This window comes from Pseudomonas sp. PDM18 (genome assembly GCF_014852585.1).
Lineage (GTDB): Bacteria > Pseudomonadota > Gammaproteobacteria > Pseudomonadales > Pseudomonadaceae > Pseudomonas.
On the sequence record NZ_JACVBX010000012.1, the window covers coordinates 115,343 to 225,992 of the forward strand.

114 protein-coding genes and 4 riboswitches (2 of these 118 cut by a window edge) are annotated in these 110,650 nt (G+C 65.7%); of the genes, 48 read left to right on the forward strand and 66 right to left on the reverse strand.

The annotated features are described in order from the left end of the window. Positions 1-490 carry the final stretch of a branched-chain amino acid aminotransferase gene (locus tag IB274_RS22540; RefSeq protein ID WP_192434882.1) on the forward strand. 533 nt of this gene lie to the left of the window's left edge, so 490 of the gene's 1,023 nt are visible here — the last part of the coding sequence; its start codon lies off the left edge, out of view; it ends in the stop codon at positions 488-490. Between the two features lie 151 nt (positions 491-641). Here IB274_RS22540 and IB274_RS22545 read toward each other — a convergent pair whose 3' ends face one another. Continuing rightward, positions 642-3,032, reverse strand: coding sequence for a hybrid sensor histidine kinase/response regulator (locus IB274_RS22545; protein WP_192434884.1), 2,391 nt, complete (start codon positions 3,030-3,032; stop codon positions 642-644). 208 nt (positions 3,033-3,240) lie between these two features. Between IB274_RS22545 and IB274_RS22550 the strand changes: the two genes are divergently transcribed. The 4 genes from IB274_RS22550 (at position 3,241) to IB274_RS22565 (ending at position 6,812) form a co-directional block, all read left to right on the forward strand. Next, complete coding sequence (locus tag IB274_RS22550) at positions 3,241-4,038, forward strand: hydroxymethylpyrimidine/phosphomethylpyrimidine kinase (RefSeq protein ID WP_192434886.1); 798 nt, start codon at positions 3,241-3,243, stop codon at positions 4,036-4,038. A gap of 43 nt (positions 4,039-4,081) precedes the next feature. Beyond that, positions 4,082-4,711 (forward strand): thiamine phosphate synthase, encoded by a 630-nt coding sequence (gene thiE / locus IB274_RS22555; protein ID WP_192434888.1) that lies wholly within the window; start codon positions 4,082-4,084, stop codon positions 4,709-4,711. A 42-nt stretch (positions 4,712-4,753) separates the two neighbouring features. Beyond that, complete coding sequence (hemL, locus tag IB274_RS22560) at positions 4,754-6,040, forward strand: glutamate-1-semialdehyde 2,1-aminomutase (RefSeq protein WP_192434890.1); 1,287 nt, start codon at positions 4,754-4,756, stop codon at positions 6,038-6,040. Positions 6,041-6,269: 229 nt separating this feature from the next. After that, positions 6,270-6,812, forward strand: a complete 543-nt coding sequence (locus IB274_RS22565; protein WP_017521798.1) for a tetratricopeptide repeat protein — start codon at positions 6,270-6,272, stop codon at positions 6,810-6,812. 137 nt (positions 6,813-6,949) lie between these two features. Here the strand turns inward: IB274_RS22565 and IB274_RS22570 are convergent, their stop codons facing one another. Further along, the gene (locus IB274_RS22570) at positions 6,950-7,282 is read right to left on the reverse strand and encodes a DUF1820 family protein (protein WP_192434892.1); all 333 of its coding nucleotides are present in this window, start codon (positions 7,280-7,282) and stop codon (positions 6,950-6,952) included. A 136-nt stretch (positions 7,283-7,418) separates the two neighbouring features. Between IB274_RS22570 and miaB the strand changes: the two genes are divergently transcribed. The 5 genes from miaB (at position 7,419) to lnt (ending at position 12,938) form a co-directional block, all read left to right on the forward strand. Beyond that, positions 7,419-8,756, forward strand: a complete 1,338-nt coding sequence (miaB, locus tag IB274_RS22575; protein WP_192434894.1) for a tRNA (N6-isopentenyl adenosine(37)-C2)-methylthiotransferase MiaB — start codon at positions 7,419-7,421, stop codon at positions 8,754-8,756. Positions 8,757-8,881: 125 nt separating this feature from the next. Further along, positions 8,882-9,883 (forward strand): PhoH family protein, encoded by a 1,002-nt coding sequence (locus IB274_RS22580; protein WP_192434896.1) that lies wholly within the window; start codon positions 8,882-8,884, stop codon positions 9,881-9,883. Continuing rightward, a complete protein-coding gene (gene ybeY / locus IB274_RS22585; RefSeq protein WP_192434898.1) occupies positions 9,876-10,337 on the forward strand; it encodes an rRNA maturation RNase YbeY in 462 nt (153 codons plus the stop codon). The genes IB274_RS22580 and ybeY overlap by 8 nt, the downstream gene beginning before the upstream one ends. A 21-nt stretch (positions 10,338-10,358) precedes the next feature. Further along, positions 10,359-11,198: an HlyC/CorC family transporter gene (locus IB274_RS22590; protein WP_192434900.1), complete on the forward strand. Its 840-nt coding sequence runs from the start codon at positions 10,359-10,361 to the stop codon at positions 11,196-11,198. A 207-nt stretch (positions 11,199-11,405) separates the two neighbouring features. Further along, positions 11,406-12,938 carry an apolipoprotein N-acyltransferase gene (gene lnt, locus IB274_RS22595; RefSeq protein ID WP_192434902.1) on the forward strand — a complete coding sequence of 511 codons (1,533 nt, stop codon included), beginning with the start codon at positions 11,406-11,408 and terminating at the stop codon, positions 12,936-12,938. A gap of 48 nt (positions 12,939-12,986) precedes the next feature. On the opposite strand, the gene IB274_RS22600 is transcribed toward lnt, so the two are convergent. Beyond that, positions 12,987-13,748, reverse strand: coding sequence for a YdcF family protein (locus tag IB274_RS22600; protein ID WP_192434904.1), 762 nt, complete (start codon positions 13,746-13,748; stop codon positions 12,987-12,989). 46 nt (positions 13,749-13,794) lie between these two features. Next, positions 13,795-14,226: a hypothetical protein gene (locus tag IB274_RS22605; RefSeq protein ID WP_192434906.1), complete on the reverse strand. Its 432-nt coding sequence runs from the start codon at positions 14,224-14,226 to the stop codon at positions 13,795-13,797. Between the two features lie 236 nt (positions 14,227-14,462). On the opposite strand from IB274_RS22605, the gene leuS reads away from it, so the two are divergent. The 3 genes from leuS (at position 14,463) to holA (ending at position 18,853) form a co-directional block, all read left to right on the forward strand. After that, positions 14,463-17,084, forward strand: coding sequence for a leucine--tRNA ligase (leuS, locus tag IB274_RS22610; RefSeq protein ID WP_192434908.1), 2,622 nt, complete (start codon positions 14,463-14,465; stop codon positions 17,082-17,084). An 80-nt stretch (positions 17,085-17,164) separates the two neighbouring features. Continuing rightward, complete coding sequence (lptE, locus tag IB274_RS22615; protein ID WP_192434910.1) at positions 17,165-17,779, forward strand: LPS assembly lipoprotein LptE; 615 nt, start codon at positions 17,165-17,167, stop codon at positions 17,777-17,779. Positions 17,780-17,815: 36 nt separating this feature from the next. Beyond that, a complete protein-coding gene (gene holA / locus IB274_RS22620; RefSeq protein ID WP_192434912.1) occupies positions 17,816-18,853 on the forward strand; it encodes a DNA polymerase III subunit delta in 1,038 nt (345 codons plus the stop codon). Between the two features lie 44 nt (positions 18,854-18,897). On the opposite strand, the gene IB274_RS22625 is transcribed toward holA, so the two are convergent. Beyond that, positions 18,898-20,130, reverse strand: a complete 1,233-nt coding sequence (locus tag IB274_RS22625) for an MFS transporter (protein ID WP_192434914.1) — start codon at positions 20,128-20,130, stop codon at positions 18,898-18,900. Positions 20,131-20,390: 260 nt separating this feature from the next. On the opposite strand from IB274_RS22625, the gene IB274_RS22630 reads away from it, so the two are divergent. The 3 genes from IB274_RS22630 (at position 20,391) to IB274_RS22640 (ending at position 25,262) form a co-directional block, all read left to right on the forward strand. After that, entirely contained in the window at positions 20,391-22,127 is a 1,737-nt protein-coding gene (locus IB274_RS22630; RefSeq protein WP_192434916.1) for a hydantoinase B/oxoprolinase family protein, read from the forward strand. A gap of 11 nt (positions 22,128-22,138) precedes the next feature. After that, on the forward strand, positions 22,139-24,220 hold the full coding sequence (locus tag IB274_RS22635; RefSeq protein ID WP_192434918.1) for a hydantoinase/oxoprolinase family protein: 2,082 nt from the start codon (positions 22,139-22,141) through the stop codon (positions 24,218-24,220). 97 nt (positions 24,221-24,317) lie between these two features. Further along, positions 24,318-25,262 carry a helix-turn-helix domain-containing protein gene (locus IB274_RS22640; RefSeq protein WP_192434920.1) on the forward strand — a complete coding sequence of 315 codons (945 nt, stop codon included), beginning with the start codon at positions 24,318-24,320 and terminating at the stop codon, positions 25,260-25,262. A gap of 16 nt (positions 25,263-25,278) precedes the next feature. Here IB274_RS22640 and IB274_RS22645 read toward each other — a convergent pair whose 3' ends face one another. After that, a complete protein-coding gene (locus IB274_RS22645) occupies positions 25,279-25,629 on the reverse strand; it encodes a YciI family protein (RefSeq protein WP_192434922.1) in 351 nt (116 codons plus the stop codon). Positions 25,630-25,820: 191 nt separating this feature from the next. Between IB274_RS22645 and arfA the strand changes: the two genes are divergently transcribed. The 3 genes from arfA to IB274_RS22660 all read left to right on the forward strand — a co-directional run bounded on the left by arfA (position 25,821) and on the right by IB274_RS22660 (position 27,756). Continuing rightward, positions 25,821-25,973 carry an alternative ribosome rescue factor ArfA gene (gene arfA, locus IB274_RS22650; RefSeq protein ID WP_045215115.1) on the forward strand — a complete coding sequence of 51 codons (153 nt, stop codon included), beginning with the start codon at positions 25,821-25,823 and terminating at the stop codon, positions 25,971-25,973. 72 nt (positions 25,974-26,045) lie between these two features. Further along, positions 26,046-26,345, forward strand: coding sequence for a hypothetical protein (locus IB274_RS22655; protein ID WP_192434924.1), 300 nt, complete (start codon positions 26,046-26,048; stop codon positions 26,343-26,345). A gap of 151 nt (positions 26,346-26,496) precedes the next feature. Then, the gene (locus IB274_RS22660; RefSeq protein ID WP_192434926.1) at positions 26,497-27,756 is read left to right on the forward strand and encodes a lytic murein transglycosylase; all 1,260 of its coding nucleotides are present in this window, start codon (positions 26,497-26,499) and stop codon (positions 27,754-27,756) included. Positions 27,757-27,799: 43 nt separating this feature from the next. On the opposite strand, the gene lipA is transcribed toward IB274_RS22660, so the two are convergent. The 12 genes from lipA to IB274_RS22720 all read right to left on the reverse strand — a co-directional run bounded on the left by lipA (position 27,800) and on the right by IB274_RS22720 (position 39,062). Beyond that, entirely contained in the window at positions 27,800-28,795 is a 996-nt protein-coding gene (gene lipA, locus IB274_RS22665; protein WP_084358015.1) for a lipoyl synthase, read from the reverse strand. Beyond that, positions 28,792-29,445: a lipoyl(octanoyl) transferase LipB gene (gene lipB / locus IB274_RS22670; RefSeq protein ID WP_045215121.1), complete on the reverse strand. Its 654-nt coding sequence runs from the start codon at positions 29,443-29,445 to the stop codon at positions 28,792-28,794. Before lipB ends, lipA begins: the two co-directional genes overlap by 4 nt. Beyond that, complete coding sequence (locus tag IB274_RS22675; RefSeq protein ID WP_045215124.1) at positions 29,445-29,744, reverse strand: DUF493 domain-containing protein; 300 nt, start codon at positions 29,742-29,744, stop codon at positions 29,445-29,447. Before IB274_RS22675 ends, lipB begins: the two co-directional genes overlap by 1 nt. Positions 29,745-29,933: 189 nt before the next feature. Continuing rightward, positions 29,934-31,091 carry a D-alanyl-D-alanine carboxypeptidase family protein gene (locus IB274_RS22680; protein ID WP_192434928.1) on the reverse strand — a complete coding sequence of 386 codons (1,158 nt, stop codon included), beginning with the start codon at positions 31,089-31,091 and terminating at the stop codon, positions 29,934-29,936. 98 nt (positions 31,092-31,189) lie between these two features. Then, the gene (locus tag IB274_RS22685) at positions 31,190-32,212 is read right to left on the reverse strand and encodes a septal ring lytic transglycosylase RlpA family protein (RefSeq protein ID WP_192434930.1); all 1,023 of its coding nucleotides are present in this window, start codon (positions 32,210-32,212) and stop codon (positions 31,190-31,192) included. Further along, the gene (gene mltB / locus IB274_RS22690) at positions 32,209-33,231 is read right to left on the reverse strand and encodes a lytic murein transglycosylase B (protein ID WP_138216917.1); all 1,023 of its coding nucleotides are present in this window, start codon (positions 33,229-33,231) and stop codon (positions 32,209-32,211) included. The genes IB274_RS22685 and mltB overlap by 4 nt, the downstream gene beginning before the upstream one ends. An 8-nt stretch (positions 33,232-33,239) precedes the next feature. Beyond that, positions 33,240-34,343, reverse strand: coding sequence for a rod shape-determining protein RodA (gene rodA, locus IB274_RS22695; RefSeq protein WP_138216950.1), 1,104 nt, complete (start codon positions 34,341-34,343; stop codon positions 33,240-33,242). 44 nt (positions 34,344-34,387) lie between these two features. Beyond that, positions 34,388-36,277, reverse strand: a complete 1,890-nt coding sequence (gene mrdA, locus IB274_RS22700) for a penicillin-binding protein 2 (RefSeq protein ID WP_192434932.1) — start codon at positions 36,275-36,277, stop codon at positions 34,388-34,390. 15 nt (positions 36,278-36,292) lie between these two features. Continuing rightward, positions 36,293-36,760 carry a 23S rRNA (pseudouridine(1915)-N(3))-methyltransferase RlmH gene (gene rlmH, locus IB274_RS22705; protein WP_015475414.1) on the reverse strand — a complete coding sequence of 156 codons (468 nt, stop codon included), beginning with the start codon at positions 36,758-36,760 and terminating at the stop codon, positions 36,293-36,295. Positions 36,761-36,767: 7 nt separating this feature from the next. Next, positions 36,768-37,121 (reverse strand): ribosome silencing factor, encoded by a 354-nt coding sequence (rsfS, locus tag IB274_RS22710; protein WP_192434940.1) that lies wholly within the window; start codon positions 37,119-37,121, stop codon positions 36,768-36,770. A 19-nt stretch (positions 37,122-37,140) separates the two neighbouring features. Next, positions 37,141-37,797 (reverse strand): nicotinate-nucleotide adenylyltransferase, encoded by a 657-nt coding sequence (gene nadD, locus IB274_RS22715; protein ID WP_192434942.1) that lies wholly within the window; start codon positions 37,795-37,797, stop codon positions 37,141-37,143. Further along, entirely contained in the window at positions 37,797-39,062 is a 1,266-nt protein-coding gene (locus tag IB274_RS22720; protein WP_192434944.1) for a glutamate-5-semialdehyde dehydrogenase, read from the reverse strand. The genes nadD and IB274_RS22720 overlap by 1 nt, the downstream gene beginning before the upstream one ends. Positions 39,063-39,370: 308 nt before the next feature. On the opposite strand from IB274_RS22720, the gene IB274_RS22725 reads away from it, so the two are divergent. Continuing rightward, positions 39,371-40,597: an alpha/beta fold hydrolase gene (locus IB274_RS22725; RefSeq protein WP_192434946.1), complete on the forward strand. Its 1,227-nt coding sequence runs from the start codon at positions 39,371-39,373 to the stop codon at positions 40,595-40,597. 309 nt (positions 40,598-40,906) lie between these two features. Here the strand turns inward: IB274_RS22725 and IB274_RS22730 are convergent, their stop codons facing one another. Then, a complete protein-coding gene (locus IB274_RS22730; protein ID WP_192434948.1) occupies positions 40,907-41,761 on the reverse strand; it encodes a class I SAM-dependent methyltransferase in 855 nt (284 codons plus the stop codon). A gap of 63 nt (positions 41,762-41,824) precedes the next feature. Here IB274_RS22730 and IB274_RS22735 point away from each other — a divergent pair, with 63 nt between their 5' ends. Both IB274_RS22735 and IB274_RS22740 read left to right on the forward strand, forming a co-directional pair. Further along, positions 41,825-42,544 carry a DNA-3-methyladenine glycosylase gene (locus IB274_RS22735; protein ID WP_192434950.1) on the forward strand — a complete coding sequence of 240 codons (720 nt, stop codon included), beginning with the start codon at positions 41,825-41,827 and terminating at the stop codon, positions 42,542-42,544. Then, a complete protein-coding gene (locus IB274_RS22740) occupies positions 42,541-43,857 on the forward strand; it encodes a bifunctional DedA family/phosphatase PAP2 family protein (protein ID WP_192434952.1) in 1,317 nt (438 codons plus the stop codon). The genes IB274_RS22735 and IB274_RS22740 overlap by 4 nt, the downstream gene beginning before the upstream one ends. A 7-nt stretch (positions 43,858-43,864) precedes the next feature. Here the strand turns inward: IB274_RS22740 and IB274_RS22745 are convergent, their stop codons facing one another. After that, a complete protein-coding gene (locus IB274_RS22745; RefSeq protein WP_192434954.1) occupies positions 43,865-44,779 on the reverse strand; it encodes a LysR family transcriptional regulator in 915 nt (304 codons plus the stop codon). 103 nt (positions 44,780-44,882) lie between these two features. Here IB274_RS22745 and IB274_RS22750 point away from each other — a divergent pair, with 103 nt between their 5' ends. Both IB274_RS22750 and IB274_RS22755 read left to right on the forward strand, forming a co-directional pair. Continuing rightward, entirely contained in the window at positions 44,883-45,170 is a 288-nt protein-coding gene (locus IB274_RS22750; RefSeq protein ID WP_192434956.1) for a putative quinol monooxygenase, read from the forward strand. A 24-nt stretch (positions 45,171-45,194) separates the two neighbouring features. Next, entirely contained in the window at positions 45,195-46,208 is a 1,014-nt protein-coding gene (locus IB274_RS22755; RefSeq protein WP_192434958.1) for a zinc-binding alcohol dehydrogenase family protein, read from the forward strand. A 137-nt stretch (positions 46,209-46,345) separates the two neighbouring features. On the opposite strand, the gene IB274_RS22760 is transcribed toward IB274_RS22755, so the two are convergent. The 13 genes from IB274_RS22760 to nrdR all read right to left on the reverse strand — a co-directional run bounded on the left by IB274_RS22760 (position 46,346) and on the right by nrdR (position 56,078). Next, positions 46,346-47,152, reverse strand: coding sequence for a cobalamin-binding protein (locus IB274_RS22760; protein ID WP_192434960.1), 807 nt, complete (start codon positions 47,150-47,152; stop codon positions 46,346-46,348). After that, positions 47,152-47,568, reverse strand: a complete 417-nt coding sequence (locus tag IB274_RS22765) for an MFS transporter (protein ID WP_192434962.1) — start codon at positions 47,566-47,568, stop codon at positions 47,152-47,154. The genes IB274_RS22760 and IB274_RS22765 overlap by 1 nt, the downstream gene beginning before the upstream one ends. Further along, complete coding sequence (gene ribA, locus IB274_RS22770; protein WP_081517131.1) at positions 47,565-48,194, reverse strand: GTP cyclohydrolase II; 630 nt, start codon at positions 48,192-48,194, stop codon at positions 47,565-47,567. The genes IB274_RS22765 and ribA overlap by 4 nt, the downstream gene beginning before the upstream one ends. A 118-nt stretch (positions 48,195-48,312) precedes the next feature. Further along, positions 48,313-48,960: a TIGR02281 family clan AA aspartic protease gene (locus IB274_RS22775; protein WP_192434964.1), complete on the reverse strand. Its 648-nt coding sequence runs from the start codon at positions 48,958-48,960 to the stop codon at positions 48,313-48,315. A gap of 5 nt (positions 48,961-48,965) precedes the next feature. Then, a complete protein-coding gene (locus IB274_RS22780; protein WP_192434966.1) occupies positions 48,966-49,751 on the reverse strand; it encodes a substrate-binding periplasmic protein in 786 nt (261 codons plus the stop codon). 9 nt (positions 49,752-49,760) lie between these two features. Further along, positions 49,761-50,276 (reverse strand): phosphatidylglycerophosphatase A, encoded by a 516-nt coding sequence (locus tag IB274_RS22785; RefSeq protein ID WP_192434968.1) that lies wholly within the window; start codon positions 50,274-50,276, stop codon positions 49,761-49,763. A gap of 2 nt (positions 50,277-50,278) precedes the next feature. Next, positions 50,279-51,238: a thiamine-phosphate kinase gene (thiL, locus tag IB274_RS22790; protein ID WP_192434970.1), complete on the reverse strand. Its 960-nt coding sequence runs from the start codon at positions 51,236-51,238 to the stop codon at positions 50,279-50,281. A gap of 3 nt (positions 51,239-51,241) precedes the next feature. Next, entirely contained in the window at positions 51,242-51,724 is a 483-nt protein-coding gene (gene nusB, locus IB274_RS22795) for a transcription antitermination factor NusB (RefSeq protein WP_192434972.1), read from the reverse strand. Next, positions 51,721-52,197 (reverse strand): 6,7-dimethyl-8-ribityllumazine synthase, encoded by a 477-nt coding sequence (gene ribE / locus IB274_RS22800; protein WP_192434974.1) that lies wholly within the window; start codon positions 52,195-52,197, stop codon positions 51,721-51,723. Before ribE ends, nusB begins: the two co-directional genes overlap by 4 nt. Positions 52,198-52,294: 97 nt before the next feature. Next, complete coding sequence (gene ribBA / locus IB274_RS22805; RefSeq protein ID WP_192434976.1) at positions 52,295-53,392, reverse strand: bifunctional 3,4-dihydroxy-2-butanone-4-phosphate synthase/GTP cyclohydrolase II; 1,098 nt, start codon at positions 53,390-53,392, stop codon at positions 52,295-52,297. 16 nt (positions 53,393-53,408) lie between these two features. Next, complete coding sequence (locus IB274_RS22810) at positions 53,409-54,077, reverse strand: riboflavin synthase (RefSeq protein WP_192434978.1); 669 nt, start codon at positions 54,075-54,077, stop codon at positions 53,409-53,411. Positions 54,078-54,231: 154 nt separating this feature from the next. Further along, a riboswitch (FMN riboswitch) is annotated at positions 54,232-54,394 on the reverse strand. A gap of 122 nt (positions 54,395-54,516) precedes the next feature. Further along, complete coding sequence (gene ribD, locus IB274_RS22815) at positions 54,517-55,617, reverse strand: bifunctional diaminohydroxyphosphoribosylaminopyrimidine deaminase/5-amino-6-(5-phosphoribosylamino)uracil reductase RibD (protein ID WP_192434980.1); 1,101 nt, start codon at positions 55,615-55,617, stop codon at positions 54,517-54,519. Next, entirely contained in the window at positions 55,614-56,078 is a 465-nt protein-coding gene (nrdR, locus tag IB274_RS22820) for a transcriptional regulator NrdR (RefSeq protein ID WP_192434982.1), read from the reverse strand. The genes ribD and nrdR overlap by 4 nt, the downstream gene beginning before the upstream one ends. Before the next feature lie 128 nt (positions 56,079-56,206). On the opposite strand from nrdR, the gene IB274_RS22825 reads away from it, so the two are divergent. The 3 genes from IB274_RS22825 to trxA all read left to right on the forward strand — a co-directional run bounded on the left by IB274_RS22825 (position 56,207) and on the right by trxA (position 58,406). Continuing rightward, the gene (locus IB274_RS22825; RefSeq protein ID WP_192434984.1) at positions 56,207-56,674 is read left to right on the forward strand and encodes a YbaY family lipoprotein; all 468 of its coding nucleotides are present in this window, start codon (positions 56,207-56,209) and stop codon (positions 56,672-56,674) included. Then, positions 56,671-57,327: a class I SAM-dependent methyltransferase gene (locus IB274_RS22830; RefSeq protein ID WP_192434986.1), complete on the forward strand. Its 657-nt coding sequence runs from the start codon at positions 56,671-56,673 to the stop codon at positions 57,325-57,327. The genes IB274_RS22825 and IB274_RS22830 overlap by 4 nt, the downstream gene beginning before the upstream one ends. 209 nt (positions 57,328-57,536) lie before the next feature. Further along, positions 57,537-58,406 (forward strand): thioredoxin, encoded by an 870-nt coding sequence (gene trxA / locus IB274_RS22835; protein WP_192434988.1) that lies wholly within the window; start codon positions 57,537-57,539, stop codon positions 58,404-58,406. A gap of 192 nt (positions 58,407-58,598) precedes the next feature. Here the strand turns inward: trxA and IB274_RS22840 are convergent, their stop codons facing one another. Continuing rightward, positions 58,599-58,952 (reverse strand): hypothetical protein, encoded by a 354-nt coding sequence (locus tag IB274_RS22840; protein WP_192434990.1) that lies wholly within the window; start codon positions 58,950-58,952, stop codon positions 58,599-58,601. Positions 58,953-59,081: 129 nt separating this feature from the next. Here IB274_RS22840 and IB274_RS22845 point away from each other — a divergent pair, with 129 nt between their 5' ends. The 6 genes from IB274_RS22845 to IB274_RS22870 all read left to right on the forward strand — a co-directional run bounded on the left by IB274_RS22845 (position 59,082) and on the right by IB274_RS22870 (position 63,469). Continuing rightward, positions 59,082-59,663, forward strand: a complete 582-nt coding sequence (locus IB274_RS22845; RefSeq protein WP_192434992.1) for a DUF2796 domain-containing protein — start codon at positions 59,082-59,084, stop codon at positions 59,661-59,663. A gap of 16 nt (positions 59,664-59,679) precedes the next feature. Beyond that, entirely contained in the window at positions 59,680-60,387 is a 708-nt protein-coding gene (locus tag IB274_RS22850; RefSeq protein WP_192434994.1) for an ABC transporter ATP-binding protein, read from the forward strand. 2 nt (positions 60,388-60,389) lie between these two features. Continuing rightward, positions 60,390-61,655: an ABC transporter permease gene (locus IB274_RS22855; protein ID WP_192434996.1), complete on the forward strand. Its 1,266-nt coding sequence runs from the start codon at positions 60,390-60,392 to the stop codon at positions 61,653-61,655. 39 nt (positions 61,656-61,694) lie between these two features. After that, the gene (locus IB274_RS22860) at positions 61,695-62,213 is read left to right on the forward strand and encodes a DUF3299 domain-containing protein (protein WP_081517114.1); all 519 of its coding nucleotides are present in this window, start codon (positions 61,695-61,697) and stop codon (positions 62,211-62,213) included. Between the two features lie 137 nt (positions 62,214-62,350). Beyond that, entirely contained in the window at positions 62,351-63,055 is a 705-nt protein-coding gene (locus IB274_RS22865) for an OmpW family outer membrane protein (RefSeq protein ID WP_192434998.1), read from the forward strand. Between the two features lie 57 nt (positions 63,056-63,112). Continuing rightward, a complete protein-coding gene (locus IB274_RS22870; RefSeq protein WP_192435000.1) occupies positions 63,113-63,469 on the forward strand; it encodes a SirB2 family protein in 357 nt (118 codons plus the stop codon). On the opposite strand, the gene IB274_RS22875 is transcribed toward IB274_RS22870, so the two are convergent. The 4 genes from IB274_RS22875 to IB274_RS22890 form a co-directional block, all read right to left on the reverse strand. Continuing rightward, entirely contained in the window at positions 63,450-64,397 is a 948-nt protein-coding gene (locus tag IB274_RS22875; protein WP_192435002.1) for an NAD-dependent epimerase/dehydratase family protein, read from the reverse strand. The genes IB274_RS22870 and IB274_RS22875 overlap by 20 nt on opposite strands. Beyond that, positions 64,390-65,274 carry a sugar nucleotide-binding protein gene (locus IB274_RS22880; RefSeq protein WP_192435004.1) on the reverse strand — a complete coding sequence of 295 codons (885 nt, stop codon included), beginning with the start codon at positions 65,272-65,274 and terminating at the stop codon, positions 64,390-64,392. The genes IB274_RS22875 and IB274_RS22880 overlap by 8 nt, the downstream gene beginning before the upstream one ends. A gap of 140 nt (positions 65,275-65,414) precedes the next feature. Continuing rightward, positions 65,415-65,903, reverse strand: coding sequence for a DUF934 domain-containing protein (locus tag IB274_RS22885; RefSeq protein WP_192435006.1), 489 nt, complete (start codon positions 65,901-65,903; stop codon positions 65,415-65,417). Then, positions 65,900-67,564 (reverse strand): nitrite/sulfite reductase, encoded by a 1,665-nt coding sequence (locus IB274_RS22890; RefSeq protein ID WP_192435008.1) that lies wholly within the window; start codon positions 67,562-67,564, stop codon positions 65,900-65,902. The genes IB274_RS22885 and IB274_RS22890 overlap by 4 nt, the downstream gene beginning before the upstream one ends. 345 nt (positions 67,565-67,909) lie before the next feature. Here IB274_RS22890 and ccoG point away from each other — a divergent pair, with 345 nt between their 5' ends. From ccoG to IB274_RS22905, 3 genes are all read left to right on the forward strand, one after another. Further along, on the forward strand, positions 67,910-69,319 hold the full coding sequence (gene ccoG / locus IB274_RS22895; protein ID WP_192435010.1) for a cytochrome c oxidase accessory protein CcoG: 1,410 nt from the start codon (positions 67,910-67,912) through the stop codon (positions 69,317-69,319). 86 nt (positions 69,320-69,405) lie between these two features. Next, on the forward strand, positions 69,406-70,815 hold the full coding sequence (gene mapR, locus IB274_RS22900) for a GntR family transcriptional regulator MpaR (RefSeq protein ID WP_192435081.1): 1,410 nt from the start codon (positions 69,406-69,408) through the stop codon (positions 70,813-70,815). A 240-nt stretch (positions 70,816-71,055) separates the two neighbouring features. Then, a complete protein-coding gene (locus IB274_RS22905; protein WP_192435012.1) occupies positions 71,056-71,487 on the forward strand; it encodes a bleomycin resistance protein in 432 nt (143 codons plus the stop codon). Positions 71,488-71,492: 5 nt separating this feature from the next. On the opposite strand, the gene cobM is transcribed toward IB274_RS22905, so the two are convergent. The 4 genes from cobM to IB274_RS22925 all read right to left on the reverse strand — a co-directional run bounded on the left by cobM (position 71,493) and on the right by IB274_RS22925 (position 73,719). Next, positions 71,493-72,239, reverse strand: a complete 747-nt coding sequence (cobM, locus tag IB274_RS22910; protein ID WP_192435014.1) for a precorrin-4 C(11)-methyltransferase — start codon at positions 72,237-72,239, stop codon at positions 71,493-71,495. Beyond that, positions 72,236-72,652, reverse strand: coding sequence for a cobalamin biosynthesis protein (locus IB274_RS22915; protein WP_192435017.1), 417 nt, complete (start codon positions 72,650-72,652; stop codon positions 72,236-72,238). Before IB274_RS22915 ends, cobM begins: the two co-directional genes overlap by 4 nt. Positions 72,653-72,729: 77 nt before the next feature. Further along, positions 72,730-73,440, reverse strand: a complete 711-nt coding sequence (locus IB274_RS22920) for a CbtA family protein (RefSeq protein ID WP_192435019.1) — start codon at positions 73,438-73,440, stop codon at positions 72,730-72,732. A 93-nt stretch (positions 73,441-73,533) separates the two neighbouring features. Continuing rightward, positions 73,534-73,719, reverse strand: coding sequence for a CbtB domain-containing protein (locus IB274_RS22925; RefSeq protein WP_192435021.1), 186 nt, complete (start codon positions 73,717-73,719; stop codon positions 73,534-73,536). A 104-nt stretch (positions 73,720-73,823) separates the two neighbouring features. Further along, positions 73,824-74,040: riboswitch (cobalamin riboswitch) on the reverse strand. A 60-nt stretch (positions 74,041-74,100) separates the two neighbouring features. Continuing rightward, positions 74,101-74,296: riboswitch (cobalamin riboswitch) on the forward strand. Positions 74,297-74,390: 94 nt separating this feature from the next. On the opposite strand from IB274_RS22925, the gene cobW reads away from it, so the two are divergent. Further along, a complete protein-coding gene (gene cobW / locus IB274_RS22930; protein ID WP_192435023.1) occupies positions 74,391-75,443 on the forward strand; it encodes a cobalamin biosynthesis protein CobW in 1,053 nt (350 codons plus the stop codon). 103 nt (positions 75,444-75,546) lie between these two features. Further along, positions 75,547-79,278 (forward strand): cobaltochelatase subunit CobN, encoded by a 3,732-nt coding sequence (gene cobN / locus IB274_RS22935; protein WP_192435025.1) that lies wholly within the window; start codon positions 75,547-75,549, stop codon positions 79,276-79,278. A gap of 298 nt (positions 79,279-79,576) precedes the next feature. Here the strand turns inward: cobN and IB274_RS22940 are convergent, their stop codons facing one another. Together IB274_RS22940 and IB274_RS29865 are read right to left on the reverse strand one after the other, a co-directional pair. After that, complete coding sequence (locus IB274_RS22940) at positions 79,577-80,674, reverse strand: 3-deoxy-7-phosphoheptulonate synthase (protein WP_192435027.1); 1,098 nt, start codon at positions 80,672-80,674, stop codon at positions 79,577-79,579. 305 nt (positions 80,675-80,979) lie between these two features. After that, entirely contained in the window at positions 80,980-81,114 is a 135-nt protein-coding gene (locus tag IB274_RS29865) for a hypothetical protein (protein WP_263866461.1), read from the reverse strand. Positions 81,115-81,257: 143 nt separating this feature from the next. Between IB274_RS29865 and IB274_RS22945 the strand changes: the two genes are divergently transcribed. Together IB274_RS22945 and IB274_RS22950 are read left to right on the forward strand one after the other, a co-directional pair. Next, positions 81,258-82,265, forward strand: coding sequence for an ATP-binding protein (locus tag IB274_RS22945; RefSeq protein WP_192435029.1), 1,008 nt, complete (start codon positions 81,258-81,260; stop codon positions 82,263-82,265). Continuing rightward, a complete protein-coding gene (locus tag IB274_RS22950) occupies positions 82,190-82,936 on the forward strand; it encodes a vWA domain-containing protein (RefSeq protein ID WP_192435031.1) in 747 nt (248 codons plus the stop codon). The genes IB274_RS22945 and IB274_RS22950 overlap by 76 nt, the downstream gene beginning before the upstream one ends. A gap of 172 nt (positions 82,937-83,108) precedes the next feature. Here the strand turns inward: IB274_RS22950 and IB274_RS22955 are convergent, their stop codons facing one another. The 4 genes from IB274_RS22955 to cbiE all read right to left on the reverse strand — a co-directional run bounded on the left by IB274_RS22955 (position 83,109) and on the right by cbiE (position 86,904). Then, positions 83,109-83,732, reverse strand: a complete 624-nt coding sequence (locus tag IB274_RS22955; protein WP_192435033.1) for a glutathione S-transferase family protein — start codon at positions 83,730-83,732, stop codon at positions 83,109-83,111. A gap of 135 nt (positions 83,733-83,867) precedes the next feature. Continuing rightward, on the reverse strand, positions 83,868-84,596 hold the full coding sequence (locus IB274_RS22960) for a cobalt-precorrin-6A reductase (RefSeq protein WP_192435035.1): 729 nt from the start codon (positions 84,594-84,596) through the stop codon (positions 83,868-83,870). Continuing rightward, positions 84,593-85,690 (reverse strand): cobalt-precorrin-5B (C(1))-methyltransferase, encoded by a 1,098-nt coding sequence (locus IB274_RS22965; protein WP_192435037.1) that lies wholly within the window; start codon positions 85,688-85,690, stop codon positions 84,593-84,595. Before IB274_RS22965 ends, IB274_RS22960 begins: the two co-directional genes overlap by 4 nt. 2 nt (positions 85,691-85,692) lie before the next feature. Next, complete coding sequence (cbiE, locus tag IB274_RS22970) at positions 85,693-86,904, reverse strand: precorrin-6y C5,15-methyltransferase (decarboxylating) subunit CbiE (RefSeq protein ID WP_192435039.1); 1,212 nt, start codon at positions 86,902-86,904, stop codon at positions 85,693-85,695. A gap of 67 nt (positions 86,905-86,971) precedes the next feature. Then, a riboswitch (cobalamin riboswitch) is annotated at positions 86,972-87,213 on the forward strand. 77 nt (positions 87,214-87,290) lie between these two features. Here cbiE and cobG point away from each other — a divergent pair. From cobG to IB274_RS23005, 7 genes are all read left to right on the forward strand, one after another. After that, complete coding sequence (gene cobG / locus IB274_RS22975; protein WP_192435041.1) at positions 87,291-88,646, forward strand: precorrin-3B synthase; 1,356 nt, start codon at positions 87,291-87,293, stop codon at positions 88,644-88,646. Beyond that, positions 88,639-89,265, forward strand: coding sequence for a precorrin-8X methylmutase (locus tag IB274_RS22980; RefSeq protein ID WP_192435043.1), 627 nt, complete (start codon positions 88,639-88,641; stop codon positions 89,263-89,265). Before cobG ends, IB274_RS22980 begins: the two co-directional genes overlap by 8 nt. Further along, on the forward strand, positions 89,265-90,005 hold the full coding sequence (locus IB274_RS22985; RefSeq protein WP_081517091.1) for a precorrin-2 C(20)-methyltransferase: 741 nt from the start codon (positions 89,265-89,267) through the stop codon (positions 90,003-90,005). Before IB274_RS22980 ends, IB274_RS22985 begins: the two co-directional genes overlap by 1 nt. Beyond that, positions 90,005-91,654: a precorrin-3B C(17)-methyltransferase gene (gene cobJ / locus IB274_RS22990; RefSeq protein WP_192435045.1), complete on the forward strand. Its 1,650-nt coding sequence runs from the start codon at positions 90,005-90,007 to the stop codon at positions 91,652-91,654. The genes IB274_RS22985 and cobJ overlap by 1 nt, the downstream gene beginning before the upstream one ends. A 271-nt stretch (positions 91,655-91,925) precedes the next feature. Beyond that, a complete protein-coding gene (locus tag IB274_RS22995) occupies positions 91,926-92,423 on the forward strand; it encodes a sigma-70 family RNA polymerase sigma factor (protein ID WP_192435047.1) in 498 nt (165 codons plus the stop codon). After that, positions 92,420-93,394 carry a FecR family protein gene (locus tag IB274_RS23000; RefSeq protein WP_318652917.1) on the forward strand — a complete coding sequence of 325 codons (975 nt, stop codon included), beginning with the start codon at positions 92,420-92,422 and terminating at the stop codon, positions 93,392-93,394. The genes IB274_RS22995 and IB274_RS23000 overlap by 4 nt, the downstream gene beginning before the upstream one ends. A 177-nt stretch (positions 93,395-93,571) precedes the next feature. After that, entirely contained in the window at positions 93,572-96,016 is a 2,445-nt protein-coding gene (locus IB274_RS23005; RefSeq protein ID WP_192435049.1) for a TonB-dependent siderophore receptor, read from the forward strand. A 209-nt stretch (positions 96,017-96,225) separates the two neighbouring features. Here IB274_RS23005 and IB274_RS23010 read toward each other — a convergent pair whose 3' ends face one another. From IB274_RS23010 to IB274_RS23020, 3 genes are all read right to left on the reverse strand, one after another. Then, the gene (locus IB274_RS23010; protein WP_192435051.1) at positions 96,226-96,414 is read right to left on the reverse strand and encodes a hypothetical protein; all 189 of its coding nucleotides are present in this window, start codon (positions 96,412-96,414) and stop codon (positions 96,226-96,228) included. A 175-nt stretch (positions 96,415-96,589) separates the two neighbouring features. Continuing rightward, complete coding sequence (ssb, locus tag IB274_RS23015) at positions 96,590-97,087, reverse strand: single-stranded DNA-binding protein (protein ID WP_017521888.1); 498 nt, start codon at positions 97,085-97,087, stop codon at positions 96,590-96,592. A gap of 18 nt (positions 97,088-97,105) precedes the next feature. Continuing rightward, positions 97,106-98,494 carry an MFS transporter gene (locus IB274_RS23020; protein WP_192435053.1) on the reverse strand — a complete coding sequence of 463 codons (1,389 nt, stop codon included), beginning with the start codon at positions 98,492-98,494 and terminating at the stop codon, positions 97,106-97,108. A 213-nt stretch (positions 98,495-98,707) separates the two neighbouring features. On the opposite strand from IB274_RS23020, the gene uvrA reads away from it, so the two are divergent. Then, a complete protein-coding gene (gene uvrA, locus IB274_RS23025) occupies positions 98,708-101,542 on the forward strand; it encodes an excinuclease ABC subunit UvrA (protein ID WP_192435055.1) in 2,835 nt (944 codons plus the stop codon). 109 nt (positions 101,543-101,651) lie between these two features. Here uvrA and bfr read toward each other — a convergent pair whose 3' ends face one another. The 15 genes from bfr to rpsH all read right to left on the reverse strand — a co-directional run. Beyond that, positions 101,652-102,116, reverse strand: a complete 465-nt coding sequence (gene bfr / locus IB274_RS23030) for a bacterioferritin (protein WP_015475340.1) — start codon at positions 102,114-102,116, stop codon at positions 101,652-101,654. Between the two features lie 134 nt (positions 102,117-102,250). Continuing rightward, on the reverse strand, positions 102,251-103,699 hold the full coding sequence (gene katA / locus IB274_RS23035) for a catalase KatA (RefSeq protein WP_192435057.1): 1,449 nt from the start codon (positions 103,697-103,699) through the stop codon (positions 102,251-102,253). 275 nt (positions 103,700-103,974) lie between these two features. Next, complete coding sequence (gene rplQ / locus IB274_RS23040; protein WP_015475338.1) at positions 103,975-104,364, reverse strand: 50S ribosomal protein L17; 390 nt, start codon at positions 104,362-104,364, stop codon at positions 103,975-103,977. A 43-nt stretch (positions 104,365-104,407) separates the two neighbouring features. Next, the gene (locus tag IB274_RS23045) at positions 104,408-105,409 is read right to left on the reverse strand and encodes a DNA-directed RNA polymerase subunit alpha (RefSeq protein WP_009617182.1); all 1,002 of its coding nucleotides are present in this window, start codon (positions 105,407-105,409) and stop codon (positions 104,408-104,410) included. A 22-nt stretch (positions 105,410-105,431) separates the two neighbouring features. Next, positions 105,432-106,052: a 30S ribosomal protein S4 gene (rpsD, locus tag IB274_RS23050; protein ID WP_017521893.1), complete on the reverse strand. Its 621-nt coding sequence runs from the start codon at positions 106,050-106,052 to the stop codon at positions 105,432-105,434. Positions 106,053-106,068: 16 nt separating this feature from the next. After that, positions 106,069-106,458: a 30S ribosomal protein S11 gene (gene rpsK / locus IB274_RS23055; RefSeq protein ID WP_003093689.1), complete on the reverse strand. Its 390-nt coding sequence runs from the start codon at positions 106,456-106,458 to the stop codon at positions 106,069-106,071. Between the two features lie 18 nt (positions 106,459-106,476). Next, positions 106,477-106,833, reverse strand: coding sequence for a 30S ribosomal protein S13 (gene rpsM, locus IB274_RS23060; RefSeq protein WP_024767079.1), 357 nt, complete (start codon positions 106,831-106,833; stop codon positions 106,477-106,479). Positions 106,834-106,963: 130 nt separating this feature from the next. Next, on the reverse strand, positions 106,964-107,080 hold the full coding sequence (gene rpmJ / locus IB274_RS23065; protein WP_045215308.1) for a 50S ribosomal protein L36: 117 nt from the start codon (positions 107,078-107,080) through the stop codon (positions 106,964-106,966). 24 nt (positions 107,081-107,104) lie between these two features. Beyond that, positions 107,105-108,436 (reverse strand): preprotein translocase subunit SecY, encoded by a 1,332-nt coding sequence (gene secY / locus IB274_RS23070; protein ID WP_024767080.1) that lies wholly within the window; start codon positions 108,434-108,436, stop codon positions 107,105-107,107. Further along, positions 108,437-108,871 carry a 50S ribosomal protein L15 gene (rplO, locus tag IB274_RS23075; protein ID WP_045215310.1) on the reverse strand — a complete coding sequence of 145 codons (435 nt, stop codon included), beginning with the start codon at positions 108,869-108,871 and terminating at the stop codon, positions 108,437-108,439. A gap of 3 nt (positions 108,872-108,874) precedes the next feature. Continuing rightward, the gene (gene rpmD, locus IB274_RS23080) at positions 108,875-109,051 is read right to left on the reverse strand and encodes a 50S ribosomal protein L30 (RefSeq protein WP_009617174.1); all 177 of its coding nucleotides are present in this window, start codon (positions 109,049-109,051) and stop codon (positions 108,875-108,877) included. A gap of 2 nt (positions 109,052-109,053) precedes the next feature. Further along, entirely contained in the window at positions 109,054-109,554 is a 501-nt protein-coding gene (rpsE, locus tag IB274_RS23085) for a 30S ribosomal protein S5 (RefSeq protein WP_009617173.1), read from the reverse strand. Between the two features lie 3 nt (positions 109,555-109,557). Beyond that, complete coding sequence (gene rplR / locus IB274_RS23090; RefSeq protein WP_017521897.1) at positions 109,558-109,908, reverse strand: 50S ribosomal protein L18; 351 nt, start codon at positions 109,906-109,908, stop codon at positions 109,558-109,560. A gap of 10 nt (positions 109,909-109,918) precedes the next feature. Next, entirely contained in the window at positions 109,919-110,452 is a 534-nt protein-coding gene (gene rplF / locus IB274_RS23095) for a 50S ribosomal protein L6 (RefSeq protein ID WP_015475332.1), read from the reverse strand. Between the two features lie 11 nt (positions 110,453-110,463). Further along, a protein-coding gene (gene rpsH / locus IB274_RS23100) for a 30S ribosomal protein S8 (protein WP_015475331.1) crosses the window boundary here: on the reverse strand, positions 110,464-110,650 show its 3' end. Its footprint extends 206 nt past the window's final position; 187 of the gene's 393 nt are visible here — the last part of the coding sequence; its start codon lies beyond the right edge, outside the window; the stop codon is at positions 110,464-110,466.

Genomic DNA, 110,650 nt, shown 5'->3' on the forward strand with positions numbered 1-110,650 from the left:
CGGCACCGGCGCCGCCAAGGTCGGCGGCAACTACGCAGCCAGCCTGATGCCGGGCGCCCAGGCCAAGAAAGACGGCTTCGCCGACTGCATCTACCTCGATCCGGCCACCCACAGCCGCATCGAGGAAGTGGGCTCGGCAAACTTCTTCGCCATCACCCATGACAACGAGTTCGTCACCCCGCGCTCCAGCTCGGTGCTGCCAGGCATCACCCGCCTGTCGCTGATGCAGCTGGCCGAACAGCGCCTGGGCCTGAAAGTGGTCGAAGGCGACGTGCACATCGACGACCTCGGCCGCTTCAAGGAAGCCGGCGCCTGCGGTACCGCGGCGGTGATCACCCCGATCGGCGGCATCCAGTACAAGGACAACCTGCACGTGTTCTTCAGCCGCGAAGACGTCGGCCCGGTGACCCGTCGCCTCTATGAAGAGCTGACCGGCATCCAGAAGGGCGATGTGGAAGGCCCGGAAGGCTGGGTGGTCAAGGTCGACTGAGACTGACGTTCCGCCCAAGACAAAACGCCGCCCTACCAGAAGGTAGCGCGGCGTTTTTATTTGGGCCGATAGGGGCTTCCCGCTACTACGGATACTTCTGCGCTCGGGCTGGCCCTCTCCCTTCAGGGAAAGGGCCCCTTGACCTGTCGCATCAGGCTGAACTGGGCAGCGCCGGCTGGCACAGCAGCCAGTCATGCAGCAGGGTCTGCAGTTCCTCGAACTTCACCGGCTTGGCCATGTAGTCGCTCATCCCCGCAGCCAGGCAGCGCTCGCGGTCGCCGCTGTGGCTATGGGCGGTGATCGCGAGCACCGGCAAGTCAGCGCAACGCGGCAGCGTGCGGATCGCCCGGCAGGTGGCGAAGCCGTCCATCACCGGCATCTGGCAATCCAGCAGCACAGTGTCGATAGCTTCCCGGCGCAGCAGCTCGATGGCTTCGGCGCCGTTGTCGGCCGTGCGCACGCGGTAACCGAGCTTGAGCAGCATGCCGCGGATCACCAGTTGGTTGATGGCGTTGTCCTCCACCACCAGCACGGTGCACTGGTCCGGACTGCGCAGCGCCTGGCCGCCCGCGCGACGCGGCGGCGGAGCGATGCCTTGCACCGGCTGACCAACCTGCAATTCGAGAATGAAACGGCTGCCCTGCCCCGGCACGGACTCATGGGTCAGCGTACCGCCCAGCAGCGCGACCAGCTTGCGGGTCAGCGCCAGACCGATACCGAGGCCGCCGTACTCGCGGGTCAGCGAACCGTCGAGCTGGAAGAAGCGCTGATAGAGCGCGCCATCGGAGGGGGTGGAGAAGCCGATGCCGCTGTCCTGCACTTCGATACGCAGCGCCAGCCCTTCGCCGTTCGGCACACCGGCAACCCGCAGGTGCACGCCGCCCTGATGGGTGAACTTGATGGCGTTGTCGATCAGGTAGCCCAGCGCCTGGGTCAGCTTGCCGGCATCGCCCTCGAGCGTGTCGGGCAGGCTCTCATCCAGTTGCAGGACGAAGCGCAGCCCGCGCTCTTCGGCACGTGGCGCGTACTGCGCGCGCAGACCGTCGCACAGGCCGCGCAGGCTGAACGGCTCGCGGCGCGGGTAGAGCTTGCCGGCCTGCAGCTCGATCAGCGCGAGGATGTCGTTGACCATGCGCATCATGTCGCGCGCCGAGCCGGTGGCGGTCTTGTGGTACTGCGCCAGCTCGACGTCCATGGGCACCGTCTGCATCAGCTCCAGCGAGCCGATCACCCCACTCATGGGCGTACGCAGTTCGTGGGTGACAGTGGCGAGGAATTCGTCCTTCAGGCGGTTGCTGCTGGCCAGCTCGAGGTTCAACTGCTCCAGCTTGCGGCTGGTTTCCTGGAGGATGCGCGTGCGCTCCTCCTTCATGGCATTGATGCGGTCCGCCAGCGCCAGGGACAGCAGGCCGACCTCCAGCGCCGAACCGATCTGGCTGGCATACATGGTCAGGAAGATGTTCGGCAGGAAGCCCAGCACCATCAGCGTGTTGATGACCCCGCCGAGCAGGAAGGCGCTCCAGGCAAAGATGAAGTAGCGCGCCACGCGCATGCCACGCAGCCAGGCGACGATGCCAGCGGTGAAGATCACCACGGTGAAGGCCAGCGCCAGGTAGGTGGCCAGGCGCAGGGCGATGGCGTAGCTGACGGTCAGCGCCAGCACCATCACCAGCGCACCGACGCCCATCAGCACGCGCAGGATGCGGTCGATCCACAGGCTGTGCTCGCGGGTATGCAGGAAGCTGCGGGCGAACTGGCAGCCGAACAGGCCCGCCGAACCGATCAGGAAAGGCGTGGCGGCGTTGGCCCACCAAGGATTATCGGGCCAGAAGTACTCGATGCCCGCGCCGTTGACCGAGATCTGGTAGAAGCCGAACGAGGCTATATAAAGGATGTAATAGAGGTAGCTGGTGTCGCGGACGCTGAGGAAGATGAACAGGTTGTAGATCAGCATCACCAGCAATACGCCATAGATGATGCCCAGCACGTAGATGCGCCCCGGCTGCTCTTCGAGGTAGGCCTTGGACGACCAGAGCGTCAGCGGCGCCTGGATCGAGCCCTGGCTTTCCAGGCGCAGGTAGACGCGCAGCGGCTTGCCCGGCTCCAGCTTGAGGTCGAACAGGTAGTTGTTCTGGCGGATCGGCCGGCTGTCGAACGGCAGGGTATCGCCGGTGCGCTGGGCCAGCTTGAAGCCGCCCTGACCGTCGGGCAGGTACAGGTCGAGCTTGTCCAGCGGCGGGTAGGCCAACTCCAGCAGCCAGTTGGCCGGATCGCTCGAAGCCCTGGGCTGGTAGTCCAGATCCAGGCGCAGCCAGAACACCGAGCGCGAATAGCCGGCATTGAGCACATCGCGCTCGTGGTGGCGGAAGCTGGCGGCCAGCGCCGGCGAGCTGATCTCGGCGATATCGGCGGTGCCGCGCACGTCCTCGAAGACATCCATCGCCCGCCCCAGGGGCAACTGCCCGACATGCTCGTCGAAGCTGATGGCGCTCGCCACCGGCGAGAGGATGAGAAGGATCAGGAAGATCAGCCAGTGCCGCATGGTGCCCCGCAGTGCCGCCGACAGCCACGCCGGAGATCCCCATCTCCCGCTTTGGCGCGCCGTGGAGGCGTTGTGTTGGAATCGGCGAACTCTAGCACAGGCCTTGTGCGCCGTGGCATTCGACCATCCGGGCAGGGCGTGGCCGGGCGATGCGCAATGGACCGTTCGGTCAGCTCAGCACGGCATTTTGGTGATAAGCTCCCGCGCCATGAAAACACCTGCCTCCCGTCCCGTAGTGCTCTGCCTGTCCGGCCACGATCCCAGTGGCGGTGCCGGCCTGCAGGCCGATATCGAAGCCCTGATCGCCCAAGGCTGCCACGCGGCGCCCACCGTCACCGCGCTGACCGTTCAGGATACCGTCAACGTTTCCGACTTCCGCGTGCTCGATCGCGAGTGGGTGCTGGCCCAGGCCAACGCCGTGATCGCCGACCTGCCGGTGGCTGCGGTGAAGCTGGGCATGCTCGGTTCGGTGCAGATGGTCGACACCGTCGTCGAAATCATGCAGTCGCTGCCGGGCATCCCGCTGGTCTGCGACCCGGTGCTGCGCGCCGGTGGCGGTGGCTCGCTGGGCAAGGACGACGTCGGCTACGCCATGCGTGAGCGCCTGCTGCCGATCGCCGCCGTCGCCACACCGAATCTGCCCGAGGCGCGCATCCTCGCCGAACTGCCCGAAGGCACCGCCGACGAGTGCGCCGACAAGCTGCTGCCTTATATCCAGACCCTGCTGATCACCGGCGGCCATGGTGACGAGTCCGAGGTGCACAATCGCCTCTATACCCGTGACGGCCAGCGCCACACCTTCACCTGCCAGCGCCTGCCCGGCAGCTACCACGGCTCGGGCTGCACCCTGGCAAGCACCCTCGCCGGCCGCCTGGCCCTGGGCGAGGAACTGGTGAGCGCGGTGCGCAGCGCCCTGGACTACACCTGGCGCACCCTGCGCGATGCGGAAGCGCCCGGCCACGGCCAGTACGTGCCGCGCCGCCTGCCGCTGGACTTCTGCTCTTAATGTGTCAGTGCCCGCGGCAGCGGGCACCCGGATCGAGGTTGTGATGAAACTGCGCGGACTCTACGCCATCACCGACAGCCAGCTGCTCGACGGCGGCCGCCTGCTGCCCTACGTCGAAGCCGCCCTGAAAGGCGGCGCCAAACTGCTGCAGTACCGCGACAAGTCCGACGACGCCTCGCGCCGCCTGCGCGAAGCCGAGGCCCTGCGCGAGCTGTGTGCCCGCTACGGCGCCACCCTGCTGATCAACGACGACGCCGAACTGGCCGCGCGCCTGGGCGTCAGCGTGCACCTGGGGCAGACCGACGGCTCTCTGGCCGCCGCCCGCGCCCTGCTCGGTCGCCAGGCGATCATCGGCGGTACCTGCCACGCCAGCCTCGAGCTGGCCGAAAAAGCCATCGCCGAGGGCGCCAGCTATGTCGCCTTCGGCCGCTTCTTCGCCTCCCAGACCAAACCCGGCGCCTCCGCCGCCAGCGTCGAGCTGCTGGAGCAGGCCAAGGCCCGCTTCAACGTACCGCTGGTGGCCATCGGCGGCGTAACCCTGGACAACGCGCCCGAGCTGATCGCCCGGGGCGCCGACATGATCGCCGTGATCCACGCCCTGTTCGCCGCCGACACCCCGGCCGAGGTCGAACAGCGCGCGCGCGCCTTCAGTCAACTCTTCGAAACCCGCTGAGCGCCCACGCGCCCGGCCCTTCACAGCTTCGCGAGGTACACCATGTCCCGTTCCGAAACGCTTTTCGCCAATGCCCAGAAACACATCCCCGGTGGCGTCAACTCGCCGGTGCGCGCGTTCAAGAGCGTCGGCGGCACCCCGCTGTTCTTCAAGCATGCGGAAGGCGCCTACGTAGTGGACGAGGATGACAAGCGCTACGTCGACTACGTCGGCTCCTGGGGCCCGATGATCCTCGGCCACAGCCACCCGGACGTGCTCGACGCGGTGCGCAAGCAGCTCGACCACGGCCTGTCCTACGGCGCGCCGACCGCGCTGGAAGTGGAAATGGCCGACCTGGTCTGCTCCCTGGTGCCGTCCATGGACATGGTGCGCATGGTCAGCTCCGGCACCGAAGCCACCATGAGCGCGATCCGCCTGGCCCGTGGCTACACCGGCCGCGACAGCATCATCAAGTTCGAAGGCTGCTACCACGGCCACTCCGACAGCCTGCTGGTGAAAGCCGGCTCCGGCGCCCTGACCTTCGGCGTACCGAACTCCCCGGGCGTGCCGGCCGCCTTCGCCAAGCACACCCTGACCCTGCCCTTCAACGACATCGCCGCGGTGGAGAAGACCCTGGCCGAGGTCGGCAAGGAAGTGGCGTGCATCATCGTCGAGCCGGTCGCCGGCAACATGAACTGCGTACCGCCGGCCCCGGGCTTCCTCGAAGGCCTGCGCCGCCTGTGCGACCAGCACGGCGTGGTGCTGATCTTCGACGAAGTGATGACCGGCTTCCGCGTCGCCCTGGGCGGCGCCCAGGCGCACTACGGCATCACTCCGGACCTGTCGACCTTCGGCAAGATCATCGGCGGCGGCATGCCGGTGGGCGCCTTTGGTGGCAAGCGCGAGATCATGGAACAGATTTCCCCGCTCGGCCCGGTCTACCAGGCCGGCACCCTGTCGGGCAACCCGCTGGCCATGGCCGCCGGCCTGACCACCCTGCGCCTGATCAGCCGCCCGGGCTTCCACGACGAACTGACCGTCTACACCACCCGCATGCTGCAAGGCCTGCAGGAGCGCGCCGACGCCGCCGGGATTCCCTTCGTGACCACCCAGGCGGGCGCCGCGATGTTCGGCCTGTACTTCACCGGCGCCGATGACATCATCACCTTCGACGACGTGATGACCAGCGATGCGGAACGCTTCAAGCGCTTCTTCCACCTGATGCTGGACGCCGGCATCTACCTGGCTCCGAGCGCCTTCGAGGCCGGCTTCACCTCCATCGCCCACGGCGAAACCGAACTGAAACTGACCCTGGACGCCGCCGAGCGCGCATTCGCCGCCCTCAAGTAAGCCGCCCCACGCGAAGGCGCCCGTCCTGGCGCCTTCCGCTCTGCCCCGCTGCTTTCGGGGCTTTATATCCGCGTTACACTCATCCCGCCATTGCAGCCGTTTCCAGCAAAAAAACAGAAAAGAAGGTAAAGACTTTGTAAGGAAGCGCCTGCTTATTTCATAATGTGAAGGCTGGCGCATTTCGCTGGCCGGGTTTTACCCGCCCCGATCCTGGAGGCCGTTTCTCCCCATGTACCGTTCCGGTCGCACCCTGCTGGGTTGCCTGTTGCTCGCACTGCCCCTGTTCACTCAGGCGGGCGGCAACTCGCTGCTGATTCCAGCCACCGGACGCTGCACCCTGAACACCGTGCCCGAACAGCTGCAACAGGCCCTGGCCAGCTGCCAACAGGCTGCCAACGCCGGCGATGCACAGGCACAGTTCGAACTGGGGGAATTCTTCTACACCGGCGAACGCGCCCCGCGCGACTTCCAGGCCGCCCTGCACTGGTACGAGAAGGCTTCGCTGCAAGGCCACGCCGATGCACAGCTGCGACTGGGCACCATGTTCTTCCGTGGCGAAGGTGTGAAGGCCAACAACGTGCAGGCCTACATCGTGCTGAAGATGGCCGCGGTCAACGGCGCCGAAGACGCCATGGACAGCGCCGACCTGGTCGCCGAGCAGATGAACAAGGACGAACTGGACATCGCCACCAAGGTGCTCGGGCAGATCTTCCGCAACTACCTGATCGAACTGCAGACTGCCGGCAACTCGCCGTTCTCGCCGCTGCCCTGATTCACGCACGCTCAGCCATCGTAGGGCGCATAACGCACCAGCGTTATCCGCCACGCATGCAACCGGCGACTAGCTTGTCCCAGGTTATTCACCTATTGCCGGACGGTTCGCGAGCAAGCTTGCTCCTACGAAGAACGTCAGTTGTCCTTGCTCGGCATCGGCATGGGGAACGGCATCACGTTGCCGCTGGGCTTGGCGTCGCTGATCTTCGCGGTGCCCAGGCGCTCCACTTCGTCGATGCGGATGATCGAGTGCAGCGGCACGAAGCTGCGGATGACGCCATCGAATTGCGCCTTGAGCTTCTCCTCGCTGGGGTCCACCACCACCTGGGTGCGCTCGCCGAAGACGAACTCCTCGATCTCCAGGAAGCCCCACAGATCGCTCTGGTAGATCTGCTTGGCGTACATCTCGTACACCTGGCCCTGGTTGAGGAAGACCACCTTGTAGATCGGGTTCTCGCGTTTGCTCATGAACGAAGGATGACAGCTTTGCAAAAAGGGCACGCAGCATAGCACAGACAGCCGCCCCTCAAGCCCGCCGCTGGTAGATGTCCGCCCCGGGGCTTATAATACGCGGTCATTTTTTAACCAGAACAAGACAGGTTCCATGGCCAAGAAGCTTTTCATCCAGACCCACGGTTGCCAGATGAACGAGTACGACAGCTCGCGCATGGCCGACCTGCTGGGTGAACACCAGGCCCTGGAAATCACCGAAAAGGCCGAAGAAGCCGACGTCATCCTGCTCAATACCTGCTCGATCCGCGAGAAGGCCCAGGAGAAGGTGTTCTCCGAGCTGGGCGCCTGGCGCACCCTCAAGCAGCAGAACCCCGACCTGGTGATCGGAGTCGGTGGCTGCGTGGCCAGCCAGGAAGGCGCGGCGATCCGCGAGCGCGCGCCGTACGTCGACGTGGTGTTCGGTCCGCAGACTTTGCACCGCCTGCCTGAAATGATCGACGCCGCCCGCACCACCCGCAAACCGCAGGTGGACGTGTCCTTCCCGGAAATCGAGAAGTTCGACCGCCTGCCCGAGCCCCGCGTCGACGGTCCTACCGCCTTCGTCTCGGTGATGGAAGGCTGCAGCAAGTACTGCACCTTCTGCGTGGTGCCCTACACCCGCGGCGAGGAAGTCAGCCGCCCATTCGACGACGTGCTGGCCGAGGTGATCCACCTGGCCGAGAACGGCGTGAAGGAAGTCACCCTGCTGGGCCAGAACGTCAACGGCTACCGCGGCCCGACCCATGACGGACGCATAGCCGACTTCGCCGAGCTGATCCGCGTGGTCGCCGAGGTCGATGGCATCGAGCGCATCCGCTACACCACCTCGCACCCGCTGGAATTCTCCGACTCGCTGATCGCCGCCCATGCCGAAGTCCCGCAGCTGGTGAAGTTCGTTCACCTGCCGGTGCAGGCCGGCTCCGACCGCATACTCGCGGCGATGAAGCGCAACCACACCGCGCTGGAATTCAAGTCGCGTATCCGCAAGCTGAAGGCGGCAGTGCCGGACATCTGCATCAGCTCGGACTTCATCATCGGATTCCCCGGCGAGACCGAGAAAGACTTCGAGCAGACCCTGAAGCTGGTGGAGGACGTCGGATTCGATTATTCCTTCTCCTTCATCTACAGCTCGCGCCCGGGCACCCCGGCCGCCGACCTGGTCGACGACACCCCGGACGAGGTGAAGAAGCAGCGCCTGCTGACGCTCAACAGCCGCCTCAACCACCAGGGCTTCGAAATCAGCAGGCGGATGGTCGGCACCATCCAGCGCATCCTCGTCACCGACTACGCCAAGCGCGATCCGGGCCAGCTGCAGGGCCGCACCGAGAACAACCGCGTGGTCAACTTCCGCTGCGACAATCCGCGCCTGATCGGCCAGTTCGTCGACGTTGAAATCTACGAGGCACTGCCCAACTCTCTACGCGCAACCCTGGTGGAAGCACGTCACTGACAGTTGAAGCACGTCACTGGCAACCGACCGTTGACCACCCCATTGGCGACTGAACTTTCGTACTCGGTCGCACGGGGTTATTCTTCGACCATCTCCCTTTGAAGCACGGCGACTTAGACAACACCTTGAACGCCCCCCTGGATATTCATCGTTTCATGCTCGAGCCCTTCGAGGCCCGCAGCTTCGCCAACCTGTGCGGCCAGTTCGACGAACACCTGCACCAGATCGAGAAGCGCCTCGGCATCGAGATCCGCAACCGCGGCAACCAGTTCGAACTGGTCGGTGCCCCCGAGCGCACCCAAGCGGCCGAAAACCTCCTGCAGCGCCTCTATCGCGAAGTGCAGAATGGCACCGAGCTGACGCCGGACATGGTCCACCTGTTCCTGCAGGAATCCGGTCTGGAAGAGCTCTCCGTCGAGCCCGCCGCTCCGCTGGTCACGCTCAAGACTCGGCAAGCGCACATCCGCCCGCGCGGCGCGAACCAGCAGCGCTACGTCAAGGCGATCCTCGACCACGACATCAACTTCGGCATCGGCCCGGCCGGCACCGGCAAGACTTACCTCGCCGTAGCCTGCGCCGTGGACGCCCTGGAGCGCGAGCAGATCCGCCGCATCCTGCTGGTGCGCCCGGCGGTCGAAGCCGGCGAGAAGCTCGGCTTCCTGCCCGGCGACCTGTCGCAGAAGATCGACCCATACCTGCGCCCTCTGTACGACGCGCTCTACGAGATGCTCGGCTTCGAAACCGTGGCCAAGCTGATCGAGCGCCAGGTGATCGAAGTCGCGCCGCTGGCCTACATGCGCGGCCGCACGCTGAGCAACAGCTTCATCATTCTCGACGAAAGCCAGAACACCACGATGGAACAGATGAAGATGTTCCTCACCCGGATCGGCTTCGGCTCCACCGCGGTGATCACCGGCGACGTCACCCAGGTCGACCTGCCCAAGGGCACGCGCTCGGGCCTGAAGCACGTGATGGAAGTGCTGCGCGACGTCCCCGGCATCAGCTTCACCCACTTCAAGTCCAAGGACGTGGTGCGCCACCCGCTGGTGCAGCGCATCGTCGATGCCTACGACGCCTACGAGAACCGCCTGACCGGCGTGGAAGGCCAGGGCAACAAGCATGCTTGAACTGGACCTGCAGGTCGCTTCCAAAGCGGCCGGCCTGCCGAGCGAAGCGCAGTTCCGTCAATGGTGCGAACTGGCCTTGCGCCAGCGCCAGAATGATTCGGAACTCACCATCCGCCTGGTGGACGAAACCGAAGGACGCGAACTGAACAAGACCTGGCGACACAAGGACTACGCCACCAACGTACTGTCCTTCCCCGCCGACGTCCCCGACGAGTTGCTGGACATCCCGCTGCTCGGCGACCTGGTGATCTGCGCCCCAGTAGTCACCCGCGAGGCCGCCGAACAGGGCAAGTCCGCCGAGGCCCACTGGGCCCACCTCGTCATCCATGGCTGCCTCCACCTGCTCGGCTACGATCACATCGAAGACGAAGAAGCCGAGGAGATGGAAGGCCTGGAACGGGAATTGCTGGCCGAACTGGGTCACCCGGACCCATACGCGGCCGATGAAGAATAAAAGCCACCGAGCAAGGAAAAGATGAGCGAAGACCGATCGAGCAATGGGCACAAGTCGTGGTTGGACAAGATCACCCAGGCTTTTGCCCATGAGCCGAGAAACCGCCAGGAGCTGCTTGAGCTGCTGCGCGAAGCCCACGCCAACAAGCTGCTCGACAGCGAAGCGTTGTCGATCGTCGAAGGCGCGATCCAGGTGGCGGACCTCCAGGTCCGCGACATCATGATCCCGCGTTCGCAGATGACCTCCATCAAGTCGACACAGAAGCCCGCCGACTTCCTCCCCGCCATCATCGAAGCGGCGCACTCGCGCTACCCGGTGATCGGCGAGAGCCTGGACGACATCATGGGCGTCCTGCTGGCCAAGGATCTGCTGCCGCTGATCCTTCACGACCAGAACCACGCCTTCAACATCAAGGACCTGCTGCGCCCGGCCACCTTCGTGCCCGAGTCCAAGCGCCTGAACGTCCTGCTGCGCGAGTTCCGCGCCAACCGCAACCACATGGCCATCGTCATCGACGAATACGGCGGTGTGGCAGGGCTGGTGACCATTGAGGACGTGCTGGAGCAGATCGTCGGCGACATCGAGGATGAGCACGACGTCGAGGAAGACAGCTACATCAAGCCGCTGCCCAGCGGTGACTTCATCGTCAAGGCGCTGACCCCGGTGGACGCCTTCAACGACTTCTTCGGCGCAGAATTTTCCGAAGAGGAATTCGACACCGTCGGCGGCGTGGTGATGAGCGCCTTCGGCCACCTGCCCAAGCGCAACGAAACCACCGAACTGGGTGGTTTCCGCTTCCGCGTGCTCAACGCGGACAGCCGCCGGCTGCACCTGCTGCGCCTCACCCCGCTGCAGGACTAAAGGTAGATACCTGTAGGAGCGAGCTTGCTCGCGAACGAACTCCGCTGCGGCGGCCGTTCGCGAGCAAGCTCGCTCCTACAATCAACCCCGACCTTTCCTGCAACATCCCGCCGCAGTCAGCTCATGGCTTTTGGCTTTCATCCCCATAGCCTACCGTTCGTCTCTCCATTACTCTTGCGCATCGCTTAACCGCAACAAGGATTTCCGATGCGCTGGATCACCCGCCCCGGCCTGCCAGGCCACCTGCTCGCCCTGGCCGCTGGCGCGCTCACGCCGCTGACCCTGGCCCCATTCGGCTACTGGCCTCTGGCGGTGCTCTCGCTGGCCCTGTTCTACCTCGATCTGCGCGGCACGCCCGCGGGCTCGGCGCTCTGGCGCGGCTGGTGGTATGGCTTCGGCGCCTTCATCGCCGGCACCAGCTGGATCTACTTCAGCATCCACAACTTCGGCGGCGCGTCCGGGCCACTGGCCGGCTTCCTGGTCGGCGGATTCAGCGCCGGCGTGGCGTTCTTCTTCGCCCTGCCTGCCTGGGCCTGGGCGAAGTTCTTTCGTCGCAACAATGCGCCGGTCAGCGACGCGCTGGCCTTCGCCGCGCTGTGGGTGGTGCTGGAACTGTTCCGCAGCTGGTTCCTCACCGGTTTCCCCTGGCTTTACGCCGGCTACAGCCAGCTGGAAGGCCCGCTGGCCGGCCTCGCTCCGCTGGGCGGCGTCTGGCTGGTGTCCTTCGCCATCGCCCTGAGCGGCGCGCTGATCATCAACCTCCCGGCCTTGAGCCGCCGCCCCGCGCGGCTGGCCACCGGCCTGATCCTGCTGATCGCGCCCTGGGCCGTCGGCCTGGGCTACAAGGGCCACGCCTGGACCACTCCGGCCGGCGCACCGCTGAAGGTCGCCGCGCTGCAGGGCAACATCGCCCAGGAGATGAAGTGGGACCCGAAGGCCATTACCCACCAGTTGGAGCTGTACCGCGACCTGACCGCCGAGCAGAACGACGTCGACCTGATCGTCTGGCCGGAAACCGCCGTGCCGGTGCTCAAGGACCAGGCCACCGGCTACCTGGAGATGATCAACGGCGTCGCCACCACCAAGAAGGCGGCCCTCATCACCGGCGTACCGGTGCGCGAGAAGACCACCGAGGGCATTCGCTACTACAACGGCATCACCGTGGTCGGCGAAGGCAGCGGCAACTACCTCAAGCAGAAGCTGGTGCCCTTCGGGGAATACGTCCCGCTGCAGGACCTGCTGCGCGGCCTGATCGCCTTCTTCGACCTGCCCATGTCCGACTTCGCCCGCGGCCCGGCCGACCAGCCGCTGCTCAAGGCCAAGGGTTACGCCGTGGCGCCGTACATCTGCTACGAAGTGGTCTATCCGGAGTTCGCCGCCGAACTGGCGGCGCAAAGCCAACTGCTGCTGACCATCAGCAACGACGCCTGGTTCGGCACCTCCATCGGCCCACTGCAACACCTGCAGATGGCGCAGATGCGCGCCCTGGAAGCCGGCCGCTGGATGGTGCGCGGCACCAACAACGGCGTCACCGCGCTCATCGACCCGTTCGGCAAGCTGGCGGTACAGATTCCGCAGTTCCAGCAAGGCGTGCTGCGCGGCGAAGTTGTGCCGATGCAGGGCCTGACCCCGTACCTGAAGTGGCGCGTCTGGCCGCTGGCGATCCTCAGCGCCGTACTGCTGGTGTGGGCGCTGGTACGCCGCCGTACGCACCCGGAAGAACGCCGACTGTTCGGCTGATTCCAACGAAGAAGGGCCTCATTGCGAGGCCCTTTTTCATGGCGGAGGCTAGCGGTAGAACAACCGATAGCCGACCAGCCCGATTGCCTCATTGAGCAATTGCCCGCTCTGCCAGATTGCTCGCCCTTCCGGCAGCCAGCCGCCCATCGGCACTACGTCATCCGTGCCGATATAGCCCGAGGGCGCTGGCACTACTTCCAACCCTGCCTTCTCAAAGCTCCAGATCGAGCGCGGCATATGGATGGCGCTGGTGACCAGCACCACCCGCTTGATCCCCGCCTCGCGCAGCATGTCGGCGCTGAACCGTGCATTCTCCCAGGTCGTGCGGCTGCTTCCCTCCTCCCAGCGCACCGGCACGCCGTAATCGTCCAGCAGGCTCTGCGCCATGATCCGCGCCTCGGAGGGCGGCGTGCCGTAGTGCAGGCCACCGGAAGTCAGCACCGGCAGCCCACTGGCCCTGGCCAGGCGCGCCGCGTAGCGAATGCGCTCGCGGGCCATCAGGCCGGGCTGATCCTCGTCCCAGGCGCGATCTCCGCGCACCCGACCAGCACCGAGCACGACGATGGCGTCGGCGCGCTGCGCGAGCCCCGCCCACTCCGTCTGCTTCAGTGCATCCTGCTGCTCCAGTTGGCGCGCGCCCCACTCCACCGTCACCGGCAGGCTCATCACCAACAGGCCAAGGAAACCGGAAAAGAAGCAGAACACCGACAAGCGCGGATAGCGCCGGCGCAGCACGAAGCCCAGGAGGAGCAATAGCAGCAGCAATCCCGGCGGCATGAAAATCTGTTTGAGGATGAAGCGGATAGGCATTGGCGACTCCTTGTCGAGGCGCCAAGCCTAACGGATCGGGGAAATGTCAGCGTGCCTTCGCGTTTCGAAACAGCTGCGAGCCACAGGACGTGCAAGGCAACACACCCTGATGGCGGCTCCAGGCCACCGGCGAGCCACACAGCGCGCACTGCAATTGCTGCGGGCGCGGCACCAGGCGCGGGCGGCTGGGCGGCGTCGGTTGACGCACGTGGCGCGGCACGCGGGCCGGGGCTCGCTCCAGCATGGCGAGCTCCTCCGCCGCCGCATGCCAACCGCGCAGCCAGTTCACATCCTGGTCCAGATAAGCCCTGATCAACTCCATCTCGGCACTGCTCAAACCGCGCAACTCCAGTTCCACGGGGCATTCGTCACGTAGTCGCTCAGCGGTATTCGCCTCATCCAAGGCCAGCGCGAGCCGTTGCAACAACCGTTCATACAGACCGGAACCCGAAGCACTTGCGCGATGCAGCTCAGCCATCAGTCACCTCAAGACAGGCGGAAACCTCCCGCCCTCAGGCAAAGCTTAGCGGCCCACCCCGTGCCACACCGAGCGCGCGACAAACGGCGCGGGCTACCGGCTCGGGTGGGGGTCATGTATGCTACGAGGCTTTCTGTAGCCGCCCGGCCCGTGTCTCCTCAGGGGTCGGTTCAGCGAAAGGACCACTCGACCTTCCTGGCTGCACAATTCTTTTCCGTACAGGTTCAAATCGCGCCATGCACGAGCAATATCAGCCTCTCGAGATCGAATCCCAGGCCCAGAACTTCTGGAACGAACACAACTCCTTCCGCGTCGACGAAGTCGCCGGCAAGGAGAAGTTCTACTGCCTGTCGATGTTCCCGTATCCGAGCGGCAAGCTACACATGGGGCACGTGCGCAACTACACCATCGGTGACGTGATCAGCCGCTACCACCGCATGCAGGGCAAGAACGTCCTGCAACCGATGGGCTGGGACGCGTTCGGCATGCCGGCGGAAAATGCCGCGATGAAGAACAACGTCGCCCCGGCCGCCTGGACCTACGACAACATCGCCTACATGAAGTCCCAGCTCAACAGCCTGGGCCTGGCGATCGACTGGTCCCGCGAAGTCACCACCTGCAAGCCGGACTACTACCGCTGGGAACAGTGGCTGTTCACTCGCCTGTTCGAGAAGGGCGTGATCTACCGCAAGAACGGCACCGTGAACTGGGATCCGGCGGACCAGACCGTACTGGCCAACGAGCAGGTCATCGACGGCCGTGGCTGGCGTTCGGGCGCGCTGATCGAGAAGCGCGAAATCCCGATGTACTACTTCAAGATCACCGCCTACGCCGAAGAGCTGCTGTCCAGCCTCGACGACCTGCCGGGCTGGCCGGAACAGGTCAAGACCATGCAGCGCAACTGGATCGGCAAGTCCCGCGGCATGGAGATCGCCTTCCCCTATGACCAGGCTTCCATCGGCGAAGCCGGCCAGCTGAAGGTCTTCACCACCCGTCCGGACACCCTGATGGGTGCCACCTACGTCGCCGTGGCCGCCGAGCACCCGCTGGCCACCCTGGCCGCCGAGCGCGATCCGTCGCTGCAGGCGTTCATCGACGAGTGCAAGCGCGGCGGCGTCGCCGAAGCCGACATCGCCACCCAGGAGAAGAAGGGCGTCGCCACTTCCCTGTTCGTCGAGCACCCGCTGACCGGCGACAAGCTGCCGGTGTGGATCGCCAACTACGTCCTGATGACCTACGGCGAAGGCGCCGTGATGGCCGTGCCGGGTCACGACGAGCGCGATTTCGAGTTCTCCAACAAGTACGGTCTGCCGATCGTCCAGGTCATCGCCAAGGTTGAAGGCGACAACGACTTTGAATCCGGCACCTGGAAAGAGTGGTACGGCCTGAAGGACGAGAGCGTCATCACCGTCAACTCCGGCAAGTACGATGGTCTCGGCTACCAGGCCGCGTTCGACGCCATTGGCGCCGACCTCGCCGCCAAGGGCCTGGGCCAGCAGCGCACCCAGTTCCGCCTGCGCGACTGGGGCATCAGCCGCCAGCGTTACTGGGGCTGCCCGATCCCGATCATCCATTGCGACACCTGTGGCGACGTGCCGGTCCCGGCCGACCAGCTGCCGGTCGTCCTGCCTGAAGACGTGGTGCCGGACGGCGCCGGGTCGCCGCTGGCCAAACTGCCGTCGTTCTACGAGTGCAGCTGCCCGAAATGCGGCCAGCCGGCCAAGCGCGAAACCGACACCATGGACACCTTCGTCGAGTCGTCCTGGTACTTCGCCCGCTACGCCTGCCCGCAGTTCGAAGACGGCATGCTGGACAAGAAAGCCGCCAACTACTGGCTGCCGGTCGACCAGTACATCGGCGGCATCGAACACGCCATCCTCCACCTGCTCTACGCGCGCTTCTTCCACAAACTGATGCGCGACGAAGGCCTGATCGACTCCGACGAGCCGTTCAAGAACCTGCTGACCCAGGGCATGGTGGTCGCCGAGACCTACTACCGCGTCGCCGCGAACGGCGGCAAAGAGTGGTTCAACCCCGCTGACGTCGAAGTCGAGCGTGACGCCAAGGCCAAGGTCATCGACGCGCGCCTGAAGACCGACGGCCTGCCGGTAGAAATCGGCGGCACCGAGAAGATGTCCAAGTCCAAGAACAACGGCGTCGATCCGCAGGCCATGATCGACGCCTACGGTGCCGACACCTGCCGCCTGTTCATGATGTTCGCCTCGCCGCCGGACATGAGCTGCGAGTGGTCCGACTCCGGTATTGAAGGCGCCAACCGCTTCCTGCGCCGCGTCTGGCGTCTGGCCCAGGCCCACGTCAACGCAGGCCCTGCCGGCGCCGTGGACAAGTCCGCGCTGGACGACGCACAGAAGGCCATTCACCGCGCCATCCACCTGGCCATCCGCCAGGCCAGCCAGGACGTGGGCCAGCATCACAAGTTCAACACCGCCATTGCCGCCGTGATGACCCTGATGAACGTGCTGGAAAAAGCCCCGGCCGAATCCGCCGCAGATCGCGCCCTGCTGCAGGAAGGCCTGGAAACCGTCACCCTGCTGCTCGCCCCGATCACTCCGCACATCTGCCATGTGATCTGGCAGGAGCTGGGCAAGGACGGCGCCGTCATCGACGCCAGCTGGCCGCAGGTCGACGAAGCCGCCCTGGTACAGGACAGCCTGCAACTGGTGGTACAGGTCAACGGCAAGCTGCGCGGCCACATCGAAATGCCCGCCAGCGCCAGCCGCGAAGAAGTCGAAGCGGCCGCCCGCGCCAACGAGAACGTGCTGCGCTTCACCGACGGCCTGACCATCCGCAAGGTCATCGTGGTGCCGGGCAAGCTGGTCAATATCGTCGCCAATTAAAAGCAACGCTGGAAAAGACCCATTCGCCCGTGGCACCTTCGCCACGGGCATACCGGATCAACAGGAGTGAGGGAAGCTTGATGAAACGTATCCTGACCAGCCTCGCGCTGATCGGCCTGGCCGGCGTGCTGAGCGCCTGCAGTTTTCAACTGCGTGGCCTGGGCGATACGAATTTTGCGCTCAAGGAGATCGATCTGAGCGCACGCAACGCCTATGGCGAAACCGTGCAGGAACTCAAGCAGGTGCTCGAAGGCAGCGGCGTGAAGGTTGTATCCCGCGCGCCCTACCACCTGATCCTTGCTAGCGAAAACACGACCAGCCGCAGCGTCAGCTACACCAGCTCCGCCCGCAGTGCGGAAAACGAGCTGACCAACACCCTGAACTACGAAATCCGCGGCACCAACAACCTGCTGCTGCTCGCCAGCCAGGTGCAGGTACGCAAGGTTTACGTGCAGGACGAGAACAACCTGATCGGTTCCGACCAGGAAGCCACGCAGATCCGTGCCGAAATGCGCCGCGACCTGGTCCAGCAGATGGTCACCCGCCTTCAGCTGATCACACCGGCCCAGCTCGACGACCTACAGGCCAAGGCTGAAGCCAAGGCCAAGGCCGAAGCGGATGCGATGAAGGCCGCGGACGAGGCTGCCAAGTCTCAACCGCAGCAATCGCCGATCGAATTCCCGAAAGCGCAGTAAGCGACAAGGGGCCGGCCAACCGGCCCCTTTTTCATTATGAAGCTCAATCCCGGACAACTCGCCAAGCACCTGCAAGGCAACCTCGCGCCCGTCTACGTGGTCAGCGGCGACGAGCCGTTGCTCTGCCAGGAGGCCTGCGATGCTATCCGTACCGCCTGCCGCCAGCGCGATTTCGGCGAACGCCAGGTGTTCAACGCCGAAGCCAACTTCGACTGGGGCCAGCTGCTTGAAGCCGGCGCCAGCCTCTCGCTGTTCGCCGAAAAACGCCTGATCGAGCTGCGCCTACCCTCCGGCAAGCCCGGCGACAAGGGTGCGGCGATCCTCCAGGAATACCTGCAGCGCCCGCCGGAAGATACCGTCCTGCTGGTCAGCTTGCCCAAGCTCGACGGCAGCACGCAGAAGACCAAATGGGCCAAGGCCCTGATCGACGGCGATGCAGCCCAGTTCATCCAGATCTGGCCCATCGACGTCCACCAGTTGCCGCAGTGGATTCGCCAGCGCCTTTCCCAGGCCGGCCTTGCCGCCAGCCAGGAAGCGGTCGACCTGATCGCCGCGCGCGTCGAAGGCAATCTGCTGGCCGCCGCCCAGGAAATCGAAAAGCTCAAGTTGCTCGCCGACGGCCAGCAGATCGACGCCGACACCGTGCAGGCTGCAGTGGCCGACAGCGCGCGCTTCGACGTCTTCGGCCTGATCGACGCCGCTCTCAACGGCGAAGCCGCCCACTGCCTGCGCATGCTCGAAGGGCTGCGTGGCGAAGGCGTGGAGCCACCGGTGATCCTCTGGGCCCTGGCTCGGGAAGTCCGGGTTCTCGCCGGCCTTGCCCAGCAGTTCAGCCAGGGCGTGCCGCTGGACAAAGCCTTCAGTCAGTGCCGCCCGCCCATCTGGGACAAGCGCCGCCCGCTGATGAGCAAGGCCCTGCAGCGGCACACCGCGCAGCGCTGGAACCAGATGCTTCAGGACGCCCAACTGATCGACGCACAGATCAAAGGCCAAGCTCCCGGCAACGTCTGGAACAGCCTCGCCCGCCTCGCCCTGCTGGTCGCCGGGCAACGCATCAGCCTGCCCTCGGCCTGATCCCAGGCCACTGGTAGGCGCGGCCTTCAGCGCTGATTCGCCATTTACCCGCGCGCCGGCATCGGCCTATGCGCCTGCCCATTGGCCCGGTCCAGCGCCACGCCGCGCGTGTCCCGACCGGTGCTGATCAGCACGCAGATGAGTACCGCCACCACACCGGCAACAATGGCCATCGCCGTGCCGTAGCTGTAGCTCTTGGCGATCTCCGCCTGTAGCGGCGCGTTCACCGAGGCGATCAGGTTGCCCAGTTGGTAGACGAATCCCGGCAGCACTGCGCGCGTGCCCACCGGAGCCAGTTCGTTGAGGTAGGCCGGAATCACACCCCAGGCACCCTGCACCATGAACTGCATCAGGAAGGCGCCAACGCCCAGCGCCACCGCGCCATGGCTGAATGCCCACAGCGGCAGCACCGGTAGCGCCAGCAGCGAGCCGCAGATGATCGCCTTCTTCCGCCCGATGCGCTCGGACAGGGTGCCGAACAGAATGCCCCCCAGGATCGCCGCTATGTTGTAGGCCACTGCGATCAGACTGACCGTGTGTGTATCGAATCCGTGCTGCACCTTCAGGAACGTCGGATACAGATCCTGCGTGCCATGACTGAAGAAATTGAAGCAGGCCATCAGCACCACCGCATACAGGCACAACTTCCATTGGCTGCGCAGCACCGTCCACAGCGGCGTCGATTCCTTGCGCTCGCGCGCCGCCATCCAGATCGGCGACTCGGGCACCTTGAACCAGATGAACGCCACCAGCACCACCGGCAGACAGCCGACGATGAACATCCCGCGCCAGCCGAGCACCTCGAAGAACAGGCCATAGATGATGGAGGCGATCAGGTATCCCGCCGGATAACCGGCCTGGAACAGCCCGGACACCATACCCCGCGAACGTTCGGGAATGGTCTCCATCGCCAGCGACGACGCCACGCCCCAGATGCCACCCATCGCCACGCCATAGACCACCCGCAGGATCAGGAAAGTCGTCAGGTTCGGCGAGAACGCCGAGGCCAGCTCCAGCAGCGAGTAGATCAGAATGTTGACCATCAGCACCAGCCGCCGCCCGTAGCGCTCGGCCGCGCGGCCGAACAGCAGCGCGCCGATGGGGCGTACCGCCAGGGTCAGCAGAATCGCCATCGACACCTGCGGCAGGTCGACATGGAAGGTCTGGGCGATATCGGTGAGAACGAAAACCAACAGAAAGAAATCGAAGGCATCCAGCGTCCAGGCGAGCACCGAAGCGATCACCACGTTGCGCTGGGTCGGCGACCATTGCTGCATGACATATCTCCAACCGGGGGCGCCGCGGTCCCTGCACACCCAAGCGATACTTAGCCAGCTACTAAACTAACTGAGCCCCAGTACGCGCCACAGCCGCGCAATCGAAAAGGTCTGTTACAAAATTTGCGACAAAGCGTCGCAACCTCCTCCACGCCCAACAGTGCACTGGCCGACAACATCCACTGCACTGCCACGCAATACGCCGCACGCGCGCCTCCCTATCGTCGCTTCATCGATCCGCCCCGATAAGGAGAACAAGCATGCCGGCCGATCCGATTACCCTCGCCGTGGTTCGAGGTGCGCTGGAGATGACCCAGCGTGAAATGACCCTGACCCTGGAGAAGACCAGCCGCTCCAGCGTGTTCAACCTCGCCCACGACTATTCCAACGCACTCTTCGACCATCACTCGGAAATGATCCTGCAGGGGCAGGACATTCCCATCCACCTGGGCTCGCTGATCCCTGCGATGAAGGCTGTTTCCGGCTACTTCGGCGAGGATATCGCCGAAGGCGACGTGATCTATCACAACGACCCCACCTACGCCGGCAGCCACATCATCGACTGCTGCATGTACAAGCCGGTGTTCTACCAGGGCGAGTTGGTGTTCTGGACGGTCTGCAAGGGCCATCTGACCGATATCGGCGGCCCGGTGCCGGCCGGCTACAACCCCGATGCCAAGGAGATCTACGCCGAAGGCCTGCGCATTCCGCCGGTGAAGCTGTGGGAGAAAGGCCGCCGTCGCGAGGACGTGATCAACCTGTTGCTCACCAACATGCGCGCCCGACGCAACCAGGAAGGCGATCTCAACGCCCAGTACGGCGCCTGCCGGGTCGGCGAGCGCAACCTGCTCGCCCTGCTCGACAAATATGGCGTCGCCACCGTGCGCGAATGCATCGCCGAGCTGAAAGACATGGCCGACCGTCAGATGCGCGAGCTGATCCGCTCGGTGCCCGATGGCAGTTACACCGGCCATGCGGTACTGGAAGACTCCGGTCACGGCCTGGGCGAACTGGCGATCAGCGCCACCGTGACGATCAAGGACGATACCTGCCACATCACCGTGCAAAGCCCGCCGCAGGTGCCCTATTTCATCAACTCCTACGCGGGCAACTCGATGTCCGGCATCTATCTGGGGCTGATGATGTTCGCCCAGGTTCCGCCACCCTACAACGCCGGGCTGTACCGCTGCGTGTCGGTCGATCTGGGCGCCAAGGGCACCCTCTGCAATGCGGAAGAACCAGCACCCCACGTCAACTGCACCACCACACCGATGGAAACCCTCACCGATGCGGTGCGCCAAGCTTTCGAGCAAGCGGCGCCCGAGCGCGTAACCGCTTCGTGGGGCCATACCAGCGGGGTGAACATCGCCGGCGTCGACCCGCGCACCGGAGAGGAATACGTGACCATGGTGCTCGCCTCGATCATCTCCGGTGCCGGGGCCACTTCCGAGCTGGACGGCTGGCACGCCTGCGGGCCGCTGTGCTGCTTCGGCGCCTTGTATTCCGGCGACATCGAACTGTTGGAGTACAGCTACCCCATCCTCATCCACCGCTACGGGCTGATGGCCGACAGCGCCGGTGCCGGCCGTCTGCGCGGAGGCTCGGGCACCTGCCTGGAAGTCGAGCCGCTGGATCACGAGATGACCGTGATTTCCTTCGGCGAAGGCCGCCAGCGCACCACCATGGGCGCCGCCGGCGCCGCCAATGCGTTGATCGAACCCAAACTCGGTGGCGTGGAACTGGTACGTGCAGGCGAGCATGAGACGCACACACGTAACGTCATGACCGTCCTCAAGCCCGGCGAGCGCCTGATCAATCGCACCCCCGGGGGCGGTGGCTACGGACAGGCCTTCCAGCGACTGCCCGCGGACGTCCTGCGCGACGTGCGTGACGGCCTGGTTTCTGCGCGAGGAGCCGAACTCGACTATGGCGTGGTGCTCACCGCCAACGGCGATATCGATTCCGCCGCTACCGTCCAACGCCGCCAATCCGCCTGAGGAAATCGACCATGCACAGCCAATACCGCCTCGGTGTCGACGCCGGGGGCACCTTCACCGACTTCATCCTGGCCGAACGCGAGGGCCGCGTGCACTTGTTCAAGGCACTCTCAACCCCGCAGGACGGCACCCTGGCCATCGCCGACGGGCTACGCCAGATCAGCCAGGCCCTCGGCCGTCCGGTAGAGGAAATCGTCGCCAACTGCGACCTCTGCATCAACGGCACCACCGTGGCGCTCAACGCGCTGATTGAACTCAAAGGCGTCAAGGTCGGCCTGCTCGCCACCCAGGGTCACGAAGACAGCATCGAGATCCGCCTGGGCCACAAGGAAGAAGGCTACCGCTATGACCCCGACTACCCGCCGGCGCCACAGCTGGCCCAGCGCTTCCTGCGCCGCCCAGTGCGCGGACGCATCCTCGCCGACGGCCGGGAGCACACCGCGCTGAACGAGGAAGACGTGCGCGCCGCCGCACGGCTGTTTGCCGAGCAAGGCGTCGAGGCAGTCGCAGTGTCCTTCCTCTGGTCCGTGCGCAACCCGACCCACGAACAGCGTGCCGCCGCGATCCTGCGCGAGATGCTGCCGGGCGTCTTCGTCTGCACCGGCACCGAGGTGTTCCCGCAGATCCGCGAATACACCCGCACCTCCACTACCCTCGTCAACGCCTACCTGAGCCCCGTGATGGCGCGTTATGTGGCGAAGATCGACGACTACTTCCGCCAGCTCGGCGCCCAGCGCCCAGTGCGCTACTTCCAGTCCAATGGCGGCCTGGCAACCGGCGAGCACATGCGCGGCCGCGCGGTGAACGCGATCAACTCGGGGCCGGCGTCGGCGCCGCAGGCCGGGCTGTTCGTCGCCCAGCCGTTCGGCATCCACAACGTCATCACTGTAGACATGGGCGGCACTTCGTTCGACATCACCCTGACCCGCGAAGGCAAGACCAACCTCAGCCGCGACGCCGACTTTCTCCGCCAACGCATCGGCGTACCGATGATCCAGGTGGAAACCCTTGGCGCAGGCGGCGGCTCCATCGCCCACATAAACCCCTATGGCATGCTCGAGGTCGGCCCGCAGAGCGCCGGCTCCAGCCCAGGCCCCGTGGCTTACGGCCAGGGCGGCGAGGAGCCCACGGTCACCGATGCCAACCTCGCCCTGGGCTACCTCAACCCTGCCGCGCGCCTGGGCGGACGGATCAGCCTCGACCGTGAGGCTGCGCTGGCGGCCATCGGCGCAAAGATCGCCGAACCGCTGGGCATCGATGTCGACAAGGCCGCCTGGGGCATCCATGCCATCGTCAATGCCAACATGGTCAACGGCATCCGCCGCGTCTCCATCGAGCGCGGCTACGATCCGCGCGACTTCGCCCTGATCGGTGCCGGCGGCGCAGCCGGGGTGCACATGACCGCGTTGGCCGAAGACATGGGTATCGATACCGTCCTGATCCCCAAGGTTGCCTCCGGCCTGTGCGCGCTCGGGCAGATCCTCTCCGACGTGAAGCACAACTACCTGGCAACCCATCCCATTCTCGCCCAGGAAGATGCCGACCTCGCCGGCCTGGAGGCCGCCTTCACCGAACTCGAAGAACAGGGCCGCACAACCTTGCGCGGTGACGGCTTCCGCGACGAGGACATCGCCCTGGTGCGCAGCCTGGAGATGCGCTACGTCGGGCAGATTCACGAGTGCACCGTGGAAATCGGCGACATGCCCGTCAACGCCGCCACGCTGCCCACCATCGTCGCTGCCTTCCATCGCCGCCACGAGGCGCTTTACACCTACGCCGAACCGGACAACCCGGTAGAAATCGTCAACCTGGAAAGCCAGGTGATCGGCCGCGTCTCGCGCCCGCCCTTCCCGAGCCTCCCTGCCAGCGACGGTCATGTGCGCCGCGCACTGGTCGGTAATCGACCGATGCTCTTCGGTGAAGACGGCATCTGGAGCGACACCCCGGTCTATCAGGGTGAAGCGCTGATGGCCGGCGACCGCCTGCACGGCCCGGCCGTCATCGAGGAAGCCACTACCAACATCCTCATCCGCCCGGACTGGATCGTGGAGCTGCACGAATCCGGCTGCTATCGCCTGACCCGCCAGCGTTGAGCACGACCGGGCCCCGGTGTTGAACGGGGCCCGGTCCCGCGGCCGGCACGGGACCTGCTTGCAGAAACCACTTTCCCGGCGAACCGCGGCCCCCCCTATGCAAGACCGCTACGACACCACCGAGATTCCAGGCGAGCAGCGCCAGGCGTACTGGAATCGCTGCGTCAGCCAGACCTACTTCCCGCTGGAGCTGGATTTCGCCCGTGCGCCGGGCTTCAGCGGCCGCCTGGAGACCCACGAACTGGGCGACCTCAGCCTCTCGTACCTGGAGTCAAGCCCGCTGCGCTACCGACGCCAGACGCACCACCTGGCGCAGTGTGATGAGTCGTCCTTCCTGCTCACCCTGCCCCTGCACAGCTGTTTCGAATTTACCCAGCGCGGCCGCCAGACCCGCTGCGATCCCGGCGCCTTCGTGCTGGAGCGCAGCAGCGAGCCGTACGAGTTCCAGTACGCCGAACACAACGCCATGTGGGTGCTGAAGCTGCCCGAGCGCATCCTGCACCGTCATGTCGCCGTCCCGGATCAGCGCTGTGCCCTCAACTTCGACGCCAGCCACGGCGCCGGAGCGCTGTTCGCCGACTACCTCGCCCTCAGCGCACGCCGCCTGCCCGAACTGCAGCCCGGCGATGGACGGCGCCTGGGCAACCAATTGCTGGAACTGCTCGGCATAGCCCTGGAGCGCCAGAACCCAGGCGAAGGTGACAGCGGCGCCGTACGTGCGGCGCACCTGCGGCGCATCGAGCAACACATACTTCGCCACCTGGGGGACAGCGCACTGAACCCGGCCGAGATCGCCGCCGCCTGCGGCATCTCGGTGCGTTACCTGCACCTGCTGTTCCGGCAGAGTGGCCGCAGCGTGCAGGACTGGATCCGCGAGTTGCGCCTGCAGGCATGCCACGAGGCCCTGCGTTCGGGTCCGGCGCCGGTGTCCATCGGCGAACTGGCCTATCGCTGGGGCTTCGCCGACCAGGCCCACTTCAATCGGGCGTTCAAGCAGCGCTACGGCATGGCGCCTGGCGCCCTGCGCCGCTCGAATCCATGATCAGGTACGCGGCGCTTCACTCCCACTCGCGGACCTGGCGCACTTCCACGCACCCCAGGCGTCCCGGTGGAATTTTCGCGGCGATACGCTCGGCCTCATCCAGGCTCTGCGCCTCGATCAGGTAGAAGCCCCCTAACTGCTCGCGGGTCTCGGCAAAGGGTCCGTCGGTGACCGTCAGCTTGTCGCCCTGCCCGCGCAGCGTGCGCCCAGTGGCCGTAGGCAACAGCGCATTGGCCGCGATGTAGTTGCCGCTGCGCCGCAACTGCTCGCTGTAGGTCATGCACTCGTCGACGATGCCGCGCAGCTCGGCTTCGGGCAGTTCCGCCGCCTTGCGTTCGTCGAAATAAATCATGCAGAGAAACTTCATCGTCCTTTTCCTCGTTCTTGTCCGTCTTGTCAGAAAGGTTCGCCGTCCCAGAGTAGCCCTGATCCATGCGCGCAGGCCTTGGCCCGCCCGCCGGTAGACCAGTGGCATGGACAAGCGTGCCAGATAGGCGGAAGATGCGCGCGCCGGCGCTTGGCCGGACTCCGAGAGAAAAGCCAGACGAGGAAACGCAGATGGCGAAGAAATCCAAACGGCCGAACAAGGCCAAGTCCCTGGTCGCACAGCCCCTGTTCCGCAGCCGCCAGGAACAGCCGCTCAAAGGCAAAGGCAGCTACCGCCGCGAAGCCTCCCGAAATTGGGAGGCTTCTTCGCTTCTGGCGGCCTGAAAAACCTCAGAAAACCTGAACCACCCCCGCTCCTTCGCTTTCAACCGGATAGCCAAGCCCTGGAGGCCTCCCATGAAAGCTCCCCTGATCGTCACCATCCTCGCCCTCCCCTTCAGCCTGTCCGCCCACGCGTTCTGCTCCGACCAGGAAGCCGAAGCCAAGGGCAAGCAGGTTGCTGCCAAGGTCACCGAGGTGACTCGCAGCGATCCCCAGCGCGCACAGAAGCTCAACGAAAAGCTCGCCGAGATGAAGAAGTCTCGCTCCAGCGAGCAGCGCCCGGACGACTGCGCCGCCTATGACGACATGCTCAAGGAACTCAACCAGAGCGCGCCCAAGGTCGACCAGGAAACCGGCTCCAAGCCCACGCCATAGCGCAGCACCGCCCGACGAGCGTCGCGCCGACGCGGGAATTTTCGCCCACCCTTGCCCTCGAATCTGCAGACCTATCGTTTCTGCCCAACGCAGACGCGTCACAGTGGCCATGCTAAGGTGGCCCCTCCCCTGCCAGTTCCCGAGGAGAGCAATGCGCACGCCTGTTTCACCTGTTGTCGGCCAACGCTGCCTGCTCATCGCCGCGCTGTCCCTGGCCAGCTTCGGCCTGCTGACCTCCTGCACCGAGCCGCCGCCCAACGCTTCCGCCGCACATGCGCAACCGACGCAGAGCTTCGCCCAATGGCGCGACGGCTTCCGCGCACAGGCGCTGGCGGCGGGTATCAGCGCGCAGACCTTCGACGCGGCCTTTGCCGGCATCGAGCCGGACGGTTCCGTGGTGACAGCCGACCACAGCCAGCCCGAGTTCACCCGTCCCGTCTGGCAATACCTGGAAAGTGCCGTGTCTCCCGCGCGCGTGCGCAACGGCCAGGACCGCCTGCAGCAGAACGCCGATGTGCTGCAACGCATCGACATGACCTACGGCGTCGACCGCGATGCCGTGGTGGCGATCTGGGGCATGGAGAGCAACTTCGGCCAGCAGATGGGCAGCAAGAACGTTATCCGCTCCCTGGCTACCCTGGCCTATGAAGGCCGGCGCCCTGATTTCGGCCGCGATCAGCTGATCGCCGCGCTGCAGATTCTGCAGCATGGCGATGTGCCCGCGAGCAACATGATCGGCTCCTGGGCCGGCGCCATGGGCCAGACCCAGTTCATCCCAACCACCTACAACCAGTACGCCGTGGACTTCGACGGCGACGGCCGGCGTGACATCTGGGGCTCATCTCCCGACGCACTGGCGTCTACCGCCAACTACCTGAAGACCTCTGGCTGGCAACGGGGACAGAGCTGGGGTTTCGAAGTGCGTCTGCCGCCGGGGTTCGACTACGCCCAGGCCGACATGGATACCCGCAAGCCGATGAACGAGTGGCTGCGCCAGGGCATCAAGGTCGCCAGCGGCAACCTGCCCAGCAACCCGCAGGCGAGCGTCTCGCTGCTGCTACCGGCCGGCTATCGTGGCCCTGCCTTCCTGGTGACGGATAACTTCCGCAGCATCCTCAAGTACAACAACTCCACCTCCTACGCGCTCGCCGTGGGCCTACTGGCAGACAGCTTCAAAGGCGGCGGACAACTGGCGGCACAGTGGCCGGTGAGCGACGTCCCGCTCAGCCGCTCCGAGCGTATCGAGTTGCAGCAGTTGCTGGCACAGCGCGGTTATCAGCCGGGCACCGCGGACGGAATCATCGGCGCCAATACGCGCAAGGCGATCCGCGCGTTCCAGCAATCCGTCGGCTCCCCGGCGGACGGCTATCCAACCACCACCCTGCTGGAGCAGCTCCGACAGAAAGCTTGATCAAAAAAGGCGCCCGAAGGCGCCTTTTTCATGGATCGACAGTTCAGCCGATCTTGGTACCGTGAGCCTGCTGATCAGCATGGTACGAAGAGCGTACCAGCGGGCCGGAAGCGACGTTCTTGAAGCCCATTTTCTCGCCTTCTTCGGCGAACCAGGCGAAGGTGTCCGGGTGGACGAAGCGCTGCACCGGCAGGTGATTGCGCGAGGGCTGCAGGTACTGGCCGAGGGTCAGCATGTCGATGTCATGCTCGCGCATGCGCTGCATGACTTCGATGACTTCCTCGTCGGTCTCGCCCAGGCCGAGCATCAGGCCGGACTTGGTCGGTACGTGGGGGACCATCTGCTTGAACTTCTGCAGCAGGTCGAGCGACCACTCGAAGTCGGAGCCCGGACGCGAGGACTTGTACAGGCGCGGAACGGTTTCCAGGTTGTGGTTGAACACGTCCGGCGGCTCGTTGGCGGTGATTTCCAGCGCGATGTCCATGCGGCCGCGGTAGTCCGGGACCAGGGTCTCCAACTGCACGCCGGGGGACAACTTGCGGATTTCGCGCAGGCAGTCGGCGAAGTGCTGGGCGCCACCGTCGCGCAGGTCGTCGCGGTCCACCGAGGTGATCACCACGTACTTCAGGCGCAGGTCGGCGATGGCGATGGCCAGGTTGGTCGGTTCATCGACATCCAGCGGCTTCGGACGACCGTGGCCGACATCGCAGAACGGGCAGCGGCGGGTGCAGATGTCGCCCATGATCATGAAGGTCGCAGTGCCGCCGGAGAAGCATTCGCCCAGGTTCGGGCAGGAAGCTTCCTCACAGACGCTGTGCAGCTTGTGCTTGCGCAGCAGTTGCTTGATGCGGTCGACCTCGGGGGATACGGGGATGCGCACGCGAATCCAGTCGGGCTTCTTCGGCAGTTCGTCGGTGGGGATGATCTTCACCGGAATGCGCGCGACCTTCTCTGCGCCGCGCAGCTTGACACCGACTTCCACCTTGCCCGGCTTGGCGGCCGGGGCAGCCTGGCCGGAATTCTCCACTACAGTGCTCATCTAGGTTGGATCCCGCCCGTTAGGGTCTTCTGTGCCGCGTAGCCAAGGCGTTCGACGAGTTCGCCACGCAGGCGCTCGCGCACATCGGCCAATGCGATGGGGCCGGCCAGCTGACTCAGCTGGGTCATGGCCATGCCTGCGTAACCGCAGGGATTGATGCGTCGAAAGGGTTCCAGATCCATGTCCACGTTGAGAGCCAGACCATGGAAGGAACGGCCGTTGCGGATGCGCAGGCCGAGGGATGCGATCTTCGCGCCGTCCACATAGACGCCCGGAGCGTCGGGTTTGGACACAGCGGTGACGCCGTAACTGTCGAGCAGGCCGATGAGGCTCTGTTCGATGCGCGAAACCAGGTCGCGCACGCCAATGCCGGAGCGGCGTACGTCGAGCATCAGGTAGGCGACCAACTGGCCGGGGCCGTGGTAGGTCACTTGCCCGCCACGGTCGACCTGAACGACCGGGATGTCGCCGGGGAACAGCACGTGTTCGGCCTTGCCAGCCTGGCCCTGGGTGAAGACGCGCTCGTGTTCGAGCAGCCAGACTTCGTCGGGCGTGACGGGTTCGCGCTCGGCGGTGAAGCGCTGCATGGCGTGCCAGGTCGGCTCGTAAGGAAGGATGCCCAGCTCACGAAAGCCCAGCGTTTCGCCCATCAGAGCACCATGTGGACGCGGCCGGTGGCGCGCAGGTCTTTATGGATGTTCTGCAGTTGGTCGACGCCGGTGGCGGTGATCAGCACCTGCACGGACAGGAAACGGCCGTTGCGGCTGTCACGGGTGACCAGGGTGGTGATGTCGAGGTCCGGAGCGTGACGCTGGATGACTTCGACGACCAGGTCGGGGAAGCCTTCGCCGGCGTCGCCGATGACCTTGATCGGGTAGCGTTCGCAGGGGAACTCGATCTTCGGCGCGGGCTGTTCGCTGGTGTCGACGGAATCAGGGGTATCAGTCATGGCTCTCGCGGGCGTGTGGCCCGCCTCCGCATGAACGCCCGGGATGGGGGCGCTCCGGGTGGATCGGACGACGGCCGCCGGACCACAAGGGACCAGGCAGTCGCAGGCGGGCATTTTACCCGAGTTTGCGACTGCGCGGGCGGGTCAATCCCGGTCTTGTATACAAAAGTGCAAGACCGGGACGGGCGGTCAGTTGAACAGACCGAAGAAGAACAGGCGGATGCTGTCCCAGATGCGGCGGAAGAAGCCGCCTTCTTCCACGGCGTTCAGCGCGACCAGGTCGGAAGTGCGGACGACCTTGTCACCCAGCTTGACCTCGACCTTGCCGATGACTTGACCCTGCTGGATCGGCGCCATCAGGTTCGGCTCGACGACCATGTTGGCCTGCAGCTGCTTGAGCTGGCCGCGCGGGACGGTCATGGTCAGGTCTTCGGACAGGCCGGCTTTGACTTCGTGCTCGGAGCCTTTCCAGACCATGGCCTTGGTCAGCTCGGCGCCCTTCTTGTAGAAGGTCTGCGATTCGAAGAAGCGGAAACCGTAGGTCAGCAGTTTCTGGGTCTCGGCGGCGCGAGCCTGCTCGCTGTTGGTGCCGAACACCACGGCGATCATGCGCTGGCCGTCACGCACGGCGGAGGCCACCAGGCAGTAGCCGGCTTCGTCGGTGTGGCCGGTCTTCAGGCCATCGACGGTCTTGTCGCGCCACAGCAGCAGGTTGCGGTTGGGCTGCTTGATGTTGTTCCAGAAGAACTCTTTCTGCGCATAGATGGCGTAGTGGGTCGGCTCGCCGTAGATGATGGCGCGGGCCAGGATGGCCATGTCCTTGGCGGACGAGTAGTGGTCCGGGTTGGGCAGGCCGGTGGCGTCCATGAAGTGGGAGTTGGTCATGCCCAGCTTCTGCGCGGTGGTGTTCATCATGTCGGCGAAGGCGTCTTCACTGCCGGCGATGTGCTCGGCCAGGGCGACGGAGGCGTCGTTACCCGACTGGATGATGATGCCGTGCAGCAGGTCGCTCACCGAAACCTGAGAGCCAACCTTGATGAACATGCGCGAGCCGCCGGTGCGCCAGGCGTGTTCGCTGACGGTAACCAGGTCGGATTCGGCGATGCGGCCGCCTTCGATTTCCTTGGTGGCGATGTAGGCGGTCATCAGCTTGGTCAGGCTGGCGGGCGGCAGGCGCTCGTCACCGGCGTTCTCGACCAGGATGTTGCCGCTGGCGCCGTCCATCAGCACCCAGGCCTTGGCGGCGAGCTGCGGGGCGGCGGGAACGACTTCCGCTGCCCAGCTGGCCACGGGGGCGCTGAACAACACGAGCAAGGACAGGCGTTTGGCGAAGTTGAAGATGTTCATCCGTCTCTCTGGGGTTCACTAATGGTCAAACAATCCCCTTGGGGGGAACTCGGGTGCTGCGATCTCTGGCGGGTCGCTGCGGCCCGTGCGGTGGAATCTCAGTCCAGGCGCACGAGCTTGGGTTGGCCTAGGTTGGCCACGCGGATGCTGTCCTGCATCCGACTCGCTTCATCCTGCGTTCCGATCGGTCCCAGGCGCACTCGGTACAAGGTCTGCTGGTTGACCACGACCGAGCTGATAAAGGATTTCGCCCCCGTCAGGCCGCCGACCTTCTCCTTGAGAAGCTCCGCAGCGTCCGGGTTGGCGAAGGCACCCACCTGGAGATACAGGCCATCGGCTGGTAATGAAGCGTTTTTTTTTGAGTCGATCTGGACCGGCGCCAAAGGCGCGGCGTGCTGCGCCGGCGGCGGGGTGTAGGTTTCGATAGGCTGGGCCATGGCGACCGCCTGCGGCTGCGCGGCAGGCTGCGAGGCCATCTTCGGCAGCGCCATGATCATCGGCGGCTGCTTGCCTTGGGAAGCCCACCAGCGGTCGGGGTCGATGCCTTCGACCTTCACGTGAGCGGTGCCTGTCTCGGCGTAGCCGAGCTTCTTGGCGGCAGCGAAGGACAGGTCGATCACCCGGTCGGAATAGAACGGGCCACGGTCGTTGACGCGGACGATGACGCTCTTGCCGTTGTCCAGGTTGGTCACGCGGACGTAACTGGGCAGCGGCAGGGTCTTGTGCGCGGCGGTCATGCCATAGAGGTCGTACTGCTCGCCGTTGGCGGTGGCCTGGCCGTGGAACTTGGTGCCGTACCAGGAGGCGGTTCCGACCACGCTGTAGGTGTTCGCGTTGTTCAGCGGGTAGTAGGTCTTGCCCAGCACGGTGTAGGGGTTGTTCTTGAACGGCCCGTTGTGCGGCATCGGCACGGCATCGGGGATGCGCGAGACGTCGACGTCCCACCAGGGTGCGCCGTCGCGGTGCGGGCGGTTGTAGTCATAGGGACCGGAGATGCCGCTGCTGGCCACCGGCTGCTGCTGGGGCGCGCGGTTGCCGGTGCAACTGGCGAGGAACACAGTGCTCAGGCCAACGCAGGCGGCCAGCGACCAGAGGCCGGGACTTGCGATTCGCTTGCTCAATGGACACCTCGTGCCTTGGCGATCTCGCCAGCCAGCTGATGGACCGCCATGGCGTACATGGCGCTGCGGTTGTAGCGGGTGATCACATAAAAGTTAGGCAGACCGACCCAGTACTCAGTGCCCTGTGCGCCTTCCAGGCGCATGGCGGTCACCATCAGGTCGTCGCGGATCACGTCATGGGTTCGCCAGCCCTGGGAGCGTAGCTGACCGAGGTTCATCTGCGGCTCCAGGCCCTGGGTGAGCGCGTCCTCGGCGGTGGAGGTGCCGATTTCCGCTTGCGACACCACCGGCTCGCCGGTGTGCCAGCCGTGCTGCTTGAAGTAGTTGGCGACGCTGCCGATGGCATCGGTGGGGTCGCTCCAGATATTGATGTGGCCGTCGCCGTCGAAGTCCACGGCGTAGGCGCGGAAGCTGCTCGGCATGAACTGCGGCAGACCCATGGCGCCGGCGTAGGAGCCGGTCAGGCTGAGCGGGTCGACCTGCTGTTCGCGAGCCAGCAGCAGGAACTGTTTGAGTTCCTTGCGGAAGAAGTCGGCGCGCGGCGGGTAATCGAAGCCCAGGGTGGACAGCGCGTCCATCACCTTGAAGTTGCCGGTATTGCGGCCGAAGAAGGTCTCCACGCCAATGATGGAGACGATGTACTGGGCCGGCACGCCGTATTCCTGCTCGGCGCGGGCCAGGGCCTCGGCGTTCTGGTTCCAGAAGTCCACGCCACGGTTGATGCGCGCGTCGGTGACAAAGATCGGGCGATATTCCTTCCAGGTCTTCACCCGCTCGGCGGGACGAGAGATGGCGTCGAGGATGGACTGCTTGCGTTCCACGTCGTGGAAGAGGCCCATGAGCTGCTCGCCGGCGAAGCCGTAGTCACGGGTCATCTCGCTGACGAACTCGGCGACCTGGGGCGAACCATCGTAGTCGCCCGCGCCAGCGGCGCCGGACATGCCGATCGCCCCCGCGATTCCGACCCAATGCACCCCCCTGGCAGCCCAGGCGCGCAGTACTTGCATTCCTTTCTTCACTCTTGTCATCAAACCTGGGCGATCCACTTCCGGTGGGTGTGAATCGACATCAAAACGCCGAACCCTGACATCAGGGTCACCAGCGAAGTTCCGCCGTAACTGATAAAGGGCAGCGGCACCCCCACCACTGGCAACAATCCGCTGACCATACCAATGTTGACGAACACATACACGAAGAAGGTCATGGTGATGCTGCCGGCAAGCAGCTTGCCGAACAGCGTCTGCGCCTGCGCCGTAATCACCAGCCCCCGGTAGATCACCAGCAGATACAGCACCAGCAGAAGGCATACGCCGACCAGGCCGAACTCTTCGCCGAGCACGGCAATAATAAAGTCCGTGTGGCTTTCGGGCAAAAAATCCAGATGGGACTGAGTGCCCAGCAGCCAGCCCTTGCCGAAGACGCCGCCCGAACCGATGGCCGCTTTTGACTGGATGATGTTCCAGCCAGTGCCCAGCGGATCGCTTTCCGGGTCGAGGAAGGTCAGAACGCGCTGCTTCTGGTAGTCGTGCATGACGAAGTACCACATGCCCACGGCGACCGGCACCGCAGCCGAAACGGCCATGATGATCCAGCGCCAGCGCAGCCCGCCGACGAACAGCACGAAGGAGCCGGAAGCCAGCACCAGCATGGCGGTACCCAGGTCCGGCTGCTTGAGGATCAGCACGAAGGGCACGACGATCAGCGCGAGCCCCACCACGCTGTGCTTGAAGCCCGGCGGCAGCGAACGCTTGGACAGGTACCAGGCGATCGTCATGGGCATCAGCAGCTTCATGAACTCCGCCGGCTGGAAGCGGATCACCCCGGGAATGTTGATCCAGCGGGTCGCCCCCATGGCGTTGTGGCCCATCACGTCCACCACCACCAGCAGCGCGACGCCAATCAGGTAGCCCAGCGGCACCCAGCGAGCGAGGAAACGCGGCTCGATCTGCGCCAGCACGAACATTGCGCCCAAGCCCAGGCCGAAGGACGAGGCCTGCTTGATCAGCAGGTCCCAGCTCTTGCCGCTGGCGGAATAGAGGACGAACAGGCCGACCGAGCCAAGGGTCACCAGCAGCAGGAGCAGCAAGCCGTCGATGTGCAGGCGCTGCAGCAGGCTGGAGCGCCGCTTCATCACGTCTTCGCTGGACAGTGTGCGGTCGAAATTTCCGTTCATGGTCATGGTTTGGGCGCCTCCGCCGTGGTCTGCGGTGCGTATTCGGGCTTGAGCTTGCCGGTTTCGTCGAGCAACCAGGCGTCGGTGACGGCCTTGAGCACAGGGGCGGCGACGCCGGAACCGGACTCGCCGTTCTCCACCATCACCGCCACGGCGATCTGCGGGTTGTCCGCCGGAGCGAAGCCGACGAACAGGGCGTGGTCGCGGTGGCGCTCGAGTACCTTGGAGCGGTCGTATTTTTCGCCCTGCTTGATCGCGACCACCTGCGCGGTACCGGACTTACCGGCAATTCGATAGACCGAGGTGGCACCGACCTTGCGCGCAGTACCCCGCGCGTTGTGCACCACCTGCTGCATGCCGTTATCGACCAGATTCCAGTTGTTCGGGTCCTTGAGCATGATGTCGGGCATCGGGTTCTCGTCGACTGGCGGTTTGCCGTCGATGGTCTTGGCCAGGTGAGGGCGAATCCACTTGCCCTTACCGGCAATCAGCGCAGCCATCTGCGCCAATTGCAGGGGCGTGGACTGCATGTAGCCCTGACCGATGCCGAGAATCAGTGTTTCGCCGGGGAACCAGGCCTGGCGGCGCAGGGCGCGCTTCCACTGGCGCGAAGGCATCAGGCCTTCCGCTTCGCCGTACATGTCCAGGGACACGCGCTGCCCGAAGCCGAATTCGCTCATGTAGTCGTGCAGGCGGTCGATGCCAAGCTTATGGGCCAAGTCGTAGAAGTAGGTGTCGTTGGAGCGCATGATCGCGGTCTCCAGGCTGACCCAGCCATCACCCGTGCGGTTCCAGTTGCGGTACTTGTGGTCGTAGTTCGGCAGTTGGTAGTAGCCGGGATCGAACACGCGGCTCGAAGGAGTCACCACGCCGGCATCTAGGCCGGCGATGGCCACCGCCGGCTTCACCGTCGATCCTGGTGGGTACAGGCCGCGCAGCACGCGGTTGTACAGCGGGCGGTCCTCGGAATCGCGCAGCGCCGCATAATCCTTGAAGCTGATGCCGGTGACGAACAGGTTGGGGTCGTAGCTCGGCTGGCTGACCATGGCCAGCACCTCGCCAGTGGACGGCTGGATCGCCACGATGGCGCCGCGGCGGCCGGCCAGCGCAGCTTCGGCGGCGGCCTGCAGTTTGCTGTCGATGCTCAGCACGATGTCACGGCCGGAGACCGGCTCGGTGCGCTTGAGCACCCGCAGGACGCGGCCACGGGCGTTGGTCTCGACTTCCTCGTAGCCCACCGTGCCGTGCAGGGCGTCCTCGTAGAATTTTTCCACGCCGGTCTTGCCGATGTGGTGGGTGCCCGAATAGGCCACCGGGTCGAGCTTCTTCAGCTCCGCCTCGTTGATCCGGCCGACATAGCCGACCGAGTGGGCGAAGTGCTCGCCCAGCGGGTAATGGCGGACGAACTGCGCAGCCACGTCGACGCCGTTGAGGCGGTACTGATTCACCGCGATGCGGGCAATCTGCTCCTCGGACAGCTCGAACATGATCGGCACCGGCTCGAACGGCCGGCGCCCCTGCTTCATACGTTTCTCGAAGATGGCCTTGTCTTCCTCGGTGAGGCCGAGGATGTCCACCAGGTTCTTGAGCGTTTCCTGCAGGTTCTCGGTGCGCTCGCGGGTGATAGTCAGGCTGAAGCTGGGACGGTTGTCGGCGATGATCACCCCGTTGCGGTCGAAGATCAGCCCGCGATTGGGCGGAATCGGCTGCACGTGGACGCGGTTGTTCTCCGACAGCGTCGAGTGGTAGTCGTACTGCGTCACCTGCAGGTGATACATGCGCGCCACCAGCACCAGGGCGAGCAGGAAGATCGCCACCCCGCCGACGATGACGCGGGCGCGGACCTGGCGGGCGTCCTTCTCGTGGTCCTTGAGCTGTATCGGCTGCGGCATCGAAAACGGCTACGACTACTTGTGGTAGGGGTGCCCGGACAGAACCGTCCAGGCGCGGTAGATCTGCTCGCCGACCAGAATCCGCACCAGCGGGTGCGGCAGGGTCAGCGGCGACAGCGACCAGCGCTGCTCGCTGCGCGCGCAGACCTCCGGCGCCAGGCCTTCCGGCCCGCCAACCATAAGGTTGACGGTGCGCGCGTCCAGGCGCCAGCGGTCGAGCTCCTGCGCCAGCTGGGGGGTGCTCCAGGGCTTGCCTTCGACTTCCAGGGTGACGATGCGTTCCCCCGGCTGGACCTTGCTCAGCATGGCCTCGCCTTCCTGGCGGATCAGCCGCGCCACGTCGGCATTCTTGCCACGCGTGTTGAGCGGGATTTCCACCAGTTCCAGGGACAGCTCCGAGGGCAGGCGCTTGACGTACTCCGCCCAGCCCTCTTCCACCCAGCGCGGCATGCGCGAGCCGACCGCGATCAGACGCAGACGCACGACAGGCTTACTCGGCGCTGTGCGAGGCGCGGCTCTGCTCGGCGCCCTGCCACAGGCGCTCCAGGTCGTAGAACTGGCGGGTGGCCGGCTGCATGACGTGGACCACGACGTTGGCGAGGTCGATCAGGACCCACTCGCCACCTTCCTGGCCTTCGCTGCCGATCGGGCGCACGCCCTGTTCCTTGACCTTTTCCAGGACGTTGTCGGCCAGCGACTTGACCTGACGGCTGGAGGCGCCGGTGGCGATGACCATGGTGTCGGTGATGCTGGTCTTGTCGCGCACGTCGATGACGACGATGTCCTGCGCCTTGAGATCTTCCAGGGCAGCGATGGTCAGTTCGACCAGTTGTTCGGTTTGCATGTATGACTCTCTAGCTTGATCAGTGGGGCGCCTGGTACAGGCCGTGCGCCTCGATATAGTTCAATACCGCATCCGGCACCAGGTAGCGCACGGAGCGCCCATGCGACAGGAGTTGGCGGATCTGGGTGGCGGATACTGCCAGCGGCGTCTGCCAGACGAAGGTGATCTGCCCGGCGGGGCCGGTCATCGCCTTCGGGTCGGCAACACTGCGCGCCGCCAGCAGGTCGCGCAGGTCTTCCGGCGGCTCGCTGTCGGCATCCGGGCGCTGCAGCACGACGATATGACAGTGCTCCAGCAACTCTTCCCAGCGATGCCAGGTCGGCAGGCCGCAGAATGCGTCCCAGCCGACCAGCAGGAACAACTGGTCCTGCTCATCCAGCTCCCCACGCAGCGACTCCAGGGTGTCGATGGTGTAGGAGGGTTTGTCACGCTTCAGCTCGCGGTCATCGACCACCAGCGGGGTCACGCCGGCTACCGCCAGCTCGACCATCGCCAGCCGCTGCTCCGGTTTCACCTGGGGGGTGTCGCGGTGCGGTGGGCGGAAGTTGGGGATCAGGCGCAACTCGTCGAATTCGAACTGCTCGGCCATCTCCAGCGCACTGCGCAGGTGACCGATGTGCACCGGGTCAAAGGTGCCACCGAACAGACCGACCCGACGGGAACGCGCCTTGTTCATCAAGTCCGCACGTGTCCGTCGCCGAACACCACGTACTTCTCGCTGGTCAGGCCTTCCAGGCCGACCGGGCCGCGGGCGTGCAGCTTGTCGGTGGAAATGCCGATCTCCGCGCCCAGGCCGTATTCGAAACCATCGGCGAAGCGAGTCGAGGCGTTGACCATGACCGAGGCCGAGTCCACTTCGGTGAGGAAACGGCGGGCGTCGGTGAAGTTCTCGGTGACGATTGCGTCGGTGTGCTGCGAGCCGTAGGTGTTGATGTGCTCGATGGCCGCGTCGAGGCCGTCGACGATGCGGATCGACAGGATCGGTGCGTTGTACTCGGTGCGCCAGTCTTCCTCGGTGGCTTCCAGCACATCGGCGCCCAGCAGCGCGCGGGTGGCGGCGTCACCGCGCAGCTCCACGCCCTTGTCGCGGTAGATGGCGGCCAGCGGTGGCAGCACGCGCTCGGCGATGCCGGCGTGAACCAGCAGCGTCTCCATGGCGTTGCACGGCGCGTAGCGATGGGTCTTGGCGTTGTCGGCGACGCGGATCGCCTTGTCCAGGTCAGCGGCGATGTCGATATAGACGTGGCAGATGCCGTCCAGGTGCTTGATCACCGGGACCTTGGCGTCACGGCTGATGCGCTCGATCAGGCCCTTGCCGCCGCGCGGGACGATGACGTCCACGTACTCGGGCATGGTGATCAGCGCGCCGACAGCAACGCGGTCGGTGGTTTCCACCACCTGCACGACGCTCGCCGGCAGGCCGGCGGCGGCCAGGCCGGTCTGGATGCAGGCAGCGATCGCCTGGTTGGAGTGGATCGCCTCGGAGCCACCGCGCAGGATGGTCGCGTTGCCGGACTTCAGGCACAGGCTCGCGGCGTCGATGGTCACGTTCGGCCGGGATTCGTAGATGATCCCCACCACACCCAGGGGCACGCGCATCTTGCCCAGCTGGATGCCGGACGGCACGTAGCGCATGTCGCGGATCTCACCGATCGGGTCCGGCAGCGAAGCAACCTGGCGCAGGCCTTCGATCATGTCGTCGATGCGCGCCGGCGTCAGGGCCAGGCGGTCGAGCATGGCTGGCTCCAGGCCGTTGGCACGGCCATTGGCCAGATCCTGTTCATTGGCTTCGGTCAACTGGGCGCGGGCGGCGTCCAGGGCATCGGCTGCGGCCAGCAGGGCTTTGTTCTTCTGCGCGGTCGTGGCGCGCGCGACAACGCGCGACGCTTCACGGGCGGCGCGGCCCAGGCGGCTCATATAGTCGAGAACGGACTCGGTCATGATCAAACGCGTCTGCGTGAGGGAAATGCGCAAGTATAGCGGGAGCGCGCCCTCAGCGGCCAGCCACAGCAGCCGGCCGGTCAGCGACGCGCCGCACGTAACGCTTACCCGCCCCACGCCCCGCGCCACAGGCCAAACGGTGACACCTGCCGGTCCGCCCCCCTCTCCTGCCGCCCGAAGGTTGGGTAACCAAATTCGTATCCGCTGTTTACCTTGCAAGCATGGCTAATTGCCCCCGCAGTGCTCGCATGCCAGGGACTCACGCCAGGGAAGAACAACAAGAGGCGGCCCACCGCCGGAGAACTGCCATGCGCTATCGCACCGATTACAGCGCCCAGTCCCTGACCGCTGCCCCGGCGGTACTGGAACTGGACGGTTGGCAACTGCACTACCAGGCCTTCTCATCGCAAGAGGATGACACCCGCCCGCCCGTCCTGCTGCTGGGCGGCGCGTTCCAGAGCTTCCGCTCCTTCGCCAGCGAGGTTTCGGAGCTGCTCGCCGGGCATCCGGTGATCCTGCTCGATCTGCCCAGCCAGGGCGGCAACCTGCAACTGGCGCCGCAGCTGAGCTTGGAGGACCTGGCCGACCTCATCGCCGCCTTTGCGCAAACCCTGCAGTTGCCACCTCTGATGCCTATCGGGCTGTCCTACGGCTCGGCACTGGCCGCGCTGTTCGCCGCCCGCCACCCGGCGCGCTGCGGCCGCCTGCTGCTAGCCGGAATCACCGCCTTCGGCCGTCCCGGCGCCCGCGCCCTGCTGGTGGAAGCCCTGGCGCGCCTGGAACTCGGCGAGCAGACGCCTTTCGCCCACGGCGTGCTGACCGGCCTGATCAACCCGCTGCGCCTCGCCGATACCGGGGTTTCCCCGGTGTTCCGCAAAGCCCTGCTGCGCCAGCTGCAGCGCCTGACTCCAGCAGAAATCGAACGCTACCGGCAGAACAGCCAGCGCCTGCTGGCCTTCGGTGGCTTCGACCGCCACCCGCAATGCCCGACGCTGGTGCTGGCCGGCGAGTACGACCATTTCACCCAGCCCTGGGAGCACGCCGAATTCGCCCACGCCTGCGCGGACGCCGAGTTCGCGCTGATCCACAACGCCGACCACCTGGCCCAGTTCGAGCGCCGCGATGCCTGCGCCCGGCTGTACAACCCCTTCCTGCGCGGTGAAGCACTGCCACGCAGCGCCGCCGGCAGCACACGCTTCCAGCGCCAGCAGTTGCTGCACCTGGAACGACGCTTCGAACCGCGCCTGGCGCCGGCCGACACCCGCGCCGTGCTGCGCAACGGCGAAGGGGGCGAATGGCGCTGCGAGCTGGCGGAGCTGGGGTATTTCGGCGGGCTGATTCGCGTCGACCTGCCGACCGATCGCCCATCGCGCGGCTGGAAGTTGGCCGCCGCCGGACTGCCGGAGCTGGATATCCTGCCGCTGCGCTACGACGGCGACAGCCTGGCCTTCATCTTCGCCCACGGCGACCCGCAGGCCAGCGCTGCGCTGGCGGCGATGGTGGTGCCGATGCAGCAGGGGGCCTTCGCAGCCTGATAAGTAATGCCGTAGGGCGCATAACGCCTCGGGCGTTATCCGCCATCGGCTGGGTCAATCGTAGAGAGATGGCGGATAAAGCGTTCCGCTTTATCCGCCCTACGGCCTGGTTGAAACCTGGGAACTCCTGCGCTCGGGCGCTCCCCTCACCCTAACCCTCTCCCAGAGGGAGAGGGGACTGTTCGGTGTGAGGTGAAACGGCAGTTTCAGCCGGCACGATCGGCTCCCTCTCCCCTCGGGAGAGGGCTGGGGTGAGGGAAACACGCTGGCACCGGCGTCACGTAATGGCACTGTTCGCGAGCCCCGGAGCTAAACCCGCGCCTCGATCACCCGCACCAGACTGGGCATCCGCCCCTTGGGCAACCCCAGCCCCGCGCCATCCACCTGCGGATCGAGCACGCCCACCCGGCCGAACCCGCAGCCGCTGAACGCCTGCTCGATCTCGCCTGCACTGCGGTAATGCAGCGGATAGCCGCCACGGGTCAGCCGGCCGATCAGCCCGACGCCCCAGCGGATCTGCCGGTAGCGCGGGTGGTCGCGCAGGTCGGGGTACAGTTCGGTCAGGTAGGTCGCTTCCGGGAACACCCGCAGGGCGGCCGCCAGACGGCGCCAGAAGCCCTCGATCACCGGGCGTTGGAAGTAGTTCACCAGCCCCTCGGTGATCACCGCCACGGGGCGATCCGGGTCCAACTCGCAGAGCAGCGCCGCCAGGCACTGCTCGCCTTGTTCGGCGAGGATATCCACAGCCCGCACTCGGTGCTTGCCGTCCAGCCAGCCCTGCTCCTGCAGCAGCGCAGACTTGCGCGCAGCCATCGGCGGCAGGTCAGCTTCAATATAAGTCAGTTGGGGATAGCGCTCACGGAAGCGCCGGCCCCGGGGCGACAGCCCGCAGGCGATCTCCACCACCTGGGTAACACCGCGCGATTCGATGGCCTGGGTCAGCCGGGCATCGATCAGCAGGTGACGTTGTAACAGGAAGTCTTCGATATTCAGCCCGAAGCCGATCCGCGCCCCCCAGTTGATCGGCGCCACGCAACCATGTACCCAGCGGCCGAACGCCGTGGCGAACGCCGGGTCGGCCAACTGGTGGCGATACCAGACGTAACCGGTGTAGTGCGCGCTGGGGGTGATGTGGGCGCTGTCGGCCCGGATCCGTTCAGCCATGCTTAAGAATCTTGTTGTTATGATTCCCCAGCCTAAGACCGGCCCGAGAACCGCGACAATCCGATGCCCGCCGAACCCAACCTAAGTTTGCCCTGGCCCGATGCGAATCCGCTGCCGGATGCCTTCTTCAATCGCGACGCGCTCACCGTCGCCCGCGAGTTGCTGGGCAAGGTGATCCGCCACCGGGTCGGCGACCTGTGGCTGTCGGCGCGGATCATCGAGACCGAGGCCTATTACCTGGCCGAAAAAGGCAGCCACGCCTCGCTGGGTTACACCGAGAAGCGCAAGGCGCTGTTCCTCGATGGCGGCCACATCTACATGTATTACGCGCGCGGCGGCGACTCGCTGAACTTCAGCGCCGGCGGGCCGGGCAACGCGGTGCTGATCAAGTCCGGCCACCCCTGGCTCGATCGCATTTCCGGCGACGCCGCCCTGGCCTGCATGCGCCAGTTCAATCCGGCCGCCGACGGCAGCGAGCGCCCGCTGGGCAAGCTGTGCTCCGGCCAGACCCTGCTCTGCCGCTCCCTGGGCCTGAAGGTACCGGACTGGGACGCCCAGCGCTTCGACCCGCAGCGCCTGTTCGTCGACGACATCGGCGAGACGCCCTCTCTACTCATCCAGGCCGCGCGCCTGGGTATTCCCCACGGCCGCGACGAACATCTGCAATACCGCTTCGTCGACGCCGCCTTCGCCAGCTTCTGCACACGCAACCCACTGCGCCGCGGGCAGGTCGAAGGCCTTGACTACCACCTGCTCGGAACCCAGGACGCCACCTTCCGATGATCGATCTCGCCGCCTTCAACACCTGGATGGCCACCCATCCGCAATGGCTCGCCCTGGTCCTGTTCCTGGTCGCCTTCCTCGAATGCGCCGCCGTGGTCGGGATCATCCTGCCCGGCGTGGTAATGCTGTTCGCCATTGCCGTGCTGGCCGGCAGCGGCGCTCTCGGGCTGGGGGAAACCTTGGCACTGGCGTTCTTCGGCGGCCTGCTGGGCGACGTGTCGTCGTACTGGATCGGCCGCCACTTCCACCAGGACATCCGCCGCCTGCCGGTGCTGCGCCACCATCCGGAATGGATGGCCGCCGCCGAAGGCTTCTTCCACCGCTACGGTGTCGCCAGCCTGCTGGTGGGCCGCTTCATCGGTGCGCTGCGGCCGTTCCTGCCGATGATCGCCGGCATGCTCGACATGCCCTTCGGGCGCTTCCTGGCGGTATCCATCGTGGCTGCCGCCGGCTGGTCGATCGCCTACCTGGTGCCTGGCTGGGCCACCGGCGCGGCGATGCGACTGCCGCTGCCCGAAGGCTTCTGGCCAGAGGCCGGAGTAGTCGCTGCCTGCATCGCCGCGGTATTCGCGCTGATCATCCACGCCGAACTGCGCAAGGAGCGCAATGCGCCACTGATCGGCGCCGTCGGCTGCTTCGCCCTGCTGATCGCCATGCTCATCGGCTGGCCGCACCTCGATGCCCTGGACAAGGGCCTGATGGCACTGGTGCAAGAGCACCGCCACGCCTGGCTGGACGATGTGATGGTTGCGGTCACCCGCGTCGGCGACTTCCGCACCCAGTTCATCGCCGGCGCGTTGCTGGCAGTGCTGCTGGCTGCGCTGCGACTGTGGCGCCATGCGTTCTTCGCCGCCGGCACCATGGTCGGCACCGCACTGCTCAATACCACGCTCAAGCACCTGTTCAGCCGCGCGCGCCCCGAAGTGATCGCCGACCCGCTGTCCGCCTTCAGCATGCCCAGCGGGCACAGTTCGGCATCCTTCGCCTTCTTCCTCGTGCTTGGCGTACTGGCCAGCCGGGAGAAATCCCCGCGCGTACGTCTGACCTGGATGCTGCTGGCGGTGATCCCTGCCGCCAGCATCGCGCTGTCGCGCGTTTACCTGGGCGCCCACTGGCCCAGCGACATCATCGCCGGCGCCCTGCTCGGCGCCTCGGTATGCGCCGCCAGCCTGTGGATAAGCCAGCGCCGCAGCGAGCTGCCGGCCCTGGCGCCGCGCATTTGGTGGAGCCTGCTGCCGACCGCCATGGTGCTACTGGCGGTGGCCAGCGCCTGGGGCCTGTCAGCGGCGATCCACCGCTACACACCGCTCTGACCGGGCATCACGCCCAGGGACGGTCGCGCATCAGTTCGGCGCAGCGCAACTGGACGAACTCGCGCAGCTGGGTCACCGCCTGGCTGAGCTGGGCGCGGTGGGTGCAAAACAGGTTCATCGGTGTGGCTTCGCCCAGATAGTCCGCCAACGCCACTTCCAAGCGGCCGGCGCGGACGTCGGCCACGACGTCCAGCCAGGACTTGTAGACCAGCCCCTGCCCCGCCACGGCCCAGCGCCGCACCACATCGGCATCGTCGCAAAGGCGGTCGCCGCGCACCGTCACCTCGTGCTGCTTGCGGCTGTCGCTGAAGCGCCAGCGCTCGTGGGCGCGCCCGCCCAGCATGTAGAGCAGGCAATTGTGCTTTTGCAGCTCGTCCGGGTGCGCAGGTTTGCCATGGCGGGCGAAGTACTCTGGCGCGGCGCAGAGCACACGGCGGTTGTCCGGGGCCAGCGGTAGCGCCACCAGGTTCGAATCGCCCGGCAGGCCGAGGCGGAAGGCCACGTCCACCGGCTGCCGGTAGAGATCGGCCTGGCGGTCGCTGATCAGCAGACGCAGGCTCATCCGCGGGTGCAACGCCTGGAATTCGTCGAGCCAGGGTAGCAGCACGTTGCGACCAAAATCCGAGGGCGCGGAGACCTGGAAGTTGCCGGCAATCTCGCTCTTGCCGCCGGCCAGCAACTGGCGGCCGTCGTCCAGGCTTTGCAGCGCGGAACGGGCGTGAGCCAGGTACAGCTCGCCCTCGGCGGTCAGGCGCAAACTGCGAGTGGAGCGGGCGAACAGGCGCACATCCAGCTCGCTTTCCAGGCGCTTGAGCGCTGCGCTGGCCACCGCCGGCGACAGTTCCAACTCACGGGCGGCGGCGGAAAGGCTCCCGCGCTCGGCGGTACGGACGAATATCTGCAGGTCGTCGAAACGCAGCATTTTCAAAAATTCTTTGAAAGAGACTCTCTACATACGCGGTTTTTCTTCGCAACGAAAGAGAGCAGCATGCCCTCACCTTCCCCGCCCAACTGGAGATACACGGATGAGCCTGACCCTGATCGCCATCATTCGCGCCAAGCCCGGCCGCGCCGACAGCCTGCAGGAGCGCTTGCACGGCATGCTCGCGCCGTCCCGCGCCGAGGCCGGCTGCCTGCAGTACGACCTGCACCGCGACATCAAGGACGCCGAGCTGATCTACATGATCGAGCAGTGGCGCGATGAGGAAGCCCTGGCCGAGCACGAGGCCAGCCCGCACTTCCAGGCCTTCGTGAAGGCCGCCCAACCGGACCTGGCGGAACTCGATATCCGTCTGATGAACCGCGTCGACTGATCGTTCAACCGCATAGGAATTCCCATGAAAGCCATCGGCTACGCCCAAAGTCTGCCCAGCAACGACGTTAACTCCCTGCTCGACATCCAGCTGCCCGAACCCACACCCGGCCCGCGCGACCTGCTGGTGGAAGTGCGCGCCATCTCCGTCAACCCCGTGGACACCAAGGTGCGCCAGCGCGCCCAGCCCACCGAAGGCCAGTACAAGGTGCTGGGCTGGGATGCCGCCGGTGTGGTCCGCGCGGTGGGTAGCGAGGTCAGCCTGTTCAAGCCGGGCGACAAAGTCTGGTACGCCGGCGACCTGACCCGCCCCGGCAGCAACGCCGAGCTGCAACTGGTGGACGAGCGCATCGTCGGTGCGATGCCGCAGAGCCTGGATTTCGCCCACGCCGCCGCCCTGCCGCTGACCACCATCACCGCCTGGGAACTGCTGTTCGACCGCTTGCAGGTGGCCGAAGGCAAGGCCAGCGCCGGGCAGAGCCTGCTGATTGTCGGCGCTGCCGGCGGGGTCGGTTCGATCCTCACCCAGCTGGCGCGCCAGCTCACCGGCCTGACGGTGATCGGCACGGCTTCTCGTCCGGAAACCCAGGAGTGGGTGCGCAACCTCGGCGCGCACCACGTGATCGATCACCGCAAACCGCTGAGCGAAGAGCTCAAGCGCATCGGCGTCGGCGAAGTCACCCACGTGGCCAGCCTCAACCAGACCGAGCAGCATCTGCCTGAAATCGTCGCCAGCCTGCGCCCGCAAGGCCGCCTGGCGCTGATCGACGACCCGGACAACCTCGACGTGCGTCTGCTCAAGCAGAAGAGCCTGTCGCTGCACTGGGAGTTCATGTACACCCGCTCGATGTTCCAGACCGACGACATGATCGAGCAGCACAAGCTGCTGCAGCGCGTGGCCGGGCTGATCGACAATGGCGTGCTGAAAACCACCCTGGGCGAGCACTTCGGCGAGATCAATGCGGCCAACCTGCGCCGCGCCCACGCGCTGCTGGAAAGCAACACGGCCAAGGGCAAGATCGTGCTGGAAGGGTTCTGACCCGGTAGGTCCTTGTAGGGCGCCGTGAGGGAAGCGCCTGTGCAAGGCCGTTCGCGAGCAAGCTCGCTCCTACGAAGAGCCGCTCCGGCGTTTCCGGTGATCTGTAGGAGCGAGCTTGCTCGCGAACCCCGGCCGACTCAGTCGCTGGCCCTGGCCCCGGCAAGCATCCGACAGAGCTTCTCGGTAGCGCCGAGCATCGCGAAGCTCGGCTTCTCCAGGTTGCGATCCGGCACTACCCAGAGCTGCTTCAGCCGCGTGGCGCTGAGCTGCTGCATGTCGTTCCAGCCACGCAACTGGTCTTCGCTGGCTGCCAGGATCACCTGCGGATCGCGCGCCAGCACGGCTTCCTGGCCAATCTGCGGCGCTGGCAGGTCAAGATCCGCGAACAGGTTGCTCCCCCCGCAGACCTCCAGCGCTTGGCTGATGATCTGCCGGCCGCCGACGGTATAGAGCGGACGGTCCCACACCTGATAGAACACTTTGAGCGGCCGCTCGCGGCGGTACTGCGCCCGCAGCTGCGCCATGCGCGCATCAAAGACCTGCGCCAACTCACGCCCCTTCTCCGGCCGCCCCAGACGCTCGCCCAGTTCACGGAACTGCCGGGAGATATCCTCCAGTCGGTGCGGATCAGCCAAATAGACAGGAATGCCGACAGCCTTCAGGCGCTGCAGTTGCGCGTCAGGCACAGCGCCGGGCCAGACCAGCAGCAGGTCGGGCTGCAGGGCAAGAATCTGTTCGAGATTGACCTGGCCGTAGCGACCGACGGACGGCAGGCCTTGCAGGGATTCCGGACGCGGCCCGCCATCGAGCACGCCCACCAGCCGGTTGGCGGCGCCCAGTTCGAGGACCATGTCGGTGAGCGAGGGCGCCAGGCTGACCACCCGCTCCGCTGCGGTAACCGGCAGGCCGGCAAGCAGCAGGAGCAGGCAGAGGAAACGGCGCATCAGGCCAGTTGACGCGGCAGGCGGTACAGCCAGAGGATGACCAGGCTGGCGAAGCCCAGCAGTAGGATGGGCACACCATGCAGGTCGACCAGCACCGCCAGGGCGCCAATCCAGGCCGGCAGGCTGCCGACCAACGCGCCACGGCGCTGCGCGGCCCCCAGCGTCTGCCAGGCGGTGGACTCATCGGCGCCATCGCGGGCTTTGCCGGTAGCAATCAGCGCATGCTTGTAGCGGCGGAACAGCGGCAGGGTGAGGAACATCGACAGCAGGCCGACGACGAACACCGGCGTGGCCAGCGATTCCGGCCCGGGCGCGTCGCCCACCAGCGCGAGCATCAGGTGTTGCGGCGCCAGCGCAAGCGCCAGCAGCAACCACCAAATCAGATTCAGCCGACGCCGGGCAGCGCCGCGATTCACGAAGCGGATGCCTCGGCCTCGGCTTCGCCCTGATGCATGTTGCCCAGCATGTGGCCCAGCTTGCCTGCCTTGGTCTGCAGGTAACGCTTGTTGTGCGGGTTCAGGCCCTTCTGCAGCGGCACGCGCTCGGCGACGGTCAGGCCGTAGCCTTCCAGCGCCTTCACCTTGCGCGGGTTGTTGGTCATCAGCCGCAGCGAGCAGACGCCCAAGTGTTTGAGCATCGGCAGGCACATGGCGTAGTCACGCTGGTCGGCGCCAAAGCCCAGGGCCAGGTTGGCTTCCACGGTATCGGCACCTTCGTCCTGCAGGGCGTAGGCGCGGATCTTGTTAAGCAGGCCGATGCCACGGCCTTCCTGGCGCAGGTACAGCAGGACACCGCGACCTTCCTTGGCGATGGCCGACAATGCGCCCTCGAGCTGGAAACCGCAGTCGCAGCGCAGGCTGAACAGCGCATCGCCGGTGAGGCATTCGGAATGCAGACGCCCCAGCGCCGGCTGGCCGTCGTCGAGCTTGCCCATGGTCAGGGCGACGTGTTCCTTGCCGGTTTCCTCGTCGAGGAAGCCATGCATGGTGAATTCGCCAAAGGGGGTGGGCAGCTTGGAGGCGGCGACGAAAACGACAGACACCGGAAACTCCTGAAAGATTTATCTAAGGAAAGAGGACCGGGATTGTAACAGCTGCACCGGCTGCACCGTCATTGCGAATTCTGCAAGATAAGCATCGATGCGGTTGATAGAAGCCGCGTCAGTGCTTGGCCTGGATGTACATCATGCCCTGGTCTTCACGCCAGCCGACGCGATTGAGGTAGCTCATGCCCAGCAGGATTTCGGTGGGGAAGTCGCCTTCGAGGACCACCGCCTCGACGCCCAGCACCTCGACGCCGCCGAGCTTCACGCTGTTGAGCGTTACCCGCCAGCCCTTGGCCGTGCCGCTGGCGGTGGAGGCCATCATCGGCGTACCACCAGCGCGGTAATCCAGCCCCAGGCGCCGGGCCTGACCTTCGTTCATGGCGATCGAGGTCGCGCCGGTGTCCACCAGGAACTGCGCATTCTGGTTGTTGATCGTGCCGGCCACCCAGTAATGGCCGCCGGTACCGCGGGCGATGCTCATCTCGGTGTGCGCAGCGGGGGTGGCATAACCGGCCGTGTTGTACTCGCGGCTCAACTCATAGGTCTGCTCGACGCCACCCACGCGGAGAACCGCCTTGTGGCTGTCGGCGCTGATTACCTGCACGCCTTCCGGACCGGTCTGGCCGACCTTCACCAGCTTGCGCTGGCCGTCGATGCTGAGCACCGCCGCACCAGGGAAGAGCCCCACCACCTGCACCTGCGGCGCTGCCAGCGCGGCGAAGGAACAGAGGGACAGGCAGAGCATGGCGTACAGGCGGTGCATGGCGATCACTCCTTGGGCGGCAGCAGCGGTTTCAGCGGGGCGTAGGGCCAGTGCCAGCGGGCGAAGAGGCGCTCCAGCTCGCCGCTGCGGTAAAGCACCTGCATGCGTGAATCATAGAGTTTCGCCAACGCCCGCCCACGGTCATTGTCGGCGAAGCCAAGATACAGCGGAATCGAACCAACATCGGTGATGTGGTAGACGCTGGCATCAACGCCCCTGGCCGCGATCATCTCCTCCAACTCCGGCCGCGCGTCGATGAAGTAGTCGATGCGGTGGCCATCGAGCATCGGTAGCGCGGAGCTGCGCCGTTGCAGCTCGTTGCGCTGCTTGAGGTGATCCAGGTAGCGGTCGAACGCATAGCCGCGCATCCACGCCAGGCGGTAACGGTCGAGCGTGGCCAGGCTCGGCTTGGGCGACGTCTTCAGGCCCAGCGCGCCGATGGGATCGACGTCATAAGGCCAGTGGGGATAGATGATGTGGTCGATTTCATTGCGGTAGGAGCCGACCCAGGCATCCGCCTCGCCGCGCTGCACCAATCCGACCGAGCGCACGTAGGGCTCGCTGCGCAGGCTCAGGCGGACACCTTCGGGCTCGTAGATGGCCCGCAGCAGGTCCCAGGCCAGGCCACGGCCGTCGGCCTGGCTGTAGTTGACCCACACCTCGCTGACCACCCGGACCTCCGCGGGCAGCCCGGCAGGCGCTTCGGCGGTCTTGTCGGCGGCCTGGGCCGACACCAGGGGCATCGCCGGCAGCCAGCACAGGCAGAGGAGCAGGCACAGCAGTCGGCGCATCGATCATCCTCAGATCAGCCAGTGGGCCCAACCCCATGTCAGGCCTTGCATCACCAGCCAGGCGAAAACGCCGGCCAGTACATCGTCCAGCATGATGCCGACGCCGCCATGGACGTTGCGGTCGATCCAGCTGATCGGCCAGGGCTTGGCAATGTCGACGATGCGGAACACCACGAAACCGACCAGCAACCACCACCAGCCTTCCGGCACCAGCCAGAGGGTGATCCACATGCCGACCATCTCGTCCCAGACGATGCCTTCGTGATCGTGTACACGCAGGTCATCGGCGACCTTGCCGCACAGCCAGAAGCCGAACAGCATGGTGACGCCCAGCATCAGCCAGTAACCCCAGTCCGGCAGCATCTGCCAGAGTGGTATGAAGGGTAGCGCAACCAGCGAACCCCAGGTGCCCGGCGCCTTGGGCAGGGTGCCCGAGCCGAAGCCGAAGGCCAGGAAGTGCCAGGGATTGCTCCATACCGAATGGGGTACGGGTTGGGCCGGGGCCTGGTTGGGGTGTTCTGTCACGGTCACTCCATGAAATGCAGGTAGCCGCCCTGACGCGGCGTGATGTCGGCGCCGGTGCCATCGAGCACGCGGACACCTGAACCGGCTTCCACCCTACCGACCACGCGCAGGGCCGGCCAGTTCGCCGAAAGTGCAGGCAGATGCTCGGCAGGCAGGGTGAAGGCGAGCACGTAGTCGTCACCGGCGCCCAGCTTGAGCTGCTGCGCGCGCTCGGCGCCCAGCAGGGCTTCCAGCGCCGGGCTTTCCGGCAGCTTGTCGGCTTCGACGATGAGCGCCACGCCGGAGGCGCGGGCGATGTGTCCGCAGTCGGCGAGCAGCCCGTCGGAAATATCCAGCGCCGCGGTGGCCTTGCCGCGCAGCGCCTGGCCGAAGTCCAGCTGCGGCTGCGGCGACCAGTAGCGCGCCAGCAGCGGCTCGGCGACGGACGGTTCGGCGGTCATCTCGCCCAGCACCAGCGGCAACGCCCCGCCCGCTTCGCCCAGCGGGCCACCGACGCAGAGCAGGTCGCCCGGCCGCGCACCGGCGCGGGTCAGCGCCTGCCCGGCGGGCACTCCGCCGAATACGGTGACGGTCATCGCCAGCGGGCCACGGGTGGTGTCGCCGCCGATCAGCACCAGCGCGCATTCCTGCGCCTTCTGGTTCAGGCCACGGGCGAAACCTTCCAGCCAGGCCGGGTCGGCCTCGGGCAGGGTCAGGGCAAGGGTGAAGCCGATGGGCGCGGCGCCCATGGCCGCCAGGTCGCTGGCGGACACCGCCAGGGCACGCTGGCCAAGCAGGAAGGGATCGCAGACGGCGGGAAAATGCACGCCGACGACCAGGGTATCGGTGGAGATCGCCAGCTGTTCGCCGGCCTTGGGCGCGAGGAGCGCGCAGTCGTCGCCAATCCCCAATGCCACTGCCTCGCCGCCGGCCGCACAGGCGGCCGAGGCGAAGTAGCGACGGATCAGCTCGAACTCACCCATGCCTCAGCGCTTGGCGCCACGCAGTTCGGCGGCGCGCAGGCGCGGGGCGAGCTTGTCCAGCACGCCGTTGACGAACTTGTGTCCGTCGGTGGCGCCGAAGGTCTTGGCCAGCTCGATACCTTCGTTGATGACGACCTTGTACGGCACGTCCAGGCGGTTGCTCAGTTCGTAGGTGGCCAGGCGCAGGATGGCCAGCTCCACCGGGTCGATCTCTTCCAGCGCGCGGTCCAGGCAAGGGGTGAACGCCTCGTCCAGATCGGTCTTCAGGCGCGGTACGCCGTGCAGGATCTCGTGGAAGTAGGCGCCGTCGACATCGCTGAAATCGTTGTCGGTACGGAAGGTCGCCTCGATCTCGTTGAGCGGCTGGCCGGCCATCTGCCAGGAGTACAGGGCCTGCACCGCGAGGCTGCGCGCCTTGCGACGCATGGCGATCTTGTTCGGCTTGGCGGCCTTGGCCGGGGTGTTGCTGCCGTCCTGGGTGCTCACTTGGCCTCCAGCTGCGACAGCAGGCTCACCATTTCCAGGGCGGACAGGGCAGCTTCAGCGCCTTTGTTGCCGGCCTTGGTGCCGGAGCGCTCGATGGCTTGTTCGATGGAGTCGACAGTCAGCACGCCGAAGGCAACCGGCACGCCGAACTGCAGGGAAACCTGCGCCAGACCCTTGGTGCACTCACCAGCAACGTACTCGAAGTGCGGAGTGCCGCCACGGATCACCGCGCCGAGGGCGATGATGGCGTCGAACTCGCCGCGCTGGGCGACTTTCTGCGCAACCAGCGGGATTTCGAAGGCGCCCGGAGCGCGGATCACGGTGATTTCGCTCTGGGCAACGCCGTGGCGCACCAGCGCGTCGACGGCGCCTTCCACCAGGCTTTCCACCACGAAGCTGTTGAAGCGGCCAACCACCAGGGCGAAGCGGCCTTTGGGGGCGATGAAGGTACCTTCGATGGTCTTCAGGGTCATGGACAAGTCTCACTGTTAAAGAGCCGGAGCGTCACAGTGGCGCTCCGCAAATAGGGTAGAAGAACGGCACCGCCGTGCCAGGGCACGGCGGCGAGGTTCATTCAGCGGGCAGGTATTCTACAACTTCCAGGTCGAAACCGGATATCGCGTTGAAGCGCATCGGTGCCGACATCAGGCGCATCTTGCGAACGCCCAGGTCGCGCAGGATCTGCGAACCGGCACCCACGGTGCTGTAGGTGGTGGTCGGCTTCTGTACGGGGGCCGGGGTGTTGGTGATCTCGCGGACATGCGCCAGCAGATCATCGCCGCCGACCTGGTGGCCCAACAGCAGGACCACGCCAGTGCCGGCCTCGGCCACCTTGGCCATGGCTGCGCGCAGGCTCCAGCGGCCCGCTTGGTTGACCATCAGCAGGTCGCGCAGCGGGTCGGGGTTGTGCACGCGCACCAGGGTCGGCTCTTCCGGGCAGACCTTGCCCAGGGTCAGCGCCAGGTGCACGTCGCCTTCCACGGAATCGCGGTAGGTGATCAGGTTGAACTGGCCCAGCTCGGTATCCAGCGGCTGCTCGGCCAGGCGCTCCACGGTGCGCTCGTGGATCAGGCGGTAGTGGATCAGGTCGGCAATGGTGCCGATCTTGATGCCGTGCTGCTGGGCGAACTCTTCCAGTTCCGGGCGACGGGCCATGGTGCCGTCGTCGTTCATGATCTCGCAGATCACCCCGGACGGCTCGAAACCGGCCATGCGCGCCAGGTCGCAGGCCGCTTCGGTGTGACCGGCACGAGCCAGTACGCCGCCGGGCTGCGACATCAGCGGGAAGATGTGGCCGGGGCTGACGATGTCGGCGGCGACGGCGTTCTTCGCGGCGGCGGCCTGCACGGTGCGGGCGCGGTCAGCGGCGGAGATGCCGGTGGTGACGCCTTCGGCGGCCTCGATGGAAACGGTGAACTTGGTGCCGAAGCCGGAGCCGTTGCGCTGCACCATCAGCGGGATGCCTAGGCGCTCGCAGCGCTCGCGGGTCATCGGCATGCAGATCAGGCCACGAGCGAAGCGGGCCATGAAGTTGATGTCTTCGGTGCGGACACACTCGGAGGCGATGATCAGGTCGCCTTCGTTCTCGCGGTCCTCGTCATCCATGAGGATGACCATCTTGCCCTGACGCATGTCGTCGAGCAGTTCTTCAATGCTGTTGAGTGCCATACGGGGAAGAGCCTTATCAGTGTTTCATGAAGCCGTTTTCGGCCAGGAATGCTTCGGTGATGCCACCAGCGCCAGCGGCGGGGTCCGCCGCCTTGTCGCCCAACAGCAGGCGTTCCAGATAGCGCGCCAGCAGGTCGACTTCGAGGTTGACCAGGCGACCACCGCGGTAGTCGGCCATGATCGTCTCCTGCACGGTGTGCGGAACGATGGTCAGCTCGAACTCGGCGCCGTTGACTGCGTTCACCGTCAGGCTGGTGCCGTCCACGGTGATCGAGCCCTTGAGCGCGATGTACTTGGCCAGCTCACGCGGTGCGCGCACGGTGAACTGGATGGCGCGGGCGTTTTCCTCGCGCTTGATGATCTCGCCGACACCGTCGACGTGGCCGCTGACCAGGTGGCCGCCCAGGCGGGTGGTCGGCGTCAGGGCCTTTTCCAGGTTCACTCGGCTGCCGATCTTGAGCTGGGCGAAGGCGGTGCGTGCCAGCGTCTCGCGGCTGACGTCGGCCCAGAAGCCGTCGCCGGGCAGTTCCACCGCCGTCAGGCAGATGCCATTGACGGCGATGCTGTCGCCCAGCTTGACGTCGGCGAGATCGAGCTTGCCGGTCTTCACGTACAGGCGCACGTCACCGCCTTTCGGGGTGATGGATGCGATGGTGCCGATGGATTCGATTATGCCGGTGAACATGAGGCCTCCCGCACGGCAAAGGCCGCTGGCCGGCAAGGCCGCGTAGCCAACTGGGAAAGATGATGCATGTGGCGAACTCCTGTTTTGGTTAAAAAACAGGGCGTATCGATCGAAGGGATTTCACGGACGCGCGCAGGCACGCCCCGATGGCTCATCCCGTTCTCTCTTCATCCGGACTATGACCGTCGGCCCCGGAATCACACCGGGTCTGCTGACCCTGGCCATCCGGCGAACCGGTCTGGACAGGCGCTCGCGGGCTAGACGCATTGCGCGTCATTACCGCCGGTGGGGACTTGCACCCCGCCCTGAGAACGTCAATCGCGGTCGTTACAGCATCGACCGCGTGTGGCGTTTTACCACAGGCCGGCGCAAGTCGGAAGCTTCCTATTGATCGCTCCGCGCCCGCCGGCAAGCCAAAGACTGTGGCGCGGGCCCGGCATCACAGCGGCCTGGCGGTGACCAGCCAGTCGTCTCCCACCGCGCGGATGTCGACGATCTTCAGCTCGCGGGATTCGCTCATGCGCTCCAGCGGCAGCTCCAGCAGCGGACGCGCGGAGGAGCCCAGCAACTTGGGCGCCATGAAGATGCTGTATTCGTCCACCAGCCCGAGGCGGGCAAAGGCACCAGCCAGGCGCGGGCCGGCTTCCACGAGCACTTCGTTGACGCCACGACGGCCGAGCTCGGCCAGCAGCACCATCAGGTCGACCTGGCCGTCGAGGCCGGCGAGATTCAGCAATTCGTGGCCGACCACGGCGTAGTTCGGGTCGTCACGGGTGCTCACTACCAGCGCGGAGCCGGCCTGGAAGAAGGTGGCGGTCAACGGCACGCGGAGGCGGCCGTCGATCAGCACGCGCAATGGCCGGCGCTGCGAGGCCAGTTCGGTCTGTTCGGCGTCCAGGCCCAGTTCGTCAGGGCGCACGGTGAGGCGGGCGTCGTCGGTCAGCACGGTATCGGCGCCGGAGAGCACCACGCTGGATTGCGCGCGCAGGCGTTGCACGGCGCGGCGCGCAGCCGGGCCGGTGATCCACTGGCTCTCGCCGCTGGCCATGGCGGTGCGGCCGTCCAGGCTCATTGCCAACTTCACGCGGACGAAGGGCAGGCCGGTTTGCATGCGCTTCAGGAAACCGACGTTCAGCGCGCGGGCTTCGTTCTCCAGCACGCCGGAACGCACTTCAATGCCCGCTTCGGCGATGCGCCGCATGCCGCTGCCGGCGACCTGCGGGTTTGGGTCCTGCATGGCCGCGACCACGCGGGCGAGGCCCGCGCCTATCAGCGCGTCGGCACACGGCGGCGTGCGGCCGAAGTGACTGCAGGGTTCCAGGGTGACGTAGGCGGTGGCGCCACGGGCCTTGTCGCCAGCCTGGCGCAGGGCGTGGACTTCCGCGTGGGGCTCGCCGGCGCGGACGTGCCAGCCTTCGCCGACCACATCGCCATCACGGACGATGACGCAGCCGACGCGGGGATTGGGGTGAGTCGTGTACCAGCCCTTGCGCGCCAGCTCGATGGCGCGGGCCATCCACAGCTCGTCCATGGCACTCATTCCTTCGACGGCTCGCGGGCCAGGCGCTCGATCTCCTCGCGGAATTCGTTGAGGTCCTGGAAGCGGCGATAGACCGAGGCGAAGCGGATGTAGGCGACTTCATCGAGCTTCTGCAGCTCGGCCATTACCAGTTCGCCCAGCACCCGCGATTTGATCTCGCGCTCGCCGGTGGCGCGCAGCTTGTGCTTGATGTGCGCCAGCGCCTCCTCCAGCCGCTCGATGCTCACCGGGCGCTTTTCCAGCGCACGCTGCATACCGGCGCGCAGCTTGTCCTCGTCGAAGGGCTGGCGGCTGCCGTCCTGCTTGATGAGGCGCGGCATGACCAGCTCGGCGGTCTCGAAGGTAGTGAAACGCTCGCCGCAGTTCAGGCACTCACGGCGCCGGCGGACCTGGTCGCCCTCGGCAACCAGGCGCGAATCGATGACTTTGGTGTCGTGGGCGCCGCAGAAAGGACAGTGCATGGCGAGTCTTGGGCAGTCAGAAGGGTAAGAGGCTCATGGTAGCGCATCGTCTGGCCGAATAAACCCCGCTCCCACGAGACAGGCCGCAGGCATTAGGCTATACAGGCGCCCGCCTGGAATCTGTTGCGATGGAGCCCGCCATGTTTGCCCGCCTGCTCTGCCTGTCCCTTACCGTCCTGCTGGCCGCCTGCGCCAGCGAAAAGCCCGCGCCGGTCACCCAGCCGGTTGCCGTCACGAAGAAATCGACTTCCCCGCTGGACGAGCCCGTACCAGCCAACATGCGCGCCCTCAGCGGCCAGCTCAGCAGCGCTCAGGGGTTCCTGCCAGCGGGCAGCGAAGTAGAGCTGGCGCTGCTGGTGATCGACCAGCGCGACCGCCCGCAGCAGTTGCTCTCCAGCGAGAAGATGATCGCCACCGGCCAGGCCCTGCCGTTCCGCGTGGTGTTCAACCCAGAGTCCTTCCCGGCCGGCGCCCGCGTCGAACTGCACGGCCGCGTCTCGCAGTCCGGCCAACTGGCTTGGCGCCTGCCGCCGGTGCGCATCACCCAGCCGGAAACCCGCGCCCTCGGCGAGCTGCGCCTGGAGCGCGCGCCGTGACGCCACCGATTTCCCTACAGACAGCCCTCGGTGAACTGCTCGGCGACGCTCGCCTGTCGGCCGAAACCTTGCCCGGCACCGACATCCACCTCTGGCTGATCGACGCGCAGAACATGGACCGTGAGTTCAGCCCCGACGAGACCCGGCGCATTCTCGAAGAACCGCCCTACTGGTGCTTCTGCTGGGCCAGCGGCCTGGTGCTGGCCCACTGGCTGGCGGAAAAGCCCGAATGGGTGCGCGGCAAGCGGGTGCTGGATTTCGGCGCGGGCTCGGGCATCGCCGCCATCGCCGCGGCCAAGGCCGGCGCCGCCGAAGTGGTGGCCTGCGACCTCGACCCGCTGGCGCTGGATGCTTGCCGCGCCAACGCCGAGCTGAACGGCGTGCAGCTGACCTACTCGGCGGACTTCTTCCAGGAGGAAGACCGCTACGACCTGATCATCGTCGCCGACGTGCTCTACGACCGCGCCAACCTGCCACTGCTGGACGAATTCCTCAGCCGTGGCCGCGAGGCCCTGGTGGCCGACTCGCGGGTCCGCGATTTCAGCCATCCGCTGTACCAGCGCCTGGGCACTCTCGACGGCTGCACCTGGCCGGACCTGGCCGAGCCGGCCGAATTCCGCCATGTGAGCCTCTATCACGCGCAGCGCAGCTGACATCGGCGCATTGGGTGGGAGGATCACGAACGGAGTCCGCTCCTACGCTCATTACGTGAGCAGTGCACCACGGGCTATCCCCGCGATCGCGCCCATGGGGCGCTCCTACAGGGATCACCGGCGCCCGGCGTCTGGGTTGTTTCCGTCCAGAGCGCCCCCACTTAATAGTGGCAACCACCTTCATCGCCCCACTCGATTCGAGATTCCCCATGAGCGATACGCCCTACATCTTCGACGCCAGCATCGCCAACTTCGATCAGGTCGTCATCGAGAACTCCTTCCACAAGCCGGTCCTGGTGGACTTCTGGGCCGACTGGTGCGCCCCGTGCAAGGCGCTGATGCCGCTGCTGGCGCAGATCACCGAGTCCTACCAGGGCGAGCTGCTGCTGGCCAAGGTCAACTGCGATGTCGAGCAGGACATCGTGATGCGCTTCGGCATCCGCAGCCTGCCCACCGTCGTGCTGTTCAAGGATGGCCAGCCGGTGGACGGCTTCGCCGGCGCGCAGCCCGAATCGGCGATCCGCCAGATGCTCGAGCAGCACGTGCAACCGCCCGCCCCCGCCGCCGGCAACCCGCTGGAACTGGCGCAAACCGCCTTCAACGAAGGCCGCTTCGCCGACGCCGAGGCGCAACTCAAAGCACTGCTGAGCGAAGACAACACCAACGCCGCCGCGCTGATCCTCTACGCCCGCTGTCTCGCCGAGCGCGGCGAACTGGGTGAGGCCGAGACGGTGCTTGACGCGGTGAAGAGCGACGACCACAAGCAGGCCCTCGCGGCCGCCAAGGCCCAGCTGACCTTCCTGCGCCAGGCCGCGGACCTGCCCGACGCGGCCACGCTGAAGACCCGTCTGGCCGCCGATGCCAACGATGACGAAGCCACCTACCAGCTGGCCATCCAGCAACTGGCCCGCCAGCAGTACGAAGCGGCGCTGGACGCCCTGCTCAAGCTGTTCGTGCGTAACCGCAGCTACGGTGAGGACCTGCCGCGCAAGACGCTGGTCCAGGTGTTCGACCTGCTGGGCAACGACCACCCGCTGGTGCTCGCCTACCGTCGCAAGCTGGCGAACGTGTTGTACTGATGATCAGGGCGCCGGAAGGCGCCCTTTTTCATGGCGACATGGGCCCGGCCCGCGCCAGCGCCCTCTCCTTACCCCAGCGCAGATGCATCCCGGACCGTAAGGCGCATAACCTGGAACAGGTTATCCGCCATCAAATTCGCGGCGGATAACGCTGGCGCGTTACTCGTCCTACCAGAGCAGACCGTGAAGCTTCTACTCCTTGACCCAGTTGAAGACCTGCACACCCTCGCGCACGTCGATCTTCACCTTCGGACTGTGCCGCAGGCGCACCAGCAGCCCCTTAGCGGCCCCTGAACTCCCCGCCAGCGCCGCCAGCTCATCCAACAGTTGCGGCCCCTCGCTGCTGCCACTGCGGCGCAGCAGGTCCTGCGCCGCCAGCCACAGCTGATCCACCGGCGCGCCCGCCGCAGGTGCCGGCGCAGCATCGGCCACCGGCGCCGCGGCGGCAGCCGGCAGGTTCTGCGCCAGCCGCGCCCAGTCGGCGTCATCCATCTCTACGGTGAGGTCCACCGGCCAGTCGCCGATGGAGCCCTTGATTCTCAGCATCGCCCTTCTCCTCGCGGCCTTTCGCGCATGCTCCCACGGCGCGGCCGTCGCGCCAAACGCACGCTAAGCTGGCGTTAATAATTCATCTGTTATAACGTAACAAAATCATTCATCGCACCGGAGTTTCCCATGCGCCCCCTGCTCCTCGCTGTCGCCCTGCTGCCTATCGCCGCCCAAGCCCACGACGAACATGAACACGGCAGCCTCGGCAAGCACGAGCATGGCGTCGCCCAGCTCAATGTCGCCCTCGACGGCAAGACCCTGGAACTGGAGATGGACAGCCCGGCGATGAACTTCGTCGGCTTCGAGCATGCCGCCACCAGCGACGCCGACAAGGCCACGGTCGCCACCGTGCAGGCCCAGCTCAAGCAGCCGCTGCAACTGCTCGCCCTGCCCGCCTCGGCAAAATGCAGCGTGCAGTCGGTGGAGCTTTCCAGCCCGCTGTTCGGCGATGCGCCCAAGGCGGAAGACCACGATCATGACCACGAACATGCAGATGGCGACCACGACGAACACGAAGGTCACCAGCACGCCAACATCGACGCCCACTACCAGCTGACCTGCGCTCAGCCGCAGGACCTGGCCAGCCTCGATTTCGCGCCACTGTTCAAACGCTTCCCGGCGACCCAGAAGATTCAGGTACAACTGATCGGCCCCAGCGGCCAGCAAGGTGCAGAATTGACCGCCGCCAACCCGACCCTGAACTTCTGATTCCCGAACAGACGAAATGACAGCACTGCTCGAACTCGACAATCTTGGCTTCGCCTGGCCCGGCCAGGCGGAGCTGCTGGACATCCCCGCCTTCGCCCTGGGCCGTGGCGAGACCTTGCTCCTCAAGGGCCCGTCCGGCAGCGGCAAGACCACCCTGCTCGGCCTGCTCGGCGGCGTGCAGCGCCCCCAGCGCGGCAGTGTGAAGCTGCTCGGCGAGGACATCGCGCAGATGAAGTCGGCGCGCCGCGATCATTTTCGCGTCGACCACACCGGCTACATCTTCCAGCAGTTCAACCTGCTGCCGTTCCTCTCAGTGCGCGAGAACGTCGAGCTGCCTTGTCATTTCTCCCACAGCCGCGCGGAGCGGGCGACCCTGCGCCACGGCAGCGTGGCCAAGGCCGCCGAAGCGCTGCTCAAACATCTGGGCCTGGGCGATGCGGCGCTGATCGAACGCCGCGCTGACAGCCTGTCGATTGGCCAGCAGCAGCGCGTCGCCGCCGCCCGCGCGCTGATCGGCCAGCCGGAACTGGTGATCGCCGACGAGCCGACCTCGGCGCTGGACGCCGACGCCCGCGAAGCCTTCCTCCAATTGCTGTTCGCCGAATGCCGCGAGGCCGGCGCCAGCCTGCTGTTCGTCAGCCACGACCAGAGCCTGGCGACCCTGTTCGACCGCAGCCTGTCGCTGACCGACCTCAACCGCGCCGCCCGCGCTCCGGGAATCTGAGCATGTACCTGTTGCGCCTGGCGCTCGCCAGCCTGTCCAACCGCCGCTTCACCGCGCTGCTGACCATCTTCGCCATCGCGCTCTCCGCCTGTCTGCTGCTGGCGGTGGAGCGCGTGCGCACCGAGGCCAAGGCCAGCTTCGCCAGCACCATCTCCGGCACCGACCTGATCGTTGGCGCCCGCTCCGGCTCGGTGAACCTGCTGCTCTACTCGGTGTTCCGCATCGGCAACGCCACCAACAACATCCGCTGGGAAAGCTACGAGACGGTGACCCACAGCCCGCTGGTGAAGTGGGCCATCCCGATCTCACTGGGCGATTCGCACCGCGGCTATCGCGTCATGGGCACCGACACCGGCTACTTCGAGCACTATCGCTTTGGCCGCGGGCAGACGCTGGAACTGGCAGAGGGTAAGCCGTTCGGCCAGGACCTGTTCGACGTGGTGCTCGGCGCGGAAGTGGCCGAGGCGCTGCACTACAAGCTGGGCGACAAGATCGTCCTGGCCCACGGCGTCAGCACCATCAGTCTGGTCCAGCACGACGACAAGCCGTTCACCGTGGTCGGCATCCTCAAGCGCACCGGTACGCCGGTGGACCGCACCCTGCACATCTCGCTGCAAGGCATGGAGGCGCTGCACGTCGACTGGAAGAACGGCGTCCCGGCACGCGGCGCCGACCGCGTCAGCGAAGACCAGGCGCGCGGCATGGACCTGCAGCCCAAGGCGATCACCGCCTTCCTGCTGGGCCTGAAGAGCAAGGTGGCGACCTTCACTCTGCAACGGCAGATCAACGAATACGACGGCGAGCCGCTGATGGCAATCCTCCCGGGCGTGGCGCTGCAGGAGCTTTGGGGGCTGATGGGCACGGCGGAAAAGGCGCTGTTCGTAGTCTCGCTGTTCGTGGTGCTGACCGGCCTGATCGGCATGCTCACCGCCATCCTCACCAGCCTCAACGAACGCCGCCGCGAGATGGCCATCCTGCGCTCGGTGGGCGCGCGGCCCTGGCACATTTTCAGCCTGCTGGTGGCGGAAGCCTTCGCCCTGGCGCTGGCCGGCGTGGCGCTGGGCATCGGGCTGCTCTATGCGGGCATCGCCGGCAGCCAGGCGTACGTTCAGGCGAACTACGGCATCTTCCTGCCATTGGCGCTGCCCAGTGCCTATGAATGGTCACTGCTGGGCGGCATACTCCTGGCGGCGCTGCTGATCGGTTGTGTACCGGCGTGGCGTGCCTACCGGCAATCGCTGGCCGATGGCCTGTCGATCCGCCTCTGATTCAGCCCCCTGCGAGCCAGCCCCCTGAAGGAAAGCCCCATGCGTCGCCTGCTGTTTCTCCTGCTGATGCTCACCAGCGCCGCCGTCTGGGCGGCGCCGCGTGAGCTGAGCTGGCCGGAACTGATCCCCGAGGGCGCACCGCCGCCCCCGCCGCCGGTGCCGCTGCACGACATGTCCAAGCTCTCCGATGTACTCAACTCGGAGAGTGGCCCGGCGGTGAAGCAGCAGATACCCAACGCCCCCGTGGTACAGCAGCTGGACGGCCAGGAAGTGAAGATGCCGGGCTACATCGTGCCGCTGGAAGTGGAGGAAGACGGCCAGACCGTTCGCGACTTCCTGCTGGTGCCCTATTACGGCGCCTGCATCCATGTGCCAGCGCCGCCGTCCAACCAGATCGTCTATGTTCGAGGCGGCAAGGGCGTAAAAGTCGACGAGCTTTATCAACCCTTCTGGATCATCGGCAGGATGAGCGTGAAGGCGATGGAAAGCGACCTCGCCGAGGCCGGCTACCAGATGCAGGCCAGCAGCATCGAACCCTACGAATATACCGGGCAGTGAGTGGGCGCGGCGTTTTGCCGCGCCCTCGATTCTGACAAAGCTTGGGGGCTTTATTGAGCCAGGTCAAAAGTGCGCTTTTAGCGCTGTCTACTATTCTGGGCACCAACACTTATACCAAAGAGATATTGGAGCTCATCATGCGTAAGTCCTGGATCGCCCCTTCGCTTCTCGCACTCGCCGCAACCATTCCCGCCGTGACCCAGGCCGCCGATATCCGCGGCCACCAGGCTGGCGACTTCCTGGTGCGCGGCGGTATCGCCACCGTAGCGCCCGATGACAGCAGCAGCGCCCTCAAGTTCGACGGCGTGAAGGCCAGCGGCACCAAGGCCACCGTGGACAGCGACACCCAGTTGGGTCTGACCTTCGCCTACCTGCTCACCGACAAGATCGGTATTGAGCTGGTCGCCGCCACCCCGTTCAAGCACCAGGTCGATGTCAAGGGCCTGGGCGGTGGCCTGGACGGCAAGCTCGCCGACATCAAGCAGCTGCCGCCGACCGTACTGCTGCAGTACTACCCCATGGGTGGTACCAACTCTGCCTTCCAGCCGTACGGCGGCCTGGGCGTGAACTACACCACCTTCTTCGACGAAGACCTGTCCAGCAACCGCAAGGACCAGGGCTTCAGCAATCTGAAGCTGCAGGACTCCTGGGGCTTGGCGGCCGAGCTGGGCATGGACTACATGCTCAACGAACACGCCTTCGTCAACGCCGCGGTCTGGTACATGGACATCGACACCAAAGCCAGCGTCAACGGCCCGACCGCGCTGGGATACCAGAAAACCAAAGTCGACGTCGACGTCGACCCCTGGGTTTACATGGTCGGTTTCGGCTACCGTTTCTGACGGAGCAAATATGAAAAAGGCGCCCTTGGGCGCCTTTTTCACTTTCAGGGAACCGGTATGTACCTCGAACTCAAAGCCCTGCACGTCAGCCTGGCGATCATCAGTACCCTGCTTTTCCTGCTGCGACTGGGCCTGAGCTGGTGGGGCAGGCATCCAACCGGCTGGCAGCGCGGACTGCCCCATCTCGTCGATACCCTGCTGCTGCTCAGCGCCCTGGGCCTGGTGCACCTGGCGATGCCCTGGCCACTGCCGGTCTGGCTACAGGTGAAGCTCGGCCTGCTGGTGCTCTACATCGTGCTGGCGGCCTTTGCCCTGCGCAGCGCCGCGAGGCCGGCCAAGGCGCTGCTCAGTGTTCTGGCACTGGGCTCGCTGGCCGGCATCTTCTACCTGGCGGTCAACAAACCCTGGTGGTGATCAACTGGGCCAGGCCTTCGGCCAGCGGCGTGGGGGCGTCCAGGCTGTAGCGCTCCAGCAGGCGACGATTATCCGCGCGGGAATGGCGGATATCGCCGTGGCGCGCCGGCTGGTAGGTGATCGGCGGCAGACCGCCGGTGAGCTTGCCGATCTCGGCCAGCAACTGATTGAGGCTGGTGGACTGGTCGAGGCCGACATTGATTGCCGACTCGGCCACGTCATCGGCCAGTAGCGCCGTCACCAGAAGCTTCACCAGATCGCCGACGTAGATGAAGTCGCGGGTCTGCTCGCCGTCGCCGAACACGGTGATCGGCAGGCCCTGCTCGGCGCGCCGGGCGAAAATGCTGATCACCCCGGAATACGGCGAGGACGGGTCCTGGCGCGGGCCATAGACGTTGAAGAAGCGGAAGATCGCCGGCTCAAGGCCATGCTCGCGACGGTAGAAGTCCAGGTAGTACTCGCTGGCCAGCTTGTCTGCGGCGTAAGGCGTCAGCGGCGCCTTCACCACGTCCTCGTCGATGGCGGAACCTTCGCCATTCTGCCCGTAGACCGCCGCGCTGGACGCGAACAACACCCGGTGGATGCCCTCCTCGCGCATGGCCTCGCAGAGGTTCAGGGTGCCGATGAAGTTGGCGCGGTGGGTGCCCACCGGGTCCTCCACCGAAGCCTGCACCGAGGCGATGGCCGCCAGGTGCACGACGCCCTGGCAACCGCTCAGCGCGCCACGCAGGGCGGCTTCATCGGCGACGTTGCCGACTATCAGGTCGACCCGGCTGTCGAGGTTCTCGCGCTTGCCGGTGGACAGATCGTCCAGCACGCGCACGGCGAAACCCTGCGCCAGCAGCGCGTCGGCCAGATGGGAGCCGATGAACCCCGCGCCGCCGGTGATGAGGATGGGCTGCGCGGAGGGGGAAAGACGATCAGACATGGCGGTAATAGCGATCCAGCAAGGCGGGCAGGCCGGCGCGCCAGGCGCGCGGCTTGATACCGAAGGTATGGAGGATTTTCTTGCAGGCGAGCACCGCGTGCTGCGGTTCGTCGCCAGCGTCCGGGCGCGCGGCGTGGGCCTGCGGGCTCGGCTCCTGGACGGCCAGGGTATGGAAGGCGCGTGCCTCGCCGAGCACTACCTGGCCCAGGGACAGAGTGGTCGTGGCTTCAAGGCCGCCATAGTGGTAGGTGCCCCACAGCGGCGCCTGGCAGTCGAGCTGCTTGAGCACGGAGAGGATCACCCGCGCGGCGTCATCCACCGGAGTCGGGTTGCCGCGCCGGTCGTCGGCGAGGAACAGCACCTGCTCCTTCTCGGCACGCTCGAGGAAGCGGCCGAGCACGCCGTCGGTGCTGTCGTCCAGCAGCCAGCCGAAACGCAGCAGCACGTGCCGCGGACAGGTCGCCCGCACCCACTGTTCCATGCGCCATAGCGCCTGGCCACGCGGGCCCAGGGGCAACGGCTCGTCCTTCTCGCTGTAGGCAGTGGCGCGGGCGCCATCGAACACGCGGTAGCTGGACGGCTGGATGAGCAGGATCTCGTGGTGCTGGCAGAGTTCAGCCAGACGCTCCACCGCGCGCTCCTGACTGGCCAGGCGAGCGGCTTCGACGGCCTCGGCCTGGAACCAGTCGTAGTAGTAGGCAAGGTTGATCACCGCGTCGGGGCGGGTCTCGTCCAGCAGGACGGTGAGGCTGGAAGCGTCCCAGCCCTGTTCGGGCGGCCGGGGGGCGAGGAAGCCGATGTCTTCCTCGGCGCCAAGGCGTATCAGCGCCTGTCCAAGGGCATTACCGCCACCCAACAGCATCAGGCGCATGCGCATATTCTGGGGGTCACTCGAATCCGTGGGTTACCGCCGGCGCGCAATGTGCCGGGGATGATGCCCGCATTTTTCCTGTGCCCCGGCACAGCGTCAAGCTTGGCCGACCCGCTGCAGCCTCGGCCGCACGCGGCGCTGCCGTTCTAGGAGCGGCGACGGAACAGCGGGCGCGGCTCGATCACCGAGCGGCCATAGAGCACGCTCAGGCCTGCCAGGCCCTTCAGCGCGTCTTCCACGGACTTGTCCTCGCGCACGGCGAAGGCATCGAAACCGCACTGACGCATGTGCGCCAACTGGTCACGCAGCACATCACCCACCGCGCGCAGCTCGCCGCGCCAGCCGAGGCGGCTGCGCAACAGGTAGGCCAGGCTGTAGCCGCGACCGTCGCGGAAGCTGGGGAAGTCGATGGCGATCAGCGCCGGCTCCTGCAAGCGCCAGATGAGCTCCTCGGGATCATCTTCCGGTGCCAGCCAGACGCCGAAACCCGCACCGGACTCCAGCGCCAGCCAACTCTTCAACGGCAGGATCAGCCGTCCCTCGGGCAATTCCTCCGGCACTTCGCGCAGCCACTCCCAGGGATCGCCCGCCGCCACTTCCGCCAAACCGTCTCGCAGATGAATCAGATTCTTCACGCCGGCACCTCCGCCTGGCGGTAGACCCGCGCCTTGAATGGCTCCAGGCCGATGCGCTCGACCGTTTCGACGAAGCGCTCCCCCGCGCCGCGCTGTTCCACATAGGTGCGCACCAGCGCCTCGATCACATCCGGCACCTCGGCCGCGCTGAACGACGGGCCAATCACCTTGCCCAGCGCGCTCTTCACCCCCTGCGCCCCGCCCAGGGTGATCTGGTACCACTCGCTGCCGTTCTTATCGACGCCGAGAATCCCGATGTTGCCTATATGGTGATGGCCGCAGGCGTTCATGCAGCCGGAGATGTTCAGGCTGAGGTCGCCCAGATCGTGCAGGTAGTCGAGGTCCTCGAAGCGCTGCTGGATGCCCTGGGCGATGGGGATCGACTTGGCGTTGGCCAGCGCGCAGAAGTCGCCGCCGGGGCAGGCGATGATGTCGGTCAGCAGGCCCTGGTTCGGCGTGCCCAAGCCGGCGACGCAGGCTTCCTGCCAGAGCGCATGGAGGTCGGCTTTGCGCACGTCCGGCAGCACCAGGTTCTGCTCGTGGGCAACGCGGATTTCACCGAAGCCGAAGCGCTCGGCCCAATCGGCCACCTGTTCCATCTGCTCGGCGGTCGCATCCCCCGGCGGCGCCTCGGCGCCCGGCTTGGTGGACAGCACCACGCTGGCATAGCCCGGCACGCGGTGCGGGCGCACATTACGCGAGACCCAGCGGGCGAACGTGGCATCAGCGGCCAGCGCCGCACCGAAGGCGAGGTCGTCGGAAACTGCGTAGATTGGCGGCTCGAAGGCAGCAGCGACGCGCTGGTACTCGTCGAGGGTCAACTGCGCCTCGCCGTCGCGCAGGTGCTGCCACTCCTCCTCCACTTCCCGGGAAAACGCCTCGATACCCAGCGCCTTCACCAGGATCTTGATCCGCGCCTTGTACTTGTTGTCGCGCCGGCCATGGCGGTTGTACACGCGCAGGATGGCCTCGACGTACGACAGCAAATGCCACCAGGGCAGGTCGTCGCGGATCACCTGGCCGAGCATCGGCGTGCGCCCCAGCCCGCCGCCCACCAGCACCTTCAGGCGTAGCTCGCCGTCTTCGGCGCGGCGCAGGTAGAGGCCGATGTCGTGCATCATCACCGCCGCGCGGTCTTCCTCGGCGGCGCAGATCGCAATCTTGAACTTGCGCGGCAGGAAGAGGAATTCGGGGTTCACCGTCGACCACTGGCGGAGGATTTCCGCCAGTGGTCGCGGGTCGAGGAACTCGTCGGCGGCGACACCGGCAAAGGCCTCGGTGGTGATATTGCGCACGCAGTTGCCGGAAGTCTGGATGGCGTGCATCTCGACGTCCGCCAGGCGCTCGAGAATGTCCGGCACCCGCGCCAGCTCGACCCAGTTGAACTGGATGTTCTGCCGCGTGGTGAAGTGGCCATAGCCGCGATCGTGCTCGCGGGCGATCCAGGCCAGGGTGCGCATCTGCTCGCTGGACAGCGTGCCGTAGGGAATCGCCACCCGCAGCATGTAGGCGTGCTTCTGCAGGTACAGACCGTTCTGCAGGCGCAGCGGCAGGAATTCCTCTTCGCTCAGCTCATCGCTCAGGCGCCGCTGCACCTGGTCACGGAACTGCGCCACCCGTTCGCGCACCAGGGCGCGGTCGTAATCATCGTATCGGTACATCGCCAGGCCACCTTCGGGACGTTGCGTAGCCGCCTGCTTCTGTCGTCGGGCGCGCTACTTCAGGGTTGACCGAATAGTGGCCGGCGCCTGCTGTGCAAAACAGCGGCAGATCGCGCGGGAAAAACCGGATCAGATGTGCCCCGCGCCTGCCCCGTCGGGGCTGCGACCGGTTGCCGCAACAAGCCCGATCAGCCGCCCCATCGCGCAGCAAGCCAGACCGCCAGCAGCGCGGGGCGGAGCGTTTTCAGCCATCTGATACGGTTTTTTCCGACGAACCTGAATCTGTTTCGGGTGCAGACCGATTCGTACAGTCGCGGCGCCTCTTCTGCCTGATGGGCCACGACAATGAGCGAAAGAATTCAAGCGAAGATCATCGAGATCGACGCACCGCAACGTTTCACCCCGCCGCCAAAACCGCTGTCGGCGGTGACCCCGACGGTCTACACCAAGCGCTTCGCCGGGCGTTTCCGCGACCTGCGGCGCCTGGGTGGCGGCCTGCTGTTCCTGCTGTTCTTCGGCACCCTGTGGCTTACGTGGAACGGCCGCCAGGCGGTGCTCTGGGACCTGCCCGAGCGCAAGTTCTACATCTTCGGCGCGACCTTCTGGCCGCAGGACTTCATCCTGCTTTCGGCGATCCTGATCATCGCGGCCTTCGGCCTCTTCTTCATCACGGTGTTCGCCGGCCGCGTCTGGTGCGGCTACACCTGCCCGCAGAGCGTGTGGACCTGGATCTTCATGTGGGCCGAACAGGTCACTGAGGGCGACCGCAACCAGCGGATGAAGCGCGACGCCGGCCCTATCAGCGCCGAGAAGGTCTTGCGCAAGGGCGCCAAGCATGGCCTCTGGCTGCTGATCAGCCTGGTTACGGCGATCACCTTCATCGGCTACTTCACCCCGGTTCGCCCGCTGGTGGCGGACCTGTTCACCCTCAAGCTGGACCTGGAAAGCACCTTCTGGGTCGCCTTCTTCGCCGCCGCCACCTACGCCAACGCCGGCTGGCTGCGCGAGCAAGTGTGCATCCACATGTGCCCGTATTCGCGCTTCCAGAGCGTGATGTTCGACAAGGACACGCTGATCATTTCCTACGACGCGGCGCGCGGTGAATCCCGCGGCGCGCGCAAGAAGGACGCCGATCCCAAAGCCCTCGGCCTGGGCGACTGCATCGACTGCCACCAGTGCGTGCAGGTCTGCCCCACTGGCATCGACATCCGCGACGGCCTGCAGATCGCCTGCATCGGCTGCGCCGCCTGCATCGACGCCTGCGACTCGGTGATGGACAAGATGGGCTACGACCGCGGCCTGGTGCGCTACACCTCGGAAAGCGCGCTGGAAGGCGGCAAGACCCACCTGCTGCGCCCACGCCTGATCGGCTACGCGGCGGTGCTGCTGGTGATGATCGGCGCCTTCGTCTGGGCGCTGGAGGCACGGCCGCTGATCAACCTCGACGTCGCCCGCGACCGTGGCCTGTTCCGCGAGAACGCCGCCGGCGAGATTGAGAACATCTACAACCTCAAGCTGATCAACAAGACCCAGCAGCCGCAGCATTACCAGCTGAGCCTCGCCGATGGCGCCGGCTACCGCCTGCAAGGCGTGCCGGAGCTGATGTTGCAGCCAGGCGAGATCCGCGACTTCGCCGTCTCGGTGGCAAGCCTGGCGCAGAGCAGCGCCGGGGGTTCGGTGCCGCTGCACTTCAGGGTTAGCGACGGCAATGAAGAGATCGACGCCGCCAGCACCTTCGTCTCGCCGAGGCGCTGAGCATGGCACGGGAGCTTGGCGTGACCTCGGCGCAGCGCCTAGAGTGGGCGGATTCTTCCGCCCCTCAGGCTGCCGTGCAGGACAAGATGAAGCGCTACGAGAAATTCGCCGACGAGATCGCCGGCCTGATCCGCAGCGGCGTGCTCGCCCCCGGCCAGAAAGTCCCCTCGGTGCGGCACGCCAGCCGCACCTATGGGGTCAGCGCTTCCACGGTGTTCCAGGCCTATTACCTGCTGGAGGATCGCGGCCTGATCGTCGCCCGCGCGCGCTCGGGCTATTTCGTCCGCGAGCACGTGCAGCGTGCCCTGGCCGAGCCGGAGATTGCCCGCCACGACGCGCAAACCACCGAGGTGGACGTCAGCGAACTGGTGTTCTCGGTACTCAGCTCGATCAAGGACCCGGACACCGTGCCCTTCGGCTCGGCCTTCCCGGCGCCGGAACTGTTCCCCCTGCCGCGCCTGGCGCGCTCCATGGCCCACGCCGTGCGCGACATGGACCCGCGCTCGGTGGTCGCCGACCTCGCTCCCGGCAGCCACGCGCTGCGCCGGCAGATCGCCCTGCGCTACATGGTCGGCGGCATGCCGCTGCCGGTGGAAGAACTGGTGGTCACCAACGGCGCGCTGGAAGCGCTGAACCTCTGCCTGCAGGTGGTGACCCAGCCGGGCGATCTGGTGGCCATCGAAGCCCCCGCTTTCTACGCCAGCCTGCAAGTGCTGGAACGGCTGAAATTGAAGGCGGTTGAAATCCCCGTGCACCCGCGCGAAGGCATCGACCTCGACGTGCTCGCCGACAGCCTCGCGCGCCTGCCGATCAAGGCCTGCTGGTTCATGAGCAACTTCCAGAACCCGCTGGGCGCCAGCATGGCCGAAGACAAGAAACGCGCCCTCGCCGCCTTGCTCAGCCAGTATCAGGTGCCGCTGATCGAGGACGACGTCTACGCCGAACTGTACTTCGCCGCCCAGGCGCCCAAGCCGGTGAAGGCGTTCGACAGCGAAGGGCTGGTGATGCACTGCAGCTCCTTCTCCAAGAGCCTGGCGCCGGGCTACCGGGTCGGCTGGGTAGCCGGCGGACGCTACGCCGAGCAGATCGAGCGACTCAAGCTGATGACCAGCCTGTCCGCCTCGGTGCCAGCGCAGGCGGCCATCGCCGACTACCTGCAGCACGGCGGCTACGACCGCCACCTGCGCAAGCTGCGCCACGCGCTGGAAAGCCAGCAGCACGCGATGCTCGCCGCCGTGGCCCGGCACCTCCCCGCCGCCACCCGCGTCACCCGGCCCAGCGGCGGCTACTTCCTGTGGCTGGAGCTGCCCGAGCAGATCGACGCGCTCAAGCTGTTCCAACTCGCCCATGCCCAGGGCATCAGCCTCGCGCCAGGGCCGATCTTCTCGGCGACGCGGCGCTTCGGCCACTGCCTGCGATTGAACTATGGCCACCCGTGGACCACGGCGAGCGAACAGGCCATGGAAACACTCGGTCGGATCATTCACTCGTTGTAGGGCGCGCGCCGAGGGACTGATCCGTACATTCGGAAACCTTCTGTACCTATGCGGCAAGTTGTCGCAGGAATAGTCTGTCAGGCAGGAAAACCCGGACGAGGGAAGCTGCCATGGATGCGGAAGGCTTGATGATCCTGCTCACAGTGAGCGCCGCGCTCGGCGTGCACCTGTGGGTGCGCTGGTACCTGCGGCGCGGAATGCTGCCGCGCGGGGAGCCGTGGCTGGCGTGAGAACACCGACATGCTGAAGATGAACGCCCTGGTGCCGGAGCTGATCGTCGCGGACCTGACGAGAAGCCTGCACTTCTACTGCGAGGTGCTCGGTTTCGCCATCGAGTACCAGCGCCGCGAAGACGACTTCGCTTTTCTTTCCTTTGGCGACAGCCAGCTCATGCTGGAGCAGGACTGGCATTCCGACTCGCCATGGAGCGTGCGCCCACTGGACCCACCACTGGGACGAGGCATCAACTTCTCCATCCGCTGCCCCGATATTCAGGCGCTGGTGAGTTCACTGAACGAGGCGCGTATCTCGCTACGCAAACCCGTTGAGGAGCGCTGGTACCGGCAGGACGAACAGTTGTACGGGGAGCGCAATTTCCTCGTCCAGGACCCGGACGGCTACCTGTTACGCTTCGCCCAGAGCCTTGGATCGCGGCCGCTGCCAGCCGACTGATTTCGCTACGGCCGATACAGATGCGCATGCCCCGCGCTGTACAGCGACGAATCGGCAAACCCCTCCGCCCCCAGCACCTTGCCCACCAGGATCAGCGCGGTGCGCCGGAAGCCCTTGGCGTGTGCCTTGGGCAGGATGTCGCCGAGGGTGCCGGTGACCTGGTCCTGGTCCGGCCAACTGGCGCGATGGATCACCGCGATGGGGCAGTCCGCGCCGTAGTGCGGCAGCAGTTCGGCGACGATGTTCGCCAACTGGCCGACGCCCAGGTGAATAGCCAGGGTCGCTCGGTGCTGCGCCAGTTCCGCCAGCGACTCGCCTTCGGGCATGCGCGTCTTGCTGGCGTAGCGGGTGAGGATCAGTGTCTGGGAGATGTCCGGCAAGGTCAGCTCGCAACCCAGAATCGCCGCGCAGGCGGAAGTCGCGGTGACGCCGGGGACAATCTCGTAGGCGATACCCAACTCACGCAGGTGACGGATCTGCTCGCCGATGGCGCCGTACAGCGAGGGGTCGCCGGAGTGCACCCGCGCCACATCCTTGCCCTCGCCGTGAGCCTGGGTCAGCAGCGCTACGATCTCCTCAAGATTCAGCTCGGCGGTATTCACCACGCGCTCGGCGCTGTGCCCTTCCAGCACGGCCGGCGGCACCAGGGAACCCGCGTAGAGGATCACCGGGCAGTTGCGGATCAGCCGCTGGCCCTTGACCGTGATGAGCTCGGGATCGCCGGGGCCGGCGCCGATGAAGTAGACCGTCATGACGGCTCCTGTGCGGATTCGACGGGGATGAAAGCGAGTGCGCAGGTGGCCTGCTCGCTGCGGCGCTTGCCCATCAGCAGGCGTGCCGGCGCACCACCTTGCGCCTCGGCCTGCAGCAATGCCGCCGCTTCGGCCACGCTCGCACTGCCGGTGGCCGCGCGCACGGTTTCGGAAGGGTCGCCCAGGCGCTTCTCGCAGGCCGCGAGCTGTTGCGGCGTGAACAGCGCCAGCGGCAGATCGAGGGCGGCGGCCAGGGCGGTCAACCCCTCTTCGTCTGCCTTCAGTGTGGCACTGGCCAGCGCGGTGAGGTTCGACTCGTCGAGCCCCGTTTCGGCCAATGTCTCTCGCAATAGCGCGCGCAGTTCGTCGAGCGGGCAACCCCGGCGGCAACCGAGGCCGGCAACCAGTGTCATGGTCGCTCTCCTTGAAGATCAAAATAAAAACCCCGCAGACGGCCGAACCGGCTGCGGGGTCGAGCATAGCGTGTGGATCAGGCCGATGGCGCGAAGCGGCGGAACAGCCAGGCCGCGACCAGGCCGAGCGCCGCCCAGAACACCGCGTTGGTGACCAGCGAGGCGATGATGAACTCGTGGGCCAGGCTTTCCGGCGCGAGGCTGGAATGGACTTCCGGCTGCGGCGCGCCGATTAAGTGCGGCACCACCAGCAACGCGAGGCCGACGATGCGCAGCGCCCAGTGGCGGCCGAACACCAGCAAAGCAAGACCAACGGCGGTGGCGGCAGCGGTGCCGATCCACCAGATCTGCCGCAGGCTCAGGTCGGCGGCGGCCGTGCCAGGGACCTCCGGCGGCAGGCCGAGGGACGGCGCCAGGGTGAACACGGCGAAACCGGCCAGCCCCCAGAACAGGCCCTCGGAGACCCTGCCCGGTTCGCGCAGGGTGAACAGGCCGGCCAGCATCAGGGCGAAGCCCACCGCGACCACCAGGTTGCCGCCGGTGGTGGAAATAATGCGCTGCCAGCCGTCTTCTGGCTCCCAGGCTTCCGCATCATGGTGATGACCCGCAGCAGCGCCGTCGGCGTGCTCGTGGGCGTGCTCCTCGACCAGCACGGCGGCCGGTTCGGATTTCTCATAGGTTTCCGCCTTGAGGATCAGCGGGGATACCCACAGCAGCTGGACCAGGGTCAGCACCAGCGCCGCGATCAGACCGGCGAAACCGGCGGTCTGGGCGATACGTTTGATCATTGCAGTTCTCCGGACAAGACGAGGCTACGAACGCGGCGAACCAGCGATCGCGAGTACCTCGAATCCGCTGCGCTTACGCGCAGGCGGCGCACATCAATGGCAGGGGAAACCGGCGCTATGGCGGGTGTCATGGGCGGCGTTGTGCACCGCGTCGATGTGCGAGAAACCGGCGAAGTACACCAGCAGCGCACCGAGCAGGCTGGCGCCGACGGCCAGGCTGATGCGCTTGGAAAGGGGGATGGAAGTGCTCGACGCGTGCGTCAGGATGCTGCTGGACATGAACGTTCCCTCTGAAGATCAAAGAAAGAGAACGCAGAGGTTGAACGCATTCGAACGCGCCCGAACGGTCGCGCCACGGCCTGCGCCCGCCCACCGCGGGTTGCCAAAAACGAAGAATTCCAGGCCGGTCTCCGGGCTTGCGACGCCAGCGAAAACTCTTCGCTGGATGGGTCAGCCTTCCCATGCCTTGGCACAGTGGCTACTGACGACCCTCGATGCGCTTACCGTTGCGGGGGCAGCGCCGGACTGGTCCTTGCGGACGCACCGGCTTCCCGTTTCACCTCGCGCGTAGCGCGAGACACCTGAAACCGCGCTAGCTGATCACGGCCGCCGGCAGGCGTCAACCGATCCCCGGCGATTGACCGCCCCGGCCGCGCTGCGTAGCCTTCCTCCCTTCGAGGTTCTCCGGCGCTGGCCGGAGCTAAGAGGGAACGTGGAAATCTTCGGATGCGCCACGGCTGCCCCCGCAACTGTGAACAGCCTGTTCTTTCACACGCCACTGCCGACCAAGGCGGGAAGGCGAAAGAACACGAAAGGGCTGTGAGCCAGGAGACCTGCCTCGAGCAGCATCAAGACAACCGGGCGGGGTGATCCGGTGGCGACCTTCGTTGCGCGGCGAACCCGCGCGCGCGCCCTTCATCCGCCCTCCCAATTTCGCTTGCGAGGCGCGCATGAAAACCCTGGCCAAACTCCCCGTCACCATCGTCACCGGCTTCCTCGGTGCCGGTAAGACCACCCTGCTCCGCCACATGCTCGATAACGCCGAAGGCCGCCGTATCGCGGTGATCGTCAACGAATTCGGCGAGCTGGGCATCGACGGCGAAATCCTCAAGCAGTGCTCCATTGGTTGCAGCGAAGAAGAAGCGGTCGGCCGCGTCTTCGAGCTGGCCAACGGCTGCCTGTGCTGCACCGTGCAGGAAGAATTCTTCCCAGTAATGCGCGAACTGGTAGCGCGCCGTGGCGACCTCGACCAGATCCTCATCGAGACCTCCGGCCTGGCCCTGCCCAAGCCGCTGGTACAGGCCTTCCAGTGGCCGGAAATCCGCAACGCCTGCACCGTGGACGCGGTGATCACCGTGGTTGACAGCCCGGCCGTGGCCGCCGGCACCTTCGCCGCCCACCCCGAGCAGGTGGACGAGCTGCGCAAGCAGGACCCGAACCTGGACCACGAATCGCCGCTGCACGAACTGTTCGAAGACCAGTTGGCCAGCGCCGACCTGGTGGTGCTGAACAAGGCCGACCTGCTGGACGCCGAAGCGCTGGCCCGCGTGCGTGCCGAGGTCGCCGAAGAGCTGCCGCCGGCGGTGAAGATCGTCGAAGCCAACTCCGGCCAGCTGCCGCTCTCGGTGCTGCTGGGGCTGAACGCCGAAGCCGAGCTGCACATCGACAGCCGCCCGACCCATCACGACCACGAAGGTCATGAAGACCACGACCACGACGAGTTCGACTCCTTCCATGTCGACCTGCCGGAAGTGGAAGAACGCGCCCTGCTGGACGCACTGAGCGCGCTGGTCGAGCGCCACGCCGTGCTGCGCATCAAGGGCTTCGTCGCCATCCCCGGCAAGCCCATGCGCCTGCTGGTACAGGGCGTCGGCAAGCGCTTCGACAAGCACTTCGACCGCGCCTGGCGCAGCGACGAAACCCGCGGCACCCGCCTGGTGGTGATCGGCCAGGAACTGGACCAGGCCACCATCGCCAACGAGCTGCGTACCGCCCTGGCGTGACACTGCTTTTCGTAGGAGCGAGCTTGCTCGCGAACGGCCTCGCAGCGGGGTTTGGTTCGCGAGCAAGCTCGCTCCTACATGAAGCCCTACACCGAGCAAGCCCATGCACCTGCTGCGCACCCAACCCGGCGGCTTCGTCCCCGACGACGGCATCGCCCACCTGGCCCAGACGCCCGCCGAGCTGGTGATTCTCTGCAGCGGCGACTCGCACCTGGCACTGCTCGCCGAGGCCGCCCGCGAGCTGCCGGAGGACTACCCGAGCCTGCGGCTGGCCAACCCGATGCAGCTGCAGAACCACGCCTCGGTGGACCTTTACGTCGACGAAGTGCTGCAGCACGCCAAGGTCATCCTGATCTCGGTACACGGCGGCATCGGCTACTGGCGCTACGGCATGGAGCAGTTGGTGGCGTTGGCCGAGCGCGGCGTCACGCTGATCGCGGTACCCGGCGACGACAAGCCCGACCCCGAACTCAGCGCGCTGTGCAGCGTCCCGCCGCAGGATGCAGAGCGCCTCTGGCAGTACCTGCGCCAGGGCGGGATGGACAACGCCCGGCACCTCTTCGCCAGCCTCGCCACGCGCCATCTGCAACGCGACTATCCGTGGAGCGAGCCGCAAACGCTGCCCCGCGTCGCGCTCTACCATCCACAGACCGGCCGCTGCGACCTCGCCCGCTGGCAGGCCGACTGGAATCCCGAGTGCCCGGTCGCCGCGCTGCTGTTCTACCGCACGCATCTGCAAGCAGCGAACACCGGCTTCATCGACACCTTCTGCGATCGCCTGCTGGCCCAGGGCATCAACCCGCTGCCCATTGCCGTGGCCAGCCTCAAGGAAGCCGCCTGCCTGGAAGCAGTGGAAAACCTGCTCGATAGCGCCGACGCCGAACTGATCATCAACACCACCGGTTTCGCCCAGTCGAACCCGGAGGCGCCACAGGACCGGCCGTTCCGCCGCGACGTGCCGGTGCTGCAAGCGATCTGCTCGCTGGACAACCTCGACCTCTGGCGCGCCAACCCGCAAGGCCTCGGCCCGCGCGACCTGGCCATGCACATCGCACTGCCGGAACTGGATGGCCGCCTCATCACCCGGCCGATCAGCTTCAAGGGCCTGGCCTGGCGCAGCGAGCGCAGCCAGAGCGATGTGGTCTGCTACCTGCCGCACCGGCCGGGCATGGACTTCGTCGCCGAACTGGCGCGGCGCTGGATGCTGGTGGCGCGCAAGGCCAACGCCGACAAGCGCGTGGCGCTGATCCTCGCCAACTATCCAACCCGCGATGGGCGCATCGGCAATGGCGTCGGCCTCGACACGCCGGCCGCCGCCTTGAACATCCTGCGTGCGCTGGAGGCCCAGGGTTATCCGGTCGCCGGCCTGCCCGCTTCCGGCACGGCGCTGATCCAGCAACTGCTCGGTGGTGTCAGCAACGACCTCGACAGCCTCGACCTGCGCCCCTGCGCGCAGAGCCTGGCGCTGGACGACTACCTCGCCTGCTTCGCGCGCCTGCCCGAAGCCAACCAGCAAGCCGTGCGCGAGCGCTGGGGCGAGCCGCAACAGGATCCGATGTTCCGCAGCGGCCGGATGATGGTCGCGGGCCTGCGCTTCGGCCTGGGCTTTGTCGGCATCCAGCCAGCGCGCGGCTACCAGCTCGACGCAGCCGCGATCTACCACGATCCGTCACTGGTGCCGCCTCATGGCTACCTCGCCTTCTACTTCTGGCTGCGCGAAGTGTTCGGCGCCGATGCGGTAATCCACGTCGGCAAGCACGGCAACCTCGAATGGCTGCCCGGCAAGGGCGTCGGGCTCTCGGAGGAATGCTGGCCCGACGCGATCCTCGGCCCGCTACCCAACCTCTACCCGTTCATCGTCAACGACCCCGGCGAAGGCGCACAGGCCAAGCGCCGCGCCCAGGCGGTGATCATCGACCACCTGATGCCGCCGCTGACCCGCGCGGAAAACTACGGCCCGCTGCGCGACCTCGAACGCCTGGCCGACGAGTACTACGACGCCTCGCTGCTCGACCCGCGCCGCGCCAGCGAACTGCGTGGCGACATCCTCACGCTGGTGCGTGAGACCGCGCTGGACCGCGAGCTGGGCCTGCAGTTGAGTGACGATCCGGAAAGCTGGCTGCCGCAGCTGGACGCCTACCTGTGCGACCTCAAGGAATCGCAGATTCGCGACGGCCTGCATGTGTTCGGCGAGTCTCCCGTGGGCGAGTTGCGCCGCGACACGTTGCTGTCGCTGGTGCGCATCCCGCGTGGCGATGGGCGTGGCGGCAACGCCAGCCTGCTGCGCGCCCTGGGCGAGGACCTGAAGCTGGGCCGCGACCCGCTGGACGAAGCTTTCGCCGAGGCCTGGGAAGGCCCGCGCCCGGACGCGCTGCTTGCGGTGAGCGACGAACCCTGGCGCAGCAACGGCGATACCCGCGAGCGCCTGGAGCTGTTCGCCCTGCGCCTGATCGACGGCTCGGTCAGCGCACCCGGCAGCGCCAGCGCGGCGGTGCTCGCGCAACTTCACCAGCAGATCGCCCCGACCCTGGATGCCTGTGGCGCCAGCGAAATCGGCCACCTGCTCGCCGGCCTCGGCGGCCGCTTCGTCCCACCCGGCCCCAGCGGCGCGCCCAGTCGCGGACGGGTCGACGTACTGCCCACCGGGCGCAACTTCTTCACCGTGGACGTGCGCAACCTGCCCACGCCCACCGCCTTCCGCCTCGGCTTCCAGTCGGCCAGTCGGCTGCTCGAACGCCACCTGCAGGACCACGGCGACCACCTGCGCCAGCTCGGCCTGTCGGTGTGGGGCACGGCGACCATGCGCACCGGCGGCGACGACATCGCCCAAGCGCTGGCACTGCTCGGCGTGCGCCCGGTGTGGCAGGCCGGCAGCCAGCGAGTGGAAGACTTCGAGATCCTGCCGATCAGCCTGCTCGACCGCCCACGGGTCGACGTGACGCTGCGGGTCTCGGGCTTCTTTCGCGACGCCTTCGCCAACCTGATCCGCCTGTTCGACGCCGCCGTGCAGGCCGTCGCCGCGCTGGACGAGCCGGAGGACCTGAACCCGCTGGCCGCTCGTGTGCGGGCCGAACAAGCACGCCTGCAATCCGAGGGATTGGAGTGTGATGACGCCCGTCGCCAGGCCGGCTGGCGCATCTTCGGCGCGCAGCCCGGCGCTTACGGCGCCGGCGTGCAAGGCGTGATCGAATCACGCCAGTGGGACAGCCGCGCCGACCTCGCCGAGGCCTACCTGAACTGGGGCGGCTACGCCTACGGCGCCAGCGACGACGGCACGCCAGCGCGCGAGCGTTTCGCCCAGCGCCTGTCCGGCCTGCAGGCGGTGCTGCACAACCAGGACAACCGCGAGCACGACATCCTCGATTCCAACGACTACTACCAGTTCCAGGGTGGTATGCTCGCCGCCGCCGAGGTCATCCAGGGGCAGTCGCTGGCCAGCTACCACGGCGACCACAGCCAGCCGGACAACCCGCGCATCCGCACCCTGAAGGAAGAACTCGGCCGTGTAGTGCGCGCCCGCGCGGTGAACCCGAAATGGATCGCCGGCATGAAGCGCCACGGCTACAAGGGCGCCTTCGAACTGGCGGCGACAGTGGACTACCTGTTCGCCTTCGACGCCACCAGCGAACTGGTGGACGACCACCAGTACCGCCTGCTGGCCGACGCCTACCTGCTGGACGACGGCACCCGCGAATTCATCCGCCAGCACAACCCCGAGGCCCTGCGCGACATCGCCGAACGCCTGGTGGAAGCGCAGCAGCGCGGGTTGTGGGAAGAGCCGGGGGAGTATCGCGAGACGCTGGAGAATCTGCTGGTGGACAGCGAAGAGCAATGAGGGACTTCCCGCTCGAGCGGACTCCGTCCACGATGGCACTCGGCAAGGTGGACCACCGTAGGGCGCATAACCCGGCACGGGTTATCCGCCGATTGCCTCGCGGCGGATAACGCTGGCGCGTTATGCGCCCTACGATCTATTCGACAGCGAGGAGCAGTGAGGGATTTCGCGCTTTCGTAGGATGGCGTGGAGCGAAGCGATACCCATCAGCATGAACTGTAGGAGCGAGCTTGCTCGCGAACCCGGGCCCCGCAGCGGAAGCTGGTTCGCGAGCAAGCTCGCTCCTACGAAAAGCGGCTCAGCCCCGGCGCAGCCGCTCCGCCGCATTCAGCAACAGCGCCTCGGTGCCGCTCCAGCCCAGGCAGCCATCGGTTATCGAGACACCGTAGCGCAGCTCTCCGGACAACGGCTGGCAGCCGTCGAACAGATGACTCTCCAGCATCACGCCACGCAGCGAGGCATCGCCGGCCACGCGCTGGTCGAGCACGCTATCCAGCACCGCCGGCTGGCGCAGCGGGTTCTTGCCGCTGTTGGCGTGGCTGCAGTCCACCATGATGCTCGGATCGAGACCGAGCTTCTCCAGCCCCTGGCGAATCTGCTGCACGCTGGCCGCGTCGAAGTTCGGGCCGGCATGACCGCCGCGCAGCACCAGCTGGGTGTCCGGGTTGCCCTGGGTCTGCACCAGCGACGGGCGCCCCAGCGCATCGATGCCGAAGTGCTGGTGCGGGTGCGCCGCCGAGCGCATGGCGTCGGTGGCGATACCGATGCTGCCGTCTGTGCCGTTCTTGAAGCCCACCGGCAGATCGAGGCCACTGACCATCTCGCGATGTACCTGGGATTCGCTGGTGCGCGCGCCGATGGCGGCCCAGCCCAGCAGGTCGTCGAAGTAGCCGGCCACCAGCGGTTGCAGCAGTTCGGTGGCGATCGGCAGGCCGCGCTCGAGCATGCCCAGCATCAGCCGGCGCGACAGCTCCAGGCCGCCGGCCATGTCGCCGCTGCCGTCGAGCTGCGGGTCGTAGACCAGGCCTTTCCAGCCGATGGTGGTGCGCGGTTTTTCAACGTAGGCACGCATCACCAGCAACAGCTGGTCGCTCACCTGCGGCGCCAGTTCGGCGAGGCGGTCGGCGTATTCGAGGGCGGAAACGGGGTCGTGCAGCGAGCAGGGGCCGATCACGACCAGCAGGCGCGGATCGCGGCCATCGAGGACGGCGCGGATCGCCTCGCGACCTTCGCGGACGCGATGGGCCATGGCGGCGGACAGCGGCAGGCGCTGGCGCAGTTCGGCAGGGCTCGGCAGCGGCTGTTCGCGGCGGCGGGCGGAGGGCAGCGGGAGGTCGAGGACTTCGGCGGAGGCTGCCTGTTCGGGGCGGATCAGGGCGGAGGTGGAAGCGTTCATCTGACTGGCATCCTTGGCCGGCGCGGTGGTTTCTCCGCGCTCGGCGCTCTATCTAAGTGTTCGTGGCAAGGCTCGTTGGGTGGCACGCAGCGCGCTGCTAAATCGCCAGTCGGAGTTGCGGTAATAGCGGTAGTAAGTGGTGTTCATGGCTTGATCCTCTGTCCGGGCGTGTTGGCCCGATTCAATTCGTTGGCAATGTGTTGGCCTTGTGGGCCGGAAAAACAAAAACCCCGGTCGGGTTGCCGACCGGGGTTTCATGAATCTGTCTGGTTGGCGACCCTGCTTGCTAGGGCGCCTGTGGGGTATCAGGCGCGCCTTTGGCTAAACCAATACCCATAGAAGAAATAGCCGGCAGCAGCAGTCAGAACCTGCGCGCGAGCAACTGCGGAGCCGATGGCACCGAGGCGGGCGAGGGACTGGATGGACAGGCTGGACGGCATGATGTTCTCCGTGGAAGTGGAGCCAAGGTACTGCATCGCGCAGCGCCGATCAATGACTTGAATCTATCGATCTGATGGACATTGGTCGCACCTCCTACACCCGGTTCGCTACCATGCACGGACGAAATCCGCAGGAAATCCCCATGAGCGCCCTTCCCCATTTCCCACTGGCAGCCGTCGTCGGCGCCGATGAGCTGAAGCTGGCCCTGTGCCTGGCGGCCATCGATCCGGCCATCGGCGGCGTGCTGATCGAAGGGCCACGCGGCATGGCCAAGTCCACCCTGGCGCGCGGCGTCGCCGACCTGCTGGACGGCGGGCGCTTCGTCACCCTGCCGCTGGGCGCCAGCGAGGAACGCATCGTCGGCACCCTCGACCTGGACGCGGCGCTGGGCCAAGGCCGCGCGCAGTTCTCCCCCGGCGTGCTGGCCCACGCTCACGGCGGCGTGCTCTATGTGGATGAAGTGAACCTGCTGCCCGACCACCTCGTCGATTTGCTGCTCGACGTGGCCGCCAGCGGGGTCAACCTGATCGAACGCGACGGCCTGTCCCACAGCCACCCGGCGCGCTTCGTGCTAATTGGCACGATGAACCCCGAAGAAGGCGAGCTACGGCCGCAGCTGCTGGACCGTTTCGGCCTCAAGGTGCAACTGGAAGGTACGCCCGCACCGAGCGAGCGTGCCGAGATCGTCCGCCGCCGGCTGGCCTTCGATGCCGACCCGCAGGCGTTCCTCGCGCACTGGCAAGCCGCACAGCAGGCTCTGCAACAACGCTGCGTCGATGCGCGCCAACAGTTGGCGGCGATTCCGCTGGATGACGCTGCGCTAGATGACATCGCCGAGCGCTGCCACGCCGCCGGCGTCGACGGCCTGCGCGCCGACCTCGTCTGGCTGCGCGCCGCCCGCGCACATGCCGCCTGGCGGGGGGCAAGCGCCATCGAGGCGCAGGACATCGATGCGGTCGAGCACTTCGCCCTCGCCCATCGCCGCCGCCACGCGCCGCCGCAATCAAGCACTCCACCGCAGTCACCATCGAGCCAACCCCAGGCACCCTCCAACGCCTCCCACGGCGAAGGCCAATGGGGCGAACTGCCCGCGCAGAGCGTCGCCATGGGCGAACGCCGGCAACTGACGGGCTGGCCAAAAAAGCCCTGAGCATCCGCCCGCGCCAGGCCCCAGGCGCGGATGCCACCCCCCGACCCGGCCAGCTCGCCGGCGGCCGCAGCGGCGCCCGCCAAACGGGCGCACACGGCCGTATCGACTGGCCCGCCACCCTGCGCAACGGCCGCCCGCAACGCCGCGCCGACCTGGTGCTGCGCGCCCGCAGCCGCCAGCCCGGCGAACTCTGGCTCGTGATAGTCGACGCCTCCGCCAGCACCCGCCGCCACGGCGCCCTCGCCCAGGCCAAGGGCCTGCTCGCCGACACCTTCGAACAGGCCTACCGACAACGCGCGCGCCTCGCCGTGCTGCACGCCACGGGCGCACAACCGCGCTGGTTGTGGCAGGGCCAGAAGGTTTCGAGTCAGTTGCAGGAATGGCTGGAGCAACTCGGTGCCGGCGGTGGCACCCCGCTGATCGAGGCGCTACAGCAAGCGCGCAAGTGGCTGGACCAGCGCCAGCGGCAGAAGCCAGGCGAGAGTCAGCGTCTGCTGGTGCTGACCGACGGCCGCCTGGGCGACTGGGCGGCGCTGCAGCCACTGAACTGCCCGACAGTGCTGGTGGATATCGAAGGCGGAGCCGTGCGGCTGGGCAGGGCCAGGAAGCTGGCGGAGGAGCTTGGCGCCGACTATCGGCCGATCGACGACCTTTCGGCGAACGGTCGTTAAAAGCCCCGCACACTAACCTTCTCCCGCAAGCGGGAGAAGGGACTGTTCCGTGCGGTCCAAGGGGCCAGAGTTAGCCGGCTAGCACCGATACAGCATCTCACCCCGAACGGCCCCCTCTCTCCTCGGGAAAGGGCTGGGGTGAGGGGCATTCATCGCGTGGAGACATTCCGAATCACGGTTCCCCATTACGCCCATGCAACAGGAACCCAGGCCGCTCGCTCAGACGCTCGTAGTACGCCGCAACCGCCGGCAGTTCCGGGCGCTGCATGGGCGTCAGGTACCAGCGGTTCACCGACAGGCCGAGCACAACATCCGCAAGGCTGAAGCAGGCACCAGTAGCGAACGCGCCGGTGCGTTCCAGTTGCCGATCAAGCAGGGCCATGCAGTGGTTCCACTGTGCCTCGCTCAGGGCAATCGCGGACTCGTCGGTGTGGCTCGGGCTGTTACGCACCCTGGCAATGAACACGTAGCGCCAGGCGTTGTTCAACTCGGTGGCCTGCCAGCCCATCCACTGCTCCACCAGCGCCCGTTCGCGCGGTGACGTCGGCAGCAATTCGCCCTGGGGATACTGGGTGGCGAGGTAGCCACAGATGGCGTTGGATTCCCAGAGCACGAAGTCGCCGTCGACCAGGACCGGCACCATGGCGTTGGGGTTGAGTGCAATGAATTCCGCCGAGGCGGTGGAGCGGAAGCCCGTGCCCCAGTCTTCCCGTTCGTAGGGCAGGTTCAGCTCGGCGCAAGTCCAGAGCACCTTGCGCACGTTGATCGATGAAGCGCGGCCGAGGATTCGCAGCATGGTGTCACTCCCTGTGAAAACCGGGGCCCAGCATAGAGGCTGGTGGGGCGGCGGAGAAGCGCGATCTTGACGCGATGCCGAGCTTGCCCGCGAAACGCTACGAAGCTGTGAACACTCGCTAAGCGGGACGTTCCGTCAATCCGCGGCGAGGGGCCCAAGCGCCTGCCAGAGAGACTCGACACTGTCGAACTCGCGGTCCACCGCTGGCAACGCCGGCCGCGCCAGGATCAGCACCGGCACTCCACACTCGCGGGCAACCTGCAGCTTCGGCTCGGTGGCCTGGCTGCCGCTGTTCTTGCTCACCAGCACGTCGGTGCCCAGGCGGGCGAACAGCTTACGCTCACCATCGAGAGTGAACGGCCCGCGCGCGCCGAGCACTTCGGCGCGCTCGTTGCCGGGCAGGCTCTGCAGGCAGCGCACCGTCCAGTGTTGATGCTGGGGAATGTGCTCGAGGTGCTCCAACGGCTCGCGACCCATCGTGAACAGCGGGCGGCGAAAATCATTCAGTGCCGAGATCAGTGCCGGCCACCCTGCCACCTCGCGCCAGTCATCATCGGGCCCCGCCTGCCAACCGGGACGACGCAGCGCCCAACAGGACACGCCAGCCAGCAGCGCAGCGCGGGCGGCATTGGCACTGATCTGTGCGGCGTAGGGATGAGTAGCATCGAGCAGCAGGTCGAAACCGCGTTCGCGGATGAAGTCCGCAAGGCCTTCGGCGCCGCCGTAACCCCCCACCCTCACTTCACAGACGAGGTCGTCCGGCACCTTGCCGAGCCCGGCGAGGCTGTACAGGTGGGACGCACCTAGTCGACGCGCAATGGTCAGCGCCTCGCCGATGCCGCCCAGCAGGAGCACCCGTTTCATCGCACCTCCAGCGCTTCGCCCACCAGATTGCCCTGGCGGTCGATGGCGAAGACTTCCAGCGTCACTTCAGCGGGTACGATGCGCCGGGCAAAGGTCAGCGCGCGGGCGCAGACGGCATCACCGAGGGCAACGCCTTCGGCGCGACACAATGCCAGCGCTTGCTGGCTGGTGTTGGCTTCGCGCATGCGATGTTGCAGCTCCTCCGACGCGCCAATTTCGGCCGCCCACTCCGCCAGCTGCGGCAGGTCGATGCTGGAGTGGCGGCTGTGCAGGTCCATATGGCCGGCGGCCAGCTTGCTGATCTTGCCGAAGCCGCCGCAGATGCTGAAACGCTCCACTGGCACCTTGCGCAGGTGCTTGAGCGCCGCGCCGGCGAAGTCGCCCATCTCGATCAGCGCGGTGTCGTCGAAGCCGTAGCGACGGCGCATGGCGTCCTCGCTGGCGTTGCCGGTGCAGGCGGCGAGATGACGGAAGCCGTTGGCGCGGGCGACGTCGATGCCTTGCTGGATCGATGCGATGTAGGCCGAACAGGAGAACGGTCGGACAATGCCGGTGGTGCCGAGGATCGACAGGCCGCCGAGGATGCCCAGGCGTGGGTTCATGGTCTTGAGCGCCAGCTCGGCGCCACCCTCGACGTGGATCGTGACCTCAAAGCCGCCGGCGTAGCCGCACCCGGCCGCCAGTGCAGCGAGGTTGCCCTGCATCATCTGCCGCGGCACCGGGTTGATCGCCGGCTCGCCCACCGCCAGCACCAGCCCCGGTTTGGTGACGGTGCCAACGCCCTCTCCCGCGTGGAAGCGCACACCGGGTTCAGCGCTCAGGGCGACGCGGGCGAAGACCAGCGCCCCGTGGGTCACGTCCGGGTCGTCGCCGGCATCCTTCAGCGTGCCGGCTTCGGCACCCTCGGCGGTGAGCCGGCAGAACTCCAGGCGCAAGGTCGCACTGCGCTCCTTGGGCAGGACGATCTGCGCAGCGTCCAGCGTTTCACCGGTGAGCAGCAGACGCGCGGCGGCCAGGCTGGTGGCGGTGGCGCAGCTGCCGGTGGTGTAACCGCTGCGCAGCGGGCGGGGTTCTTCCGGAGTCTCTTCGCGCATCGTCAATCGGCCAGGGGCTTGCGCACTTCCAGCAGGGTGATCGGCAACGCCGCGCGCCAGGTATCGAAGCCGCCCAGCGGCTGGGCCTGCGACACCGACAGGCGGGTCAGCTCACCGCCGATGCGGGCGCGCCAGCTCAGCAGCATGGACTCGCTCTGCAGGGTGACCGCATTGGCGACCAGCCGGCCGCCGGGCTTGAGTTGTTCCCAGCACTGCTCGAACACGCCGGGCAGGGTCACGCCGCCGCCGATGAAGATCGCATCGGGGCGCTCCAGGCCCTGCAAGGCTTCCGGCGCAGCACCGCAGACCAGTAGCAGCGACGGCACGCCAAGGGCCTCGCGGTTGAAACGGATGTGTTCCTGGCGCCCGTCATTGGCTTCGATGGCCAGCGTGCGGCAGCTCGGATGCGCGCGCATCCATTCGATGCCGATGGAGCCACAACCCGCGCCGACGTCCCACAGCAGCTCGCCCGGCTTCGGCGCCAGCCGCGCCAGGGTCACAGCGCGCACGTCGCGCTTGGTCAGTTGGCCGTCATGGCGGTAGACCTCGTCCGGCAGGCCGGTGGTCAGCGGCAGGCGAACAGCGTCAGCACCCGCCACGCATTGCACCGCAACGAGATTCAGCGCGGCGGTCTCGCTCGGCGACCAGTCGCTGGCGAGTCCGTCGATGCGTCGCTCCACCTCGCCGCCCAGGTGCTCCAGCACGCTGAGGCGACTCGCGCCGAAACCCCGTTCGCGCAGCAGCGCAGCGATGGCCGCCGGGCTGCTGCCATCGTTGCTGAGGATCAGCAGCTTCGCGCCGTCGTGGATCTGCGCATTGAGTGCCGCCAATGGGCGCGCCACCAGCGACAGCAGCGTGCAGTCCTGCAACGCCCAGCCCATCCGCGCGGCGGCGAGCGAAGCGGAAGACGGCGCGGAAAGTACGAGCATTTCCTCGGACGGAATCTGACGGGCAAGGCTTGCGCCGACGCCGAACAGCATCGGGTCGCCGCTGGCCAGCACGCAGGTCGGCTCACCGCGCCGACGCAAGACCGGCTCCAGGCTGAACGGGCTCGGCCAGGCCTGGCGACGGGCGCCCAGGCAATGCGGCAGTAACTCCAGCTGGCGTGGCGCGCCAATCACTTCGCTGGCGGCGAGCAGGGCGCGGCGCGCGGCCTTGCCGAGGCCGGCATAGCCGTCCTCGCCGATGCCGACAATGGTCAGCCAGGGCGTCATGAAATGTCCTCAGGGGTGCGACGATCGATCCGACGGGCAGGCTTTTCCTGCCTCCGAACAAAGCAGGCATAATACCCGCTTCGTCGGTGCTCGTAGGACGCTTCACCTTTTGCGGTGAAGTTTCTCAGAGCCGAAGAGGGAACACGGTTAAGCCGTGGCTGCCCCCGCAACTGTAAGCAGCGAGTCCGCGCAATGCGGCGACACGAGAACGACGTTCCGTGCCGCCGGCCAGGCCACTGGGCAACCGGGAAGGCCGCGCTGGATGAGGACCTGCCAGCCAGGAGACCTGCCGACGAAACCAGTCGCGCGTGCAGACATCGAGCGGGGTGTATCGGTGTCGTGAAGTCCCCTTTGGGGGATTCGCAGGTCACCGCGATCCAGCCCTGGTGACCACCGTGCAAGACCCTTCAGCCCTGCCCGTCCGTCCGCATGCCTGCCCCGGCCTGCTGCGCATCGTGGCCTCCCGCGATGGGGGCATCTGCCGCCTCAAGCTGCCTTGCGGGCAACTCGACGCCAACGCCGCGCGCGCCATCGCCCTGGCGGCCGAACGGCATGCAGACGGCGTGCTCGAAGCGACCAACCGCGCCAACCTGCAAATTCGCGGCGTACATGCCGGCGCCGAAAATGCGCTGAGCCGTGAACTGCTGGCCGCCGGCCTCGGCCCGCGTGAGCTGGCTTCGGACGACGTGCGCAACCTGCTGGTCAGCCCGGCGCTCGGCCTGGACACTGGCAGCGCGTTCGACGCGAGCCCGCTGGCCCGCCAGCTGCTCGACCTGCTGGAGCACACCCCGCGCTTCCACGGCCTGTCGCCCAAGTTCGGCATCCAGCTGGACGCCGGCGAAACGCTGGCGATGCTGGAACACCCCAACGATCTCTGGCTTTCGGCCATGTCCGACGGTGCCGCGCCGCTGTTCGCCTTCGGCCTGGCCGGCTGCCCACCGCAGCGCGAGACCGATCGCCCTGCTCTCGCCGCCGTCAGCGCCGAACAGGTACCGCTGCTGGTGGAAACTCTGCTGCACCTGTTCCTCGATCTTGCCGGCGACGGCCAGACGCGCATGCGCCACCTGCGCGAGATGCTTCGCGATGAAGTGCTGCTGGAGCGCCTGCAGCAACGCCTGCCCTTCCCGCTGCAACTCGGAGCGGCTGTGGATAACTGGCGACGTCCTGCGCCGCAGGCTTTCGGCCATCTCGGAATTCAGCCCCAGCGTCAGCCGGAACGGGTCATGGTCGGCGCGGGATTCGTCCTCGGACGCCTCGACAGCACCACGCTGTTCGGCCTCGCCGATCTTGCCGAGCGCTTCAGCGTCGGACAGCTGCGTCTCACGCCCTGGCAAAGTCTGATCCTCCCTGGCGTGGCACAAACCGATGCCGCCGTCGTACTCGGCGCGCTGGCCAACCTCGGCCTGGTGATCGACGCCGCGCAGCCGCTGTCGCGCCTCGTCGCATGCAGCGGTTCCAGCGGTTGCGCCCGTGGGCTGGCCGACACTAAGGCCGATGCGCTGCGCCTGGCCGAGCGCCTGCGCCACGCACCGCCGGCCGGTGTACACCTGTGCGGCTGCCCGCGCTCCTGCGCCGCCGCCCATGTCGCCCCCTACACCCTGCTGGCCGTCGCCGACGGCCGCTATGACCTGTTCCGTCGCGCCGATGGCGTGGCCGGCTTCGGCCAGCCAGTGGCGCGCAACCTTTCCCTCGATGCCGCCGGCGACCTGCTGGCCGCACCCGGAGCCCTCACCGATGCTTGATTACATTCGCGACGGCCAGGCGATCTACCGCCAGTCCTTCGCCACTATTCGCGCCGAAGCCGACCTGTCCGGCATTCCCGCCGACCTCGAGAAACTCGCCGTGCGGGTGATCCACGCCTGCGGCATGGTCGACGTCGTGCAGGACCTGCACTTCTCCGCCGGCGCCGGGGCCATCGGCCGTGCGGCGCTGGCCGCTGGCGCACCGATCCTCTGCGATGCGCGGATGGTTGCCGAAGGCATCACCCGCGCGCGCCTGCCGGCACACAACGAGGTGATCTGCACCCTCAACAATGCAGACGTACCCGACCTCGCCCGCGAGCTGGGCAACACCCGCTCGGCGGTGGCGCTGGAGCACTGGCGCGAGCACCTGGAAGGCAGCGTGGTGGTGATCGGCAACGCGCCGACCGCGCTCTTCTACCTGCTGGAAATGCTCGATGCCGGCGCGCCGAAACCGGCGCTGATCCTCGGTTTCCCGGTGGGCTTCGTCGGCGCCATGGAGTCCAAGGACGCCCTCGCCGCCGACAGCCGTGGCGTGCCCTACGTGATCGTCCGCGGTCGCCGTGGCGGCAGCGCGATGGCCGCCGCCGCAGTGAACGCCCTGGCCACGGAGGTGGAGTGATGACCGGCCGCCTCATCGGCCTGGGCGTCGGCCCGGGCGACCCGGAATTGCTGACCCTCAAGGCCCTGCGCCTGCTGCGCGCGTCCCCGGTGATCGGCTACTTCGTGGCCAAGGCCAAACACCACGCCGGCCAGGGCGGCAACGCCTTCGCCATCATCGAGCAGCACCTGCTCGATGAGCAGCAACGCCTGCCGCTGGTCTACCCGGTGACCACCGAGAAGCTGGAGCCACCGCTGACCTACGAAGGCGTGATCAGCGACTTCTATGACACCGCCGCCGAGCAGGTGGCGATGCACCTGGATGCCGGCCGCGACGTGGCGGTGATCTGCGAGGGCGACCCGTTCTTCTACGGCTCCTACATGTACCTGCATGACCGACTTTCAGAGCGGTACGACACCGAAGTCGTACCCGGCGTCTGCTCGATGCTCGGCAGTGCGGCGGTGCTCGGCGTGCCGCTGGTGTACCGCAACCAGAGCCTGTCGGTGCTCTCCGGCGTGCTGCCCGAAGACGAACTCAAGCGCCGCCTGGCCGACGCCGATGCGGCGGTGGTGATGAAGCTCGGCCGCAACTTCGACAAGGTTCGCCGCGTGCTGCGCGAGCTGGGCCGTGACGGCGGCGCCCACTACGTCGAGCGCGCAACCATGCGCGAGCAGCGCATCGTCGCGCTGGACGACGTCGACCCGATGGCCTCGCCGTATTTCTCGATGATCGTCATCCCCGGCCAGCGGTGGAACGGCTGATGCGCGCTGCCATCGTCATTCTCGGCCAGGGTGCGCTGGCTACGGCGCGACGCCTGCAGGGCGCTTATCCACAGGCGCGTGTGCTGGGTCTGAAAGACCGTGTCGAAGGCGCCGATGAATCCTACGCAAACTTCGGCGAAACCCTGCGCCAGCTCTACCGCGACGACACCCCGATCATCGCCCTGTGCGCGGCAGGCATCGTCATCCGCACCCTCGCGGCAGTGCTGGTCGAGAAAGGCGCGGAGCCGCCGGTTCTGGCCGTCGCCGAAGACGGCAGCGCCGTGGTGCCGCTGCTCGGCGGGTTGGGCGGGGTGAACCGCATGGCCCGTGAGCTGGCCGCTGCGCTGGAGGTGACGCCCGCCATCACCACCAGCGGCGAACTGCGTTTCGGTGCCTGCCTGCTCGACCCGCCACCGGGCTATGCGCTGGCGGATATCGAACAGGGCAAGCGCTTCGTCTCCGACCTGCTGGGGGGCGACACCCTGCGCATCGAGGGCTACGCGCCCTGGCTGGAGGAACTGGACCTGCCGCTGGCCGACGACGCCGCGCACACCCTGCGTATCGATGCGCGCGTCGTGGGCATCGCGCAGAACGAGCTGCGCATCCATCCGCGCCTCGTCCTCGCCCACGTCACGCTGGTGGACTCGCAACTGCCCGAGCGCATTCGCCAGGGCCTGGCGCAGGCCGGGCTGGCCGAGGCGTCGCTGGCCGCGCTGGTGGCGCCGCGCTGCCGCATGGCCGATCCGGCGCTGGCGGAGGCCGCCCGTGAGCTGGGCGTGCCACTGCGGTTCATCCACAGCGACGATGAGTTGCCGCCGGCTGTGTTGCATGGCGACTCCTTCCATCTGCACCGCACCGCCACGCCAGCTGAAGCCCAAGGCATCGGTCAGCCGCGCGGACGACTCAGCGTGATCGGTCTGGGCCCCGGCGCCAGCGACTTCATGATCCCCGCCGTGCGCCGCGCGCTGGACGAAGCCCAGGACCTGCTCGGCTACGAGACCTACGTGAAGATGGCCGAGCCGTTGCGCGACGACCAGGTGCGCCACTGCACCGACAACCGCGAGGAAATGCAGCGCGCCCGTCATGCCTTCGAACTGGCCGCCAGCGGCCGGCGCGTGGTGGTGATTTCCTCCGGCGACCCCGGCGTGTTCGCCATGGCCGCCGCGGTGATGGAAGCCCTGCACGAGAGCAGCGACCCGCATTGGCATGGCGTGGAGCTGGAGGTACTGCCGGGCGTGTCTGCTGCGCTGGCGGCTGCCGCCAAGGCCGGTGCGCCGCTGGGGCATGACTTCTGTCTGATTTCCCTGTCGGACAACCTCAAGCCCTGGGACACCATCGAAAAGCGCCTGCACCATGCCGGCGCCGCCGACCTGGCCATGGCCTTCTACAACCCGATCTCCAGGGCACGCCCCTGGCAACTGGGACGCGCGCTGGAAATCGTCCGCTGCCACCGCACGCCGGAAACCCTGGTGGTGCTCGGCCGCGATATCGGCCGCCCGGCGGAAGCCCTGCGCGTCGTTACCCTCGGCGAACTGGTGCCGGAGATGGTGGATATGCGCACCCTGGTAATCATCGGCTCGTCCCTGACCCGGCGCTTCCCCCGCGCTGGCGGTGGCGACTGGGTGTATACGCCACGCTGGTATCGCTGACAGCTCTCACGCCGATAGCGACCGTTGGCGTCCACGTAGGATGGCGTGAAGCGATACCCACCCTGCGAAGCTCCATCCTGGAATTTAGCGCCAGGAATTGCCCTCTCCCACAGGGAGAGGGCTGGGGTGAGGGGGAAACCCAGGCACGGCGCAACCAGGCGGACCGTCCACCGATAAAGAGTCGGGGCACTGGGTCTTTCAGACACATCTTGCAAATGGCCATCGCCTTGTTGAAAATGCGACAAATTATCATTTGCAGCCTTGCGCACCCATGTCCTCGACCTTCGACGTCCAGTCGCTCTACAGCGACCATCACGGCTGGCTGCACAACTGGCTTCGCGGCCGGCTGGGCAATGCCGCCGATGCCGCCGACCTGGCCCAGGACACTTTCCTGCGCGTGTTGCTCAGGCCCGAGCGCGTCGAACTGCATACCCCGCGCGCCTTCCTGCGCACCGTCGCCCGCGGCCTGGTGATCGACCACTGGCGTCGCCAGGAGCTGGAGCGCGCCTACCTCGACTCCATCGCCCACCTGCCGGAAGCGCAGATGCCATCAGCGGAAGAGCGGCACAATATCCTCCAGTTGCTGGAGAACATCGCCCGTCTGCTCGACGGCCTCAAACCGAAAGTACGCAGCGCTTTCCTGCTGGCCCAGTGCGAAGGCATGCCCCATGCGCGGATCGCAGAAGAGCTGGGCGTCTCGATACGCTCGGTGGAGCGCTACATCGCCGAAGCGCTGTTCCACTGCTACCAGCTGCGGTACGCCGAGTGAGCGGCGCCAGCACCACGCCCGATCCGCGGGTGGTGAAGCAGGCCATCCAGTGGACCCTGCGCCTGAGCGGCAATGCCGATCCTGAGTTGCTCAGCGCCTGCGAGCACTGGCGCCAGGCCAACCCCGAACACGAAACCGCCTGGCTGCGGGTGCAGGCGCTGAACAGCGAACTGGCCGCCGGCTACCAGGCCGTGCCCGGCGCTCGCGTGGCGCTGGAGACGCTGGAAAACACCAGCCAGCGCCTGCAGCGGCGCCAGGCGCTCAAGCTGCTCTCGACCTTCGCCATCGGCGCCTCCGCGCTGTGGCTGGCGCGCGACGTCGTGCCCTGGCAACGCTGGATGGCCGACTACAGCACCGCCACCGGCGAGCGCCGACGCTTCACCCTGGCCGATGGCAGCCTGCTGCAACTGAACACCGGCAGCGCGGTGAACGTGCGCTTCGATCCGAACCAGCGCCTGCTGGTGCTGGAGCGCGGCGAGATTCTCGTCAGCACCGCGAAGGACGCCGCGCGCCCATTGCGGGTGCGCAATCGCGATGGTCTGTTCGAGGCTCTGGGCACCCGCTTCGTGCTGCGCCAGGACGAGCGCTCCACGCGTCTGAGTGTCGAGGAAGGTTCGGTGGCCATCGCCCCGCGCGTACGCGGCCAGACCACCGCCATCGCCGAAGCCGGACAGTCCTACGAAATCAATGGCGACAGCGTGCTGCTGGCCGAACGCAGCAACATGGACAGCGCCGCCTGGGCCGACGGCCTGATCGTCACCCGCGACATGCGCCTGGCGGACTTCCTCGCCGAAATCGGCCGCTACCGTCGCGGGCATCTGCATTGCGATCCCAGCGTGGCCGACCTGCGGCTATCCGGCGTATTCCGCCTGGACGACACCGACAAGCTGCTGGCCCTGTTGCCGCAGACCCTGCCGGTGCGGGTGGAGAAGCGCACGGACTGGTGGGTGACGGTGAGCGCGCGGGGCTGAAGGTCAATTGCATCTGCAGGGGCACCCTATGGGCGCGATCGCGGACGTGGCTCGTTACTGCAATTCAGCGCCAAACAGTTTTATTTCTCAAACGAGAATTATTTTTGTCGGGTTTCGCCGCCCGGATCGGCAAGGAGGAATAACCCGATCATTCCCCTTGTCCACGGAAGCCCCAGCATGCCAGCCATCCACCTCCCGATGCCCTTCTCCGCCCTGCCCCGCGCCAGCCGGCTGGCCCATGCCGTACGCGGCGCGCTGCTGTGCGCCAGCCTGGGAGCCAGCCTGCCGCTGAGCGCCTTCGCCGCAGACGCTTCCGCCATCACCAGCAGTCGCGCCTACGCGATCCCGGCCGGACCGCTGGACGAGGTGCTGAACAGCTTCGCCCGCGAAGCCGGCATCACTCTGTCGGCCACGCCGGAGCAGACCCGCGGCCTGAACTCGGCCGGGCTGAACGGGACCTACTCGGTGGATCAGGGCTTGTCACGCCTGCTGGCCGACACTCCGCTGGAAGCCGCCGACCAGGGCGACGGCAACTACGTGCTGCGCGCCGCCGCGCCGAGGGACGTGCTGGCCATGCCGTCCAGCGAAGTGTTCGCCCTCGGCAACGCGCTGGGCGAGGAAGACGGCTACCTGGCGACCCACAGCCAGATCGCCACCAAGACATCCAAGTCCCTGCTGGAAACCAGCCAGAGCGTCTCGGTGATCACCCGCGAGCAGATCGACGACACCGCGTCCAAAACCGTGCAACAGGCGATCCGCTACACGCCCGGCATCTTCACCGGCCAGGTCGGCGCCTCGAACCGCTACGACTACATCGTCATGCGCGGCTTCGCCGACAACAGCGTGGACAACATCTACCTCGACGGCCTGAAGGCCATGGGCGACAGCGGCACCTTCAGTTCGATGCAGATCGACCCGTACTTCCTCGAACGCATCGACGTGCTCAAGGGCCCGTCCTCGGTGCTCTACGGCCGCAGCCTGCCCGGCGGCCTGGTGGCGCTGACCAGCAAGAAGCCGCTGTACGAGGACTACCACCAGATCACCGGCACCGTCGGCAACATGGGCCAGAAGGAAATGGGCTTCGACTTCAGCGGCCCGCTGGACGAGGAGAAACGCATCGCCTACCGCCTGGTCGGCCTGGGCAAGGGTTCGGACACCCAGTTCGACCACGTCAAGGAAGAGCGCTACGCCATCGCCCCGACCCTGGCCATCGACTTCACCGACGACACCACATTGACCCTGCAGGGCTACCTGCAACACGACCCGAACGGCGGCTACCACGGCGGCGTGCCGGCAGATGGCGCGCTGTTCCACCACAACGGCCAGAAGATCTCCCGCGAGTTCTTCGACGGCGAGCCGAGCAAGGACGACTTCGACCGCACCCAGCGCATGTTCGGCTACCAGCTGGAGCACCGCTTCGACGACGTGTGGACCGCGCGGCAGAACTTCCGCTACCTGGATTCCGACGTCGATCTCTCGCAGGTCTATGCCTACGGCTGGACCGCGCCGGACGAGAACACCCTGAACCGCTACTTCTCTGGCGCCCGCGAGCACCTGCAGGCATACATCGCGGATAACATGGCGCAGGCCGAGTTCAACACCGGCGCGGCCAAGCACACGTTGCTGATGGGCCTAGATTACCAGCGCCGCCGCACCACCGTGGATTGGCGCTCCGGCTCGGCGCAGCCGCTGGACGCGTTCGATCCGCACTATGGCAACGACGCCATCAGCTACTACCCGGACGACAACCACACCCGTCGCCTGGAACAGACCGGCGTCTACCTGCAGGACCTGATCGACATCGACAACTGGCGCTTCTCCCTCGGCGTGCGCGAGGACTGGGTGACGGTCGAGGACAAGAACCGCAGCAGCGGCAGCAAGGCCGACGACGACTGGAAGAAATTCACCGGACGCATCGGCGCGCTGTACCTGTTCGACAACGGCATCGCGCCGTACATCAGCTACTCCGAGTCGTTCAACCCCAACGCTTACTCCGACCAGTCCGGCACGCCGCTGGAACCGACCGAGGGCAAGCAGTGGGAAGCCGGCCTGAAATTCCAGCCCGAGGGCAGCCGTAGCCTGTACACCGCGTCGATCTTCCACATCACCCAGGAAAACGTCGCGTCGAAGGAGCCGCAGGACAACTTCTACACCTCCGTGGGCGAAGTGCGCTCCCAGGGCCTGGAGCTGGAGGCCCACACCCAGGTCACCGACAACCTCAAGGTACTCGGCAGCTACACCTACACCGACATCACCTACACGAAATCGCTGGACGGCAACCAGGGCCACACCCCGAACCAGGCGCCCAAGCACATGGCCTCGCTGTGGGCCGACTACGGCTTCAACGCCGGCCCGTTGGACGGCCTGACCCTCGGCGGCGGCGCCCGCTACGTCGGCGAGACCTGGGCGGACAAGGAAAACACCCTGCGCGTACCGGACTACACCCTGGTGGATGCACGCATCGGCTACGACCTGTCCCGCGTCGGCCTGAAGGGCCTGGATGTCAGCCTCAACGCCAACAACCTGCTGGACAGGGACTACGTGGCGTCCTGCTACAGCCTGGACTTCTGCTACTTCGGCGAGAAGCGCAACGTCACCGCGACGGTGAACTACCAGTTCTGATCACCAGCCGCCCGGTTCTTCGGGCGGACTCTTCGTAGGAGCGAGTCTGCTCGCGAACAGACTCTCTGGCAGCTACGTAGGGCGGATAACGCGCCAGCGTTATAAGCCGCAAAGGAACCGGCGGATAACCTGTTCCAGGTTATTCGCCCTACAGGCAACCCGAACGCTGAAACCCCGTGGCGCGGCCGTCGCCACGGGGCTTTCATTTTCTAGAACTCCGCCGCATGGCGGTAACGCGCTTCCAGCTCCAGCGAGAGGCGATAGGCCTGCGCCTCGCCTTCGGTATGGAAGATGCCGACCAGCAGGCCTTCCTGGTGCACATCCCAGCAACGCCCACCCTGGGCGCGAAACTCACGGGATTTATGGTCGTCGTCACGCTCGGTCACTGTAATGCTCATGTCTTTTCTTCTCCGGTTTTGCCGTACATCAAGGCAATTCCAGAATCATTTAATTAGCTAGCTAATTAAATGCCTGATTTCGAGAAAGACCCTTGCAAGGATTCGCCAAAACGAGCGTCCCAGAAACGCAAAAGCGCAGCTCGAAGGCTGCGCTCTTGGTGACGATCCGTTCGGCTCAGAACGGGATGTCGTCGTCGAAGCTGTCGTAGTCCGGAGCCGGTTGCGGCGCGGGCTGGGACTGCTGCTGGGGCGCAGGACGCTGGGCCTGCTGCGGACGCTGCTGCGGCTCGCGCGGAGCGCGCGGAGCGTCGTCACCACCGGCGCCGGGACGGCCGCCCAGCAGCTGCATGTTGCCGTTGATGTCGACCACGATTTCGGTGGTGTACTTGTCCTGGCCGTCCTGACCCTGCCACTTGCGGGTACGCAGGCTGCCTTCGACATAGATCTGCGAACCCTTGCGCACGTACTCGGCGACGATTTCCGCCAGGCGACCGAAGAACACAACGCGGTGCCACTCGGTACGCTCCTGCTGCTGGCCGGTCTGCTTGTCCTTCCAGCTCTCGCTGGTGGCGAGGGTGACGTTGGTCACCGCGTTGCCGTTGGGCATGTAGCGGGTTTCCGGATCGCCACCGACGTTACCGACCAGAATGACTTTGTTAACCCCACGGGCCATGACGCTCTCCTAAAGGCTTCAGCACGTCGCCTGCTCGGCGCCGGCGAGGCGCTCGAGGGACGTGCGATCAACTTGTTGGGAATCCACTTTGACATAAGCGGCCGCTTCTTCAGCGACCACCATCACATCGCTCACACCGGGCAATGCCTTGAAACGCTCAGCCAACGAAGCATCGCGCAGCGCCTCATCGGACAGAGGCAGGCGAATACTCGTTACATAAGGCGGTTCACGCATGGTAACAGCAATCGCCAGCCAGATGGCAGCCAGCACGGCGCAGCCGATGAACACCCCGTCGAGCCCGCCATGCTGGTACATCCAGCCACCCAGGATGCCGCCCAGGGCAGCGCCGAGGAACTGGCTGGTGGAGTACACGCCCATTGCCGTGCCCTTGCCGCCGGCCGGCGAGACCTTGCTTACCAGCGAAGGCAGCGAGGCCTCCAGCAGGTTGAAAGCGGTGAAGTAGACGATGATGCCGAACACCAGTTCCTTGAGGCTGTTGCCGAACTCCCAGAAGAACAGTTCGCAGAGCATCAGGGTCGCCACGGCGCCGGCCAGCACGCGTTTCATCTGACGCTTCTTCTCGGCGTAGATGATGAACGGGACCATGCCAAAGAAACCCACCAGCAGCGCGGTCAGGTAGACCCACCAGTGCTCTTCCTTGGGCAGCCCGGCGCGCTCCACCAGCGCCAGCGGCAAGGCGACGAAGCTGGCCATGAGGATTGCGTGCAAGACCAGGATGCCGGCGTCCAGGCGCAGCAGCTCGCCGTTCTTCAGGGTCGGCAGCAGCGACTGCTTGGCCACGCTGGACTCGCGGTGCTGCATGCGGCGGTCCGGCGTTGGGACGAAAAACAGGATGATCAGCATGCCCACCAGGGCCATCCCGGCAGTGAACCAGAACAGCCCGTGCAGGCCGAACCAGTGGGTCAGCACGGGGCCGGCGACCATCGCCACGGCGAAGGATACGCCGATGCTCATGCCGATCATGGCCATGGCCTTGGTGCGGTGCTGCTCGCGGGTAAGGTCGGACAGCATCGCCATCACCGCCGCGGAGATCGCCCCGGCGCCTTGCAGGACGCGGCCGGCGATGATGCCCCAGATGGAATCGGCGTTGGCCGCCAGCGCGGCGCCGGCGGCGAACACCAGCAGACCGACGATGATGATCGGCCGGCGGCCAATGCGGTCGGACAAGGTGCCCAGCGGAATCTGCAGGATGGCCTGGGTCAGGCCGTAGGCGCCGATGGCCAGGCCGATCAGCGCCGGGGTGGCGCCGGCCAGGTCCTGGCCGTAGGTGGCGAGCACCGGCAGGACCATGAACATGCCTAGCATGCGGAACGCGAAGACCAGGGACAGCCCGGCGGCCGCGCGGGTTTCGGTGCCACTCATGCGCTCAGTGTGGGAATCGTGCATAAGCCCCTCATGAAAAGACAAAAAACGGGAATGCGCTGGATTGCCCCCGTGGCATCGCGCCATCCGGGCCTTGCAGGGCCGGTTGTCGCCAACACCGAAAAATAGCCGCGCATTCTATCAGCCCAACGGTCCAAGGGCACACACGCGCTACTTTGCCGCGTGCCGGAAACGCCCCGTATAATCGATAGTTTTCGCCCGCCAAGCGAGGCCGTAGTGGACAAGATCCTCATCCGTGGGGCACGTACCCACAACCTGAAGAACATCGACCTGACCCTGCCGCGCGACAAGCTGATCGTGATCACCGGCCTGTCGGGTTCCGGCAAATCTTCCCTGGCCTTCGACACGCTCTATGCCGAGGGCCAGCGTCGCTACGTGGAATCCCTGTCGGCTTATGCCCGGCAGTTCCTCTCGATGATGGAAAAGCCCGACGTCGACACCATCGAAGGTCTGTCGCCAGCGATCTCCATCGAGCAGAAATCCACCTCCCACAACCCGCGTTCCACCGTGGGCACCATCACCGAGATCTACGACTACCTGCGCCTGCTCTATGCGCGCGTGGGTATTCCGCGCTGCCCGGACCACGACATCCCGCTGGAAGCGCAGACCGTCAGCCAGATGGTCGACCAGGTGCTGGCGCTGCCCGAAGGCCGCAAGCTCATGCTGCTGGCCCCGGTGATCCGCGAGCGCAAGGGTGAGCACCTCGCAGTATTCGAGGAGATGCGCGCCCAGGGCTTCGTCCGCGCCCGCGTCGACGGCAAGCTCTACGAACTGGATGAAGTGCCCAAGCTGGACAAGAAGCTCAAGCACTCCATCGATATCGTGGTCGACCGCTTCAAAGTGCGTGGCGACCTGCAGCAGCGCCTGGCGGAATCCTTCGAGACGGCGATCAACCTGGCCGACGGCATCGCTCTCGTCGCCCCGATGGATGATGAAGAAGGTGAAGAGATGATCTTCTCCGCCCGCTTCGCCTGCCCGATCTGCGGCCACTCCATCAGCGAGCTGGAACCCAAGCTGTTCTCCTTCAACAACCCGGCCGGCGCCTGCCCGACCTGCGACGGCCTGGGCGTGAAGCAGTTCTTCGACGCGCGGCGGGTGGTCAACGGCGAACTGACCCTGGCCGAGGGCGCGATCCGCGGCTGGGACCGGCGCAACGTCTATTACTTCCAGATGCTCGGCTCGCTGGCCGCGCACTTCGGCTTCAGCCTGGAAGAGCCCTTCCAGGACCTCGATCCGGACAAGCAGAAATTCATCCTGCACGGCTCGGGCCGCGAGAACGTCGAGTTCCGTTACCTCAATGACCGCGGCGATATCGTCAAGCGCGCGCACCCGTTCGAGGGCATCCTGCCGAACCTCGAGCGCCGCTACCGCGAAACCGAGTCGGCCACCGTGCGCGAAGAACTGGCCAAGTTCCTCAGCACCCAGCCCTGCCCGGACTGCCACGGCACCCGCCTGCGCCGCGAGGCGCGTCATGTGTGGGTGGGCGACAAGACCCTGCCGGCGATCACCTCGATGCCGGTGGGTACCGCCTGTGAGTACGCCGAGAGCCTGACCCTCACCGGTCGTCGCGGCGAGATCGCCTCGAAGATCCTCAAGGAAATCCGCGAGCGCCTGCAGTTCCTGGTCAACGTCGGCCTCGACTACCTGACCCTCGACCGCAGCGCCGACACCCTGTCCGGCGGCGAGGCCCAGCGCATCCGCCTGGCCAGCCAGATCGGCGCCGGCCTGGTGGGCGTCATGTACATCCTCGACGAACCGTCCATCGGCCTGCACCAGCGCGACAACGAGCGCCTGCTGGGCACCCTCACCCACCTGCGCAATCTGGGCAACACGGTGATCGTGGTCGAGCACGACGAGGACGCCATCCGCCTCGCCGACTACGTCGTCGACATCGGTCCAGGCGCCGGCGTGCACGGTGGACAGATCGTCGCCGAGGGCACGCCGCAGCAGGTCATGGATCACCCGGACTCGGTCACCGGCGCCTACCTCTCCGGGCGCACCAAGATCGTCGTACCGGCCGAGCGCACCCCGCGCAACAAGAAGCAGCTGCTCAAGCTCAAGGGTGCGCGCGGCAACAACCTGCAGAACGTCAACCTGGAAATCCCGGTCGGCCTGTTCACCTGCATCACCGGTGTCTCCGGCTCGGGCAAGTCGACGCTGATCAACAACACCCTGTTCCCGATCACCGCCACTGCGCTCAACGGCGCCACCACCCTGGAAGTTGCGCCCTACGACTCGTTCGATGGCCTGCAGCACCTAGACAAGGTGGTGGACATCGACCAGAGCCCGATCGGCCGCACCCCGCGCTCCAACCCGGCGACCTACACCGGGCTGTTCACGCCGATCCGCGAGCTGTTCGCCGGTGTGCCGGAAGCCCGTTCGCGCGGCTACGGTCCGGGGCGTTTCTCGTTCAACGTCAAGGGCGGCCGCTGCGAGGCCTGCCAGGGCGATGGCGTGATCAAGGTGGAGATGCACTTCCTGCCGGACATCTACGTCCCCTGCGACGTCTGCAAGGGCAAGCGCTACAACCGCGAGACCCTGGAAGTCCGCTACAAGGGCAAGAGCATCACCGAGGTGCTGGACATGACCATCGAGGACGCCCGCACGTTCTTCGACGCCGTGCCGGCCATCGCCCGCAAGCTGCAGACACTGATGGACGTCGGCCTGTCGTACATCAAGCTGGGCCAGAGCGCGACCACGCTGTCCGGTGGCGAGGCGCAGCGGGTCAAGCTGTCCCGGGAGCTGTCCAAGCGCGATACCGGCAAGACCCTGTATATCCTCGACGAGCCGACCACCGGCCTGCACTTCGCGGATATCCAGCAACTGCTCGACGTACTGCACCGCCTGCGCGACCACGGCAACACTGTGGTGGTCATCGAGCACAACCTGGACGTGATCAAGACCGCCGACTGGCTGGTCGACCTCGGCCCCGAGGGCGGCTCCAAGGGCGGCCAGATCATCGCCACGGGCACGCCGGAGCAGGTCGCGGAGCTTGCGGTGTCGCACACCGGGCACTTCCTCAAGCCGCTGCTGGAGCGCGATCGGGCCTGATCCGCACCGGCATGAAAAAAGCCCCTGCCGCCGATTGGCGCAGGGGCTTTTCTTTTAGCTCTGCCTTGCCCGCGATCAGTGCGCCTCGCGCGCTCCTGCAAGATACAGGTCAGATCTGCGACTGCAGGTAGTTCTCCAGGCCCATCTTCTGGATCAGGCCCAGCTGCTGCTCCAACCAATACGCGTGGTCTTCCTCGGTATCGGTCAGCTGCACGCGGAGGATGTCGCGGGTGACGAAGTCCTTGTGCTTCTCGCACAGGGCGATGCCCTTGGCCAGGGCGGCGCGTACGTGACGCTCCAGCTTCAGGTCGGCTTCCAGCATCTCCGGTACGGTCTTACCCGGGTGAATGTCGTCCGGGCGCATGCGCGGGGTGCCTTCGAGCAGCAGGATGCGGCGCAGCAGGGCGTCGGCGTGCTGGGTTTCCTCTTCCATTTCGTGGTTGAGGCGCTCGTAGAGCTTGGTGAAGCCCCAGTCCTCGTACATGCGCGAGTGGATGAAGTACTGGTCGCGAGCGGCCAGCTCACCGGTCAGCAGCGTGTTGAGATAATCGATAACCTCGGCGTGGCCTTGCATCAGCCTTCTCCCTGGGACGTGACAGCGAATTAAACGGCGCTATGGTCGCGACTGGCCATGACCGGGGTCAAGCCTTCATTGGCCTGGAAACGCAACCGCCCTCCGAAGAGGGCGGCTGGATTTCCCGCTTGAGCTTAGTCCAGCTTCAGGCCGAGGGCCTTGGCGACACCTTCGCCGTAGGCCGGGTCGATCTTGAAGAACAACCCGATCTGGCGGCGCTGGATGCTTTCCGGCACACCCGCCATGTCACCGGCGATGTTCTCGTACAGGCGTTGGCTCTGGGCTTCGTCGAACAGGCGGAACAGTGCGGCCGGCTGGCTGAAGTAGTCGTCATCCACGCGATGATTCCAGTGATCGGCGCTGCCTTCCAGGGTCAGTGGCGGCTCGGAGTAATCCGGCTGCTCCTGCCACTGGCTGAAGCTGTTCGGCTCGTAGGTCACGGTCATGTCGCCGTTGTTGCCGTCCACGCGCATGGCGCCATCGCGGTGGTAGATGCGCGGGTTGTTGCGCGCGGCGTTCACCGGGATCTGGTGGTGGTTCACGCCCAGGCGGTAGCGGTGCGCATCGCCGTAGGAGAACAGGCGGCCCTGGAGCATCTTGTCCGGCGAGAAGCCGATGCCGGGGACGATGTTCGCCGGGCTGAAAGCCGACTGTTCGACCTCGGCGAAGTAGTTCGCCGGGTTGCGATTGAGCTCGAAGTAGCCGACCTCGATCAACGGGTAGTCGCCGTGCGGCCAGACCTTGGTCAAATCGAACGGGTTGAAGCGGTAGGTGGCCGCTTCCTTCTCCGGCATCACCTGCACGTACATTTTCCAGCGCGGGAAATCGCTGCGTTCGATGGCGTCGTACAGGTCACGCTGAGAGCTCTCGCGATCGGCGCCGACCAGCTTGGCGGCTTCTTCGTTGCTCAGGTTCTCGATGCCCTGCTGGGTCTTGAAGTGGAACTTGACCCAGAAGCGCTCGTTGCTGGCATTGATGAAGCTGAAGGTGTGGCTGCCAAAGCCGTGGACGTGACGGTAGCTGCGGGGCAGGCCGCGGTCGCCAAAGTCGATGGTGAGCTGGTGCAGGGCCTCGGGCAGGTGCGAGAAGAAGTCCCACTTCAGTGTGGCGTTGCGCAGGTTGGTGCGCGGGTCGCGCTTCACCACGTGGTTCAGGTCGGGGAATTTCAGCGGATCGCGGAAGTAGAAGACCGGGGTGTTGTTGCCCACCAGGTCCCAGTTGCCTTCCTCGGTGTAGAACTTCATGGCGAAGCCACGGATGTCGCGCTCGGCGTCGGCAGCGCCACGCTCGCCGGCAACCGTGGAGAAGCGCAGGAACAGCGGAGTCTGCTTGCCGACCTCGGAGAACAGCTTGGCGCGGCTATAGCGGGTGATGTCGTGGGTGACGGTGAAAGTGCCGTAGGCCGCGGAGCCCTTGGCATGCATGCGGCGCTCAGGAATCACTTCGCGGTCGAAGTGCGCCAGTTTCTCCAGGAACCAGACGTCCTGCAGCAGCATCGGGCCCCGCGGGCCGGCGGTCTGAACATTCTGGTTATCGGCGACCGGCGCTCCGGCAGCAGTCGTCAGGCGGGTGTTGTCACTCATCGTTACTCTCCTCAACGGCGGGGTGCTACAGGCCGGCGAATCACGAAAGCTGTGAGCGCGGCCCGACATCCCAATCGGACAATTAAGCGCCTCCACGGGCGTTGCGGCTGTTGATCCAGCTCAGCAAGCAGTAGAAGTCGGCGCCGTTAAGGATCAGTGACAAGGGTATTGATCAGCCAATTTATTGATTCGAGCCGATCGATAGAGAAAAACTTTTCATTAGGCGATAAAAAACCGGGCACAAGGCCCGGTTTTTTATAAGCAAGGCGTAAACCTTACTCCGCAGCTTCTACCGCTTGGCCGCCAACAGCGCGGTCAATCAGTTCGACGTATGCCATGGGGGCATTGTCGCCAGCGCGGAAGCCGCACTTCAGGATGCGCAGGTAGCCGCCCGGACGGTTGGCGTAGCGCTTGCCCAGTTCGTTGAACAGCTTGCCTACGGCCTCTTTCGAACGGGTACGGTCGAAAGCGAGACGACGGTTGGCAACGCTATCCACTTTAGCCAAGGTGATCAGCGGCTCGGCAACGCGACGCAGCTCCTTGGCCTTGGGCAGGGTGGTTTTGATCAGTTCGTGTTCGAAGAGCGACACAGCCATGTTCTGGAACATAGCCTTGCGGTGCGCGCTGGTGCGGCTCAGGTGACGACCACTTTTACGATGGCGCATGGTTCAATTCCTTTCCAAACTTTACGTTCGGTAGCTACGACGATCAGGCAGTAGCCTTGTCGTCTTTCTTGAGACTTGCCGGCGGCCAGTTGTCGAGGCGCATACCGAGGGACAGACCGCGAGAGGCCAGAACGTCCTTGATTTCGGTCAGGGACTTCTTGCCAAGGTTCGGCGTTTTGAGCAGCTCTACTTCGGTGCGCTGAATCAGGTCACCGATGTAGTAGATGTTCTCTGCCTTCAGGCAGTTGGCCGAACGGACGGTCAGCTCAAGGTCATCGACCGGACGCAGCAGGATCGGATCGATCTCGTCTTCCTGCTCTTCAACAACAGGCTCGCTGTCGCCCTTGAGGTCCACGAACGCTGCCAGCTGCTGTTGCAGGATGGTAGCGGCGCGACGGATAGCCTCTTCAGGGTCCAGGGTGCCGTTGGTTTCCAGATCGAGGACCAGCTTGTCCAAGTTGGTACGCTGTTCGACACGGGCGTTTTCGACCACGTAGGCAACACGACGCACGGGGCTGAACGAGGCGTCGAGCTGAAGACGGCCAATGCTGCGGCTTTCGTCTTCATCGCTCGAACGGGCATCAGCCGGCTCGTAGCCACGGCCACGAGCGACTTTCAGCTTCATGTTCAGCGCGCCGTTATCGGCCAAGTGGGCGATAACATGGTCACCGTTGACGATCTCGACATCATGATCCAGCTGAATATCGGCAGCGGTCACCACACCCGAGCCCTTTTTCGCCAGGGTCAGCGTCACTTCGTCACGGCCGTGCAGCTTGATGGCCAGGCCTTTCAGGTTGAGCAGGATCTCGATGACATCTTCCTGCACACCTTCGATGGCGGAGTACTCGTGGAGTACACCGTCGATCTCGGCCTCGACTACCGCACAGCCAGGCATGGAGGACAACAGGATGCGACGCAGCGCGTTGCCCAGGGTATGGCCGAAACCACGCTCGAGAGGCTCGAGAGTGATCTTGGCGCGGGTTTGGCTGACCACCTGCACATCGATGTGGCGGGGGGTCAGGAACTCATTTACCGAACTCTGCATGGATGCACCTATTTTCTAGCCCTTACTTGGAGTAGAGCTCGACAATCAGGTTTTCGTTGATGTCGGCGGACAGATCGGCACGAGCCGGGACACTTTTGAAGGTGCCAGCTTTCTTGTCGGTATCCACTTCGACCCACTCAACGCGACCGCGCTGGGCGCACAGGTCCAGAGCTTGGGCGATACGCAGCTGGTTCTTCGATTTCTCGCGAACAGCAACCACGTCACCAGCTTTGACCTGGTAGGACGGTACGTTTACGGTCTGACCGTTGACGCTGATGGTCTTGTGGGACACCAGCTGACGGGATTCGGAACGAGTGGAACCGAAGCCCATACGGTAGACGACGTTGTCCAGACGGCACTCAAGCAGCTGCAGCAGGTTTTCACCCGTGGAGCCCTTGCGGCGGGACGCTTCCTGATAGTAGCCACGGAATTGACGTTCCAGAACGCCGTAGATGCGGCGAACTTTTTGTTTCTCGCGCAGCTGCAGACCGTAGTCGGACAGGCGACCACGACGCTGGCCATGCTGGCCGGGAACTTGTTCTGCCTTGCACTTCGAGTCGAGGGCACGAACGCCGCTCTTCAGGAAGAGGTCAGTGCCTTCGCGGCGGGACAGTTTGCACTTGGGACCAATGTAACGAGCCATTTCTCACTGTCTCCTATTACACGCGACGCTTTTTCGGCGGACGGCAGCCGTTATGCGGGATCGGGGTTACGTCGGTGATGCTGGCGATCTTGTAACCGCAGGCATTCAGCGCACGAACAGCCGACTCGCGACCCGGGCCCGGGCCTTTGACGTTTACGTCAAGGTTCTTCAGACCGTATTCCAGAGCAGCCTGGCCGGCACGCTCGGCCGCTACCTGGGCAGCGAACGGGGTGCTCTTACGCGAGCCACGGAAGCCCGAACCACCGGAGGTAGCCCAGGACAGAGCGTTGCCCTGACGATCAGTGATGGTAACGATGGTGTTGTTGAAGGACGCGTGGATATGCGCGATCCCGTCGACCACCGTCTTTTTGACTTTCTTGCGAGGACGAGCAGCAGGTTTTGCCATGACTAGATTCCTAAGCGATTACTTGCGGATCGGCTTACGCGGGCCCTTACGGGTGCGCGCGTTGGTCTTGGTGCGCTGACCGCGAACCGGCAGACCACGACGATGACGCAGACCGCGGTAGCAACCGAGGTCCATCAGACGCTTGATGTTCATGTTGATTTCGCGACGCAGGTCACCTTCGGTGGTCAGCTTGGCCACCTCGGTACGCAGCGAATCAATCTGCTCTTCGCTCAGCTCTTTGATCTTTACAGCCGGGCTGATGCCAGTGGCTGCACAGATGCTCTGTGCGGTAGTGCGACCAACACCATAGATGTAGGTCAGCGAGATAACAGTGTGCTTGTTATCCGGAATGTTTACGCCTGCAATACGGGCCATTCAGAAAAACTCCAATTGACAGCTACCCGGCGCCCTGGGAGCCAAGAAAGGGCGCGGATATTAGCGCTGTAAAAACAAATAATCAACCCGGCAGCACACTAGCTGCCGGGTTATAACGCGTGTTTCACACTCAGCCTTGGCGCTGCTTGTGACGCGGCTCCGAGCTGCAGATCACACGAACGACGCCTTCGCGACGGACGATCTTGCAGTTACGGCACAGCTTCTTAACCGATGCACGAACTTTCATCAGTGACTCCTCGAACCTTACGGGTTAGCGCAGCAGACCGCTGCCATAGCCCTTCAGGTTGGCTTTCTTCATGAGGGATTCGTACTGGTGAGAAACGAGGTGCGATTGTACTTGAGCCATAAAGTCCATCACAACCACGACCACGATCAGCAACGAGGTCCCGCCAAGGTAGAACGGTACGTGGGCAGCTACGACCAGGAACTGGGGCAGCAGGCACACAGCCGTCATGTACAGGGCACCGAACATGGTCAAACGGGTCAGCACGCCATCGATGTAGCGAGCCGACTGTTCACCCGGACGAATACCCGGAATAAATGCACCGGACTTCTTGAGGTTTTCCGCCACGTCCTTCGGGTTGAACATCAGCGCTGTATAGAAGAAGCAGAAGAAAACGATCCCTGCACTAAACAGCAGAATGTTCAGCGGCTGACCAGGAGCAATCGCTTGCGCGACGTCCTGCAGCCAACCCAGGCCTTCCGACTGACCGAACCAGGCACCCAGGGATGCCGGGAACAGCAGAATGCTGCTGGCGAAAATCGCGGGAATCACACCCGCCATGTTCACTTTCAGCGGCAGATGGCTCGTTTGGGCGGCAAACACCTTGCGACCTTGTTGGCGCTTGGCGTAGTGCACGGCGATACGACGCTGCCCCCGCTCGATGAACACAACGAACGCGATGATAGCCACGGCCAGCAGACCGATGGCGATCAGGGCGAAGATGTTGATGTCACCTTGACGCGCGGACTCGAAGGACTGGCCGATTGCTCGGGGCAGACCTGCGACGATACCGGAGAAGATCAGCATGGAGATGCCGTTGCCGACACCCCGCTCGGTGATCTGCTCACCCAGCCACATCATGAACAGTGCACCCGCCACGAAGGTGGTGACCGACACGAAGTAGAAGCCGAAGTCGTTGGAGAAGGCCACGCCCTGGCTACCCAGACCAATGGACATGCCAATGGCCTGGACGAGTGCCAGGACGAGAGTCGCGTAGCGGGTGTACTGGCTGATCTTGCGACGCCCAGACTCACCCTCTTTCTTCAACTGCTCCAGCTGCGGGCTGATAGCGGTCATGAGCTGCATGATGATCGATGCCGAGATGTACGGCATGATTCCCAGTGCAAAAATACTCATGCGCTCCAGCGCGCCGCCGGAAAACATGTTGAAGAGGCTAAGAATGGTCCCCTCGTTCTGCCGGAACAGTGCCGCCAAGCGATCGGGGTTGATGCCCGGGACTGGGATATGCGCGCCGATCCGATAGACGATGATCGCCAGGAACAGGAAACGCAGACGTGCCCAGAGCTCGGACAAACCACCACCGTTGCTCAGCGCAGAGAGAGCACCTTGCTTAGCCATTTAGTCCTCGATTTTGCCGCCAGCTGCTTCGATAGCCGCACGAGCGCCCTTGGTGGCGCCGATGCCTTTCAGGGTGACTGCGCGAGTAACGTCGCCCGACAGCATGACTTTCACACGCTGTACGTTCTGGTTAATCACGTTGGCATCCTTCAGGGACTGCACGGTTACGACATCACCCTCGACCTTGGCCAGCTCGGAAGTGCGCACTTCTGCGCGATCCATGGCTTTCAGCGAGTTGAAGCCGAACTTCGGCAGACGACGGTGCAGCGGCTGCTGACCACCCTCGAAGCCCGGAGCAATGGAGCCACCGGAGCGGGAGGTTTGACCTTTGTGACCACGGCCACCGGTCTTGCCCAGACCGCTACCGATGCCACGGCCCGGACGGTGCTTTTCGCGACGGGCACCCGGCGCGGAACGCAGATCGTTCAGTTGCATGGATTAACCCTCCACACGCAGCAGGTAGTAAGCCTTGTTAATCATGCCGCGGTTTTCAGGAGTGTCCTGAACTTCGACGGTGTGATTAATGCGACGCAGGCCGAGGCCTTTGACGCAAGCCTTGTGATTGGCCAGACGGCCGTTCAGGCTCTTGATCAGGGTAACTTTGACAGTTGCCATGGTTAGAGAATCTCCTCGACGCTCTTGCCACGCTTGGCCGCTACCGACTCAGGGGACTGCATGTTCTTCAGGCCCTTGAAGGTTGCGTAGACCACGTTCACCGGGTTGGTGGAGCCGTAGCACTTCGCCAGAACGTTCTGCACACCAGCAACTTCCAGGACAGCACGCATGGCGCCGCCGGCGATGATGCCGGTACCTTCGGAAGCCGGCTGCATGTACACCTTGGAGGCGCCATGGGCGGACTTGGTCGGGTACTGCAGGGTGGTGCCGTTCAGATCAACCTGGATCATGTTGCGGCGAGCAGCTTCCATTGCCTTCTGGATAGCGGCAGGCACTTCACGCGCCTTGCCACGACCGAAGCCAACACGGCCCTTGCCATCGCCAACCACGGTCAGCGCGGTGAAGGCGAAGATACGGCCACCTTTTACGGTTTTGGCGACGCGGTTCACTTGAACCAGCTTCTCGATGTAGCCTTCGTCGCGCTTTTGATCGTTGTTTGCCATAACTTAGAACTCCAGACCGCCTTCACGAGCGGCATCAGCCAGGGCCTTGATACGACCGTGGTACTTGAAGCCAGAACGGTCGAACGCCACCTGAGTGACGCCGGCAGCCTTGGCGCGTTCCGCGACCAGTTGACCAACTTTCTTGGCTGCGTCGACGTTGCCGGTGGCAGCTTCGCGCAGTTCTTTGTCCAGGGTCGAGGCGCTGGCCAGGACCTTGCCGCCGTCGGCTGCAATGACCTGGGCGTAGATATGCTGGGAGGAGCGGTACACGCAGAGGCGTACGGCTTCCAGTTCGCGCATCTTCAGGCGAGCCTTGCGAGCGCGGCGCAGACGGGTTTCTTTCTTGACGCTCATTTGCTATGCCCTACTTCTTCTTGGCTTCTTTACGAAGGACGACTTCGTCGGCGTAACGCACGCCCTTGCCTTTGTACGGCTCCGGCGGACGGAAGTCGCGGATTTCCGCGGCAACCTGGCCAACCAGCTGCTTGTCGATACCCTTGATCAGGATGTCGGTCTGGCTGGGGGTTTCCGCGACGATGCCGGCAGGCAGTTCGTAATCAACCGGGTGGGAGAAGCCGAGAGCCAGGGACAGCACTTGGCCTTTGGCCTGCGCCTTGTAACCAACACCAACCAGCTGGAGCTTGCGCTCGAAGCCCTGGCTGACGCCGATTACCATGTTGTTGACCAGAGCGCGGGTGGTACCGGCCATGGCACGGGTCTGCTGATCGCCGTTACGCGCAGCGAAACGCAGCTCACCGTTGTCCTGAATGACTTCGACGGACGGATGTACTTTCAGCTCGAGAGCGCCTTTGGCACCCTTGATCGAAAGTTCCTGACCGGCCAGCTTGATTTCGACGCCAGCGGGCAGAATGACGGGGTTCTTAGCAACGCGAGACATGCTGATTCCCCTTAGAACACAGTGCAGAGCACTTCGCCACCGACACCAGCGGCACGGGCAGCACGGTCAGTCATCACACCTTTGTTGGTGGAGACGATCGAAACGCCCAGGCCGCCGCGAACTTTCGGCAGCTGGTCTACGGATTTGTACTGGCGCAGGCCAGGACGGCTGATTCGCTTCACTTCCTCGATGACAGGC

Coding starts and splice junctions, on each gene's coding strand:
- rpsK (WP_003093689.1), bottom strand. CDS start 106,458: ATGGCAAAACCTGCTGCTCGTCCTCGCAAGAAAGTCAAAAAGACGGTG.
- IB274_RS22590 (WP_192434900.1), top strand. CDS start 10,359: ATGAGCGAAGACCGATCGAGCAATGGGCACAAGTCGTGGTTGGACAAG.
- IB274_RS22890 (WP_192435008.1), bottom strand. CDS start 67,564: ATGTACCGATACGATGATTACGACCGCGCCCTGGTGCGCGAACGGGTG.
- rplF (WP_015475332.1), bottom strand. CDS start 110,452: ATGTCTCGCGTTGCTAAGAACCCCGTCATTCTGCCCGCTGGCGTCGAA.
- rpmD (WP_009617174.1), bottom strand. CDS start 109,051: ATGGCAACTGTCAAAGTTACCCTGATCAAGAGCCTGAACGGCCGTCTG.
- rpsM (WP_024767079.1), bottom strand. CDS start 106,833: ATGGCCCGTATTGCAGGCGTAAACATTCCGGATAACAAGCACACTGTT.
- IB274_RS22845 (WP_192434992.1), top strand. CDS start 59,082: ATGCGCCCCCTGCTCCTCGCTGTCGCCCTGCTGCCTATCGCCGCCCAA.
- IB274_RS22865 (WP_192434998.1), top strand. CDS start 62,351: ATGCGTAAGTCCTGGATCGCCCCTTCGCTTCTCGCACTCGCCGCAACC.
- IB274_RS22605 (WP_192434906.1), bottom strand. CDS start 14,226: ATGGCTGAGCTGCATCGCGCAAGTGCTTCGGGTTCCGGTCTGTATGAA.
- rpsE (WP_009617173.1), bottom strand. CDS start 109,554: ATGGCAAACAACGATCAAAAGCGCGACGAAGGCTACATCGAGAAGCTG.
- IB274_RS22965 (WP_192435037.1), bottom strand. CDS start 85,690: ATGCGCGAAGAGACTCCGGAAGAACCCCGCCCGCTGCGCAGCGGTTAC.
- IB274_RS22875 (WP_192435002.1), bottom strand. CDS start 64,397: ATGTCTGATCGTCTTTCCCCCTCCGCGCAGCCCATCCTCATCACCGGC.
- IB274_RS22745 (WP_192434954.1), bottom strand. CDS start 44,779: ATGCTGCGTTTCGACGACCTGCAGATATTCGTCCGTACCGCCGAGCGC.
- IB274_RS22760 (WP_192434960.1), bottom strand. CDS start 47,152: ATGCGCCGTTTCCTCTGCCTGCTCCTGCTGCTTGCCGGCCTGCCGGTT.
- rplO (WP_045215310.1), bottom strand. CDS start 108,871: ATGCAACTGAACGATCTGCGTTCCGCGCCGGGTGCCCGTCGCGAAAAG.
- IB274_RS22750 (WP_192434956.1), top strand. CDS start 44,883: ATGAGCCTGACCCTGATCGCCATCATTCGCGCCAAGCCCGGCCGCGCC.
- cobM (WP_192435014.1), bottom strand. CDS start 72,239: ATGACGGTCTACTTCATCGGCGCCGGCCCCGGCGATCCCGAGCTCATC.
- IB274_RS23010 (WP_192435051.1), bottom strand. CDS start 96,414: ATGAGCATTACAGTGACCGAGCGTGACGACGACCATAAATCCCGTGAG.
- IB274_RS22775 (WP_192434964.1), bottom strand. CDS start 48,960: ATGCACCGCCTGTACGCCATGCTCTGCCTGTCCCTCTGTTCCTTCGCC.
- IB274_RS22995 (WP_192435047.1), top strand. CDS start 91,926: ATGTCCTCGACCTTCGACGTCCAGTCGCTCTACAGCGACCATCACGGC.
- nadD (WP_192434942.1), bottom strand. CDS start 37,797: ATGAACAAGGCGCGTTCCCGTCGGGTCGGTCTGTTCGGTGGCACCTTT.
- cobN (WP_192435025.1), top strand. CDS start 75,547: ATGCACCTGCTGCGCACCCAACCCGGCGGCTTCGTCCCCGACGACGGC.
- lipB (WP_045215121.1), bottom strand. CDS start 29,445: ATGGGCGAAACGCTGGGCTTTCGTGAGCTGGGCATCCTTCCTTACGAG.
- cbiE (WP_192435039.1), bottom strand. CDS start 86,904: ATGACGCCCTGGCTGACCATTGTCGGCATCGGCGAGGACGGCTATGCC.
- leuS (WP_192434908.1), top strand. CDS start 14,463: ATGCACGAGCAATATCAGCCTCTCGAGATCGAATCCCAGGCCCAGAAC.
- IB274_RS22915 (WP_192435017.1), bottom strand. CDS start 72,652: ATGACACTGGTTGCCGGCCTCGGTTGCCGCCGGGGTTGCCCGCTCGAC.
- IB274_RS22570 (WP_192434892.1), bottom strand. CDS start 7,282: ATGAGCAAACGCGAGAACCCGATCTACAAGGTGGTCTTCCTCAACCAG.
- miaB (WP_192434894.1), top strand. CDS start 7,419: ATGGCCAAGAAGCTTTTCATCCAGACCCACGGTTGCCAGATGAACGAG.
- thiE (WP_192434888.1), top strand. CDS start 4,082: ATGAAACTGCGCGGACTCTACGCCATCACCGACAGCCAGCTGCTCGAC.
- IB274_RS22600 (WP_192434904.1), bottom strand. CDS start 13,748: ATGCCTATCCGCTTCATCCTCAAACAGATTTTCATGCCGCCGGGATTG.
- arfA (WP_045215115.1), top strand. CDS start 25,821: ATGGCGAAGAAATCCAAACGGCCGAACAAGGCCAAGTCCCTGGTCGCA.
- IB274_RS22725 (WP_192434946.1), top strand. CDS start 39,371: ATGCGCTATCGCACCGATTACAGCGCCCAGTCCCTGACCGCTGCCCCG.
- IB274_RS22780 (WP_192434966.1), bottom strand. CDS start 49,751: ATGCGCCGACTGCTGTGCCTGCTCCTCTGCCTGTGCTGGCTGCCGGCG.
- lipA (WP_084358015.1), bottom strand. CDS start 28,795: ATGAGCACTGTAGTGGAGAATTCCGGCCAGGCTGCCCCGGCCGCCAAG.
- IB274_RS22635 (WP_192434918.1), top strand. CDS start 22,139: ATGCACAGCCAATACCGCCTCGGTGTCGACGCCGGGGGCACCTTCACC.
- IB274_RS22955 (WP_192435033.1), bottom strand. CDS start 83,732: ATGCTGCGAATCCTCGGCCGCGCTTCATCGATCAACGTGCGCAAGGTG.
- holA (WP_192434912.1), top strand. CDS start 17,816: ATGAAGCTCAATCCCGGACAACTCGCCAAGCACCTGCAAGGCAACCTC.
- IB274_RS29865 (WP_263866461.1), bottom strand. CDS start 81,114: ATGCCGTCCAGCCTGTCCATCCAGTCCCTCGCCCGCCTCGGTGCCATC.
- IB274_RS22630 (WP_192434916.1), top strand. CDS start 20,391: ATGCCGGCCGATCCGATTACCCTCGCCGTGGTTCGAGGTGCGCTGGAG.
- IB274_RS22850 (WP_192434994.1), top strand. CDS start 59,680: ATGACAGCACTGCTCGAACTCGACAATCTTGGCTTCGCCTGGCCCGGC.
- mrdA (WP_192434932.1), bottom strand. CDS start 36,277: ATGCCGCAGCCGATACAGCTCAAGGACCACGAGAAGGACGCCCGCCAG.
- IB274_RS22675 (WP_045215124.1), bottom strand. CDS start 29,744: ATGACTGATACCCCTGATTCCGTCGACACCAGCGAACAGCCCGCGCCG.
- lptE (WP_192434910.1), top strand. CDS start 17,165: ATGAAACGTATCCTGACCAGCCTCGCGCTGATCGGCCTGGCCGGCGTG.
- trxA (WP_192434988.1), top strand. CDS start 57,537: ATGAGCGATACGCCCTACATCTTCGACGCCAGCATCGCCAACTTCGAT.
- IB274_RS22565 (WP_017521798.1), top strand. CDS start 6,270: ATGTACCGTTCCGGTCGCACCCTGCTGGGTTGCCTGTTGCTCGCACTG.
- IB274_RS22880 (WP_192435004.1), bottom strand. CDS start 65,274: ATGCGCATGCGCCTGATGCTGTTGGGTGGCGGTAATGCCCTTGGACAG.
- ribD (WP_192434980.1), bottom strand. CDS start 55,617: ATGAGTGCCATGGACGAGCTGTGGATGGCCCGCGCCATCGAGCTGGCG.
- IB274_RS23020 (WP_192435053.1), bottom strand. CDS start 98,494: ATGCACGATTCCCACACTGAGCGCATGAGTGGCACCGAAACCCGCGCG.
- IB274_RS22740 (WP_192434952.1), top strand. CDS start 42,541: ATGATCGATCTCGCCGCCTTCAACACCTGGATGGCCACCCATCCGCAA.
- IB274_RS22980 (WP_192435043.1), top strand. CDS start 88,639: ATGCTTGATTACATTCGCGACGGCCAGGCGATCTACCGCCAGTCCTTC.
- ribE (WP_192434974.1), bottom strand. CDS start 52,197: ATGACCCTGAAGACCATCGAAGGTACCTTCATCGCCCCCAAAGGCCGC.
- IB274_RS22840 (WP_192434990.1), bottom strand. CDS start 58,952: ATGCTGAGAATCAAGGGCTCCATCGGCGACTGGCCGGTGGACCTCACC.
- ybeY (WP_192434898.1), top strand. CDS start 9,876: ATGCTTGAACTGGACCTGCAGGTCGCTTCCAAAGCGGCCGGCCTGCCG.
- IB274_RS22730 (WP_192434948.1), bottom strand. CDS start 41,761: ATGGCTGAACGGATCCGGGCCGACAGCGCCCACATCACCCCCAGCGCG.
- rodA (WP_138216950.1), bottom strand. CDS start 34,343: ATGAAGCGGCGCTCCAGCCTGCTGCAGCGCCTGCACATCGACGGCTTG.
- cobW (WP_192435023.1), top strand. CDS start 74,391: ATGAAAACCCTGGCCAAACTCCCCGTCACCATCGTCACCGGCTTCCTC.
- IB274_RS22960 (WP_192435035.1), bottom strand. CDS start 84,596: ATGAAACGGGTGCTCCTGCTGGGCGGCATCGGCGAGGCGCTGACCATT.
- rsfS (WP_192434940.1), bottom strand. CDS start 37,121: ATGCAAACCGAACAACTGGTCGAACTGACCATCGCTGCCCTGGAAGAT.
- thiL (WP_192434970.1), bottom strand. CDS start 51,238: ATGGGTGAGTTCGAGCTGATCCGTCGCTACTTCGCCTCGGCCGCCTGT.
- IB274_RS22735 (WP_192434950.1), top strand. CDS start 41,825: ATGCCCGCCGAACCCAACCTAAGTTTGCCCTGGCCCGATGCGAATCCG.
- IB274_RS22825 (WP_192434984.1), top strand. CDS start 56,207: ATGGAGCCCGCCATGTTTGCCCGCCTGCTCTGCCTGTCCCTTACCGTC.
- lnt (WP_192434902.1), top strand. CDS start 11,406: ATGCGCTGGATCACCCGCCCCGGCCTGCCAGGCCACCTGCTCGCCCTG.
- IB274_RS22860 (WP_081517114.1), top strand. CDS start 61,695: ATGCGTCGCCTGCTGTTTCTCCTGCTGATGCTCACCAGCGCCGCCGTC.
- mapR (WP_192435081.1), top strand. CDS start 69,406: ATGAAGCGCTACGAGAAATTCGCCGACGAGATCGCCGGCCTGATCCGC.
- secY (WP_024767080.1), bottom strand. CDS start 108,436: ATGGCTAAGCAAGGTGCTCTCTCTGCGCTGAGCAACGGTGGTGGTTTG.
- IB274_RS22945 (WP_192435029.1), top strand. CDS start 81,258: ATGAGCGCCCTTCCCCATTTCCCACTGGCAGCCGTCGTCGGCGCCGAT.
- hemL (WP_192434890.1), top strand. CDS start 4,754: ATGTCCCGTTCCGAAACGCTTTTCGCCAATGCCCAGAAACACATCCCC.
- IB274_RS22950 (WP_192435031.1), top strand. CDS start 82,190: ATGGGGCGAACTGCCCGCGCAGAGCGTCGCCATGGGCGAACGCCGGCA.
- rpsD (WP_017521893.1), bottom strand. CDS start 106,052: ATGGCTCGTTACATTGGTCCCAAGTGCAAACTGTCCCGCCGCGAAGGC.
- rpmJ (WP_045215308.1), bottom strand. CDS start 107,080: ATGAAAGTTCGTGCATCGGTTAAGAAGCTGTGCCGTAACTGCAAGATC.
- IB274_RS22640 (WP_192434920.1), top strand. CDS start 24,318: ATGCAAGACCGCTACGACACCACCGAGATTCCAGGCGAGCAGCGCCAG.
- IB274_RS22645 (WP_192434922.1), bottom strand. CDS start 25,629: ATGAAGTTTCTCTGCATGATTTATTTCGACGAACGCAAGGCGGCGGAA.
- IB274_RS22550 (WP_192434886.1), top strand. CDS start 3,241: ATGAAAACACCTGCCTCCCGTCCCGTAGTGCTCTGCCTGTCCGGCCAC.
- IB274_RS22680 (WP_192434928.1), bottom strand. CDS start 31,091: ATGAACATCTTCAACTTCGCCAAACGCCTGTCCTTGCTCGTGTTGTTC.
- IB274_RS22985 (WP_081517091.1), top strand. CDS start 89,265: ATGACCGGCCGCCTCATCGGCCTGGGCGTCGGCCCGGGCGACCCGGAA.
- IB274_RS22545 (WP_192434884.1), bottom strand. CDS start 3,032: ATGCGGCACTGGCTGATCTTCCTGATCCTTCTCATCCTCTCGCCGGTG.
- IB274_RS23045 (WP_009617182.1), bottom strand. CDS start 105,409: ATGCAGAGTTCGGTAAATGAGTTCCTGACCCCCCGCCACATCGATGTG.
- IB274_RS22810 (WP_192434978.1), bottom strand. CDS start 54,077: ATGTTCACCGGCATAATCGAATCCATCGGCACCATCGCATCCATCACC.
- rplR (WP_017521897.1), bottom strand. CDS start 109,908: ATGAGCGTCAAGAAAGAAACCCGTCTGCGCCGCGCTCGCAAGGCTCGC.
- ssb (WP_017521888.1), bottom strand. CDS start 97,087: ATGGCCCGTGGGGTTAACAAAGTCATTCTGGTCGGTAACGTCGGTGGC.
- katA (WP_192435057.1), bottom strand. CDS start 103,699: ATGAGTGACAACACCCGCCTGACGACTGCTGCCGGAGCGCCGGTCGCC.
- IB274_RS22870 (WP_192435000.1), top strand. CDS start 63,113: ATGTACCTCGAACTCAAAGCCCTGCACGTCAGCCTGGCGATCATCAGT.
- IB274_RS22625 (WP_192434914.1), bottom strand. CDS start 20,130: ATGCAGCAATGGTCGCCGACCCAGCGCAACGTGGTGATCGCTTCGGTG.
- IB274_RS22855 (WP_192434996.1), top strand. CDS start 60,390: ATGTACCTGTTGCGCCTGGCGCTCGCCAGCCTGTCCAACCGCCGCTTC.
- nrdR (WP_192434982.1), bottom strand. CDS start 56,078: ATGCACTGTCCTTTCTGCGGCGCCCACGACACCAAAGTCATCGATTCG.
- IB274_RS22720 (WP_192434944.1), bottom strand. CDS start 39,062: ATGACCGAGTCCGTTCTCGACTATATGAGCCGCCTGGGCCGCGCCGCC.
- bfr (WP_015475340.1), bottom strand. CDS start 102,116: ATGCAAGGCCACGCCGAGGTTATCGATTATCTCAACACGCTGCTGACC.
- rplQ (WP_015475338.1), bottom strand. CDS start 104,364: ATGCGCCATCGTAAAAGTGGTCGTCACCTGAGCCGCACCAGCGCGCAC.
- IB274_RS22940 (WP_192435027.1), bottom strand. CDS start 80,674: ATGAACGCTTCCACCTCCGCCCTGATCCGCCCCGAACAGGCAGCCTCC.
- cobJ (WP_192435045.1), top strand. CDS start 90,005: ATGCGCGCTGCCATCGTCATTCTCGGCCAGGGTGCGCTGGCTACGGCG.
- IB274_RS22655 (WP_192434924.1), top strand. CDS start 26,046: ATGAAAGCTCCCCTGATCGTCACCATCCTCGCCCTCCCCTTCAGCCTG.
- ribBA (WP_192434976.1), bottom strand. CDS start 53,392: ATGGCACTCAACAGCATTGAAGAACTGCTCGACGACATGCGTCAGGGC.
- IB274_RS22755 (WP_192434958.1), top strand. CDS start 45,195: ATGAAAGCCATCGGCTACGCCCAAAGTCTGCCCAGCAACGACGTTAAC.
- IB274_RS23005 (WP_192435049.1), top strand. CDS start 93,572: ATGCCAGCCATCCACCTCCCGATGCCCTTCTCCGCCCTGCCCCGCGCC.
- IB274_RS22920 (WP_192435019.1), bottom strand. CDS start 73,440: ATGATCAAACGTATCGCCCAGACCGCCGGTTTCGCCGGTCTGATCGCG.
- ccoG (WP_192435010.1), top strand. CDS start 67,910: ATGAGCGAAAGAATTCAAGCGAAGATCATCGAGATCGACGCACCGCAA.
- IB274_RS22660 (WP_192434926.1), top strand. CDS start 26,497: ATGCGCACGCCTGTTTCACCTGTTGTCGGCCAACGCTGCCTGCTCATC.
- IB274_RS22925 (WP_192435021.1), bottom strand. CDS start 73,719: ATGTCCAGCAGCATCCTGACGCACGCGTCGAGCACTTCCATCCCCCTT.
- IB274_RS22905 (WP_192435012.1), top strand. CDS start 71,056: ATGCTGAAGATGAACGCCCTGGTGCCGGAGCTGATCGTCGCGGACCTG.